Origin of the sequence: Pseudomonas sp. 2995-3, from assembly GCF_002742565.1 — a bacterium.
Classification (GTDB): Bacteria; Pseudomonadota; Gammaproteobacteria; order Pseudomonadales; family Pseudomonadaceae; genus Aquipseudomonas; species Aquipseudomonas edaphica.
Window position 1 is genome coordinate 1 of sequence record NZ_LJSB01000140.1, and the last position, 98,925, is coordinate 98,925.

At 60.3% G+C, this 98,925-nt stretch carries 78 protein-coding genes; 32 read left to right on the plus strand and 46 right to left on the minus strand.

All coding sequences use genetic code 11. The features are described from left to right. Window positions 1–395 precede the first annotated feature (395 nt). From AOA62_RS07025 to AOA62_RS07045, 5 genes are all read right to left on the minus strand, one after another. Complete coding sequence (locus AOA62_RS07025; RefSeq protein WP_099548225.1) at window positions 396–1,370, minus strand: NAD(P)-dependent oxidoreductase; 975 nt, start codon at window positions 1,368–1,370, stop codon at window positions 396–398. After that, on the minus strand, window positions 1,367–2,659 hold the full coding sequence (locus AOA62_RS07030) for an MFS transporter (RefSeq protein WP_056859255.1): 1,293 nt from the start codon (window positions 2,657–2,659) through the stop codon (window positions 1,367–1,369). Before AOA62_RS07030 ends, AOA62_RS07025 begins: the two co-directional genes overlap by 4 nt. Before the next feature lie 45 nt (window positions 2,660–2,704). Next, window positions 2,705–3,646, minus strand: coding sequence for a sugar kinase (locus AOA62_RS07035; protein ID WP_099548227.1), 942 nt, complete (start codon window positions 3,644–3,646; stop codon window positions 2,705–2,707). After that, window positions 3,639–4,421, minus strand: coding sequence for a sugar phosphate isomerase/epimerase (locus AOA62_RS07040; protein WP_099548228.1), 783 nt, complete (start codon window positions 4,419–4,421; stop codon window positions 3,639–3,641). The genes AOA62_RS07035 and AOA62_RS07040 overlap by 8 nt, the downstream gene beginning before the upstream one ends. Before the next feature lie 87 nt (window positions 4,422–4,508). Then, window positions 4,509–5,567: a LacI family DNA-binding transcriptional regulator gene (locus AOA62_RS07045; RefSeq protein WP_099548230.1), complete on the minus strand. Its 1,059-nt coding sequence runs from the start codon at window positions 5,565–5,567 to the stop codon at window positions 4,509–4,511. 246 nt (window positions 5,568–5,813) lie between these two features. Between AOA62_RS07045 and AOA62_RS07050 the strand changes: the two genes are divergently transcribed. After that, a complete protein-coding gene (locus AOA62_RS07050; protein WP_099548231.1) occupies window positions 5,814–7,787 on the plus strand; it encodes a hypothetical protein in 1,974 nt (657 codons plus the stop codon). Between the two features lie 135 nt (window positions 7,788–7,922). Beyond that, window positions 7,923–9,941 carry a hypothetical protein gene (locus AOA62_RS07055; protein WP_099548233.1) on the plus strand — a complete coding sequence of 673 codons (2,019 nt, stop codon included), beginning with the start codon at window positions 7,923–7,925 and terminating at the stop codon, window positions 9,939–9,941. A gap of 150 nt (window positions 9,942–10,091) precedes the next feature. Here AOA62_RS07055 and AOA62_RS31745 read toward each other — a convergent pair whose 3' ends face one another. Further along, the gene (locus AOA62_RS31745; protein WP_158235122.1) at window positions 10,092–10,232 is read right to left on the minus strand and encodes a hypothetical protein; all 141 of its coding nucleotides are present in this window, start codon (window positions 10,230–10,232) and stop codon (window positions 10,092–10,094) included. Window positions 10,233–10,473: 241 nt separating this feature from the next. Here AOA62_RS31745 and AOA62_RS07060 point away from each other — a divergent pair, with 241 nt between their 5' ends. Further along, complete coding sequence (locus tag AOA62_RS07060; protein WP_099548235.1) at window positions 10,474–12,432, plus strand: autotransporter outer membrane beta-barrel domain-containing protein; 1,959 nt, start codon at window positions 10,474–10,476, stop codon at window positions 12,430–12,432. 114 nt (window positions 12,433–12,546) lie between these two features. On the opposite strand, the gene AOA62_RS07065 is transcribed toward AOA62_RS07060, so the two are convergent. The 3 genes from AOA62_RS07065 to AOA62_RS07075 form a co-directional block, all read right to left on the minus strand. Then, window positions 12,547–13,188, minus strand: coding sequence for a DUF1345 domain-containing protein (locus AOA62_RS07065; protein ID WP_017135030.1), 642 nt, complete (start codon window positions 13,186–13,188; stop codon window positions 12,547–12,549). A gap of 171 nt (window positions 13,189–13,359) precedes the next feature. After that, window positions 13,360–16,452, minus strand: a complete 3,093-nt coding sequence (locus AOA62_RS07070) for an efflux RND transporter permease subunit (protein WP_099548237.1) — start codon at window positions 16,450–16,452, stop codon at window positions 13,360–13,362. Window positions 16,453–16,458: 6 nt separating this feature from the next. After that, entirely contained in the window at window positions 16,459–17,613 is a 1,155-nt protein-coding gene (locus AOA62_RS07075) for an efflux RND transporter periplasmic adaptor subunit (protein WP_026013522.1), read from the minus strand. Between the two features lie 334 nt (window positions 17,614–17,947). Between AOA62_RS07075 and AOA62_RS07080 the strand changes: the two genes are divergently transcribed. After that, a complete protein-coding gene (locus AOA62_RS07080) occupies window positions 17,948–18,649 on the plus strand; it encodes a response regulator transcription factor (RefSeq protein ID WP_017135033.1) in 702 nt (233 codons plus the stop codon). Between the two features lie 3 nt (window positions 18,650–18,652). After that, window positions 18,653–19,954 (plus strand): ATP-binding protein, encoded by a 1,302-nt coding sequence (locus AOA62_RS07085; RefSeq protein WP_099548239.1) that lies wholly within the window; start codon window positions 18,653–18,655, stop codon window positions 19,952–19,954. Here the strand turns inward: AOA62_RS07085 and AOA62_RS07090 are convergent, their stop codons facing one another. The 3 genes from AOA62_RS07090 to AOA62_RS07100 are packed head-to-tail and all read right to left on the minus strand — an operon-like array spanning window position 19,955 to window position 21,738. Then, the gene (locus tag AOA62_RS07090) at window positions 19,955–20,632 is read right to left on the minus strand and encodes an anti-sigma factor (RefSeq protein WP_099548241.1); all 678 of its coding nucleotides are present in this window, start codon (window positions 20,630–20,632) and stop codon (window positions 19,955–19,957) included. Next, a complete protein-coding gene (locus AOA62_RS07095; RefSeq protein ID WP_099548242.1) occupies window positions 20,629–21,156 on the minus strand; it encodes a sigma-70 family RNA polymerase sigma factor in 528 nt (175 codons plus the stop codon). Before AOA62_RS07095 ends, AOA62_RS07090 begins: the two co-directional genes overlap by 4 nt. Before the next feature lie 60 nt (window positions 21,157–21,216). Further along, window positions 21,217–21,738, minus strand: a complete 522-nt coding sequence (locus tag AOA62_RS07100; RefSeq protein ID WP_099548244.1) for a DUF3455 domain-containing protein — start codon at window positions 21,736–21,738, stop codon at window positions 21,217–21,219. A gap of 135 nt (window positions 21,739–21,873) precedes the next feature. Between AOA62_RS07100 and AOA62_RS07105 the strand changes: the two genes are divergently transcribed. Both AOA62_RS07105 and AOA62_RS07110 read left to right on the plus strand, forming a co-directional pair. After that, the gene (locus tag AOA62_RS07105; RefSeq protein WP_099548245.1) at window positions 21,874–22,653 is read left to right on the plus strand and encodes a class I SAM-dependent methyltransferase; all 780 of its coding nucleotides are present in this window, start codon (window positions 21,874–21,876) and stop codon (window positions 22,651–22,653) included. An 82-nt stretch (window positions 22,654–22,735) separates the two neighbouring features. After that, window positions 22,736–23,521, plus strand: a complete 786-nt coding sequence (locus AOA62_RS07110; RefSeq protein WP_017135039.1) for a sulfite exporter TauE/SafE family protein — start codon at window positions 22,736–22,738, stop codon at window positions 23,519–23,521. Window positions 23,522–23,648: 127 nt separating this feature from the next. Here AOA62_RS07110 and AOA62_RS07115 read toward each other — a convergent pair whose 3' ends face one another. After that, a complete protein-coding gene (locus tag AOA62_RS07115) occupies window positions 23,649–24,887 on the minus strand; it encodes an acyl-CoA dehydrogenase family protein (RefSeq protein ID WP_099548246.1) in 1,239 nt (412 codons plus the stop codon). Window positions 24,888–25,156: 269 nt separating this feature from the next. Here AOA62_RS07115 and sfnG point away from each other — a divergent pair, with 269 nt between their 5' ends. Continuing rightward, entirely contained in the window at window positions 25,157–26,242 is a 1,086-nt protein-coding gene (sfnG, locus tag AOA62_RS07120) for a dimethylsulfone monooxygenase SfnG (protein WP_099548248.1), read from the plus strand. Here sfnG and AOA62_RS07125 read toward each other — a convergent pair. Further along, a complete protein-coding gene (locus AOA62_RS07125; RefSeq protein WP_099548250.1) occupies window positions 26,226–27,326 on the minus strand; it encodes a GNAT family N-acetyltransferase/peptidase C39 family protein in 1,101 nt (366 codons plus the stop codon). The genes sfnG and AOA62_RS07125 overlap by 17 nt on opposite strands. A gap of 94 nt (window positions 27,327–27,420) precedes the next feature. Here AOA62_RS07125 and AOA62_RS07130 point away from each other — a divergent pair, with 94 nt between their 5' ends. Then, window positions 27,421–29,007, plus strand: a complete 1,587-nt coding sequence (locus tag AOA62_RS07130) for a RimK family protein (RefSeq protein ID WP_099548251.1) — start codon at window positions 27,421–27,423, stop codon at window positions 29,005–29,007. Between the two features lie 6 nt (window positions 29,008–29,013). Next, on the plus strand, window positions 29,014–29,952 hold the full coding sequence (locus AOA62_RS07135) for a magnesium transporter CorA family protein (RefSeq protein ID WP_099548253.1): 939 nt from the start codon (window positions 29,014–29,016) through the stop codon (window positions 29,950–29,952). 256 nt (window positions 29,953–30,208) lie between these two features. Here AOA62_RS07135 and map read toward each other — a convergent pair whose 3' ends face one another. Both map and AOA62_RS07145 read right to left on the minus strand, forming a co-directional pair. Next, window positions 30,209–30,958, minus strand: a complete 750-nt coding sequence (gene map / locus AOA62_RS07140) for a type I methionyl aminopeptidase (RefSeq protein ID WP_099548254.1) — start codon at window positions 30,956–30,958, stop codon at window positions 30,209–30,211. After that, window positions 30,958–31,158, minus strand: a complete 201-nt coding sequence (locus tag AOA62_RS07145; RefSeq protein ID WP_017135045.1) for a ParD-like family protein — start codon at window positions 31,156–31,158, stop codon at window positions 30,958–30,960. The genes map and AOA62_RS07145 overlap by 1 nt, the downstream gene beginning before the upstream one ends. A gap of 275 nt (window positions 31,159–31,433) precedes the next feature. Between AOA62_RS07145 and ilvA the strand changes: the two genes are divergently transcribed. Both ilvA and AOA62_RS07155 read left to right on the plus strand, forming a co-directional pair. Then, window positions 31,434–32,456 carry a threonine ammonia-lyase, biosynthetic gene (gene ilvA / locus AOA62_RS07150; protein WP_099548256.1) on the plus strand — a complete coding sequence of 341 codons (1,023 nt, stop codon included), beginning with the start codon at window positions 31,434–31,436 and terminating at the stop codon, window positions 32,454–32,456. Between the two features lie 223 nt (window positions 32,457–32,679). After that, window positions 32,680–32,946 (plus strand): DUF1652 domain-containing protein, encoded by a 267-nt coding sequence (locus AOA62_RS07155; RefSeq protein WP_017135047.1) that lies wholly within the window; start codon window positions 32,680–32,682, stop codon window positions 32,944–32,946. 73 nt (window positions 32,947–33,019) lie between these two features. On the opposite strand, the gene AOA62_RS07160 is transcribed toward AOA62_RS07155, so the two are convergent. From AOA62_RS07160 to AOA62_RS07215, 11 genes are all read right to left on the minus strand, one after another. Then, window positions 33,020–33,280 carry a DUF2790 domain-containing protein gene (locus AOA62_RS07160; RefSeq protein WP_099548257.1) on the minus strand — a complete coding sequence of 87 codons (261 nt, stop codon included), beginning with the start codon at window positions 33,278–33,280 and terminating at the stop codon, window positions 33,020–33,022. Between the two features lie 100 nt (window positions 33,281–33,380). After that, window positions 33,381–34,319, minus strand: a complete 939-nt coding sequence (locus tag AOA62_RS07165) for a carbohydrate kinase (protein ID WP_099548259.1) — start codon at window positions 34,317–34,319, stop codon at window positions 33,381–33,383. Between the two features lie 12 nt (window positions 34,320–34,331). Continuing rightward, window positions 34,332–35,813 carry a xylulokinase gene (gene xylB / locus AOA62_RS07170; protein WP_099548261.1) on the minus strand — a complete coding sequence of 494 codons (1,482 nt, stop codon included), beginning with the start codon at window positions 35,811–35,813 and terminating at the stop codon, window positions 34,332–34,334. 169 nt (window positions 35,814–35,982) lie between these two features. Further along, window positions 35,983–37,464, minus strand: coding sequence for a mannitol dehydrogenase family protein (locus AOA62_RS07175; protein ID WP_099548262.1), 1,482 nt, complete (start codon window positions 37,462–37,464; stop codon window positions 35,983–35,985). A gap of 16 nt (window positions 37,465–37,480) precedes the next feature. Continuing rightward, a complete protein-coding gene (locus AOA62_RS07180) occupies window positions 37,481–38,584 on the minus strand; it encodes an ABC transporter ATP-binding protein (protein WP_017135052.1) in 1,104 nt (367 codons plus the stop codon). A 22-nt stretch (window positions 38,585–38,606) separates the two neighbouring features. Further along, the gene (locus AOA62_RS07185; protein WP_017135053.1) at window positions 38,607–39,437 is read right to left on the minus strand and encodes a carbohydrate ABC transporter permease; all 831 of its coding nucleotides are present in this window, start codon (window positions 39,435–39,437) and stop codon (window positions 38,607–38,609) included. A 10-nt stretch (window positions 39,438–39,447) separates the two neighbouring features. Continuing rightward, window positions 39,448–40,338, minus strand: a complete 891-nt coding sequence (locus tag AOA62_RS07190; protein ID WP_017135054.1) for a carbohydrate ABC transporter permease — start codon at window positions 40,336–40,338, stop codon at window positions 39,448–39,450. 166 nt (window positions 40,339–40,504) lie between these two features. Beyond that, entirely contained in the window at window positions 40,505–41,827 is a 1,323-nt protein-coding gene (locus AOA62_RS07200; protein WP_065931666.1) for a sugar ABC transporter substrate-binding protein, read from the minus strand. Window positions 41,828–42,105: 278 nt separating this feature from the next. After that, the gene (locus AOA62_RS07205; protein WP_099548263.1) at window positions 42,106–46,443 is read right to left on the minus strand and encodes a DUF6543 domain-containing protein; all 4,338 of its coding nucleotides are present in this window, start codon (window positions 46,441–46,443) and stop codon (window positions 42,106–42,108) included. Window positions 46,444–46,619: 176 nt separating this feature from the next. Next, window positions 46,620–47,537 (minus strand): AraC family transcriptional regulator, encoded by a 918-nt coding sequence (locus AOA62_RS07210; protein WP_099548264.1) that lies wholly within the window; start codon window positions 47,535–47,537, stop codon window positions 46,620–46,622. 72 nt (window positions 47,538–47,609) lie between these two features. Beyond that, entirely contained in the window at window positions 47,610–48,899 is a 1,290-nt protein-coding gene (locus AOA62_RS07215) for a glycosyltransferase (RefSeq protein WP_099548266.1), read from the minus strand. Window positions 48,900–49,057: 158 nt separating this feature from the next. Here AOA62_RS07215 and tpx point away from each other — a divergent pair, with 158 nt between their 5' ends. The 7 genes from tpx (at window position 49,058) to AOA62_RS07250 (ending at window position 62,144) form a co-directional block, all read left to right on the plus strand. Continuing rightward, window positions 49,058–49,558: a thiol peroxidase gene (tpx, locus tag AOA62_RS07220; RefSeq protein ID WP_017135058.1), complete on the plus strand. Its 501-nt coding sequence runs from the start codon at window positions 49,058–49,060 to the stop codon at window positions 49,556–49,558. A gap of 230 nt (window positions 49,559–49,788) precedes the next feature. Further along, window positions 49,789–51,093: an MdtA/MuxA family multidrug efflux RND transporter periplasmic adaptor subunit gene (locus tag AOA62_RS07225; RefSeq protein ID WP_099548268.1), complete on the plus strand. Its 1,305-nt coding sequence runs from the start codon at window positions 49,789–49,791 to the stop codon at window positions 51,091–51,093. Beyond that, window positions 51,090–54,191 carry an MdtB/MuxB family multidrug efflux RND transporter permease subunit gene (locus tag AOA62_RS07230; RefSeq protein WP_017135060.1) on the plus strand — a complete coding sequence of 1,034 codons (3,102 nt, stop codon included), beginning with the start codon at window positions 51,090–51,092 and terminating at the stop codon, window positions 54,189–54,191. Before AOA62_RS07225 ends, AOA62_RS07230 begins: the two co-directional genes overlap by 4 nt. Beyond that, on the plus strand, window positions 54,188–57,295 hold the full coding sequence (locus AOA62_RS07235) for an efflux RND transporter permease subunit (RefSeq protein ID WP_099548270.1): 3,108 nt from the start codon (window positions 54,188–54,190) through the stop codon (window positions 57,293–57,295). Before AOA62_RS07230 ends, AOA62_RS07235 begins: the two co-directional genes overlap by 4 nt. Before the next feature lie 122 nt (window positions 57,296–57,417). Continuing rightward, on the plus strand, window positions 57,418–58,830 hold the full coding sequence (locus tag AOA62_RS07240) for an efflux transporter outer membrane subunit (RefSeq protein ID WP_099548272.1): 1,413 nt from the start codon (window positions 57,418–57,420) through the stop codon (window positions 58,828–58,830). A 416-nt stretch (window positions 58,831–59,246) separates the two neighbouring features. Then, window positions 59,247–61,343: a bifunctional diguanylate cyclase/phosphodiesterase gene (locus AOA62_RS07245; RefSeq protein ID WP_017135062.1), complete on the plus strand. Its 2,097-nt coding sequence runs from the start codon at window positions 59,247–59,249 to the stop codon at window positions 61,341–61,343. A 54-nt stretch (window positions 61,344–61,397) separates the two neighbouring features. Beyond that, window positions 61,398–62,144 carry an SDR family oxidoreductase gene (locus tag AOA62_RS07250; protein ID WP_017135063.1) on the plus strand — a complete coding sequence of 249 codons (747 nt, stop codon included), beginning with the start codon at window positions 61,398–61,400 and terminating at the stop codon, window positions 62,142–62,144. 116 nt (window positions 62,145–62,260) lie between these two features. Here AOA62_RS07250 and mapR read toward each other — a convergent pair whose 3' ends face one another. From mapR to AOA62_RS07265, 3 genes are all read right to left on the minus strand, one after another. Next, window positions 62,261–63,670 (minus strand): GntR family transcriptional regulator MpaR, encoded by a 1,410-nt coding sequence (gene mapR / locus AOA62_RS07255; RefSeq protein ID WP_017139132.1) that lies wholly within the window; start codon window positions 63,668–63,670, stop codon window positions 62,261–62,263. Window positions 63,671–63,826: 156 nt separating this feature from the next. Further along, window positions 63,827–65,236, minus strand: a complete 1,410-nt coding sequence (gene ccoG, locus AOA62_RS07260) for a cytochrome c oxidase accessory protein CcoG (protein WP_099548274.1) — start codon at window positions 65,234–65,236, stop codon at window positions 63,827–63,829. A 184-nt stretch (window positions 65,237–65,420) separates the two neighbouring features. Next, entirely contained in the window at window positions 65,421–65,660 is a 240-nt protein-coding gene (locus tag AOA62_RS07265; protein WP_099548276.1) for a DUF3203 family protein, read from the minus strand. 120 nt (window positions 65,661–65,780) lie between these two features. On the opposite strand from AOA62_RS07265, the gene AOA62_RS07270 reads away from it, so the two are divergent. Continuing rightward, window positions 65,781–66,278 (plus strand): MgtC/SapB family protein, encoded by a 498-nt coding sequence (locus AOA62_RS07270; protein ID WP_017139129.1) that lies wholly within the window; start codon window positions 65,781–65,783, stop codon window positions 66,276–66,278. An 8-nt stretch (window positions 66,279–66,286) separates the two neighbouring features. Here AOA62_RS07270 and AOA62_RS07275 read toward each other — a convergent pair whose 3' ends face one another. Beyond that, window positions 66,287–66,835, minus strand: a complete 549-nt coding sequence (locus AOA62_RS07275; RefSeq protein WP_017139128.1) for a hypothetical protein — start codon at window positions 66,833–66,835, stop codon at window positions 66,287–66,289. A gap of 178 nt (window positions 66,836–67,013) precedes the next feature. Beyond that, window positions 67,014–67,181 carry a hypothetical protein gene (locus AOA62_RS32005; protein ID WP_017139127.1) on the minus strand — a complete coding sequence of 56 codons (168 nt, stop codon included), beginning with the start codon at window positions 67,179–67,181 and terminating at the stop codon, window positions 67,014–67,016. A 203-nt stretch (window positions 67,182–67,384) separates the two neighbouring features. On the opposite strand from AOA62_RS32005, the gene AOA62_RS07280 reads away from it, so the two are divergent. The 4 genes from AOA62_RS07280 (at window position 67,385) to AOA62_RS07295 (ending at window position 76,340) form a co-directional block, all read left to right on the plus strand. Next, window positions 67,385–69,373, plus strand: a complete 1,989-nt coding sequence (locus AOA62_RS07280) for an alpha-1,4-glucan--maltose-1-phosphate maltosyltransferase (protein WP_099548277.1) — start codon at window positions 67,385–67,387, stop codon at window positions 69,371–69,373. A 167-nt stretch (window positions 69,374–69,540) separates the two neighbouring features. Then, complete coding sequence (treS, locus tag AOA62_RS07285; protein ID WP_099548279.1) at window positions 69,541–72,888, plus strand: maltose alpha-D-glucosyltransferase; 3,348 nt, start codon at window positions 69,541–69,543, stop codon at window positions 72,886–72,888. Continuing rightward, entirely contained in the window at window positions 72,885–75,122 is a 2,238-nt protein-coding gene (glgB, locus tag AOA62_RS07290; protein WP_017139124.1) for a 1,4-alpha-glucan branching protein GlgB, read from the plus strand. The genes treS and glgB overlap by 4 nt, the downstream gene beginning before the upstream one ends. Window positions 75,123–75,173: 51 nt before the next feature. After that, the gene (locus AOA62_RS07295) at window positions 75,174–76,340 is read left to right on the plus strand and encodes a GGDEF domain-containing protein (RefSeq protein ID WP_017139123.1); all 1,167 of its coding nucleotides are present in this window, start codon (window positions 75,174–75,176) and stop codon (window positions 76,338–76,340) included. 4 nt (window positions 76,341–76,344) lie between these two features. On the opposite strand, the gene AOA62_RS07300 is transcribed toward AOA62_RS07295, so the two are convergent. The 3 genes from AOA62_RS07300 to AOA62_RS07310 form a co-directional block, all read right to left on the minus strand. Further along, entirely contained in the window at window positions 76,345–78,531 is a 2,187-nt protein-coding gene (locus AOA62_RS07300; RefSeq protein ID WP_017139122.1) for a GAF domain-containing protein, read from the minus strand. A 161-nt stretch (window positions 78,532–78,692) separates the two neighbouring features. Beyond that, window positions 78,693–79,544: a CAP domain-containing protein gene (locus tag AOA62_RS07305; RefSeq protein ID WP_017139121.1), complete on the minus strand. Its 852-nt coding sequence runs from the start codon at window positions 79,542–79,544 to the stop codon at window positions 78,693–78,695. Between the two features lie 81 nt (window positions 79,545–79,625). Continuing rightward, window positions 79,626–80,840, minus strand: a complete 1,215-nt coding sequence (locus tag AOA62_RS07310; RefSeq protein WP_099548280.1) for an MFS transporter — start codon at window positions 80,838–80,840, stop codon at window positions 79,626–79,628. A 113-nt stretch (window positions 80,841–80,953) separates the two neighbouring features. Between AOA62_RS07310 and AOA62_RS07315 the strand changes: the two genes are divergently transcribed. Together AOA62_RS07315 and AOA62_RS07320 are read left to right on the plus strand one after the other, a co-directional pair. Further along, complete coding sequence (locus AOA62_RS07315; protein ID WP_099548282.1) at window positions 80,954–81,859, plus strand: LysR family transcriptional regulator; 906 nt, start codon at window positions 80,954–80,956, stop codon at window positions 81,857–81,859. Between the two features lie 20 nt (window positions 81,860–81,879). After that, the gene (locus AOA62_RS07320) at window positions 81,880–82,551 is read left to right on the plus strand and encodes a GNAT family N-acetyltransferase (RefSeq protein WP_099548283.1); all 672 of its coding nucleotides are present in this window, start codon (window positions 81,880–81,882) and stop codon (window positions 82,549–82,551) included. A 502-nt stretch (window positions 82,552–83,053) separates the two neighbouring features. Here the strand turns inward: AOA62_RS07320 and AOA62_RS07325 are convergent. Then, complete coding sequence (locus tag AOA62_RS07325) at window positions 83,054–83,659, minus strand: TetR/AcrR family transcriptional regulator (protein WP_099548284.1); 606 nt, start codon at window positions 83,657–83,659, stop codon at window positions 83,054–83,056. Between the two features lie 83 nt (window positions 83,660–83,742). On the opposite strand from AOA62_RS07325, the gene AOA62_RS07330 reads away from it, so the two are divergent. Next, the gene (locus AOA62_RS07330) at window positions 83,743–84,342 is read left to right on the plus strand and encodes an NAD(P)H-dependent oxidoreductase (protein ID WP_099548286.1); all 600 of its coding nucleotides are present in this window, start codon (window positions 83,743–83,745) and stop codon (window positions 84,340–84,342) included. Here the strand turns inward: AOA62_RS07330 and AOA62_RS07335 are convergent, their stop codons facing one another. Together AOA62_RS07335 and AOA62_RS07340 are read right to left on the minus strand one after the other, a co-directional pair. Next, entirely contained in the window at window positions 84,343–84,732 is a 390-nt protein-coding gene (locus AOA62_RS07335; protein WP_099548288.1) for a hypothetical protein, read from the minus strand. 31 nt (window positions 84,733–84,763) lie between these two features. Beyond that, window positions 84,764–86,020 carry a 3-phosphoshikimate 1-carboxyvinyltransferase gene (locus AOA62_RS07340; RefSeq protein ID WP_099548289.1) on the minus strand — a complete coding sequence of 419 codons (1,257 nt, stop codon included), beginning with the start codon at window positions 86,018–86,020 and terminating at the stop codon, window positions 84,764–84,766. A 341-nt stretch (window positions 86,021–86,361) separates the two neighbouring features. On the opposite strand from AOA62_RS07340, the gene AOA62_RS07345 reads away from it, so the two are divergent. Beyond that, complete coding sequence (locus tag AOA62_RS07345) at window positions 86,362–86,991, plus strand: lytic polysaccharide monooxygenase auxiliary activity family 9 protein (RefSeq protein ID WP_099548291.1); 630 nt, start codon at window positions 86,362–86,364, stop codon at window positions 86,989–86,991. A gap of 6 nt (window positions 86,992–86,997) precedes the next feature. On the opposite strand, the gene AOA62_RS07350 is transcribed toward AOA62_RS07345, so the two are convergent. Next, complete coding sequence (locus AOA62_RS07350; RefSeq protein WP_017139111.1) at window positions 86,998–87,552, minus strand: UPF0149 family protein; 555 nt, start codon at window positions 87,550–87,552, stop codon at window positions 86,998–87,000. A gap of 41 nt (window positions 87,553–87,593) precedes the next feature. Beyond that, entirely contained in the window at window positions 87,594–88,883 is a 1,290-nt protein-coding gene (locus AOA62_RS07355) for a chloride channel protein (protein WP_099548293.1), read from the minus strand. 192 nt (window positions 88,884–89,075) lie between these two features. On the opposite strand from AOA62_RS07355, the gene AOA62_RS07360 reads away from it, so the two are divergent. Then, window positions 89,076–89,888 (plus strand): crotonase/enoyl-CoA hydratase family protein, encoded by an 813-nt coding sequence (locus tag AOA62_RS07360; protein WP_099548295.1) that lies wholly within the window; start codon window positions 89,076–89,078, stop codon window positions 89,886–89,888. Window positions 89,889–89,893: 5 nt separating this feature from the next. Then, on the plus strand, window positions 89,894–90,727 hold the full coding sequence (gene nudC, locus AOA62_RS07365) for an NAD(+) diphosphatase (RefSeq protein WP_017139108.1): 834 nt from the start codon (window positions 89,894–89,896) through the stop codon (window positions 90,725–90,727). Here the strand turns inward: nudC and AOA62_RS07370 are convergent. The 3 genes from AOA62_RS07370 to AOA62_RS07380 all read right to left on the minus strand — a co-directional run bounded on the left by AOA62_RS07370 (window position 90,695) and on the right by AOA62_RS07380 (window position 93,521). Then, a complete protein-coding gene (locus AOA62_RS07370) occupies window positions 90,695–91,474 on the minus strand; it encodes a TSUP family transporter (RefSeq protein WP_017139107.1) in 780 nt (259 codons plus the stop codon). The two genes, nudC and AOA62_RS07370, sit on opposite strands and share 33 nt — an antisense overlap. Before the next feature lie 263 nt (window positions 91,475–91,737). After that, window positions 91,738–92,457: a phosphatidylcholine synthase gene (gene pcsA, locus AOA62_RS07375; RefSeq protein WP_017134682.1), complete on the minus strand. Its 720-nt coding sequence runs from the start codon at window positions 92,455–92,457 to the stop codon at window positions 91,738–91,740. A 149-nt stretch (window positions 92,458–92,606) separates the two neighbouring features. Next, window positions 92,607–93,521 (minus strand): class I SAM-dependent methyltransferase, encoded by a 915-nt coding sequence (locus tag AOA62_RS07380; protein WP_099548297.1) that lies wholly within the window; start codon window positions 93,519–93,521, stop codon window positions 92,607–92,609. A 191-nt stretch (window positions 93,522–93,712) separates the two neighbouring features. Between AOA62_RS07380 and mdeB the strand changes: the two genes are divergently transcribed. Continuing rightward, window positions 93,713–96,391, plus strand: a complete 2,679-nt coding sequence (gene mdeB / locus AOA62_RS07385; protein WP_099548298.1) for an alpha-ketoglutarate dehydrogenase — start codon at window positions 93,713–93,715, stop codon at window positions 96,389–96,391. A gap of 7 nt (window positions 96,392–96,398) precedes the next feature. On the opposite strand, the gene AOA62_RS07390 is transcribed toward mdeB, so the two are convergent. Beyond that, on the minus strand, window positions 96,399–97,262 hold the full coding sequence (locus AOA62_RS07390) for a LysR family transcriptional regulator (protein WP_099548300.1): 864 nt from the start codon (window positions 97,260–97,262) through the stop codon (window positions 96,399–96,401). 112 nt (window positions 97,263–97,374) lie between these two features. Between AOA62_RS07390 and AOA62_RS07395 the strand changes: the two genes are divergently transcribed. Next, window positions 97,375–97,983, plus strand: a complete 609-nt coding sequence (locus AOA62_RS07395) for a LysE family translocator (RefSeq protein WP_099548301.1) — start codon at window positions 97,375–97,377, stop codon at window positions 97,981–97,983. Window positions 97,984–97,991: 8 nt separating this feature from the next. On the opposite strand, the gene AOA62_RS07400 is transcribed toward AOA62_RS07395, so the two are convergent. Together AOA62_RS07400 and AOA62_RS07405 are read right to left on the minus strand one after the other, a co-directional pair. Then, window positions 97,992–98,480 carry a DUF1289 domain-containing protein gene (locus AOA62_RS07400; RefSeq protein ID WP_017134687.1) on the minus strand — a complete coding sequence of 163 codons (489 nt, stop codon included), beginning with the start codon at window positions 98,478–98,480 and terminating at the stop codon, window positions 97,992–97,994. Between the two features lie 130 nt (window positions 98,481–98,610). Beyond that, window positions 98,611–98,925: ribonucleotide-diphosphate reductase subunit beta (locus AOA62_RS07405; RefSeq protein WP_178075629.1), on the minus strand; the 315-nt coding region annotated here is incomplete at its 5' end.

The window sequence follows — 98,925 nt, forward strand, 5'->3', positions numbered from 1 at the left end:
TGCTGTTGCTCTGGCCCTTACATCCTTTTCGATGACGAAGTCAGCGGTCTTTTGATCTGCGCTTTTGATCTTGATCTTGATCTGAAATCGCCCCGTCAAACACGATGGCCGGAATCTGACAGTGATTTGGGGGGTAAACCGGCAGGGATGCCGGTTTAGCCGCGCTGGGCCAAGGATGGCCCATCGCGGCGGCCCCCCAAATCACTGGCGGATTGCGGGCATGCCGAGCCACAGCGAGGCACCGAGTGTTGGGGCGAAGACCTTTTGCTTACTTTTGGGTCTTTCCAAAAGTGAGCCGCCGTAAGGGCGGAACCCTAAGTGGCCGTTACCGCAGCAACGGATATGTACACAACAGCATCTAAGTCACCGACCCCGCCGACTGACCCACCGCAATCTCAAGCATACACACTCGGATTAACCAGATTGTCCGGCCGCTCCCCACCCAGCGCCATCAGCAAATTTTCCACCGCGCAAGCGGCCATCGCCTCCCGCGTCTCGTGGGTCGCCGAACCGATATGCGGTGTAGCCACCACATTGTTCAAGCGCAACAACGGCGAGTCATGACTCAACGGCTCGCGCTCAAACACATCCAACCCCGCCGCCCGAATCGTGCGTTGTTGCAGCGCCTCAACCAGCGCCGCCTCATCCACCACCTTGCCACGCGAGATATTGATAAAAATCGTCTCCGGCCCCATCAACGCAAACTCACGCGCGCCAATCAGCTTTTCGGTTTCAGCCGTGAGTGGCAAGGTCAGGCACACAAAGTCAGCCTGCTGCAACAACTCCGGCAAGCTACGAAACTGCGCCCCAAAGCGCTCCTCTACCCGCGGTTTTGGCGAATGACTGTGGTAAATCACCGGCATACCAAAACCGAAATGCCCACGCTGAGCCAGGGCTTCGCCGATGCGCCCCATGCCGATAATGCCCAGGGTCTTGCCATGCACATCGGTGCCAAAATGCGCCGGGCCGATGTTCTTGCTCCACTGCCCGGCACGCACCATATCGGCCAGCTCGACCACCCGGCGAGCGGTGGCCAGGATCAGCGCGAAGCCGGTATCCGCCGTGGTTTCGGTAAGCACATCCGGCGTGTTGCTGAGCAGGATGCCGCGTTGGGTCAGGTAGTCGATGTCGTAGTTGTCGACGCCCACCGACACACTGGCCACCGCTTCGAGCTTGGGCGCCAGGTCGAGCAGCCTGGCATCCAGGCGCAGGCTGGCACCCAACAAACCATGGGCACCAGGCAAGGCGTCACGCAGCCTGGCCAGGCCGGGTTCATCGAGGGCGTCAATCAGGGTCACGTCGACGTGTTCGTGCAGGCGGGCCATCAATGGCGCGGAGAGTTTTTTGTACAGGACCACAGACTTTTTCATGAGGTTTTTACCTTCAACTCCAGGGTTGGCACCGGCACGCGATCACTGGCGCCGGGCTTGAGGAAAATCGTCAGCACCACGGCAAACATCAGCGCACCGCTCATCAGCAAGTACGAGGCGCCGGGTGAGCCGGTGCTGCTATTGAGGTAACCGACCAGGTACGACCCGCCGAACGAGCCCAGCGCGCCCATGCTGTTGATCAGCGCCATGGCGCCGCCAGCGACGTTGGCCGGGAGGATTTCCGGGACGATGGCAAAGAACGGACCATAGGGCGCATACATGCAGGCCCCGGCGATGACCAGCAGGGTGTAGGACCACCAGAAGTGCTCAGCGCCGAGCGCGTAGGACGCGTAAAACGCGATAGAGGCGATCAGCAGCGGCGGCCACACAAAACGTTTACGCTTTTGCAGCTTGTCCGAGCCCCACGACACCGCCAGCATGCCGATCACCGCTGCCAGGTACGGCAGCGCCGACAGCCAACCGGCTTCGACCATGTCCATCTGCAAGCCGGCCTTGAGGATCGACGGCAGCCACAACACGAAGCCATACACACCGATGCTCCAGCAAAAAAACTGCAGCGCCAGGATGATCACCTTGGGCGAACGAAAGGCTTCGGCGTAGTTCTTCACCGCCTTGATCCCGACCTGTTCGGCGGCCAGGGCGCTTTGCAGGTCTTGTTTATGCTGCTCGCTCAGCCACTTGGCGTCGGCGGGTTTTTCATCCGCCAGCTTCCACCAGATAAACGCCCAGATCACCGCCGGCAGGCCTTCGATGATAAACATCCAGCGCCAGCTGAAGTGCTGCACCAGATAGCCCGAGACCACCGACATCCACATCATGGTGACCGGGTTGCCGAGGATCAGGAAGGTGTTGGCCCGTGAGCGTTCGGCACGGGTAAACCAGTGGCACAGGTACACCAGCATCGCCGGCATCACCGCGGCTTCGACCACGCCGAGCATGAAGCGAATGGCGATCAGCATATAAGCGTTGGACACCACGCCGGTCAGCGTGGCCAGGCTGCCCCACAGAATCAGGCTGACGAAAATCAGCTTTTTAACGCTGCGTTTTTGCGCGTAGATCGCACCTGGCACCTGGAAGAAAAAGTAGCCGAGAAAAAACAGCGCGCCCAGTAACGACGACATGCCGGGGGTGATCATCAGGTCTTCGGCCATGCCGGAGGCCGCGGCGAAGCCGTAGTTGGCCCGATCCAGATACGCCAGGCTGTAGGTGATGAACACGATAGGCATGATGTACCACCAGCGACGGGTGGCGAGTTTCACAGTTTCCATGGGGTTGCTCCTGAGCTTGTTGTAGTTGTGGCAACAGGGAGTGGGTCATGCAACAGATCGGGTGGGTAATTCAGAGCGGGTGGGCAAACCCTCCATATCACCCCGGCTTTGCACGGCGCGGCTGCCGATCCAGTTGCCGCGCTGTACTGCCTCGGGGAAGCTCAGGTTTTCGAGCAGGGCGCTGATCATGCCGACGGCAAAACCATCACCGGCACCCACGGTATCCACGACGGTTTCCACCGGCACGGCGGCAATAAAGCCTTGGTCCATGTGGGTGCGGTAGTAGGCGCCGTCCGCGCCCAGCTTGATTGCCACGGCTTCGGCGCCCTGGTCGAGGTAGAACGCGGCGATGTCGGCCGGGTCGTCAAAGCCGGTGAGCAGGCGGCCTTCGCCCAGGCCCGGCAACACCCAATCAGCCAGGGCGGCGAGGGCGTTGATCTCGCCGACCATCTGCGCTTGGCTGGCCCACAACGACGGGCGCAGGTTCGGGTCGAACGACACGCTGCGCCCGGCCTTGCGCATCTGCGTCATCAGTTCCACGGACAGCTCGCGGGTGGCCGCGGACAAGGCGGGCGGGATGCCGGTGGCGTGCAGGTGACGCGCTTGCAGCAAGGCGGGGCTGATCGCGGCAATCGACAAGTGGCTGGCCGCCGAGCCTTTACGGAAGTACTCCACCTGCGGGTCGGCGCCGGCTTCTTCGCGGGACTTGAATTGAAAGCCGGTCGGGTGCAGCGGGTCGACCGCCACATGCCGACAATCCAGGCCTTCGTTCTTCAGCGTGTCGACCACAAAGCGCCCCAGGGAATCGTCGCCGACACGGCTTAGCCACGTCACATTGAAACCCAGGCGCGACAGGCCGATGGCGACATTGCTGTCGGCCCCGGCAATGCGCTTGTGAAACTGCGCCACCTGGGCCAGGTCGCCGGTCTGTTCGGCGACAAACATCGCCATGGTTTCACCAAACGAAAGGATATCGATCTCAGACATGGGCATTCTCCGCGCGGGGCTGGCCAAGGAGGGCGAGGGCGGCGACCTGCTGTGCGGTGACTGCAACCAGGTCATCGCCTTGCAACGGGAATTCCACGGCCCGGGTAATACCTTGAGTCATATGTTTGAGCAGTTGTTCCCACAGATGCAGGTCGGTAGCGCCGGGCGGCAAGGCCACCAGCTTGCCGTCCGGGCGACGCGCCACGGCCTTGCAGTGCAGGTAATCCACATGGCGGCCCAACAGCCGCGCGGCAGTGAGCGCGGATTGGTCCTGCCACTGCCAGTTGCCGATGTCGAAGGTCATTTTCACCGGCAAGCCCAGGCGTTCCACCTCAGTGAAGAAGCGTTGCATCGGCTCGATGCGCCCACCGTGCAGGGTCTGGTCGTTCTCCACCAGGAGTTTGACTGGGTGGCGGTTGAGCAGGGCGTGCAGGCTTTGCAGGTCGTTGGTGTCGGTGAAATAACCGAGGGAAACCTTCAGCCAGCGCGAGCCAAAGGCTTGGGCGCGGTCCAGGGTTGCACTGAGTTCAGCGTTGGGCTGGGCGCGCCCGGCGATCCAAAGTTCTAGGGGCGATGAGTACACCGATTCCAGGCCGTTTTCGGCAGCGGCCTGGGCGAGGTCGGTGGGTTGTTCGGTGGTCAGCAGTTCTTCGCGCCACTCGATGCGCTGGGCGCCGGCGGCACTGAGCAGTTCGACAAAACGCAATTGGCCAAGCGTGCGTACCAGGTCGGCACCGTAGCTGGATAGGCTGATGGAAACGGGGTATTTATGCATTGTTATGTACCTCTGAAACCGGTTTCATTTTTATACGAAAAACCAATGTGGGAGCTGGCTTGCCTGCGATGGCGGTGTGTCAGGCGACTACGGCTTCGCCTGACAGACCGCCATCGCAGGCAAGCCAGCTCCCACAAGGGATTGGGTGGAGCCACGGACGATCAGTTCGGGCAAAAAATCCAGGGTACGCGGTGGTGCGTCATCGCCGCGCAAGCGTTTAAGCAGGCAGTCAAAGGCGCTGGCGCCAATCGCGTCGGTGGGTTGGGCGAGGGCGGTGATGCCGTTGCCCACCAGCGGGTACCAGTCGAGGTCATCCAGGGCAATCAGGCCGAAGTCATCAAAGAGGTTGCGGCCCAGCGCTTTGAGCGCATGGGTGCAGGCCAGCGCAGCCACGCCATTGGCGCAGAACAACGCCTTGGGGCCTGGCTTGGCGAGGAAGCTGTGCAGGTGGTTTGCCAGCGTGCCATCGAGTTCCAGCACGGCGCCGGTCAACCCTGGGCGTGCCGCAATCTCGGCATTGAAACTCGCCTGACGCTCCAGACGTGAACTGGTGCCATCGGCCTTTTCGCTCACCAGCAACAGGTCGCGATAACCCTGCTGTGCCAGGTGCTGCACGGCAACACGCACCGCCGCAGGGTTATCCAGGCCGACCATATCGCTGTGCAACGGCTCGACCTTGCGGTCCACCAGCACCAGGGGCATTTCGCGCTGCAACTCCAGCAGTTGGTCAAGGTGGTGGCCAAGGGTGTTCACGATCAACCCTTCGATGTTGTACGAACGCAGCGCCGCAAGGTGCTGGCGCTCTTGCTCGTCATCGCGGTCGGTGTTGCACACCACCAGGCTGTAGCCATGCTGGCGGCAGGCGGTTTCGACGCCGTGCATCACGGCAATGGAGTAGGGGTTGCGGATATCGGCCACCAGCATGCCGATCAGGCGCGTGCGGCCGCGTTTCAAACCGCGCGCCATCTGGTTGGGGCGGTAACCGAGTTCGCTGATCGCCTGTTCGATGCGCAAGGCAATGGCGTCGGAGAGCAGGGCGCGGTCCTCGCCGATAAAGCGCGACACGCTGGCTTTGGACACGCCGGCGCGTTCGGCGACGTCGAGCATGGTCACGCGGCTGCGCTGGGCGGCGGAAAAAGGAGTCACGGTGGCAGGCCTTTCTTATTGGAGGTGGTGACGTTCTGAAACCGGTTTCAGGAGACCTCATTCACGAAACAACGTCAAGTGTCATTCAGCGCGCGGCAAGCGCTCATTCGCGCGTGCAACCGACGAATGGCGGTAAGACCTGTTAGTTCTGACAGTATCGGGAAGTTACTAACGGGTATTCAATCAACGTCACAGCCTTCAATAAAAACCAGTGACCGGCGCAATGTTGCTGTTACGGAGAATGATATGAGCCCCCCCCCAACTAATAGCAATGTTCAAACCAATAGCGCCACAGGTTTGCCCGACGGCACAGTTGTGACCGCCGTGCCTCAAGCCCCCTTGCCAATCGTTGAGGGACGATTGGCAAGTGGTGTGATTCCAAAACGCTTATTGGATGATGATCTTCTCGTATGGATACCCGGCCCATGGATTGAACTGACCAAGCCGGGGGCCGTTGATTATATTGTTCATGTTTTGCATCAGGAGGGATTAGCGCTGCCTGTTTACGTTGAACCGATACCGGTCGTGGGAGAGTTGTTTCCCGGCGACTTTCCACTGCCGACGTATATTCCTAGCAGTTTGCTGATGAATGACGGTGTCTTCAATCTTTCTTATCGCATACACATTGACCAGCCCGACGCACCGGTGGCCAATTTCTCGCCCCCAGTCAGGATTATTATCGACCGCAGTGCGCCGGGTAAAGGCGAGGTGCTTAAGGCGCCGGTGTTTTCAAGTGCAGTTATTACTAATCCTGATCTGGATAATAATTTGACACTGGATGTCGTGGTGCCGGGCGATTATAAGGTTCGCGCCACGCTTGACGAAATATTTCTGTGGTTTATGAGCAGCAATTCAAATCCGACTGGCTTACCGATTCACGTTGAAAAAATAGTTGCTATTGCAGGCGCAATTATTTTGAAGGTGCTGGTGTCGGAATTTCGCAAGTTTTCAGGTGCGCAAGAATTGTTTGCGGTGTACCGGGTCAAGGATGAGGGGGGTAACATCAGTCAACTTTCCACGCCCGGAAGTGTCTTGCTGAGTCTAACGCCACTGCCCGGCAATTTGCCCGTGCCTACGGTGCCTGCGTTTGATTTTGATCAACTCATCAAACGTGACGATGCGCGTAATATCGTCTCGTTTGGCATCAGCAGCTACACCAATTTTATACCTGGGGATCTCTGTATCCCTGAATTGGCGGGTGTTAAACTTCCGCCGATACCTGTCACTTCATTTCCGTTTACCGGAACCTTGACCTGGCAGCAGCTGATTGCCAACGGCTCCGACCTGCAGCGAAAGGACAAGGTGCCGTTTCGCTATTACATTAGACGTGCTTCCGACACGGTGGGCCCTGGGACGCTGTCTCCGCTGAAATTGCTCAATATGGATTTCACGGTATTCGGCCGCGATCACAATCAGGCGCCAGCGTTACTTAACCCACTGTTGGACTTGGCCAATCTCTATGGCGCGGTGTCCAATACAGCCAATAAACTGGACAGTCGCGACAGTATCGACGCTGTCAGAGTGGAAGCGCGCCTGTCCGGTAACCCGCAAGTCGGTGACATGTTGTTGCTGTACTGGCCGGGGCAGGCAGCGCCGGTGGCAACCTATACCGTCAAGTTGGGTGACACCGCTGGCGCCCTTATCGTTTTTGACAATCGCATTAGCTGGTCGATCATACAGGGCGGTGGTAATACGACTGCCCCCGTGTATTACGTGAGCACCAACGGCGTTAACGAGCAACAATCGGGTAATCAAAGTGTTGTCGTAACCATCACGCCGCCTATAAGTTTTCCAAAACCCACGTTCCCTCAAAATATAAATCATCCTAATAAAATTATTAGTTGCACACCTGGCTTTGGCCCCGACGGCAAATCGATCCCGCTTCCCTGGGAGGTATTTCAGATTCAGGTGACGCCCGGAGTCGGTATAGCCCCAGGGGATGTGTGTACGCTGTCGTTCCAGGGGTACGCTAATTACCCGGATCGCAACCCGATAGCGTCGACAGCTCTTATCCTGAGTCATACGTGGGGCGTCAATCAAATGTCCCATACTTTTGAAATTACAGATTATCAAAACATAATCAAACCGCTGAGGGACTATGCCGGCGCCTCTGCGAAATATAGTGTTTTTCGAAACCACGGATTAAAAGGCGTATCGAAAGTCGGGTATGTGCAAGTTGACCTTAAATATCCGACTGGGAAGTATTGTGGGCCGGCCTAGCGTTGCATAAACCCATTCATGAAGATCGAAGTGTAGGTGGCAGTGAGGTAAGTGGCGTGAGGGCTTCAGTATCCAGAGGTCCCTGGTCGTTTGGTTTTATTCGGTAAAAATATAATTGCGGATGGAGAATAGGACATGATCGGTAAAAAAATTACGGTAAAGGCAGATCCCAGCCCTGGAGCAGTTGCTCCCGAAATCCAAGGAGTAGACCCTGTAACAGGGTATATTTCAGCGGCTGACGGGAACAAGCCTGTGGTGTTGATCATCACTTCCGGCCCAGGTTCAGACGCGGGTGACTGGGCTCTAGTCTATCGAAGAGACGTCATTAATGACTTGCCTGACTCATGGACGTTAGTGGCTCAAGTGCAATTTGTAATCAACGCCCCAGGTGACAAATTTTCGGCGAGTATTCCTGTCGTTACGAGCTCGGGAGTGCAGCAGTCGGGTGATTTTCAAGTACGTTTTGACTTGCACCAGAATGAGGGGGCGGATCCAACTATTCCAGGCTCCGTAGACAGGCCTGGTTCTCTCGGCCAGTCCTCACCCATTTCGACGTATAAAATAGACTTGGATCCACCCTATTTAAGGGTTCAGCCACCTGCGCCGCAATACACGGGGGCCTTTCCGCCGGGCCAGGTTATTAGTCTGGCACAACTGACGCAGTTCAATTTGCCATTCTCTATTCCTGACAACGTAACGACGGGCCTCGGGGCTTGGAAGCCAGGAGATGAGCTGACCTTCTTCTATAACCACGGCACCCCCGTGACAGCCACAGAAGTAGCCCGACAGACTCCACCCCGGCCCATGGCCCAAACCGGCAACATGCTGACAGTGCTCGCCAATGAGATTACGCAAGGGGGGCCGTGCTTCTTTACTTACCAAATCAGGGACTCGCAGGGCAATGCAAGTTTGGTCTCTGCGCCTTCGATTACCTTCACTATCGCGCTGGATCCGGCACCCGAAAATTTACAGCCGATTATCATTCACCAGGCGCCAGACCTCGTTGATGACTTGGTCACTATTGAAGACTTGAAATCAGGCCCAACGGGCGAAATACCGACCTATACGAACGTTGACACTACCAAGGACGAGTATCGGGTTCGATACAACAATGGAGCTTGGAGCCCATGGTCTCGCGTTCTCTCGGTTCCAATCACGTTGGATCAGGCCTTTCTGAGCCCCCTGGCTGTAGCGGACTATGCCAATGCAAAAGGTCCGAAATCGGTCGGTATCGCCTATGAAATACGCAAAAATGGTGACACTTTCCCTGGCCCGACCACGCCGTTCAGAGTGGACTTTAGTGTGACGGGGCCGAGCAATCCGGGAATACCAGGCAGTATCAATACCCGACTGATTCCTGCATCGTTCCTTGGGACCGACGCGGCGGCACCGAACATAATGGAGTTTGCACAGGCTGGCAAGCCGGTCACCGTTACGGTCGAGTTATGGCGAACCTCTGACCCTGCTGAACTGCCGGCGCCAGGCATGTTTCTTATCCTTGTCAACCCTGACGGTACGTTCATCGCGCCCGCTAAGGAAATAAGCAATGAGATACCTGGAGACTTTGTCACCTGGGACATCGACTGGAGTGTCTTTCAAAAACTGGGCAATGGCAAACATAACATCAGCTATGTCGTATCACCAACGGCAACGCCAACGTCTGCCACTAACCTCAATCGCGCGTTACCTAGAGAGGTTGAAGTGCGGGATGCGGTAACTACACCCCTGCCGGCGGCTAAATATGTCAATGCGACGGGGGGGGCGTTTGCTCAATGGGCCTGCCAAGCGTTAGTAGCACCGGCGCCGACAAACTGGGAAGGCAGGGTAGCTGTGGATCCGGACCCGAGAATGGTGGTTGGTCAGCTACTGACCTTGGTACTGCAGGTGTTCAGACCTCGCACGGGCACACCTCGGCTTTTTGACCAAACGCAAAGTTTCAACGTACTCGTTACCCCTACCATTAGAGATAACGGCCATATCTTCCGGATTCCCTACGCGGGTTTCCTTGAACATGCCCAAGTAGGGCGTGCGGAGGCGACTTACACCGTGCCGCTGAACAACGGCACGCTGGGGCGTGGTACCGCGGGCGTTAACGTACGTACGACGTTGAGTTTCACACGGTGCGATAACGTGGGACCAATCATCGTCCCTTAGAGGCGTCATTGATACGCTGCAGGGTTCCCCTCTCACTCTGAGAGGGGGTTTCCCTGACAGTGCCCTACCGATTGGATGACCCAAAGTGCTGCCTACTTACCAATAGGTTGCAGATTAATCCTACATAAGAGTGAGTGTTTAATACTTACTCTACGTGCCGCACAGGTAAGGCGTCACTTTCAGGAAGTGAGCCGAACCGCTTTTGTAGGCCTTACCAAAAGAGTGATTGACCATGTCGGCACTGAACACGTTCGAACTCAAACCCTTGAGTGCAATGATGAAAGTCCCCACCATTACATTCTGTTTGTTTGCCGCGATGCAGGGGCAAGCTCAGGCGGTTGTGATAGGTAGCGGTGAGCAAAGAACCATTGACGCAACTGAGCAAACAACGGATTGGCAATTGTCGGGCCAATCAGCGTTGACGATGAACCGTGCAACAGCCACCACGATCAACCTTTCAAATTCCACGTTGAACATGAACAGCGGCAGTATGGCGAATAGTGTACATGCTGTGCAGGGCTCCACAGTAAACATGGACGCTGCACGTGTTACTTCGAGCGATTCCCTATACGGCGCCGTGCGGCTGGACAGCAGTAAGGCGGTTATTAATAACAGTACCCTCACCAATACCAGCGGCGTAGGGTTGCAGGCGTTTGGTTTTGTAGGCACTTCGAGCGGCTCGTCCGCTGAGGTCAGCAACTCTACGATCAGTGGCGCTATCGGCGGTGCGGAAGCATTCACCGGCAGTCAGTTACACTTTAAACAAAACTCGCTGGTGCAGGGCACGGGAGTAGGGGCCTTTGGGCTCTCCCTCGCAGGTGCCACGGCGACTGCCACGCAAAGTACTATCATCGGCAATGGTCATGGCGTGTCGTTCACCCGTAATCGGGGGGACCTGACGGATGGCAAACTGGTTTTGGACCAGTCCGTGGTTGAGGGTCGCAGCGGTTCGGCCATCTCGGTCAGGGGCACGCCAAATCGAGTGCCAGTGGTGTCTATCGATGTACTCAACGGTTCTACGTTGAAAGGCGGTAATGGCAATCTACTGTCGGTGTCTGGCGGTGCCACGGCAACGATGAATGTGGATAACAGCCGAAACCTGGCCGGTAATGTAATCGCCGATGCCACCAGCACCGTGCATTTGAACCTGCAAAACAACGCCGAGCTGACGGGCCAGTTGCAGAACGTCTCCACCCTGAGCGTAGGCAATGCTTCCAACTGGAACATGACCGGTGACAGCCAGGTGGGCGCACTGAACATGGCCGGTGGTACGGTGACCATGGGCGCGGCGAATGAGTTTTACCAACTGAACCTTCAGACGCTTTCGGGTAACGGCACCTTTGTCATGGGCACCGATTTCGACCAAGGCAAAACCGACTTTATCAATGTCACCGGCGAAGCCACGGGCAACCACAGCCTGGCACTCGCAGCCAGCGGCAGCGAACTGGTCAAAACCCAGGTTGTGCACACCGGCGGCGGTGACGCGGCGTTCTCCCTGGAGGGCGGCCCGGTCGACATGGGTGCCTATGCCTATAACCTGAAACAGGAAGGCAATGACTGGTTTCTGGACACGCAAACCCGTGTGATCAGCCGCAGTGCCCGCGTGGTGACGGCATTGTTCAACACCCCGGTGACCATCATGACCGCCGAAGAGGGCTCATTGCGCCAACGTATGGGTGAGTTGCGTTACTCGAAAAGCACCGGTCTTTGGGTCCGTGGTATCGGCAGTCAATATGATGTGTCCCAGAGTTCGGGCACCGGCTACTCGCAGAACCTGCGAGGTTTTTCCATCGGTGCTGATACGCCGCTGGGCGACAGCCAATGGAAGGTGGGTGTATTTGGCGGCCACAGTAACTCTGACGTAAACCCGGCTCGCGGCGCTGCCGGTACCGTCAAGAGCTACTTCCTGGGTACCTATGCCACCTGGATGGACGAAGAAAGCGGTTTCTATTTTGATGCCGTGGCCAAAGCCAACCGGTTCCAGAACCAGGCCAAGGCAACACTCAGTGACAACACGTCGACCAAGGGTGGCTACCACAACGTAGGCGGTGGTGTATCGGCTGAACTCGGCCGTCATATCAAGTTCGGTGAGAGTTCCTTTATTGAACCTTACGGCCGACTGTCGACCATTGTGGTCCAGGGTGGCACGTACAGCCTGAAAAAGGGTTTGCAAGTGGACGGTGAGCGCACCCGCTCAAGGACCGCCGAGGCCGGTGCGACCGTTGGTCATGAGTTCCAACTCGATGATGGCACGCTGATCAAGCCTTACCTGCGTGCGGCAATGGTCCACGAGTTTGCCAACAACAATAAGGTCACGGTCAACAACCAGACCTTCAACAATGATTTGTCGGGCTCGCGCACCAAGTACGGTGCCGGTGTGGCGGTGTCGTTTACCCAGGACCTGCAGGCGCATGTCGACCTGGAGACCAGCACCAGTGACAAAATCAAGCAAAAAGCCGCTGTCAATGTTGGCCTGCGTTATGCGTTCTAAATAAACCGGCGCCCTATAAAGCCCTGATCGAAAGATCAGGGCTTTTTTTTTGAACGCAAAAGCGCTTTTCAATAGCCTTTTTCGGTTAGATCAGGATTGCCGCCATATCAGGGTTCAACTGAACAGCCCGGCAGCAATATTGATCGAGAAGCCCAGAATCGCCGTATTGAACAGAAACCCAATCAACGACTGGCCCAAAACGACTTTGCGCATTGCGCGTGTAGCAACCCCCACATCCGCGGTTTGCACCGCCACGCCGATGGTGAACGAGAAGTACAGGAAGTCCCAGTAATTGGGGTTACGCAGCCCCTCGGCAAACCGCAGCGCCGGCTCGTCGCCTTCCCAGGTGTAGAACAGGCGGGCGTAATGCACGCTGAAAATCACCCCGGTCAGCAACCATGAACCAATCACCGTCATGCCGGTAAAACCGTAGTGCAGCAGGCGCGCCGTGCTGTCCAGGTCTTTGCTGCCTACCAGGTTGACTGTGATGGTAGCCAGGCTGGCTATCGCGGCAATGCACACCATGAACAGCACCAGCCCGGCGTTTTCATCCTCGATCTCGGCGATGCGTTTTACGTCATCGGCACGTGAGCGGCTGGTAAGCCACAGCATCAGCGCCAGGTAGGTCCAGACCCCGGCGTTCCAGCCAATCAGGATTTTGCTGATCAGCGTATCGGCCGGCGCCAGGATGCCCACGGCAAGGCCAAGGACGGCGGCGGATGAGAGGCGAGGGTGGGTGCGGGCGAGGAAGGCCATAGGTGCTCACAACAGGGGAGGTTGTGAGCACCTTATGTTGCGCTGCTGCAAGCTACAAGGTGCAAGCGGCAAGCGGCAAGCGGCAAGCGGCAAGCTGCAAGCTGCAAGCTGCAAGTTAGAGGCAAGCCAGCTCTTACTTGCCGCTTGAAGCTTGCCACTTGCCGCTTAATGCTAGTCGCTGCGTCTGCGCACCAGCTTCATCACCACCACAAAGAACACCGGCACAAACACCACCGCCAGCGTCGCGGTGATCATCCCGCCGATCACGCCTGTACCAATCGCCTGCTGGCTGGCCGAGCTGGCGCCGGTGGCAATCGCCAAGGGCACCACGCCAAGGATAAACGCCAGCGAGGTCATGATGATCGGCCGTAACCTGAGCCGCGCGGCTTTCAGGGTGGCGTCGATCAGATCCTCACCTTGGTCAACCAGGTCCTTGGCAAACTCGATAATCAGAATCGCGTTCTTTGCCGACAAACCGATGATGGTGATCAAACCGACCTTGAAGAACACGTCATTGGGCATGCCACGCAAGCCCACCGCCAATACGGCGCCGAGCACACCCAGCGGCACCACCAGCAACACCGAGGTGGGTATCGACCAGCTTTCATACAGCGCCGCCAGGCACAGGAACACGATCAGCAGCGACAGGCCCAACAACAACGGCGCCTGGGAGCCGGACAAACGTTCCTGCAACGACAACCCGGTCCATTCCTGGCCCAGGCCCGCCGGCAGTTGGCTGACCAGACGCTGGATTTCTTCCATGGCCTCACCGGTGCTGTGCCCCGGCGCCGCTTCGCCGCTGATGGCGATGGCCGGGTAGCCGTTGTAGCGCGTCAGCTGCGCCGGGCCTTGGGTCCAGCTGGCTTCAACAAAGGATGACAGGGGCACCATCTTGCCGGCGTTATTGCGCACGTTGATTTTCATCAAGTCCGCCACCTGGCTGCGTTGGTCGCCTTCGGCCTGCACCACCACCCGTTGCATGCGGCCCTGGTTGGGGAAGTCGTTGACATAGGCCGAGCCGATGGCCGAGGACAGCACATTACCCACATCGGCAAACGACACGCCCAAGGCATTGGCTTGCTTGCGGTCCACTTGCAACTGCACTTGCGGTGCTTCGGCCAAGGCACTTTCGCGCACGTTGGCCAGGATTGGGCTTTTTTCGGCGGCCGCCAGCAACTCGGTACGTGCTTGCATCAACGCGGCATGGCCGACACCGCCACGGTCCTGCAAGCGGAACTCGAAGCCGCTGGAAGTGCCCAGGCCGTCCACCGGTGGCGGCAGGATCGCGTAGGCAATCGCATCCTTAAGCTCGCTGAACGCTTCGTTGGCACGCTCGGCAATTGCCGAGGCCGAATCTTCGCTGCTGCGCTGCGACCAATCCTTGAGCGTGGTAAACGCCAGCGCCGCGTTCTGCCCGGAACCGGAGAAACTGAAGCCCATGATCATGGTGGTATCGCCCACTCCAGGCTCGCCGGCGTTGTGCGCTTCGATCTGCTCGGCCACCTGCACCGTGCGGTTCTTGCTCGCGCCCGGCGGTAGCTGGATATCGGTGATGGTGTAACCCTGGTCTTCCACCGGCAGGAATGAGGAGGGCAGGCGACTGAACATCCACCCCAGGCCCACCAGCAGCACCAGATAGATCAACAGGTAGCGGCCGCTGCGCTTGAGGGCATAGGCCACCCAGCCTTCATAGCGGTCGGTGAGGCGCTCAAAACGCGTGTTGAACCAGCCGAAGAAACCGCCCTTGGCGTGGTGCTCGCCCTTGGCAATCGGTTTGAGCAAGGTGGCGCACAGCGCCGGCGTCAATGTCAGGGCCAGGAACGCCGAGAACAGGATCGAGGTGGCCATCGACAGTGAGAACTGTTGGTAGATCACACCCACCGAACCCGGCATGAACGCCATCGGCAGGAACCCCGCCACCAGCACCAACGTAATCCCGACGATGGCGCCGGTGATCTGGCCCATGGCTTTTTTCGTTGCGTCCTTGGGCGACAGGCCTTCGGTGGCCATGATGCGCTCGACGTTTTCGACCACCACAATCGCATCGTCCACCAGGATGCCGATCGCCAGCACCATGCCGAACATGGTCAGCACGTTGATCGAAAAACCCAGCAACAGCATGGTGGCGAAGGTGCCCATCAGTGCAATCGGCACCACCAGTGTGGGGATCAAGGTGTAGCGCACGTTCTGCAGGAACAGGAACATCACCGCAAACACCAGTGCCATCGCCTCCAGCAAGGTGTAGACCACCTTGGTTATCGAGACTTTGACGAACGGCGACGTGTCGTAAGGGATCTTGTACTCCACGTTGGCCGGGAAATAGCGCGACAGCTCGTCCATCTTTGCCCGCACCAGGGTTGCGGTGTTCAGCGCGTTGGCGCCGGGCGACAGTTGCACACTGACGGCAGTCGACGGCTTGCCATTCAGGCGCGTGGAAAACTGGTATTCCTGGCTGCCGACTTCCACCCGCGCCACATCGCCGATGCGCACGGTGGAACCGTCGGGGTTGGCCTTGAGCACGATGTCGGCAAATTCCGCCGGGGTCGACAGTTGGCCCTTGACCAGGATTGCGGCGGTGATTTCCTGGGTCTTGGTGCCCGGCAAATCGCCAATGCTGCCCGCCGAGACCTGAGCGTTTTGCGCGCTGATCGCGGCGTTCACGTCAGCCGGCGTCAGGTTGAAGCCGATCAGCTTCTGCGGGTCGATCCAGATGCGCATGGCCCGTTCGGCTCCATACAGCTGGGCCTTGCCCACGCCGTCCAGGCGCTTGAGTTCGTTCATCACGTTGCGCGCCAGGTAATCGCTGAGCGCTACGTCGTCGAGCTTGCCGTCGTTGGAGGTCAGGGTCACCAGCAGCAGGAAGCCGGCGGAGACTTTCTCCACTTGCAAACCTTGCTGGGTCACGGCTTGCGGCAAGCGCGGTTCTACCGCTTTAAGACGGTTTTGCACGTCCACCTGGGCCATTTCCGGGTTGGTGCCCGGCTGGAAGGTCGCGGTGATAGTGGCCGAACCGAGGCTGCTTTGGGATTCGAAGTACAGCAGGTGATCGGCGCCGTTAAGCTCCTGCTCGATCAGGCTGACCACGCTTTCATCCAGGGTCTGGGCCGAGGCGCCGGGGTACACCGCGTAGATCTCCACTTTCGGCGGCGCAACGTTGGGGTACTGGGCCACCGGCAACTGCGGGATGGCGAGCGCGCCGGCCAGCAGGATAAACAGGGCCACCACCCAGGCGAAAATCGGGCGGTCAATAAAGAACTGCGGCATGGCGGGTTATTCCTTGACTGGCTGGCCGGAGGCGGGGCTGTCGTCCACCTCGACTTTTTCACCGGGGCGCGCGTGTTGCAGGCCTTCGACGACGATGCGGTCACCGGGCTTGAGGCCGCTGCTGACGATCCAGCGGTCTTCAATCACCGCGCCCAGTTCCACCGGCTGCTGGCTGACGGTCTGCTCGGCGTCCAACAGCAGCACCATCGGGATGCCGGCGCTGTCACGGGTGATGGCACGTTGCGGCACGCTGATACCTTGCTTGTCCACGGCCTGTTCGAGGCGCACACGCACAAAGCTGCCCGGCAACAGGTCGAGGTCCGGGTTGGGGAACTCGCTGCGCAGGATGATCTGCCCGGTGCCCGGGTCGACGCTGATTTCCGCAAACAGCAGCTTGCCCGGCAACGGGTACAGGCTGCCGTCGTCCTGGATCAGCGTGGCCTTGGCCTGGTCCTGGCCGACCTGCTTCAAGCTGCCGGCGCGGAAGGCGCGGCGCAGGTCATTGAGTTCGCGGGTCGACTGGGTGAGGTCGGCGTGGATCGGGTCCAGTTGCTGGATAATCGCCAGCGGCGTGGCCTCGTTCTGGCCGACCAGCGCACCTTCGGTCACCAACGCACGGCCGATGCGCCCGGAAATCGGTGCGGTGACGGTGGCGTAGCCCAGGTTCAACCGGGCGCGCTCGACCGCGGCCTTGTTGGCGGCGACTTCGGCGTTGGTCTGGCGCACGGCGGCGCGGGCGTTGTCGTAGTCCTGGCCGCTGATGGCGTTGCCTTCGACCAACTGGCTGTAGCGCTGCTCCTGCAGGCGCGCCTGGAATGCGTTGGCTTCGGCCTTGCTCAGGTTGGCCTGGGCGCTGTCCAGGTCGGCCTTGAACGGCGCGGGGTCGATGCGAAACAGCACGTCACCCTGTTTTACGTCGTGGCCTTCCTTGAACACCCGCTGCATGACCACGCCGGCGACCCGTGCGCGCACTTCGGCAATGCGCGGCGCGGCGATACGCCCGCTCAATTCGCTGGTGATCGAGAGAGGTTTGGCCTGCAGGGTTTCGATGCGCACTTTGGCCAGTGGCGCCTCTGGCGCTTCATCGGCCGACTGGCCACAGCCACTCAGGGCCAGCGTCAGGGCCAGCAGGCAAAATGGCGCAAACAGATTCTTCGACATGCTCATATCCCAATATTGACTGGCGCATCCTAAAGACACCTGCGCCGTGGTGCTGTGAAGCTGTGTAGGCCGTGTGTGAAGAAGTGTAAGGTGCGGCCCATAGTCGCTTGAGGGCGTATATCCTTGCACAATCCTGCAAACAGCAAAGATCAAATGTGAAAACCGGGCCTGTGTGGGAGCCGGGCTTGCCCGCGATGCAGGCACCTCGGTCTTTCATAGAGAACGAGGCGATGCTATCGCAGGCAAGCCAGCTCCCACACAAGCCAGCTCCCACACAGGCCCGCTCCCACAAGGGTCTGCGTACCGCCGACAAACAGTATTATTTGGAAACACCATGCCCAACATCCTCCTGGTGGAAGACGACGCCGCACTCTCCGAGCTGATTGCCAGCTACCTGGAACGCAATGGCTACCACGTCAATGTGCTCAGCCGCGGCGACCATGTGCGTGAACGGGCGCGCCTGAACCCGCCGGACCTGGTGATCCTCGACCTGATGCTGCCCGGTCTCGACGGCTTGCAGGTGTGCCGCCTGCTGCGTGCCGACTCGGCGGGCCTGCCGATTCTGATGCTCACCGCCCGCGATGACAGCCACGATCAGGTGCTGGGCCTGGAGATGGGCGCCGACGATTATGTCACCAAGCCTTGCGAGCCACGTGTGCTGCTCGCCCGTGTACGCACCTTGCTGCGCCGCAGCAGTTTGTCCGAGCCACAGGTGGCCAACGACCAGATCGTCATGGGCAACCTGTGCATCGACCTGTCGGAACGCACCGTGACCTGGCGTGAACAGGCGGTGGAGCTGTCCAGCGGCGAGTACAACCTGCTGGTGGTGCTGGCCCGGCACGCCGGTGAAGTGCTCAGCCGCGACCAGATCCTGCAACGTTTGCGCGGTATCGAGTTCAACGGCACCGACCGTTCGGTGGACGTGGCCATCTCCAAGCTGCGCCGCAAGTTTGACGACCACGCCGGGGAGGCGCGCAAGATCAAGACCGTATGGGGCAAGGGCTACCTGTTCAGCCGTTCCGAGTGGGAATGCTGATCCATGTTTCGTGTACTGCTGCGCCTCTACCTGGTCACCATCATTACCTTCAGTGCCGCGATATTCCTGATTCCCAAGTTGGTGATCCAGCTGTTTGAACACCGCTACATGGACTACAACATCGAGCAGACCCGTGGCCTGCAAAAGCTTATCGTCAAGCAGTATCTGCGTGCGCCGGTGGAGCATTGGTCGCACGTGACCGAGCAACTGAACCGGGATTTCGCGCCGCTGCAAGTCAAGTTGCTGCTGCGCCAGGACGCCAGCTATACCCCCGAGGAGGAGCAACTGCTGGAGCACGGCAAGCCGGTGATCCGCCTGGGCGAGTGGGGCTGGATGGAAGACATCAGTTCGCCGATCAACCAGCAGTTTGCGGTGAAACTGAGCATCCCCCCGGACCCGCTGGACATGAACCTGCTGTACTGGTCGATGAACGTGCTGATTGGCGCGGCCTTGCTCGCCTGCCTGCTGTTCTGGCTGCGCCCGCACTGGCGTGACCTGGAGCGCCTGAAAAGCACCGCCGCGCAATTGGGCCGGGGCAACCTCAGTGAGCGCACACAGATTCCCGCCAGCTCCAACATCGGCAGCCTGGCGTCGGTGTTCGACACCATGGCCGACGACATCGAAGGCCTGCTCAACCAGCAGCGAGACTTGCTCAACGCGGTGTCCCATGAACTGCGCACGCCGCTGACGCGCCTGGACTTCGGCCTGGCCCTGGCGCTGTCCGAAGACTTGCCCCAGGCCAGCCGCGAGCGCCTGCAAAGCCTGGTGGCGCATATACGCGAGCTGGACGAGCTGGTGCTGGAATTGCTTTCCTACAGCCGCCTGCAAAACCCGGCGCAGTTGCCGGAGCGGGTGGACGTGGTGCTCGACGAGTTTATCGACAGCGTGCTGGGCAGCGTCGATGACGAACTGGAAAACCCCGAGATCGTCATCGACGTGGCGCTTGACTGCGCGGTGGAGCGTTTCAGCCTCGACCCGCGCCTCACGGCCCGGGCATTGCAGAACCTGTTGCGCAATGCCACGCGCTATTGCGACAAGCGCATTCAGGTTGGGGTCAAGGTGTGTGCCGATGGCTGTGAAATATGGGTGGACGATGACGGCATCGGCATTCCCGTGGAACAGCGCGAGCGTATCTTCGAACCCTTCTATCGCCTGGACCGCAGCCGCGACCGCGCCACTGGCGGCTTTGGCCTTGGCCTGGCGATCAGCCGGCGCGCCATGGAAGCCCAGGGCGGCACATTGACGGCCCTGGCGTCGCCCCTGGGCGGGGCACGGTTCAGGGTGTGGTTGCCCAGCGCAGGTTGATCAGAGCACTTTGACCGCGCGGCCGATGGCCTGGATCGGCCCGGTCGGCTTGCCGGTCGGTGAGCCGCGAGGGTCTTCCAGGGTCAGCTCGAACAGCTGGTTGGGCGTGAGCGGCGGCAGCTTGTCCAGCGGCACCGAGAGCGTTTGCCCAGGCTTGACCAGCCCCAATGACACCGGAGCCTGCCAGCCATCGCCCTTGGTCCAGAATTGCAGGGCTTTGTCGCTCGGAACCTCCATCATCCCCAACGGAATCAGTTGGATCTGCTGGTCATGGCTGGCCTGGATCACCCAGCCGGGTGCCTGGTTCTGTGGCGCAACCAACACCACCACAAACGTCGGGTCGGCTACGGGCGGGCGGGTCAACAGCAGGGCCGCCAACACCAGTGTGGTCACCAGGCCTGCGCCGGCCAACCCACGCCAGAGTGCCAGCAGGTTCCACCAAGGCACACCGGCGTCCTGGTTGTTTGCCGTGCTGCGCTCGATGCGCCGCCACAGTTGCGCGGACGGCGGCACGGGTTCGGCCAAGGCGGTCAGTGGCAGCAGGCGCTGCTCCCAGGCATCCACCGCCGCACGCAGCTCGATGTCATGCTTCAGGCGTTGCTCGACCTCGGCGCGTTGCTCGGCGGGCAGGGTGCCCAGCACGTATTCGCTGGCGAGTTCATCCAGTGGGTTGCTCATGCCATGCACTCGCGCAGCGCGACGAGGCTCCGTTTGATCCAGGCTTTGACAGTGCCCAGGGGCGTGTCCAGTTTCCGGGCGATTTCGCTGTGGGAATAACCGTCGACATAGGCGTGAAGGATGCACGAGCGACGGGTCGGGTCGAGTTGTTCCAGGCAGCGGTACACCTGACCTTCTCGGGCGCTGAATTCGAAGCTGTCATTGGGGGCGGCGAGCTGCTCGTGTTCGTCGCTCAATGCCACCTCCCGGGAGTGATTGCGCACGGCATTGAGCGCCAGGTGCCGGGTGATGCTGAACACCCAGCCCCGCGCTGAACCACGGCTTGGGTCGAAACTGCCGGCGCCGCGCCAGACCTTGATAAACGCGTCATGCACGACATCTTCGGCCAGGGCTTTGTCACGCACAATGCGCAACGCCACGCCGAGCAAGCGGCTGCTGTCCTCGGCATAGAGTTGGCGCAAGGCGCGTTGGTCGCCACGGGCACACGCCGCCAGGCAGGTTTCGTAATCAAACAAACACGGCATCCTTAAAGGGCTGAGTCCTGTGGCGAGCGCGCTCGCCACAGGCAGCGTAGCCGAGTTTACTCAGTTGGCTGCCCAGAAAATGTAGTCGGCCTGGTACTTCACCACGGCCTGCTGGCCTTTGTTCGCCACCGTGCATTCGCTGCTCGGCGCCACGCCGCCTTTAAGGGCGACACGCTGGATGTAACTGACGCCACTCATGGCACCTTTACCTTCGGCCGGGTTGGCCTTGACCAGTTGATAGGGCAGGTTGCCTGCACTCGAAGGCGCTACCGCCAGTTGGGTGCCGGTGATTTTCGAGCCATCCTGGGCTTGCCAGGTGGCGGGCGGGCCGAAGTAGTTGCCCACCGGCTTGCCGCTGCGATCATTCAACACGGCTTTGGGGCCGACAAAGAACCATTCGGTCTGGCCGACGGCGTTGGCTTTGTCGCGGCATTCGTAGGTGATTTCGCCGACCCCGGTGGTTTCCATCGCAATCTTGTGCCCGTCCGGCACCTTGATGCTGTCCGGCAAGCCGGTCTGGGCGAAAGCCGCAGGCGCGACGGTGAGTGCAGCCGCGAGGCAGAACAGTGTTTTAGCGTTCATGGGTAGTGCTCCATTTGAGTAAAACAGCGGGGTGACTGCAAGGACTACACGCGAGGCGCACGATTGGATGCACGGGTTAGAAAATAAACCTCAGAGGGCGCACACTGTGCGCCCGCCCCCGAGGAGAAACTCGCAATGACTGGTGTTCACACGTCTGCTCAACAAGGTTTCTCGACCCAGGCCGCCACCTACGCCCAAGGTCGACCGGACTACCCACGCCAACTCACCGGCTGGCTGACCGATACACTGGGTATCAACGCACAGTCGACCGTGATCGACCTGGGGGCCGGCACCGGCAAGTTCACCCGTTTGCTCAGCACCCTGGCGCCCAGCCTGATTGCCGTCGAGCCGGTCGAGGCCATGGGCGTGCAACTGAGCAAACTGTTGCCGGATGTACGCCTGCTCAGCGGCACCGCTGACGCTATCCCTTTGCCGGAGGCCAGCGCCGATGCGCTGGTGTGCGCGCAAGCCTTCCACTGGTTCGCAACCGAGGCCGCACTGGCAGAGATCCACCGCGTGCTCAGGCCTGACGGGCGCCTGGGGCTGGTGTGGAATGTGCGCGATGAGTCGGTGGACTGGGTTGCGGCCATCACCGAAATCATTACGCCCTATGAAGGCGACACGCCGCGTTTTCACACAGGGCATTGGCGCGAAGCCTTCACCGGTGGGTATTTTTCCGCGCCGCAAATGAGCTGTTTTGCCTATCAGCATGTGGGCAGCCCCCAAGAAGTGATCATGGATCGCTTTCTGTCTGTGAGCTTTATCGCGGCGCTACCGGCCGCGCAAAAGGCCACGGTGACCGAGCAATTACGCGGGCTGATCAACACTCACCCGGCGCTGCGCGGGCGTGACACTGTGGCGTTTCCGTATCAGACCCAGGCCTATGTCTGCCATCGTCTGACAGAAAAAGCATAAAGTCAGATCATATTGATATAAGTCGTTATAAGAAAAATCGCTATCCTGCGGCCAGAATTTTATAAGGCCGCGGGTAGTTGTAATGGATGTGGGCAATTTTGGTTTTGTAGTCGCTGGCCTGATCGTTGGTTTTATCGTCGGCATGACCGGTGTCGGCGGCGGGTCCCTGATGACGCCGATCCTGTTGTGGTTCGGCATCAACCCGGCCACCGCCGTGGGCACTGACTTGTTATACGCCGCCATCACCAAGTCCGGTGGGGTGCTGGTACACAGCAAAAACCGCAATATCGACTGGACCATCACTGGCTGGCTGACCTTGGGCAGCGTGCCGGCGGTGCTTTTGACGCTGTGGTTCCTGGCCAGCCTGCACACTGATCCCAGCGCGATGAATGCGGTGATCAAGCAGGCGCTGGGCTTTGTGCTGCTGCTGACGGCGCTGGCGATCCTGTTCAAGAAAAGCCTGTTGGCGTTCGCCCAGCGGCATGCGGGCGATGATTACCACATGAGCCCGCGCAACCTCAACGCACTCACAGTCGTCACCGGCGCGATCCTGGGCACCATGGTTGCGTTGACCTCTATCGGCGCGGGTGCCCTCGGGACTGTGGCGTTGTTTATCTTGTATCCGTTCCTGGCCACGCGGCGTCTGGTCGGCACCGAGATCGCCCACGCCGTGCCGCTGACCCTGGTGGCGGGCCTGGGGCATGCCAGCATGGGCAATATGGACTGGCACTTGCTGGGCTTTTTGCTGATGGGGTCGTTGCCGGGGATTTACCTGGGCAGCCACATGACCGGCAAAGTCCCGGACGGCGTGTTGCGACCGTGTCTGGCGATTATGTTGATGACCATCGGGTATAAGCTCGCGTTCTGAGTGGTACACAGGATCGTTCCCACGCTCTGCGTGGGAATGCCACCCCGGACGCTCTGCGTCCCGCTCTTGAAGCCGTGACGCGGAGCGTCACAGGATGCATGCCCACGCAGAGCGTGGGAACGATCAATTACGCTTTGCCAGGCCCATTCCCGATCTGCCACACAAACGGCGGCTCGGTTCCATTGATCACCCAATCCCCCACGATCCGCGCCTTGTAGATCACCGGGTTATGCGACGACACGGTCCGCGCATTGCGCCAATGGCGATCCAGCGCTTTACCCTGGCGCACATCCGACGCCCCCAGTGCATTGAACAGCTCACTGGTAGCCCGCTGAATCAACTCCGACACCACCACCTGCGCTGTCGCCGATTCAATCTCGGCAGCCACGTTTGCCTCACGCTCAGCCACCTCATCCCCGGCAAATCTTGCCAAGTAAGCCCGTTGCGCCGGCACCGCAGCTTTCAACGCACTGGCCTCGGCGGCATACACCAGCGCGGCCACTTCGCCCACCACTTGCTGAACCTGCGGGTCCTGGCTGACATGTTCGGCATTGCCATGGCTGTAGATGCGTTTGCGGCTGCGCACCTGCTGCGCCACGTCGTTGAGCGCCGCACGGCCAATACCGGCCAGGCTCGCCAGCAGCACCAACTGGTAAAACGCGGTCTGGTATTTGAAGCGGGTGGCGAAGTCGATCACGTTGTCGGCCTCAACCACCGCATCGGTAAACCGTGTAGTGCCGCTGCCCGTGGTGCGTTGGCCGAACCCGTCCCAGTCATCACGTTGCACCACGCCGGGCTGGTGCGTGCGGGTGGCGGCGATCACGTCGGCGCCGGTGTCGCTGCGCTGGGCGTACACGTCGATCCAGTCGGAGAAAATGCTCCCGGTGCTGTAGAACTTTTCGCCGTTGAGCTTCCAGTGATCGCCATCCGGGCTGACCTGAGTGACCACATCGCCGATGGCCACAGTGCCGATTTCGGTCCAGGCGCAACCGACGATATCGCCGTCGACAAACCGCTTGAACCACAGGTCGCGACCCGCGCTGGGTGGCGCGTTCAGGCGGTCTTCGGCAAAGGCGAAGTGCCCGCGCAGCGCCTGGGGCACATTGGAGTCGGCCGCCGCCAGTTCGATCAGCAGCTCAAACAATTGCGGCAGGGACGCGCCGCCACCGCCGTATTCCACCGGCACCCGCACCGCGCCGAACCCTGCGTGTTTGAGCCACTCAATCGGCTCATAGGGCAGGGCGCGCGCTTGTTCACGTGCCACGGCACCTTCGGCGATGCGCTGGAAGATCGGCCGAAAGCGCGCGGCAAGTGTGGGGTAATCGACGCCGATGGACAGCGGGTTGATGACATGTTGCTCGGTCATGGGATACGGCTCCTGGGCAGTGATCAATGGTGAGCTGATTGCACAGTCCGTGCCGGGCGGCGCAGCCCGTATTTACTGGGGATGGATCCAAACTGCTGTTGCCCCAGCAACAGTAAATCGACAAAACAAGGCCATCCGCGACATTCGCCGGCTTGGCAAAAACCACAGCGATATACGCCGCAACGCCCGTGGGGTGGCGCTTTGATGATGTCTGGCACGCTTGCTGCTCAAGCCTGGTTACATCCTTCTTTCGTGCGAGGTACTGCCAGATGAGTCAGCAAGCCGTGAAATTTGCCTATTGGGTGCCCAACGTCAGCGGTGGGCTGGTGGTCAGCAAGATCGAACAGCGCACGCACTGGGGCATCGACTACAACCGCAAGCTCGCGCAGTTGGCCGAGGCGGCCGGCTTCGAATATGGCCTGACGCAAATTCGCTTCACCGCCGGCTACGGTGCCGACAATCAGCATGAGTCTGTAGCGTTCAGCCATGCGTTGCTGGCGGCGACCACTAGGCTCAAGGTGATCGCCGCGATCCTGCCTGGCCCTTGGCAGCCGGCGCTGGCGGCCAAGCAGCTGGCGACCATCGACCAGCTCACCAATGGGCGCATCGCGGTGAATATCGTCAGCGGTTGGTTCAAGGGCGAATTCCAGGCCATTGGCGAACCCTGGCTGGAACATGACGAACGTTATCGCCGTTCCGAGGAGTTTATCCGTGCCCTCAAAGGCATCTGGAGCCAGGACGATTTCACTTTCAAGGGTGACTTCTACCGCTTCAACAATTACAGCCTCAAACCCAAGCCACTCGGCCAGCCGGAGGTGTTCCAGGGCGGCAGCTCACGGGCGGCGCGGGACATGGCGGCACGCGTGTCGGACTGGTACTTCACCAACGGCAACACGCCCGAAGGTATCAAGGCCCAGGTTGACGATCTCCGCATCAAGGCCGCGGCCAATCACCACTCGGTGAAAGTCGGTGTAAACGCGTTTGTGATCGCCCGCGACACCGAAGAAGAAGCCCGCGCCGTGCTCGCCGAAATCATCGACAAGGCCGACCCCGAAGCGGTGAATGCGTTTGGCGATGCGGCCAAACAGGCGGGCAAGGCCTCACCGGAAGGCGAGGGCAACTGGGCCAAGTCCAGCTTTGAGGACCTGGTGCAATACAACGACGGCTTCAAGACCAACCTGATTGGCACGCCGCAGCAGATCGCCGAGCGCATAGTCGCGCTCAAGGCTGTGGGCGTGGACCTGATACTGGCTGGCTTCCTGCATTTTCAGGAAGAGGTCGAATACTTCGGCCAGCGCGTCCTGCCGCTGGTGCGCGAGCTGGAAGCCAAGGCCGGCGTCAAGCAGGTGGCTTAAACAACACGACGGCCGCGCGCAATTTGTTATTGCCAAAACGGCACATGCGCTCGAACTCCCCATGGCTGACCGGCAGATGCTGGCAGTCCAGGGATTGGCGATGCTGGCTGTGGTCCACGTCGGGGTCGTGCAGGTAGACGAACTCTTCATCGCAGTCGGTGACCATCACCCAATGTGGCGACTTGGAACGGGTGAGGCGGTAGCTGCTGATCAGTACCAGCGGCTGCCCGCCGGCCTGCAATACCTGCGGTAAATCCAGGGCGCCGCCGAATACCTGTTCGACGTCGCTGCCGACCAATTCCTCTTCAAACGCCTCATGCACTAAGCGCATCACGTCCTTTTTGTGCTGGTCGCGCACGCCATCCAGAAACAACGGCCCGCGCACATTCACCTGCATACGCACCCGAAAACCCCGGCGCCAGGCCGCCAACGCCAAGCCTTGCGGGCTGCAGCCGCCATGGCCTGCGGTCATGAACACGGTGGTGGCTTCGCGCCAGATCTGCAGCTCTTCGCGCCGCCCGGCCACGCGACCTGGCAGCAACGCGCCCATGGCCATCAGCAGGCATGCGGCGCCACAGGTGAAGTCGGTGGTCTGTTGGTAATACGGCACGCTCTGGGGGCGTGCGACCTGGTGCTGGAGGATGCGTTTTTCCAGTCGAATAGCGGCGGTGTGATCTTCGTAATAGTCATTTATCAGCGCAAAGCGGCGATAGCCGTTGCGCTCGTACAGCGCCAGGGCGCCGGGGTTGTCGGTGCGTACTTCCAGGCGCAGATAGGCGCAATCATGTTCCAGGGCGCAGGCCTCGATGCGCGTCAGCAATTGCTTGCCCAAGCCCATGCCGCGCGCATGCTCGGCGATGGCGATGGAGTACAGGCGCGCCAATGAAGTGCCGCGATGGAACAGCACCAGTGCATAACCTTGCAACTGCGCATCATTTTCCGCCACCAGCAACTGGCCATGGGCACGGCTGATCATCCACTGGAAACTGCGCAACGAGAGCCGGTCGGTGGTGAAACAGTGCTGTTCCAGTGCGACCAGTTCAGGCACATCAGCAGGGGTTGCAACGCGAAAGGAAAGAGCCATATAACCGCCGTAAAAGTTGCGTAACGAAACGGGACTTCTCTAAAAGATCGTGCTTAATAGAAAAGGTCGAGTTCTCTAAAGCGGATCAAATATTATGTCAGCGGTACAAGGTCATTGGCGTGAAGTATCCGAGCAAAACGTCGCGGCGACAATAACTTCCAGCGGTTATTTATCGGTCGCGAGCAAAGGTTCCAGCCAAGTGGTGATCATTGTCGAACGCAAGGAAGATTGGGCCTCTTACTTCCCCAGCGAAGACATCGTGACCGCCCAGGAATACCTTGAACAAACCCGTGAAAGCGAGACGGGCAAGCGTGTGCAGGTGATCAATCTGTGCCGCAGTTACAAGTACCTGGGCCACGGCTACTACTGCTCGTTGTTGGCCGAAGCGCGCGGGCACAAGGTGATTCCGTCGGTACGCACCATCAGTGAACTGACTAAAAAGTCGCTGTATGGCTTGTCACTGGATGACCTGGATAAAACCCTCGATAAAGCCTTGAGTCATCACCTTTACAGCAATACCGAAGGCTTTACCCTGACACTTTATTTTGGTCGAACCAATATAGAGCCGCTGCAAGAATTGGCCCGCCAGTTATTTGAAACCTTCCCGTGCCCGATCTTGTTAGTTGAGTTTCGCAAACACAATGGCTGGCACATCGACGGGGTCAAGTCCGGGGTCTTGCACAAGTTGCGCGATGACCAGGAAGACCAGTTCGCCCACGCCCTCGACAACTTCAGCCGCAAGATCTGGCGCCAGCCGCGCTCACGCCGCTTGGCGCGGTATGACCTGGCGATTCTTCATGACCCGCAGGAGCAACTGCCGCCGTCCAATGCTCGCGCCCTGGAAAACTTCGTGCGGGTCGGCAAAGGGCTGGGCATCGATGTGGAACTGATCGAGCGTAAGGATTACTCACGGCTGGCCGAGTACGACGCCTTGCTGATCCGCGAGACCACCAGTGTCGACAACCACACCTATCGCTTTGCCAAAAAAGCCGAAAGCGAAGGCTTGGTGGTCATGGACGACCCGGCATCGATCCTGCGCTGTACCAACAAGGTCTACCTCACTGACCTGCTCAACAGCCATCAACTGGGCATGCCCGCCACCGAGATTCTCTACAAGGAGCGACCGCAAGATTTCGAAAGGGTCGGCGAGCGCCTGGGTTTCCCGCTGGTGTTGAAGATCCCCGACGGCTGCTTCTCGCGCGGCGTAATCAAGGTGGAAAGCCAGGAAGCCCTGCTCAAGGCCACCGCCGAGTTGTTCGAACATTCGGTGCTGTTGCTGGCCCAGGAGTTTTTCTACACCGAGTACGACTGGCGCATTGGTGTGCTCAACCGCAAGCCGATCTTTGCCTGCCAATACTTCATGTCCAAGGGCCACTGGCAGATTTATAACCACAAGGCTATCGGCCAGGACATCAACGGCGAATGCCGCACCCTGGCGGTTCATGAAGCGCCCAAGGCAGTGGTGGAACTGGCGGTCAAAACCGCCAACCTGATCGGCGACGGCCTCTACGGTGTCGACCTCAAGCAGTCCGGCGACAAAGTGGTGGTGATCGAGGTCAACGACAACCCCAATATGGACGCCGGTATCGAAGATGCCTATTTGCAAGACGACCTGTATGCGCTGGTGCTCGAGGAGTTTGTACGGAGATTGGAGTTGAAACGCCAGGGCCAGGGCTGGTGACGCGCGATGATTCAGCGCTTTGAACTGACCGACGGAAAACTGTGCAAGGCGGACAAGGACGACGCTGCAATCATGCTGTTCAACAACCCGGACACGGCCGAGCGCGAGTGGTTGCGCGACCATCACAAACTCGACGAGCACGCCCTGGCTTCGGCGCTTGACCCAGATGAAGTCTCACGCATCGAGTTTCACCCCGATAACCTGTTCCTGATCTGGAAACGCCCGGAGAACTACTCGGGCGGCGGCAGCCTGATGTTCGAAGTGGCCTCCTGCGGGCTATTGTTTTCACCCGGCCGCCTGCTGGTGATCGCCACGGATGACACCCCACTCTCCGGGCTCGGCGCGCGTCGGCCGTTGCATACGCCGCTGGATGTGCTGCTTGATCTGCTGCTTAACAACATTCACCACTACCTGGGCCACCTCAAGGTGATCAAGCTGGTGGCGCGGGAGTTGCAGCAACAGTTCAATGCGTCGATGAGCAACCAGCACCTGATGCAGATGTTTAACCTCAGTGAAAGCCTGATCTATTACATCAACGCGCTGCACAGCAATGGCGCGGTGTTGTCGCGGTTGCGCAACCACGCGGAAAAGGAGCATTTCAGCGCCGAGGTGCTGGGGTTGATCGATGACCTGATCATTGAGAACCACCAGTGCTACAAGCAGGCGGAGATCTACTCCAACGTGTTTTCCGGGCTGATCGATGCACGCGGCAACCTGATGAACAACAGCATGAACAACCTGCTGCGCAAGCTGACGTTGATCAACGTGGTGTTTCTACCGCTCAACCTGATCGCCAGCGTGGGCGGCATGTCGGAGTTCAGCATGATGACGGCGGGCACGCCGTGGTGGGTGTCGTACCCGCTGTTGATGGTGGCGATGGGCGTTGGGGCGGGGTTGATGGTGTTCGGGCTCAAGCGCATCGCAGGCGGCGCCAGCCGCGCGTGAACACATTGCAGTTTGTGGGAACTGACAGGTAAGGTGGCCAAACTCCTTCGTGGCGAGCGGGCTTGCCCCGCGTTGGGCTGCGAAGCGGCCCCAAACCAGGCGCTGAGTTCTTTCAGGAAACATCCCTGTGCCATTACTGGGGCTGCTGCGCAACCCAACGCGGGGCAAGCCCGCTCGCCACAACAGCGCTCCTGTGCAAGCGGTGTGTCAGTGACACACAGTCGATGCTATCGCAGGCAAGCCTGCTCCCACAGGTTTACGGTTGCAGTGTCAGCACTTCAAAGCCGTCCGCCGTCACCGCAACAGTATGTTCCCACTGCGCCGACAGGCTGTTGTCCTTGGTCACCACCGTCCAGCCATCCTTGAGGTCGCGCACCTTGGCGCTGCCCTGGTTGAGCATCGGCTCGATGGTAAACACCATGCCTTCGCGCAGTTCCAGCCCGGTGCCGGGGCGGCCGAAGTGCAGCACTTGGGGTTCCTCGTGCATCTGCCGGCCGATGCCGTGGCCGCAATACTCACGCACCACGCTGTAGCCGTTGGCTTGCGCATGGCTCTGGATCGCATGGCCGATATCGCCCAGGCGTGCGCCGGGGCGAACCTGGCGAATGCCGGCCCACATGGCTTCGAAGGTCTGTTCCACCAGGCGCCGGGCCTTGGGCGCCACGCTGCCAATCATGTACATCTTGCTGGAGTCAGCGATAAAACCGCCTTTTTCCAGGGTGATGTCGATGTTGATGATGTCGCCGTCTTTCAACACATCCTTGGCACTGGGCATGCCATGACACACCACTTCGTTGATCGAGGTGTTGATGCAAAAGGGGTAGTCGTATTGCCCAAGACTCGCCGGCCGGGCTTTGAGTTCGTTACGGATGAAGGTTTCGACGGCGCTGTCCAGCTCCAGGGTCGAACGTCCGGCGGCGACAAAGCCGTCGAGCATGCTGAATACCTGGGCCAGCAGGCGTCCGGATTCGCGCATCACGGCCAGTTGTGCGGGTGTCTTGATCATCAGCCGCGCCCTCGGATCAGGTCGGGTTTGTCCAGCAACAGCTTGTTGATCAGCTCGTTGTAGGGCAGGTGCGGGTTGAGTTCGGCCAGCAGGCCGATCTTGATCCAGAACTCGGCCTGGGCATTGATGGAGCGGTCCATGGCGGCGCTGGCCAGGCGAAGCTGTTCGTGCAGTTGGTCGGTAATCTTGACGATGCCCATGGGTTTCACTGTGTTAGATGGATATACAAAGCGTATACGTTTCGTATATCTCTCGTAAACCCCAACCCGCTAAATGGCCACAGGCCATTGACTTGCCCAGCCACCGCCGGTTAATTTCGGTGCATGACCTTTCCAGCCTTGCGCCGCCAGCCGAGCATTATTATTACCGCCATTCCTCATTTGGCGGGATAGCACACGGCTGCACCCAAACCCGCCCTAGAGGCGGGTTTTGTTTTTCCGACTCCTGGGCAGCACACCAACACCAGGAGACGCCCATGAGTACCCACCGCGCCGCGCAAACCGCCAATACCGGGCTGCTTGAGCACTACGTGAAAAAGATCCTCGCCGCCCCGGTTTACGACGTGGCAGTGCGCACGCCCTTGCAATCGGCGCCTGCGTTGTCGGCGCTATTGGGCAACCAAGTGCTGCTCAAGCGGGAAGATTTGCAGCCGACGTTTTCCTTCAAGATCCGTGGCGCCTACAACAAGCTGGTGCAACTCGGCGATGAGCAGAAAGCCCGTGGGGTGGTGACCGCCTCGGCGGGTAATCATGCGCAGGGCGTGGCATTGGCGGCGCGGGAACTGGGCATCAAGGCCCGCATCGTCATGCCGTGCAGCACGCCGGAATTGAAGGTGCTGGGCGTGCGCTCCCGTGGCGCCGAGGCGGTGTTGCATGGCGAAAGCTTTCCGTTTGCCTTGGCCCATGCGTTGCAATTGGCCGAGACGTCGGGTTGCACCTTTGTTTCGCCGTTCGATGACCCCGATGTGATCGCCGGCCAAGGCACAGTGGCCATGGAAATACTGCGCCAGCAGCAAGGCCCGCTGCACGCGATCTTCGTGCCGGTGGGCGGCGGCGGCCTGATCGCCGGGATTGCCGCCTATGTCAAATACCTGCGGCCCGAGGTGCGCATTGTCGGCGTCGAACCCGAGGGTTCCAGTTGCCTGCTGGCGGCCTTGCGCGCCGGTGAGCGGGTGGTGCTGCCCAGTGTCGACGGGTTTGCCGATGGCACCGCGGTGGCGCAGATCGGCGCCTATGGCTTTGAGATCTGCCGCGATTGGGTCGATGAAGTGATCACCGTCAGCAATGACGAACTGTGCAGCGCCATCAAGTTGATCTACGACGATACGCGCTCCATCACTGAGCCTTCAGGCGCACTGGCGGTGGCGGGCGTTCGCAAGTACGTCACCCAAAACGGCGTGCGCGGGCAGACCTTGGTGGCAGTGAACTCAGGGGCCAATATCAACTTTGATAGTTTGCGACATGTTGCGGAGAGAGTAGCGGCGCAAAGTGTAACTTAGTGCATAAACGTTTAATCGACGCAGTTCGACGAGGATGCTGGCTACACGAACCGGCTTATATAACGCGCCGTTGTGCTTATGAGGAAAAGTTACAACAGCAACGGACTTTGCCGAGTAGGCTTATTGACTATAAACGTCTGCCAAGGTCGGTAAGACGTGGTGGGCCTGCGCCTGCCGGACACACAAAAATCTGTTGGCAGTCTCAAAAAAGGAGAGGTTGGCCATGCTTTCGGAACTAGAGCTACGCAGCATTATTGAAGGAAGTTTCCTGCCCAAGCGGTGTGAATGTACCAAAGCCGAAGACGCCTCGTTGACGATCAAGGTGTATGACGACCGCGACCGTGACCGGGTGGATTTGGAAGTCAAAGGTATCAACGCGGAAAAACTCGACAGCAGTCGAGCCATTTGCAACCTGATCAGCGGGTTGCGCGAAGACCTCAAGCACACTCAAGCGCCTGCTCAGCAAAGAGTGGCGGGGCGCGGCTACTAGTCAGCCAAGTGTTTGAGAGTGATTCACCGACGACCTGTGGGCCTGGTAAACGCCAGGCCCAATGCGGTGTGTTTCAATTCTGAAAATCGCAGGCTTCGGACATTTTTCGGTAGCCCACATCTTCGATCTTCCCGGCTTTGTCCACGAACTTGATATCGGCGTTGATCACCTTGCACACGTCGGTGTCTTCCTCGTGCATGGCGATCACTTTGTCGACGTTCAAGGGCATGCCGTATTGATACTGCACAGGCTTGGCGGCGGTGTCGGCCTGGGCCATCCCCGACACCGCGGCAAGGGCCAAGGTGGCGGTGAATAACAAGGTACGCAGTTTCATGGTGGTGCTCCGCAAGTGAGTTCAATTTCACTCTCGGCTTGCGGGATTAACCATCGATTAATTTTGCCTTGGCTGACAAAACCTTCATGAAACCCAGGCTTCAGCCCAACTGCTGGCGATATGGCAGGTCCGGCCCGGTCTTGCTGCAGGTCAACGCGGCGGCGCGGATCGCGAAGCCCAGCATGCTGTCGATCTGCGCGCGTGTCAGCTGTTGCAGGCCGTCAATCGAATCCAACTGCTGCTCGGTCAACCAGGCAATCAACGCGGCCTGGAAGGTGTCGCCGGCGCCCACCGTATCGGCCATCACCACCTTGACCGCAGGTTGCGACCAACTGCCGTGCTGGCGGCTGAACACGCTGGCGCCATCGCCGCCACGGGTGAGGAACACCAATTGGCAACGGTGCTGCAACCAGCCTTGCAGCACGCTCTCGGGCGACTGGTCGGGGTAGAGCAGGTGCAGGTCTTCATCGCTGACTTTAATCAGGTCGGCATGCTTGACCAACTCGGCCACGCGCTCACGCCACAGCTGAATATCCGGTTGCGGGTTGAGCCGCACATTGGGGTCCAGGCTGATCAGGCGCTTGCCGCTTTCGCGCTTGACCAGGCTCAGCAGGGTGTCGCCGATCGGCTGCACCACCAGCGAAAACGAGCCGATATGCACGCCACGAACCTCATCGCCCAAGGTCGGCAGATGCTCAAGCGTCAATTGCCGATCGGCGCAGCCTTCGCCGCGAAAGCTGTATTGCGGTGAGCCGTTGGCGCCCACGGCAACCATCGCCAGGGTGGTTGGCGCGGCAAACTCAAGCAGAAACCGCTGGCTGACGCCTTCGTCCTTGAGCACTTGCACCAAGCGCTGGCCGAGGAAGTCGTTGGACACGCCACCCAACAGCGCGGACTCAATGCCCAGGCGGCGCAAACCCACGGCCACGTTGAACGGCGAACCACCGGCAATGGCTTTGTAATTGACCCTGGAAGCCTGCCCGCTGGCATCCTCCTCGCTGAAAAAATCGAACAGCGCTTCGCCACACACCAGATACATAGTCGTTCGCTCTTAAAGGGTTGCCACGAGTTGCTGATAGCGCTCGTAAGCCTGTTGATAGGCACTGACATTGGCCGCCACCGGCAGCGTGCGGCTGCTTGGGTCGACACTCACACATTTGTCGCACAGGCTGGCCAGGGTGTCGCCGGACTGGCTCCACGCCGCCTGGATCGCCGCGCCCAGGGCAGCGGCTTCGCTTTGTTCGGTACACACCACTTCGGTGTTCATGATATCGGCGACCATCTGCCGCCACACCGGGCTTTTCGAGCCGCCGCCGATCAGGCGGATGCTATGGCTTTGCAGGCCGGTCTGGCGCAGCAGGTCGAGGCCGTAGCGCAGGCCGAAGGTGGTGCCCTCGACCACCGCGCGACACAGGTTGGCGCGGGTCAGGTTGGTCATGGTCAGCCCGTGGAGGCTGCCGGTGGCGTGGGGCAGGGCGGGCACGCGTTCGCCATTGAGGAACGGCAGCATGCTCACGCCATCGGCGCCAATCGGCGCTTGCGCAACCAGGCTGTTGAAGGTCGCAAGGTCAAGCTCGAACAGCTCGCGAATCACCCCGGTGGCGTTGGTCAGGTTCATGGTGCAGATCAACGGCAGCCAGCCACCGCTGGACGAACAGAAGGTCGCGACCGAGGCTTGCGGGCTGACATTCGGCTGGTCGGCAAATGCGTAGACGGTGCCGGACGAACCCAGGCTCATGGTGATCACGCCGGGAGCGATATTGCCGGTGCCGATGGCGCCCATCATGTTGTCGCCGCCGCCGCTGGACACCTTGGCATTGGGGTTGATCCCCAGGCGTTCGGCGATGGCCGGCAGGATGCTGCCGACAGCTTGATCGGCCGCAATCAACGCAGGCAGGGCTTTTTCCAGGCGCCCGCTCGGGTCGATGTGTTTCAGTAGCTCTACGTCCCACTCACGGCTGCGCACGTTGAAGTAGCCGGTGCCCGACGCATCGCCGTATTCCGCCACGGCGCGGCCGGTGAGCCAGTAGTTGAGGTAGTCGTGGGGCAGCAGGATATGCGCGATGCGTGCGAACACGTCCGGGTGTTGTTCGCGGGTCCACAGCAGTTTCGACACGGTATAGCCCGGCGCAATCGCCACGCCGAGGCGTTCCAGCGAGCCGCTTTCGCCGCCCAGGTACGCCAGCAGGCGGTCGTTCTCCGGGGCGGTTTCGGTGTCGCACCAGAGTTTGGCCGGGCGTAGCACCTCACCGTGCTCGTCCAGTAGCACCAGCCCGTGCTGCTGGCCGGAGACGCCGATGCCGAGAATGTCCTGGCCGTCCACGCCAGCCTGTTGCAGGGCGCGGTGAGTGGCTTCGGTAAAGGCATCCAGCCATTCCTGGGTGTGCTGTTCGCGACGGCCATTGGCGCCGCTGATCAGCGTATGCGCGGCGGCGCCCAGGCCCAGGACCTTGCCGCTGGACGCGTCGAGGACGATGGCTTTGGTGCCCTGGGTGCCGCAATCGATGCCGAGGTACAGGTTTTGCTGGGTCATGAAGGAGTGCTCAGCAGTATTATTCTTGGATTGATAGCCCGATTAAATGTGGACGCTGGCTTGTGTGGGAGCTGGCTTGCCTGCGATGCCAGCACCTCGGTCTATCAGTCAAACCCAGGTGATGCTATCGCAGGCAAGCCAGCTCCCACACAAGCCAGCTCCCACATTTTTAATCGGGTGTTTTCAGCAGTTGCTGCAGGGTTGCGGTGACGCCGTTGTCGCGCAAGCTGACAAAGCACCGCTCAAACGCTGCCACAAACTCAGCCGAGTTGGGAATAGCCTTGCCAAAAATCTCTTCCACACCCAGCAGGCGCTGGCTGATCAGCGCATCGTCACTCACCAGCCCTTGGCAGAACTCGGCGCGTGGGTCGGGGATCTTGTAAGTCACGCCGTTTTCATCAACGCCTTTGAGGTACAACGCCCAGGCGGCGACAACCAACGCCGCGCGCTCAGTCTCACGCCCATCGGCAATCAAGCGATTGATGGTCGGTACGGTGAACTTGGGAAACTTCGACGAGCCATCGGAACATACACGCTCCAACTGGTCGGCAATCGCCTGGTTGGAAAAACGATCCACCAGCGTCTGCTTGTACTGGGTCAAATCGATGCCCGGCACCGGCGCCAGGTTTGGCGTGACGTCCAGGTCCATGTAGGCACGCATATAGGCCACAAACACCGGGTCATTCATGGTGTCGTGCACAAACCGATAACCCTTGAGAAAACCCAGATAGGTAAGGGCCAGGTGGCTGCCATTGAGCAGGCCGATCTTCATCTCTTCGTAAGGCGTGACGTCATCGGTGAACTGCACACCGACGGTTTCCCACGCCGGGCGGCCGTTAACGAATTTGTCTTCCAGCACCCATTGCACAAACGGCTCGCACACCACCGGCCAAGCGTCGTCGATGCCGTGCTCATCGTGCAGTTGCAGGCGGTGGGCGGTGCTGGTCATCGGCGTGATGCGGTCGACCATGGCATTCGGGAAGCTCACGTTGGCCTTGATCCAGTCATGCAGCTCGGCGTTGTGCAGGGCGGCAAATGCCAGCAGGGCCTTGCGCGTGACGGCGCCGTTGTGCGGCAGGTTATCGCAGGACATCACGGTAAACGCCGGGGTCCCGGCGGTGCGGCGTTGGGTCAGTGCGGCGCAGATAAACCCGAACACGGTTTTCGGTGCATTAGGGTGCGCCAGGTCGTGCTGGATCTGCGGCAGGTGCGCCATGAACTCGCCGTTACTGTCATCGATGCAGTAGCCGCCTTCGGTGATGGTCAGCGAGACAATCCGAATCTCAGGGCTGGCCAGCTTGTCGATCAGCGCCTGGGCGCCGTCTTCGGCCAGCAGCATGTCGCTGATGGCGCCGATCACGCGCACTTCGGTGTCGTCGGTGTCGCCCAGTTCATACAGGGTGAACAGGTAATCCTGGCCGGCCAGGTCGTCGCGGGCCTTGCGGTCCTCGCTGCGCAGGCCGACGCCGCAGATGCTCCAGTCCAGGCCAGCGCCGGTATTCATCAGCGCATCGGTGTAATACGCCTGATGCGCACGGTGGAAACCGCCGACGCCGATATGCGCGATGCCCTGGGAGGTGCTCGCAATGGCGTAGGCCGGAATTTTTACTTGCGGCGCCAATTGGGTGAGGTTCTGTTTATTCAGTTTCATCACAAGTCTCGCGAAATCAGGCGGCAGCGCGCAGTGGACGAGCCACGGCCACGCCATCGGTGTCGAACAGATGGCAGTGCGCCGGGTCCAGGTGCAGGTGCAGGGTTTCGCCGTATTGGCTGGCCATGTCGCCACGAATCCGCATGGTCAGCGGCTCGCCGTTGGCGGTGATGACGTGGCAGAAGGTGTCGCTGCCCAGGCGCTCGCCGACGTCGGCGGTGACGGTCAGGGTGGTTTGCCCAGGCGAGGCAATTTCCAGGTGCTCGGGGCGAATCCCCAGGGTCACCGCGCTGCCCACGCTCAAGCTGGCACCGCTCAATGGCAGGCTGATCAGGGTGCCGGCGTCCAACTGCACGTCGCAGCCCTGGCTTTCAATACGGGTGACTTTGCCCTTGAGGAAGCCCATTTTCGGCGTGCCCAGAAAGCCCGCCACAAACAGGTTGGCCGGCTGGTGGTACAGCTCCAGCGGCGAGCCGACCTGCTCGATACGGCCGCTGTTGAGTACCACCACCTTGTCGGCCAGGGTCATGGCCTCGACCTGGTCGTGGGTCACGTAAATCATGGTGGCTTGCAGCTCTTTATGCAGGCGCGCCAGTTCCAGGCGCATCTGCACGCGCAGGGCGGCGTCGAGGTTGGACAGCGGTTCGTCGAACAGGAAAATCTTTGGGTTACGCACGATCGCACGGCCGATTGCCACGCGCTGACGCTGGCCGCCGGAAAGCTGCTTGGGCTTGCGCTCCAGCAACGGGCCGAGTTCGAGGATGCGCGCCGCTTCGCTGACTTTGCTCTCCACCAGCTTCTTGTCGACGCCGGCCAGGTCCAGGGCAAACGACATGTTCTTGCGCACGCTCATGTGCGGGTACAGCGCGTAGGTCTGGAACACCATGGCCAAGTCGCGCTTGGCGGGGGTGACTTCGGTGATATCGCGGCCATCGAGTTCGATGGTGCCTTCGGTGACTTCCTCAAGGCCCGCGATCAAACGCAGCAGGGTGGATTTACCGCAGCCCGACGGGCCGACGAACACCACAAATTCCTTGTCGTTCACTTCCAGGTCAATGCCCTTGATGATCGAGAAACCTTCGAAGCCTTTTTGCAAATTCTTGATTTTCAGGTTGGCCATGATGGGCCTCCGCTTGGAATTATTATTTAACTGCGCCGAAGGACAAGCCACGCACCAGCTGTTTCTGGCTGATCCAGCCAAAGATCAGGATCGGCGCACACGCGAGGGTCGAAACGGCGGACAATTTGGCCCAGAACAAACCTTCGGGGCTGGAGTAAGAGGCGATCAGCGCGGTCAACGGCGCGGCATTCGAGGAGGTCAGGTTCAGCGACCAGAACGCCTCGTTCCAGCACAGGATCAGCGACAGCAGCACGGTAGAGGCCAGGCCGCCCTTGGCGATCGGCAGCAGCACGCGGACCATTTCCTGCCACAGGGTGGCGCCGTCCAGCCGCGCGGCTTCGAGGATGTCCTTGGGGATGTCCTTGAAGTAGGTGTACACCATCCACACCACAATCGGCAGGTTGATCAGGGTGTAGATGATGATCAGCGCAATTCGCGTATCCAGCAGGCCAAGGCTCTTGGCCAGCAGGTAGATCGGCATCAAAACGCCCACTGGCGGCAACATCTTGGTGGACAGCATCCACAGCAAGGTGCCCTTGGTGCGCTGGGTTTCGTAGAACGCCATGGAGTAGGCGGCCGGTACCGAGATCAGCAGGCACAAGGCAGTGGCACTGAACGAAATCACCACCGAGTTCCAGGCGTAGGCGAAGTAGTTGCTGCGCTCGTTGATGTGCAGGTAGTTCTCCAGCGTCGGCGTGAAGATGAACTGCGGCGGCGTGGCGAACGCGTCGATTTCGGTCTTGAAGCTGGTCAGCACCATCCAGAAGATCGGGAAGAAAATCAGGATTGCGATGGCCCAGGCCAACGTGCCAAGCAGCAGGCTTTGCAGGCGGCGGGATTGTTGAAGCGTCATGGCGCGGCCCTCAAGGCTTGTCAGTCAGGTTTTTGCCGATCATCCGCACCAGGATGATCGCCGCGATATTGGCGATGACCACGGCGATCAAGCCGCCGGCCGAGGCCATGCCCACGTCGAACTGCACCAGCGCCTGGTTGTAGATCAGGTAGGCGAGGTTGGTCGAGGCGTAGCCGGGGCCACCGTTGGTGGTGGTGAAGATTTCGGCGAAGACCGAGAGCAAAAAGATCGTTTCGATCATCACCACCACGGCAATCGGGCGGGCCAGGTGGGGCAGGGTCAGGTGCCAGAAGATCGCGATGGCGCCGGCACCGTCCAGGCGCGCGGCTTCTTTTTGTTCCTGGTCGAGGGACTGCATGGCGGTCATCAGCAGCAGGATGGCGAAGGGCAGCCACTGCCACGACACAATGATGATGATCGACAGCAATGGGTAGTGCGCCAGCCAGTCCACGGGTTCGGCGCCGAACAGCTTCCACACGGCGGCGAGAATCCCCGACACCGGGTGGAAAATCAGGTTCTTCCAGATCAGCGCACCGACGGTGGGCATGATGAAGAACGGCGAAATCAGCATCACCCGCACGATGCCGCGGCCCAGGAACTCACTGGCCTCCAGCAACGCGCTGATCAACACGCCGAACACCACGCTGATCAGCAACACGCTGCCCACCAGTAACAGGGTGTTGGTGGCGCCAGGCAGGAAGCCCGAGTCGGTGATGAAGTAGGTGAAGTTTTCCAACCCCACGAATTGGTTTTCGCCAGGGTAGAGCAGGTTGTAGCGGATCAGCGAAAAGTACAGGGTCATGCCCAGTGGCACGATCATCCACAGCAGCAGCATGGCCACCGAGGGGCTGACGAGGAACCAGCCGGGGTTGGCCAGGCGGTTTTTGGGTGTTGTATTCATTAGGATCAAGACCAGTCGGGGGCATGCAAAACTAGAATCGGAGCGCGCTCAATGTGGGAGCTGGCTTGCCTGCGATGGCATCACATCGGTCTGGCTGACCGACCGAGTCGCCCGCATCGCAGCCAAGCCAGCTCCCACACAAAGCATTTATCGCGGTGATGCTGAGTTATTTGGGATAACCCGCCCGCTTCATCTCACGCTCGGTGGTGGTCTGCGCGGCGGTCAAGGCTTGGTCCACCGTTTGCTGACCGGTCAGCGCGCCTGAGAAGAACTTGCCGACCTGGGTACCAATCGCCTGGAATTCAGGAATGGTCACCAACTGGATACCGATATACGGCACCGGCTTGAGCGTCGGTTTGGTCGGGTCAGCGACTTTCAGCGATTCGAGGGTCACCTTGGCAAACGGTGCGGCTTTGAGGTATTCGTCGCTGTAGGTCGATTTGCGCGTGCCAGGCGGTACGTTGGCGATGCCGTCGGTCTTGGCTACCAGTTCGCCGTATTCCTTGGACGTTGCCCAGGTGGTGAACACCTTGGCGGCATCCTTGGCTTTGGAACTGGTCGGGATGGCCAGGCTCCAGGAGTACAGCCACGAGGTGCCCTTGTCGGTCTTCTCGTGCGGCGCGAAGGTGAAGCCGACACTGTCAGCGACTTTGCTCTGAGACTTGTCGGTGACGAACGAACCGGCCACGCTGGCGTCCACCCAGATCGCGCACTTGCCACTGTTGAACAGCGCGAGGTTTTCGTTGAAACCGTTGCTGGAAGCACCCGGCGGGCCGGATTTCTTCATGTTGTCGACGTAGAAGTTCAACGCGTCCTTCCATTCCGGACCGTTGAATTCCGGTTGCCATTTTTCATCGAACCAGCGCGCGCCGTAGCCGTTGGCCAGGGTGGTGATCAGCGCCATGTTCTCACCCCAGCCGGCTTTGCCACGCAGGCACAGGCCGTATTGCTCTTTGCTCTTGTCGGTGAGTTTGGCGGCGAATTCACCGATCTGAGTCCAGGTCGGGTGCTCGGGCATGCTCAGCCCGGCGCCCTTGAACAGGTCGGTGCGGTAGTAGGTGATCGAGCTTTCGGCGTAGAACGGCAGGGCATACAACGAGCCTTTGACCGACAAGCCGTCACGCACCGAAGGGAACACGTCGTCGAGGTCATAGGACGCCGGCAGGTCTTTCATCGGCTCCAGCCAACCCTTGGCGCCCCACAGTGCAGCTTCGTACATGCCGATGGTCAACACGTCAAACTGGCCGCCCTGGGTGGCGATGTCGGTGGTCAGGCGTTGGCGCAGTACGTTTTCTTCAAGCACCACCCAGTTCAGCTTGATGTCCGGGTGCTCGGTCTCGAAGGTTTTCGAGAGCTTCTGCATGCGGATCATGTCGCTGTTGTTGACGGTGGCAATGGTCAGGGTTTGCGCGCCAAAGCTGACGGCGCTGAGGGTCATGCAGGTGGTCATGCAGGTGGAGACAAGCAGTGCTTTTGCTGTGAACTTCATCGCGCACTCCATTTCCGTGCCCAGAGGGCTACAGAATGACAGTTATTGTTGTTGTGTCTTCCCACAAGGTGTCAGGAAGAGTGTGCGTTGATTACAGCCTTGAAATGGGCGTGTGACAAATCCTTGGGCACACTTGAGCTGATACTTTTTTGCACTCGGCAATCGATTGCATGAAACCTTTCAGCAACGCCCGGCCTGGTCAGCCGCTGAACCACCAGGGGCTTGAACCGGGTGATTCAACGGCTTGGCATAAGTGGGGACTGGCGCGTTGAGGTCTACTAGGCCGGTGTGGCAGGTGTAAATGTCTTCCACTCATGATCGTGCGGGCGACGTGGGTTCGGGAATTTCTCCAGAATCCAGTACCTGTCTTTCATGACTTCAAATTGAGTGACGGTGCCCACAGGCGCTTTGACGGGCACGTTCAAGCGTTTTGAGAGTTCTTCCGAAAAGCCGGTGCTGCCTGATTTGCAACTGATCATCCTGATATGGGTAGCCCCGGTCTTTTTCAGCATGGGGGCAATCAATTTTGCAAATGCTTCAGGCGAGTGGGACGCTGCGCCTTTCAGATCGCTTTTGAATGTAGCGCCGCCTTTATCACCATGCCCGATGATGTTTAGTCTGATTTCCGTGCTGCCCACTGTCCGGTCCAGAAAGTACTCATACTGACCGTCTTCCGAGGTCGTAAAAGCAATGCTGTTTTTCAGTTTGTCAGCCTCGGGCAACGCCTTGAAGGCTTTATATTCACCCATGTTATGCAGTTCTTTTGAGGTGTCTTGAACCTCTGCAGTGCCCGCAATTGTTCGGGTCTTTGACGGTCCGAAGCGCTTGGGACGGTAGTCGACTGACACCTCTTCATAGATTGGATTTTGAAGCGTTCCCCAGTTTACTTTTACTTTTTTACCACTCTTCTTTTCCACATGGTTAAAAATATCAATGTCTCTTAATTGGTTGTTCAGCGCTATCTCTGCCAGTTCTTTCCTGGCGGCTTCAGAAAATTCTGGACGCTGGGTTCTGAGTTTTTCAAGGGCTGTTTTGTATATATCTTCCGGGTCCACGCCTACACCAGATATATACCCTACGTCGACTGTGCCTTCATATCCCTTTACCGGGACGCCAGTGAGCGAGTGCAGTTGTGCCGCCAGAGAGTTGTCACCCCCTTTGGCGGAGTAGCACACCAGCAAGCGAACTTCCGGGTAATCTCGAATATTAATGCCCCGCCCAAAGAGTTCATTATCGAGTTTTTCAGCCGTATAGACTTGTTCACCTTCAGCGACAATCACCGCTGATTGCTCTCCCTCAGGCTTAGCGGCATGACCAATGATATTCAGCCGCTTCACTTCCTGGCCTTTACGATTGTAAGTGTCTACGTTGGTCTGGATTTCCCCGTCCACAGGTATGATCCTTTCCAGCGGCCCCCCCATCCGAAAGCGCTGTAGGGGCGGGGTGAGCGGTACTGCTTCATCTACCATCACGCTGGCGCCGGTTGCCGGGCTTGTCGACGTAACGGAAGAGGGCTCCGACAATGAGCGTGCCTTGAAGTGGATAAACAACGTTGCCAGGTTGACCAGCAGATCGGTCAGGGCTGCTTGTTTCTTTTGTGCGTCATCGTCGAGCAGGATGCCCAAGTCGCTGATAATGCCTTGAGCCTGCATCATCAAGCCGAGTATGGCGCCGGGGCCGCGCAGCACAGGCAGCACTGAATTGAGCAGCAGGAAACCACCCTCCTTGAGGGATGCCCACCGGCTTTGAGCGTCTGTTGTTGATTGGTGCTCAGCCAGGGTGATCAAGTTCCGGGCATTGGCCTCGTACAGATGCTCCAGCAATTTTCCCTCCTGTAACGTTTGCTGCAGTCGGGTATCGATGGCCAGAGGGTGGGCCTTGTTAAGGGGAACGGACCCCAGGTTCAAACCGAATATCACCAGGTTGGGATGCTTGAAACCGTCGCCGCTGTAGAGTTTTCGAGTGTTTTCATCCGGGAGCCAGGCGAGGATGTCATTTTGCAGCTTGCCTTTGTTCTGTATGGCTTCCAGCAGTGCCTGGCGGGTTGGAAATTGCAGCAGCGGAGCATCGCTGATCAGCGGCCTATACAGAATATGCGGGCCGGTCGTAGTGTCTTTGGGTTCGATCAGATAGGCACCTTCCACCCCATCGGGCTTTCCATTGGCTTGATTATCAAACGCCAGCGGTCGGATGACGATTTCCTTGCCATCAACGACCCTGGGGCCAAGGCCAGGCTTGAACACTTCCTGGATGTACCTGAAACCTGTTGCGTTGAAACCGGACGCTCCCTTGATGCTCAGTTCCAGGGCTTTGAACTGTAGTTCGAGCGGCACTTGCTGAGCGAAAAGTGACTGGCGCTGCGCTTTTTCGCTGGGGTCGTCGAGCAATTGTTTTTTGAGCAAATCCGTATAGGTTTTGCCAATATCGAGCTCGTCAACTAGCTGCTTGAGCACACCTTCTTTTTCCAGTGTGGGCACTCTGACTTTTATTTCTGCACCGTTCTCATCTTTGAGCCCTGTCTTGAAAAAGACTTCTATCTGGCCATTAGGCAGCCCCGATAAGTTATTGAGGAGCATGTCCGTCAGGCTCATGGTTTGCCGGTCAATGAAGCCGGAGTTCAGCGTTCCATAAGGCACTTTGAAGACCACCTCAAGGTTGGCGGCCGCGTGCGCCGTCAGCTTTTGGTTTTCGGGCAGGCTGTCAAATCGATGCTGCGCAAAACTGCGAATGTCCTCAATGCCGCTGTTGTAGCTGCGGCCTTGGTTAGTTTGGTGAGTGCTTGCCAATCCCAGGCTGAGTTCATGCATGACAAAACGTTCGGCTTCGCCGGCTTTGCTCATCCAGTCGGGCAGAGGGATGGTCTCCTTCGTCGAGTCGTCTGTGCCTGAGGGCGTTGAAGGCGCAGACAAACTGTCGCCCAGGTGCTGATCGATGATGATGTCGGCCTGGGCGCTGAACATATTGCCGGTCAGCCTGTCATTCAGAGCACCCAAGCTGTTGAGTTCATCCCAGCTCTTAAACGGGGTGATTTTCCCGCTGGGCTCCACTAATAGAAGAATGTCGCGATTTATGTTCGCCAAGTAGCGATGAATCACCATCTTTGGCGCTGTACCGACCAGGCTATAGACGGTGGCCCCTGATGAGTTGGGGTCAGTTGGGGCGGGGCGTGTGGCTTCTTCGGGATGTCTTGCGACCATGTCTATGGTCTTGCGCTGCTCATCATCCAGGCCGGGTTGTTTCAGACTGGCCAGTTGCAAGTTGCTTCGCAGAATTCGACTAACCAATGCCCTGTGGCTGCCGGTAAAGGCAGCACCCGCATCAGTGCCTCCAGCGAAGGCCGGCTTATCCCAATATTCACCCATGGCCGTTTCGTAGTAGTGGTTCAGTCGAGCCGGCAATGCATTTATGATACTGCTCAACGCTGACAAATCCAGATCGAGCGGGGTGTCGGCAGAGTTGCCCGTCCGTGCCAGCAGATCAGGACGTGTGTCAAAAGCTCTATCGGTGCCTGTGAAGCGCGGGGCCTCCCCACCCGTCAAGTAGTCGAAGACACGTGCCATTAATTGTGTTCGCTTGAATGCACCAGGGGTGTCCGGATCGGGCGTTTCGATAGAGATCTGGTTGACGTCGACGTCCAGTGCGGGGGCCGCCTCCTTTATCCTATCGCTTAGCGCGCGCGCGACCACCGAGTAAACATTGGGCTCACCGGCAAACTGTCGGCGCGCAATGGCGGCCACCGGGTCAGTGGTGGCGGTTGGCGTTTGCGCCGGCGTTGTGGCCGGTTGCGCAGGGTTTGGCGGCGCGAGCTGAGGAATGCCAGCTTGACCCTGCTGGGGAGGAAATTTCCCCGGCTCCCGAACCATCTGAAGTGCGAGGTCCTGCTCTGCTTCGTCCTGCATTTGCCTGGCGTGCCGGTATTCGTGTCGACGGGGGCGTGGTGCGTTGGCGTCAGGAGAAAACACGGAGGGGAACCTCATGTTCTCCTGCAATTGACGGATATCCGCGAGCGTCGCGGCTTTTGTATTGGGAACCTGTACGCCGTAAAAATTACCGACAGCACGCGTAGTGGCGCTGTGTTCGTCTACGTATACAAACGACTTGTTGTCAGGGCTCAGTTTGCGGGCAGCGATCAAAACGTCGACAGTGGCTTGCTCAAAGCCTGTTTCGTAATTGGAAAAGGTCCTGCGCTTGCCGTTAACGGTGCAATCCAGCCAGCCGCTGGGCGTCACTTTCAGGTTTGAAAGATCAATGTGGTTATTTTTTGCAAACGTGGCAAACGGCTCGCTCTTGAGTGTGTGAGTAAGCTGTGCCCAGAGTTGTCCGAACGTGGAGTTGGCGGGAATAGCAGAGACTACCCCGGAGGCGATGGGCTGCTGGCGGCCTGTGCTATTTGAATTGACCTGTTCCATCAAGGCGGTGGCGAATTTTCCGGCCAGGTCGGCGTCCGCCTGGCGTACCAAGGTCTGGGCGGCTTTTTGTACTTCCAGGGAGATTACGTCAGCCGATGTGCTGCGCCGTGTCCGCGCTTTATTCGGTTGCCCCTCAACGGGCGCAGGGGATGGGCTTGGGGGGTGGGCAGCAAAGGTCAGGGGTGAGTGCGTCAGGTAACTTCTCATGGGGCATTCCGATTTGGCGACGTTGGGTGAGCAAGCAGTCAGGCTGCGGGCTGGTAGCTTGTTGGTCGCGAGAAGGAATGTGTTCCGCCCCTTGTATTGCGGGATTTAAACGAGACGGGCGGGAGGCGTATCTCAGCAAATGGCCCATTAAGGCCTGCTGCCCTCGAATTGAAGTGCTAAGCGCCTATCGGCGTCAGGTTCTGATCCGTGAGCCGTTGCACCGCCAGACGTCGGTAATGGGACGGCGTCATGCCCTTGAGCTGCTGAAAACGCCGGTTGAAGTTGGAAATATTGTTAAAACCCGACTCAAAGCACACATCCGTCACGGCTTTGTCGCCATCGGCCAGCAGCTCGCAAGATTTGCTGATGCGTAGCCGGTTAACAAACTCTATAAACGTGCGCCCAGTGGCTTGTTTAAACACCCGTGAGAAATACGTCGGCTTCATCCCCAGGTACTGCGCCACTTCCTCCAGCGACAATTCGCGGGCGTAGTGGGCAAAGATATAGTCCACCGCGCGGTTGGTGCGATCGATGCTGTGCTCGTCGGCCACTTGCGGTGTCGTCCCGCCGGACAGCAGTTGGTAATCCTCACAGGCGCTCAACACCTCCAGCAGAATAAAGAAGTGCCCCAGGCGCGCTATACCTTGGGCGTCTTCGATGCGCTGCATCAGGGTCATGGCTTGGGCGATGGTTTTTTTGCAACGGAACTCGATGCCGTACTGCGCCCGTTCCAGCATCGGCGCCAGCGTCTTGAGTTCGGCAAACACGGGACTGCCCTGTTCAAACAGTTCGTCGGTGAAATTCACCAGCATGTCGCGCTTGGGCACCACCTCGTCTTCCTCCACCTGGCTGATCCAGTTGTGGGGCAGGTTGGGGCCGGTAAGGAATAGGCTTTCGGGGTAGAAGTTACCGATGTAGTCGCCGATAAACACTTTGCCCGAGCTGGCGACGATCAGGTGCAGCTCGTATTCCTTGTGGAAGTGCCAGCGCACCAACGGGCAGGGGAAACCATGCTGGCGATAGATGATGGACAGACCGTTGTGATCGTCCATCAACTCGTAGGAAGGGTCGGTAATGCGCATTGCTCGGGTCATGCTGCCGTCGCTTTATTGTGGTTGCTGCGTAGGATAATGCCCCCTTGCGCGCAACCTCGCTAGCGTCATCCTTTATACGCTGCGGTTTTTTGCCTCGATCCACTGCGACATGTACTGGGTACTTTTATGCGCATGGTGACGCAGCATGCTGCCGGTGAAGTTGTCCCGGCGATGGGCGGCGAGGCGGCTGCGGCAGTGTTCCAGGCAAGCCACCAGGGCGGGGCCATGCAGGCTCTGGTCGTAGCGCCGAGCCAGCAATCGGCGGCCGTCTTGCTGGGCCTGGGTCCAACGCTCGCGGTCTTGATACAGCGCCACGGCGGCAGCGGCCAGGGCCTCGGCACTTTGCTCGATGGTACCGGGCCATGGCTGATCGTCGCCCATGGCCTCGGCGCCAATCGGCGTGGTGATGTTTGGCGTGCCGCAGAGCATGGCATCCATCAGTTTGCCCTTGATGCCGGCGCCGAAACGCAGTGGCGCCAGGCAGATACGGGCCGCGGCCATGACCTGCAGCGCATCTTCAGCCCAATTCATCACGTGAAAACCCTGCGCCGGGTTGTGCAGGGCGGTGGCCTTGGGGGGCGTGTAGGCACCGTAGATATGCAGCTGTGCGCCCGGCAGTTGCTGGCGGATCAACGGCCACAAACTGCTCTTCATCCACAGCACCGCATCCCAATTGGGCGCGTGGCGGAAATTGCCGATGCTCAGGAAGTGCGCGCGGTCTTCAAACGGCGCAAAGGCTTCAACCGGCGGTTCCAGCATCAATGGGCACCAGTGGAGCAGGGCGGCCGGCACCTTGAATTGTTCGGTGAGCAGGCGGATTTCCACATCGGAAATCATCAGGCTGATATCACAGCGGTAAATGGCGGCGATCTCGCGCTTGGCGAGGTCGGTGTCGGCCATCCACTGGAACGCTTCCTGCAGGGCCGGCTTGAACAGTGCGCTGAAGTCGTCACTGTCGGGGTGAGCCTTGAGGTGGGCCTTGAAACGCTGATGGCGCGCATCGCGCAGGCTTTGCAAATCGGAGGTTTCAAGCACGCGCAGGGCATCGGGGCAGCATTGCTCCACACGCCAGCCGAACTGTTCTTCCATCATAAAACGGTCGAACAACACGATATCCGGGGCTAACGCGCGGATAAAATCGTCGAAGCTGCTGTTGTTGAGCTCGATGGCGCACTCGGCGATACCCAGGGCAGGCAAGTCGGCCTTGTGTTCACCAATAGTCGCCGGGCTGCTGAAGGTAATGTCCCAACCCTGGTCCAGAAAGCTCTGCAGAATCTGCATCATATGCCCGCCGGCGGCTGAGGAGCGGGGCTCCGGCCAGACATAACCTATGACCAGGACTTTGGTGGCGGGCTGATTCATCTAAAGCAGATCCTTGAAGGGCGGGCAAAAAACGCGCAATTAAACCACACCTGCGGGGCATGACAATTTGTGTCCGGTGGTAGGTAGTCACTGCACTTTGTGGTTAACTTCGGCCTCTCGAATTCGTTTAACCAAAACCCAGCATAAGGATTCCGTTCATGGCTCAAGTCACCCTTCGTGGTAACCCTGTCCAGGTTGAAGGCGAATTGCCGAAAACCGGTTCCACCGCTCCAGAATTCAATCTTGTCGCCGTCGACCTGTCAGAGGCGACCCTGGAAACGTTCGCCGGCAAGCGCAAAGTGCTGAACATCTTCCCAAGCGTCGACACCCCGACCTGTGCCACTTCGGTACGCAAATTCAACGCCCAGGCCAACGACGTGAGCAACACCGTTGTACTGTGCATCTCCTCTGACCTGCCGTTTGCCCAGAAGCGCTTCTGCGGCACCGAAGGCCTGGACAACGTGCTGAGCCTGTCGGACTTTCGCAACGCCGACTTCGCCGTAGACTACGGCGTATCCCTGGCCGATGGCCCGCTGCAAGGCCTGACCGCCCGTGCCGTGGTGGTACTGGACGAAAACAACAACGTACTGCACAGCGAACTGGTGCCTGAAATCGGCCAAGAGCCAAACTACGAAGCAGCCCTGGCTGTTTTGAAGTAACTGTTTCGGCGCATTACTGTCATTTTGCAGTAGCACGCTTGATGCAAGATTGCGGCCTGGCCTAGTCCAGGCCGTTTTTATTTGCGGCTCAAACGCTTAGCGAAATAGCCAACGGACTAAGCTCAGAAGTTAAAAGTTGTAATCCAAGGTAAATAGCCGGTAAAGGCGCTTTTCTTAATGCGCCCCAGTGCTTATCTTTCAGCCTCCCAAAGAAGAAGCTCTCGCGCCCAATGGTTGATCACTCCATGCAATCCTCCCCCCGCAATTCCCGCCGCTGGCTGTTCGGCCTGCTCGTGCTGTTGGTTATCGCCGGCCTGTGCTGGAAATTCTGGCCCGCAGGCCATACAGATGCCAGCGCGCAGAAACCGGCCGGGCATACCGGCAAGACGGGGATGGCGCGCCCAGGTTTCGGGGGGGCCACCGGCCCGATCCCGGTGCGCGTAGCGCCAGCGGTACTGGGCGAGTTCCCGGTGTACTACAAGGCCTTGGGCACGGTGACCGCGCTCAACACCATTAATGTACGCAGCCGGGTGGGTGGTGAGCTGGTCAAGATCGCGTTTGAAGAGGGTCAGATGGTCAAGGCAGGCGACCTGCTCGCGGAGATCGACCCGCGTAGCTACCAGAACGCCTTGCTCCAGGCCCAAGGCACGCTCTTGCAGAACCAGGCCCAACTGAAAAACGCCCAGGTTGACGTGCAGCGTTACCGTGACCTGTATGCCCAGGACAGTATCGCCAAACAGACCCTGGACACCGCCGAAGCCCTGGTCATGCAGTACCAAGGCACGGTCAAGACCAACCAGGGCGCGGTAGACGACGCCAAGCTCAACCTCGAATTCACCAAGATCCGCGCGCCGATCAGCGGCCGCGTCGGCCTGCGTCAGGTTGACGTCGGTAACCTGGTGGCGGCCAACGACACCACCTTCCTGGCGGTGATCACCCAGACCCAGCCGATCAGCGTGGTCTTCACGCTGCCGGAAAACACCCTCGATACCGTACTCACCCGTTACCACGCCGGCAACAAGCTGCCCGTGGAAGCCTGGGACCGTGGCGACGTGAAGCAGCAGGCGGTCGGCGTGTTGCAGAGCCTGGACAACCAGATCGACGTGACCACCGGCACACTCAAATTCAAAGGCCGTTTCGATAACAAGGACCAGGCCCTGTTCCCCAACCAGTTCGTTAACGTGCACCTGTTGGCCGACACCTTGCACAACGTGGTGCTGGCGCCGTCCGCGGCGATCCAGTTCGGTAACAGCGGCACCTTCGTCTACAAGCTCGACGGTGACAAAAAGGTCAAGATGCAGCCGTTGGTGGTCGGTGATACCGATGGCGATAACACCGTCATCAAGGAAGGCCTGGTGGCCGGTGACCGCGTGGTCCTGGAAGGCACTGATCGCCTCAAGGACGGCAGCGACATTGAAGTGGTCAACGACAGCAGCGAAGTGCCGACCACGCCGACCGAACACCTGCAAGGCAAGCCTGCGGCGAAAGGGGAGACCGGCGCTAACGCCGGCAAGGCGCAAAAGGTCGGTTCATGAACCTGTCGCGACTGTTTATCCTTCGCCCGGTTGCCACCACGCTGAGCATGCTGGCCATTGTTCTGGCCGGCATTATTTCTTACCGTTTGTTGCCGGTCTCGGCCTTGCCCCAGGTGGACTACCCGACCATCCGGGTGATGACCCTGTACCCCGGCGCCAGCCCGGACGTGATGACCAGCGCGGTGACTGCGCCGCTGGAGCGTCAGTTCGGGCAAATGCCCGGCCTCACACAGATGGCGTCGACCAGTTCGGGCGGCGCCTCGGTGCTGACCCTGCGCTTTAACCTCGACATCAACATGGATGTCGCCGAGCAACAGGTGCAGGCCGCGATCAACGCCGCGACCAACCTGTTGCCCAAGGATTTGCCGGCGCCGCCGGTGTACAACAAGGTCAACCCGGCAGATACCCCGGTGCTGACCCTGGCAATTACCTCCAAGACCATGTTGCTGCCCAAGCTCAACGACTTGGTTGACACGCGTATGGCGCAAAAAATTGCCCAGATCAGCGGCGTCGGCATGGTCAGCATCGCCGGTGGCCAGCGCCAGGCCGTGCGTATCAAGGTCAACCCCGAGGCCCTGGCGGCCAACGGCTTGAACCTGTCGGACGTGCGCACCCTGATCGCCGCCTCCAACGTCAACCAGCCCAAGGGTAACTTTGACGGCCCCACACGGGTATCGATGCTCGATGCCAACGACCAGTTGGTCTCGCCCGAGCAATACGCCGAACTCATATTGGCCTACAACAATGGTGCGCCGCTGCGCCTCAAAGACGTGGCACAGATCGTCGACGGCGCCGAAAACGAGCGCCTCGCTGCCTGGGCCAATGAAAACCAGGCCGTGCTGCTCAACATCCAGCGCCAGCCCGGCGCCAACGTGATCGAGGTAGTGGACCGTATCAAGGCGCTGCTGCCGAGCATCACCGATAACCTGCCGGCGGGCCTGGATGTGACGGTGCTTACCGACCGTACCCAGACCATTCGGGCCTCGGTGAAAGACGTACAGCACGAATTGCTGATCGCCATTGCCCTGGTGGTGATGGTGACGTTCCTGTTCCTGCGCCGGGTCAGTGCCACGATCATTCCGTCGATCGCCGTGCCGCTGTCGCTGGTGGGCACCTTTGGCGTGATGTACCTGGCAGGCTTCTCCATCAACAACCTGACGCTGATGGCCCTGACCATCGCCACCGGGTTTGTGGTGGACGATGCCATCGTGATGCTGGAGAACATCTCGCGCTACATCGAGGAAGGCGAGACGCCCATGGCGGCGGCGCTCAAGGGCGCCAAGCAAATCGGGTTCACCCTGATTTCCCTGACCCTGTCGCTGATCGCGGTACTCATTCCGCTGCTGTTCATGGCCGATGTGGTCGGGCGGCTGTTCCGCGAATTTGCCATCACCCTGGCGGTGGCGATCCTGATTTCCCTGGTGGTGTCCCTGACCCTGACGCCGATGATGTGCGCGCGCTTGCTCAAGCGCGAACCCAAGGAAGAAGAACAAGGTCGTTTCTACAAGGCCAGCGGCGCCTGGATCGATTGGTTGATCGAAGCCTACGGGCGCAAATTGCAGTGGGTGCTCAAGCACCAGCCGTTGACCCTGCTGGTGGCCATCGCCACCTTGGGCCTAACCGTGGTGCTGTACCTGGTGGTGCCCAAGGGCTTTTTCCCGGTACAGGATACCGGGGTGATCCAGGGCATATCGGAAGCACCGCAGTCGATTTCGTTTGCCGCCATGAGCCAGCGCCAGCAGGAATTGGCCAAGGTGATCCTGGCCGACCCATCGGTTGAAAGCCTGTCGTCCTATATCGGTGTGGATGGTGATAACGCCACTCTCAATAGCGGCCGTTTGCTGATCAACCTCAAGGCCCACGGCCTGCGCGACGTGAGCGCGGCCCAGGTCATCACGCGCCTGCAACCGCAGATCGACAAGCTGGTGGGCATTCGCCTGTTCATGCAGCCGGTGCAGGACCTGACCATTGAAGACCGCGTGAGCCGCACCCAGTACCAGTTCAGCATGTCCTCGCCGGACGCCGACCTGCTGGCGCTGTGGAGCGACAAGCTGGTGCACGCCTTGCGCCAGTTGCCGGAACTCACCGATGTGGCCAGCGACCTGCAGGACAAGGGCCTGCAAGTGTTCCTGGTGATCGACCGTGACGCCGCCTCGCGGCTGGGCGTGAGTGTGTCAACCATCACCGACGCACTCTATGACGCTTTCGGCCAGCGGCAGATTTCCACCATCTACACCCAGGCCAGCCAGTACCGTGTGGTATTGCAGGCCCAGTCTGGTGAAACCCTGGGGCCTGCAGCGCTCAACCAGATCCATGTGAAAACCACCGACGGCGGCCAGGTGCGGTTGTCGAGCCTGGCGCATGTGGAACAGCGTCAGGCGCAACTGGCAATCGCGCATATCGGCCAGTTTCCGGCGGTGATGATGTCGTTCAACCTGGCCCCTGGCGTCGCGCTGGGCAAAGGCGTGGAGCTGATCAACCAGACCCAGAAGGACATCGGCATGCCGGTGGGCGTGCAGACCCAGTTCCAGGGCGCGGCCCAGGCGTTCGAAGCCTCGCTGTCGAGCACTTTGCTGCTGATCCTGGCGGCGGTGGTGACCATGTACATCGTGCTCGGCGTGTTGTATGAGAGTTACATTCACCCGATCACGATTCTCTCCACGTTGCCATCCGCCGCAGTCGGCGCTTTGCTCGCGTTGCTGCTCAGTGGCAATGACCTGGGCATGATCGCGATCATCGGCATTATCCTGCTGATCGGTATCGTCAAAAAGAACGCGATCATGATGATCGACTTTGCCCTCGACGCCGAACGCAACCAGGGCCTGGACCCGCAAACGGCAATTTATCAGGCGGCGTTGCTGCGTTTTCGGCCGATTTTGATGACCACCCTGGCCGCCTTGTTTGGTGCGGTGCCATTGATGCTGGCCACGGGTTCCGGCGCGGAGTTGCGCCAACCGCTGGGCCTGGTGATGGTCGGCGGCCTGCTGGTGAGCCAGGTGCTGACGCTGTTCACTACGCCGGTGATCTACCTGTATTTCGACCGCCTGGGCCGTCGCTGGCGCAAAGAGCCACAAAGCCTGGAGCCGGCTGAGTCATGAACCTGTCCGGACCTTTCATTCGCCGGCCAGTAGCCACCATGCTGCTGAGCCTGGCGATTATGTTGCTCGGTGGCGTGAGCTTCAACTTGCTGCCGGTGTCGCCGTTGCCGCAGATCGACTTCCCGGTGATCGTGGTGTCGGCCAGTTTGCCCGGCGCCAGCCCCGAGGTCATGGCGTCTACCGTGGCGACGCCGCTGGAACGCTCATTCGGCGCGATTGCCGGCATCACCACCATGAGCAGTTCGTCGAGCCAGGGCTCTACGCGGGTGATTCTGGCATTCGACTCCGACCGTGATATCAACGGTGCGGCGCGGGAAGTGCAGGCGGCCATCAATGCATCGCGCAACCTGCTGCCCAGTGGCATGCGCAGCATGCCGACCTACAAGAAGATCAACCCGTCCCAGGCACCGATCATGGTGTTGTCACTGACCTCCGACGTGTTGCAAAAGGGCGAACTGTACGACCTGGCCTCCACCATTCTTTCGCAAAGCCTGTCCCAGGTGCCGGGGGTAGGCGAAGTGCAGATCGGTGGCAGCTCCTTGCCGGCAGTGCGCATCGAGTTGGAACCCAAGGCCTTGGACCAATATGGCGTGGCCCTGGACGATGTGCGCAATACCATCGCCAATGCCAACCAGCGGCGGCCCAAGGGCTCCCTGGAAGACAGCGAGCGTAACTGGCAGATCCAGGCCAATGACCAGCTGGAAAAGGCCAAGGACTACGAGCCGCTGCTGATCCGCTACCAGAACGGCGCGGCCTTGCGCCTGGGGGATGTCGCCAAGATCAGCGATGGCGTGGAAGACCGCTACAACAGCGGCTTCTTCAACAATGATTCGGCGGTGCTGCTGGTCATCAACCGCCAGTCCGGCGCCAACATTATCGAGACCGTCCGGCAGATCAAGGCCCAGTTGCCGGCGTTGCAGGCGGTGCTGCCGTCCAGCGTCAAGCTCAACCTGGCCATGGACCGTTCGCCGGTGATCACCGCGACCCTGCATGAAGCCGAGATGACCCTGCTGATTGCCGTGGCCCTGGTGGTGCTGGTGGTGTACCTGTTCCTGGGTAACTTCCGCGCTTCGTTGATCCCGACCCTGGCGGTGCCGGTGTCGCTGGTCGGCACCTTTGCGGTGATGTACCTGTTTGGTTTTTCGTTGAACAATTTTTCGCTGATGGCGTTGATCCTGGCCACCGGCCTGGTGGTGGACGACGCCATCGTGGTGCTGGAAAACATTTCCCGGCATATCGACGACGGTGTGCCGCCGATGAAGGCGGCGTACCTGGGCGCCCAGGAAGTGGGCTTTACCTTGCTGTCGATGAACGTGTCGCTGGTGGCGGTGTTCCTGTCCATCCTGTTTATGGGCGGCATCGTCACCAACCTGTTCCGTGAGTTTTCCATCACCTTGTCGGCGGCGATCATAGTGTCGCTGATCGTCTCGCTGACCTTGACCCCGATGCTCTGCGCGCGCTGGCTCAAACCGCACGTCAAAGGGCACATGACCGGTTTGCAGCGCTGGAGCCAGAAGGTCAACGACCGCATGGTTGCAGCCTACGCCACCAGCCTGGACTGGGTGCTGCGCCATCGCCGCCTGACCCTGCTGAGCCTGTTGATCACCGTGGGCGTGAACATCGCGCTGTACGTGGTGGTGCCGAAAACCTTCATGCCGCAGCAGGACACCGGGCAGTTGATCGGTTTTGTGCGCGGCGATGATGGGCTGTCGTTCAATGTGATGCAGCCAAAAATGGAAACCTTCCGCAAGGCGGTCCTCAAAGACCCGGCGGTGCTCAGCGTGGCCGGCTTTATCGGTGGCAACAATGGCACTAACAATGCGGTGATGCTGGTGCGCCTCAAGCCGATTGCCGAACGCAAGCTCTCGGCCCAGGCAGTGATCGAGCGTCTGCGCAAGGAAGTGCCGCTGGTGCCGGGCGGACGGCTGTTCCTGATGGCCGACCAGGACCTGCAATTTGGTGGCAGCCGTGACCAGACCAGCGCCCAATACTCCTACATCCTGCAAAGCGGCGACCTGGCTGCGTTGCGCTTGTGGTACCCGAAAGTGGTCGCTGCCATGCGCGAGCTACCGGAGCTGACCGCCATCGACGCCCGCGAAGGTCGCGGTGCGGCGCAGGTGACGCTGGTGGTCGACCGCGACCAGGCCAAGCGCCTGGGCATCGACATGAGCATGGTCACCTCGGTGTTGAACAACGCCTACAGTCAGCGGCAGATTTCTACTATCTATGACAGCCTCAACCAGTATCAGGTGGTGATGGAGGTCAACCCGAAATACGCCCAGGACCCGATCACCCTGAACCAGATGCAGGTGATCACCTCCACGGGCGCGCGGGTGCCGTTGTCGACCATTGCCCATTACGAAAACAGCCTGGCCGACGACCGTGTCAGCCATGAAGGCCAGTTTGCCTCGGAAAATATTGCCTTCGACATGTCGCCCGGCGTAACGGTGGAGCAGGGCACGGCCGCTATCGAGCGGGCGATTGCCAAGGTCGGTTTGCCCGAAGACGTGATCGCCAAGATGGCCGGCACCGCCGATGCGTTTGCGGCGACCCAGAAGGGCCAGCCGTTCATGATTCTTGGCGCGCTGGTGGCGGTGTACCTGGTGTTGGGCATTCTGTATGAAAGCTATATTCACCCGCTGACCATCCTGTCGACCTTGCCGTCGGCCGGTGTCGGCGCGCTGCTGTCGATCTACCTGCTGGGCGGTGAATTCAGCCTGATATCCTTGCTCGGTCTGTTCCTGCTGATCGGCGTGGTGAAGAAGAATGCGATCCTGATGATTGACCTGGCGCTGCAGCTGGAGCGCCACGATGGCATGAGCCCGTTGGAGTCGATCCGCAGCGCCTGCCTGTTGCGCCTGCGGCCGATTTTGATGACCACGCTCGCCGCCATCCTCGGCGCCTTGCCGTTGCTGCTCGGTTCCGGCGATGGCGCCGAAATGCGCCAGCCGCTGGGCCTGACCATTATCGGTGGGCTGGTGTTCAGCCAGATCCTGACCCTTTACACCACTCCGGTGGTTTACCTTTATCTTGACCGCGCGCGCCATCGCTTCAACGCCTGGCGTGGCGTGCGTACCGATGCTGCCTTGGATACTGCGCTATGACCGATTCAACGAATGCCCAGACACTGTGGCGAGGGAGCTTGCTCCCGCTGGGCTGCGCAGCGGCCCCAGACAGTCGACCTCGCCACGCCACACGTATCGGCAAGGGTGTGAAGGGGGTAACGATGCTGTTGTGCGGCGCCTTGCTCAGCGCCTGCGCCATCGGCCCGGATTACAAGCGCCCGGAGGTGGTCGAACCCGCGCAGTTCAAGCAAGCCCAGGGCTGGCGTCAGGCCAACCCAAGCGATTCCCTGGCCCGTGGCGCCTGGTGGGAGTTGTACGGTGACCGTCAACTTAACGAGCTGGTCACGCGCCTTAACAATTCCAACCAAACCGTGGCCCAGGCCGAAGCGCGCTTTCGCCAGGCCCAGGCCCAGGTGCGCAGCGCACGCGGGGCGTTTTTCCCAATGGTGGACTTCAGTGCCGGTAAAACCCGTGCCAGTCAGGGCACCGGCAGCAGTAACGCCAGCCTCAGCAGTTCCAGCAGTGGTATTCGTGACACGCTCAATACCCAGTTGGGCGTGAGTTGGGAGGCCGATGTGTGGGGCAAGTTGCGCCGTGGTCTTGAAGCGAATGAGGCGACGGCTGAGGCCAGTTCCGCGGATCTGGCGGCGATGCGTTTGAGCCAGCAGTCGGAGTTGGTGCAGGACTATCTGCAACTGCGCGTGATGGACGAGCAGACACGTTTGCTGCAGGCCACGCTGGAGACTTATCAGCGCTCCCTGAAGATGACTGAAAACCAGTACCGGGCGGGGGTTTCCGACAAAGCCGCGATTGCTCAGGCACAGACCCAACTGAAGACGACCCAGGCCAGTTTGATCGACTTGATCTGGCAGCGTGCGCAGTTGGAAAACGCCATCGCAGTGTTGATCGGCGAAGCGCCGGCCAACTTCAATCTGGCGGTGAGCAAAGACATACCTGCCTTGCCGCAGATTCCGCTGAGTGTGCCATCGCAATTGCTGGAGCGGCGCCCGGACATTGCGTCGGCGGAGCGCTCAGTGATTGCGGCCAACGCGAATATCGGTGTGGCCAAGGCGGCTTATTACCCGGACCTGACCTTGAGCCTGGCGGGCGGGTACTCCAGCAGCACCTATGCTGATTGGATCAGTTTGCCGAACCGGTTCTGGTCGGTGGGGCCCAAGCTTGCGATGACCTTGTTTGACGGTGGGCAGCGTTCGGCTGAGGTCGACCGTAGTGTGGCGTCTTATGACGAGACGGTGGCCAAGTACCGCCAGACCGTACTGGATGGTTTCCGCGAAGTGGAAAACTATATGGTGCAGTTGAAGGTGCTGGAAGATGAGGCGGTGGTCAGCAATGAAGCCCTGGAGGCCGCGCGTGAGTCCCTGCGCTTGACGCAGAATCAGTACAAGGCCGGGTTGATCGCCTACCTGGATGTGGTGACGGTGCAGGCCACTGCGTTGAGCAATGAGCGCACGGTCTTGACCCTGTTGCAGACGCGGTTGGTGGCAAGTGTGCAGTTGATTGCGGCGTTGGGTGGCGGCTGGGACGGGCAGACGTCTTTGGCTGAGAAGCAGTGACTGGGTAGCTTTTAAAAACAACTCAAGCACCTTCCCAATCAAGGCTGGGCACTGTCACTGTGGCGAGGGAGCGTGCTCCCGCTGGGCTGCGCAGCAGCCCCATAAAACTTGCGGGCGCTGCGCACCCTAGCGGGAGCAAGCACCCTCGCCACAACAGCCCGCACTTGTTACTCCTCGGCACATTGCTGATCAAAATCCGCCCGCGCCTGTTCAATCGCCCACGGCCTGATTTTCAAGCAGATGATCCTGCTCAGCGGGCTGAAGCAGGTGGCATTTCAAGGTCAGTAGATTGGCGTCAAAATGCCACTAATGGCCCCGTGATAATTAATCAAACCGACAATAATTATTCTCGCTACAATCGCCGGCTTTGCCACTTGGCACGGGCGTTTTCAGGCCCGTCAGTCTTGAGAAGTCCCATGCTGATCGGTAGTTATTCCCCCTCTCTGGTCGTCATCTCCCTGTGCGTCGCGATCCTGGCGTCCTATACCGCGCTGGACTTGGCCGGCCGTATTGCGACCGCCAGGGGCCGCGCAGCGTACATGTGGATGACCGGCGGGGCATTGGCCATGGGCGTGGGCGTTTGGTCCATGCACTTTATCGGCATGCTGGCGTTGCGCCTGCCCTTTGCCCTCGGGTTTGACCTGGGTATCACCGCGCTGTCGTTATTGATCGCCGTGTTATCCAGTGGCTTTGCACTGTGGCTGGTCAGCCAGCCACGTCTGCCGGCTTGGCAGTTGGCATTTGGCGCGTTGGTGATGGGGGCTGGTATTGCCTGCATGCACTACACCGGCATGGCCGCGATGCGCATGACCCCGGGCATCGATTACGACCCCGGCCTGTTTGGCGCCTCATTGTTGATCGCCGTGCTGGCGTCCGGCGCGGCCTTGTGGATCGCTTTCAACTTGCGGCGCAACACGCCTTACGTACGCCTGGCGCGGGGTGGCGCCGCGGTGGTGATGGGCATTGCGATCGTCGGTATGCACTACACCGGCATGGCTGCCGCGCGTTTTGATGACAACAGTTTCTGCGGCGCCGCGCTGACGGGCCTGAGTGGCAAGGGCCTGGATAACCTGGTGCTGGTCACTTCGCTGGCGGTCTTGATCATCGCGTTATTGACCTCATTGCTCGACGCCCGGCTTGAAGCCCGCACTGCCGTGCTCGCAGACTCACTGACCCTGGCCAACCAGGAACTCACCCATCTGGCCCTGCATGACATGCTCACCGGGCTGCCTAATCGCACCTTGCTCGCCGACCGCATTCAACAAGCCATACAGGCGGTCAGGGAGCAGGGTGGTTGTTTTGCGTTGATGTTTATCGACCTGGACGGTTTCAAGCCGGTCAATGATGCATTTGGCCACCACATGGGTGACCAATTGCTGCGCGAGGTGGGTTTGCGTCTGCGCGAGGACCTGCGCAGCCAGGACACCTTGGCGCGCATCGGTGGCGATGAGTTTGTGCTGCTGGTGCAGTTGACCCAGCCGGACGACGCCATGGGCTTGGCCGAGCGCCAGGTTGGCTTGATCAACCGTACGTTCAAGGTAGCCGAGCATGAACTGAAGATTTCCGCGAGCATCGGCATTGCCATGTTCCCCGGTAACGGCGTTAACCCTCAGGAACTGCTGATGAACGCTGATGCCGCCATGTACCACGCCAAGGGCATGGGCAAGAACGGTTACAGCTTCTTTGATGTGTCGATGAACACCAATGCGCGTAAACAGCTGCAGTTGTTGCAGGACCTGCGCAACGCCGTTGAGCACCAACAGTTCCGCCTGTACTACCAGCCCAAGTTCGACGCGCTCAGCGGTATTGCGGTCGGCGCCGAAGCGTTGTTGCGTTGGGAGCACCCGCAACAGGGGCTGTTGTTGCCGGCGATGTTCATCGAGCTGGCGGAAAAAACCGGGTTGATTATTCCCATCGGCGAGTGGGTGCTCAACGAGGCTTGCCGCCAGATGGCTGTCTGGTACGCGCAGGGTTATGAAGACTGGCGCATTGCAGTCAACCTGTCGGCGTTGCAGTTCTGCCATGCAGGGTTGGTTAAAAGTGTCGCGCAGGCGCTGGAGCGTCACCGCTTGCCGGCCAACAGCCTGACCCTGGAAATCACCGAAACCACTGCCATGAGCGATGCCGATGCGAGCATGACGGTGCTGCAGCAACTGTCGGACATGGGCGTGGACCTGTCCATCGACGACTTCGGCACCGGTTATTCGAGCCTGATGTACCTCAAACGGTTGCCCGCCAACGAGCTGAAGATCGACCGCGGGTTTGTGCGCGACCTTGAACACGACAGCGACGACGCCGCCATCGTCTCGGCCATTGTCGCCCTCGGCCAGGCGCTAGGGCTGCGCATTGTCGCCGAAGGCGTGGAGACCGATGTGCAGCAAAGTTTCCTCACCCGGCTGGGGTGCAACGCGCTGCAAGGCTACCTGCTGGGTCACCCATTGCCGGCCGAGGGGTTCATGGCCGATATCCAGCGCGCCGAAGACGCCTTGGCGCCTGACAAAAGCCGTGGATGACGGGTATTCTTGGATCCAACCTTGAACTGTTGGTTTATTCAGGAGACCGCACGCATGGACAAAGTCGTCATTATCACTGGAGGCAGCCGTGGTATCGGCGCTGAGACGGCCTTGCTGGCTGCACGCCAGGGCTACCGCATTTGCATCAACTACCAGTCTGATGAGGCAGCGGCCCAGCGTGTGCTGGACCAGGTGCGCGCCTTGGGTGCACAGGCCATTGCGGTGCGGGCCGATGTCAGCATCGAGGATGAAGTGATCGCATTGTTCAATCGCGTTGATGCCGAGCTTGGGCGCGTGACGGCACTGGTCAACAACGCCGGCACCGTGGGGCACAAGTCGCGGGTCGATGAAATGTCCGAGTTCCGCATCCTCAAAATCATGAAGACCAATGTGCTGGGGCCGATCCTGTGTGCCAAGCAAGCGGTGCTGCGCATGTCGCCCAGGCATGGCGGGCAGGGCGGCAGCATCGTCAACGTGTCGTCGGTAGCCGCGCGCCTGGGTTCGCCGGGCGAATATGTCGACTATGCCGCGTCCAAGGGCGCGCTGGACACCTTCACCATCGGCCTGTCCAAAGAGGTGGCGGGTGAAGGGATCCGTGTCAACGCGGTGCGCCCTGGCTACATCTTTACCGACTTCCATGCCCTGAGCGGCGACCCGGACCGAGTCAGCAAGCTGGAGTCCGGCATCCCCATGGCCCGTGGCGGGCGCCCGGATGAAGTGGCGGAGGCGATTATCTGGTTGTTGTCGGACAAGGCTTCGTATACCACTGGCACTTTTCTGGATTTGGGCGGTGGCCGTTGAGTCTTTAGCGCCAGTCAAGGCGCCATCGCGGGCAAGCCCGGCTCCCACAGTGGAACGCATTTCACTGTGGGAGCCGGGCTTGCCCGCGATGGCGTCAGATAAGGCAACAACCGAGCCTAGAAGGACCGCACAATGCGCCCGAGTGTTTCCATGGCCTTTTCCGATGCCTCGGTCCACGGGCTGCCGTAGTTCAAGCGAATGCAATTTCTGAAGCGCTGGGTCGCCGAAAAAATCGGCCCCGGCGCAATGCTGATGCCCTGGGCCAGGGCCATTTGGAACAGCTTCAACGAATCGGTTTGCTCCGGCAGTTCCAGCCACAGGAAATAGCCGCCAGCCGGCTGGCTGACCCGCGTCTGTGCCGGGAAATAGCGCGCGATGGCGGCCAGCATGGCGCTCTGCTGTTCTTCCAGGGCGTAGCGCAATTTACGCAGGTGCCGGTCATAGCCGCCGTGTTGCAGGTAGTCCGCAATCGCCGCCTGGGCCGGCATCGAGGGGCACAGCGAAGTCATCAGCTTCAGGCGTTCAACCTTCTGCGCATAGCGCCCGGCCGCGACCCAGCCGACGCGATAGCCAGGTGCCAGGCTCTTGGCGAAGGAACCGCAGTGCATCACCAGCCCTTCAGTGTCGAAGGCCTTGGCCGGTTTTGGCGCGTGCTGCCCGTAATACAACTCGGCGTATACATCGTCCTCGATCATCGGCACTTGATGGCTGCGCAGCAGTTCCACCAGCGCCTGTTTTTTCGCCTCTGGCAGCGTGGCGCCCATGGGGTTCTGGAAGCTGGTCATGGTCCAGCAGGCTTTGATCGGGTAGCGCTCAAGGGTTTGCGCCAGGGCATTGAGGTCGATGCCATCGCGTGGGTGTACGGGGATTTCCACCGCCTTGAGCTTCAGGCGTTCGAGCACTTGCAGGCAGGCATAGAACGCCGGGGCTTCGATAGCGACCAGGTCGCCCGGCTCGGTCACCGCTTGCAGGCACAGGTTCAGCGCTTCCAGGGCGCCGTTGGTGATCAGCAGCTCTTCCATCGGCAGCATCAGGCCGCCCACCATGTAGCGCAGGGCGATCTGGCGGCGCAGTTGCGGGTTACCCGGTGACATGTCGGTGACGACAAGGCGTGGGTCCATCTCACGGCCGGCACTGGCCAACGAGCGCGCCAGGCGTGGCAGCGGGAACAACATGGGGCTGGGGAAGGCCGAGCCGAACGGTACGGTGTTGGGGTCTTTGATGGAGTCGAGCACTGAGAACACCAACTCACTCACATCGACTTCGGTGGACTCGTGCACCTGTTCACTCACCACCGGCTCGGAAAACGGGCTGGGCGCGTGAGTGTTGACGAAGTAGCCGGAGCGCGGCCGCGCACGAATCAGGCCACGGCGTTCGAGCAGGTAGTAAGCCTGGAATACCGTGGACGGGCTGACCCCATAGGTCTGGCTGGCATAGCGCACTGAGGGCACTCGCTGGCCAGGGCCGAGGACGCCGGAGCGGATCAGTTCTGCGATGTCGTCGGCAAATTTTTCGTAGCGTTTCATGGCGGCCTGATTAACGTTCCAATAGTGTTCGCAGGGCAAAATGTGGGAGCTGGCTTGCCTGCGATGACGGTGGCACATTCAACATCATCCGTGCCAGACCGGGCGCCATCGCAGGCAAGCCAGCTCCCACACTTGATCTTCTGTGTGTGTTGGATATCAACGATTCAACGGCGCCACAAAGCGACTGTCCGCTGCACTGTAAATCCACGGTTCATCCACATCCACAACCTTGAAGCGCAAGGTCTGCGAGCTGCTCGCCGGTTTATCGGCCAGCAACGCTACCGACACCGGCACGTCGCTGATTTCCCCCGGCGCCAGGCTGAGCCGGGTCTTGCCTTGCAACTGGAAGCCCTCGGCGTCCACCAGTTCCAGGCGGTAATCCTGGCGCTGCTGGGTCTTGTTGATGACCTTCAAGCTGTAGATGTTTTCGATCAGCCCCTGGCTGTTTTCACGGAACATGCCACGGTCCTTGGTCACGTCCAGCGACACCATTGGTCGTTCAATCAAGGCCACCACCAAGGCGGCGATCATCACCAGCAGCACGGCACTGTAGCCGATCAGGCGTGGCCTGAGCAGGTGCGTTTTGCCACCTTGCAGTTGATGTTCGCTGGTATAGCTGACGAGACCACGGGCATAGCCCATCTTGTCCATGATCGAATCGCAGGCGTCGATGCATGCGGCGCAGCCAATGCATTCCATTTGCAGGCCATCGCGGATATCGATGCCGGTGGGGCACACCTGCACGCACAGTTGGCAGTCGATGCAATCCCCCAGGCCAACCTGCGCCGGTTTCACCTCGCGTTTGCGCGGGCCTCGGCTTTCGCCACGCGCCGCGTCGTAGGAAATGGTCAGGGTGTCTTTGTCGAACATCACGCTCTGAAAACGTGCATACGGGCACATGTGCATGCACACCGCTTCGCGCAGCCAGCCGGCGTTGATGTAGGTGGCCGCGGTAAAAAACAGCACCCAGAACAGGCTCACACCGCCCATCTGCCAGGTCAGCAACTCACTGGCCAGCGGGCGGATTGGCGTGAAGTAGCCGACAAACGTCAGCCCGGTCAGCACGCTGATACCCAGCCATAGCGTATGTTTTGCCGAACGCCGCGCCAGTTTGTTGAGACTCCAGGGTGCCGCTTGCAGTTTGATGCGTTGGTTGCGTTCACCTTCGGTGACCTTTTCACACCACATGAACAGCCAGGTGAACGAGCTTTGCGGGCAGGTGTAGCCGCACCAAACGCGGCCGGCAAATACGGTAATGGCAAACAGGCCGAAAGCGCAGATGATCAACAGCGCCGACAGCAGGATGAAATCCTGGGGCCAGAAGGTGGCACCGAAGATGTGGAATTTGCTTTCGGCCAAGTCCCACAGCACGGCTTGGCGCCCGGACCAGTTCAGCCACACGGTGCCAAAAAACGCCAGGAACAGCACAGCGGCACCGCCCACACGCAAAGTGCGGAACACGCCGGTGAAGCTGCGGGTATGGATCAGGTTGTCACTGGATTTGGCCTTCACCTTCTTTGGGTGTATGGGCTCAAAGGTGTCCACGGTTGGGATTCTTTCGCTCATGGTCGTTCGCTCATCAGCCTCCATCAGGCCAATGAACTATGAACTTCACGCTGTTTGCATAACAGACTCAGGTAGGTCGATAAAAAGCGGATCAGATGGGCTTTCTATACGTCACTGTGACAATGTGCTGCACCCCGTAGCGCCTGGGGTGCAGCTGGCTTGTGCGCGGGTTGATACAGATCAATCAAATCACCGAATCACTGTCGGTCGCCTTCAAGTGTTTGCGACCGTCCCTGGCACCGGCGACGGTCAGTGCGTCCGCTTCGGCTTCAGTGATGTAGACCCGATCGCCTTTTAACTCTACAAAAGACATGGATTTGGCGCTGTCGGTACTCACCGTCACACCCGTGGCGGGCAGGGCGTATTCCTGGCCGTCGTCAGCGACCTTGAAAAAGCACGTTTGATTGTCGATATGTACAGGCATGGTGCTCTCCTTTTTATGGGCAGTCATGGGTTAGGGCGTCGCGCAGTGCCAGGTGTTCCAGGCAACTGACTGGCGGTCGGCGCTGTCCATCCTCTAACCACACTAAAACGGATAACGACCATGGACGCCTGGTGGCAAGAAGTGCTTCAAACCCTGCATGCAGAATTTGCTGACATCGCTGATGCAAAGCAGCTCACTCAGATAACCGTTCGCCTGCTTATCGCCGCGATCCTGGGCGGTATCCTGGGGTTTGAGCGTGAGCAAAAGGGCAAGGCGGCGGGGGTGCGCACCCACATGCTCGTGGCCTTGGGCGCTGCACTGTTTGTGCTGGTGCCGCAGATGTCAGGCAGCCAGTCGGACGCCATGAGCAGGGTCTTGCAGGGGGTTATCGCCGGGATCGGCTTCCTGGGTGCCGGCACTATCCTCAAGGGCAAGGAGGATGAAGAGGGCCAGCACGTCAAAGGCCTGACCACCGCTGCCGGGTTGTGGATGACCGCCGCCATTGGCGTGGCGGCAGGGGTTGGGCGTGAATCAACGGCGGTATTGAGTACACTGCTGGCGCTCGTTGTACTTGGCTTAATGCCCAAAGTCGTCAGGCTCTTCGAGAAGGAACGTTGAGTCCATGATCAGTGAGCCTTCATCCTTGATTTAATGTGTGTTGGGTTGAGCGCCTCGGTGATGGTGTTCATATCCATCACCGTTTGGGCTGTGTCCTTCACGCACCCATTCAGGTGCTCGAATGCTCCGGCCGTGCCTTTGAAAAACTCATAGACATGGCGAAAGCCATAATCGTCCTTACCCGATATCAACTTTAACAGTAAGGCGATTTTCTGTTTGTCATAGGCTGCCTGATAGTCGCTGAAATAAAGTTGGGTGGATAATTTTACGCAGGCCTCGTCACTATTTTTTTGCAGGAACTTGCCGATGTCCGTCAGGAGGTGAGCAACTTCCTCGGCGTCTGGTTCTTTCAACATGGAGTCGACACTTTCCTGGCTGAAATGCATGCGCATTTCATTGAGGACTTTACGCGACTTCAGGTCGTTGGGCGCACGCAAGACCTGGGCGATGTCCTCCTCTGTGAGGCTTGCTTTAAGCTCGGTGAGATAACGCCGGCTGACGGAAACGTCTGAATGTACGTGTTGGTGGCGGCTTTGCTTCACGTGAATGTCCGACATGGTATTAACCTGCTCGCGTTTAAGAGGGGGGTAAATGAAATGTGCTCAAGTAAGCGCGTGTGGGACTGTAGCAATAGGCGCACAGGCGAAATGTAGGCTATTTCACCTGTGCGCGCAGGTTAATGCGTTTTTAAGGCAGGCATCCTGACGCGAGTACGCGTGTGAGTGATGGCGTTGATCAACAAGGTTGAACAATCACCGGCGGCATGGTTGTGGGCGGCTCCTCCACGGGTGGCGGCAGGTTTTCCGGTGGTTCCTTCTCCGGGATCGGTTCCGGTTCACTCGGCGGCAGCGTTGGGTTGTCGATATTCGGGTCCGGAGTTTCAGCCGGGATCGGGATATTCATCGGTGTGGCCTCCTTTGTGCTTTGCTCTATCGGTGGACAACCGCCGGGCAGGTTTGATTCCCGCCCAATGGCGGCACATCCACCTGAACTTTTGCGCGCAGCCCAGGCTCGGACCTATTACGGCCCTGCTCAGGGAGAGCGTCGCCGTCTCAGAATTCGGATCAAGCAAAGAGCGTCCACAGGGCGTAAGGGGAAGATGCTCGATGACTGCTGAAACACTGACTCCAGAAGACTCCATATTGCCGCTGTCCCAGGCCTTGTTGTTGCCAAGGATCGCGATTGAAAGCACTACGCCCGTCATAGATGGCGGCGAATTTGCTGTGAAGGCCGTGGTGGGCCAGCGCGTCACCGTCACCAGCAAGGTGTTTGCCGACGGCCATGACAAGCTCGCCGTGCTGATCCGCTGGCGCCCGCTGCAGGACGAAAGCTGGCACAGCGTAGTGATGACGGATGTGGGCAACAATGGCTGGGAGGGCGCGTTTACCGTGGCCCAGCAAGGCCCGCACGAATACTGCATCGAAGCCTGGATTGATACCTTTGCGAGCTTCTGCTACGAACTGCGCAAAAAACATGAGGCCGGTGTGCCGGTCAGCCTTGAGCTGCAGGAAGGCCGCAGCCTGGTGTTGCAGGCCGCCGAGCGCAGCGACAATGAGTTACGCGACCGCTTGATGCTGCTGCACCACGAGCTGTCGGGCTTGCTGGAAACCGAGCAGGTCGCGCAGTTCTTGCACGAAGACAGTGCACATTTGATGACCCAGGCCGACCACCGCGCTTACTTGAGCATCAGCACCGTATACCCGCTCGACGTTGAGCGTGAGGCCGCACAATTTGCCAGTTGGTACGAGCTGTTTCCGCGCTCGATCACCGACGATCCGGCGCGCCACGGCACCTTTAATGACGTGCATGCGCGGCTGTCGATGATCCATGACATGGGCTTTGACGTGCTGTATTTTCCGCCGATCCACCCGATCGGCCGCAGCCATCGCAAGGGCAAGAATAACTCGCTGACCGCAGGCGCCGATGACCCCGGCAGCCCTTATGCGATCGGTAGCGAGGAGGGCGGCCATGAAGCCATCCACCCGCAGTTGGGCAGCCGCGAGGACTTCCGCCGGCTGGTCAAGGCCGCCGCCGAGCATGGCCTGGAAATCGCCCTCGACTTTGCCATTCAGTGCTCCCAGGACCACCCGTGGCTCAAGCAGCATCCAGGCTGGTTCAACTGGCGCCCGGACGGCACGATCAAATACGCCGAAAACCCGCCGAAGAAATACCAGGATATCGTTAACGTCGACTTCTATGCCGCCGACTCTATTCCGAGCCTGTGGACCGAGTTGCGCGACATTGTTATAGGTTGGGTGCAAGAGGGCGTGAAAACCTTTCGCGTGGATAACCCGCACACCAAGCCGCTACCGTTTTGGCAATGGTTGATCAGCGATGTGCGCTCCAGGCACCCGGAGGTGATCTTCCTGGCCGAAGCCTTCACCACGCCAGCGATGATGGCGCGTTTGGGCAAGGTTGGTTATTCCCAGAGCTACACCTACTTCACCTGGCGTAACACCAAGGCCGAGTTGAGCGAGTACTTCACACAGTTGAACGAATCGCCGTGGCGCGAGTGCTTCAGGCCGAATTTCTTTGTCAATACCCCGGACATCAACCCCGGCTTCCTGCACGAATCCGGGCGCCCGGGCTTTCTCATCCGCGCCGCCCTGGCCACCATGGGCTCAGGCTTGTGGGGCATGTATTCGGGGTTTGAACTGTGCGAAGCGGCGCCGGTACCGGGTAAGGAGGAATACCTGGACTCGGAAAAATACGAAATCCGCCCCAGGGACTTCACCGCGCCCGGCAACATCATTGCCGAGGTCGCCCAGCTCAATCGTATTCGTCGGCAGAACCCGGCACTGCACACCCATCTGGGCTTGAAGCTCTATAACGCCTGGAACGACAACATCCTGTACTTCGGCAAGCGCAGCGATGACGGCAGCAATTTTATCCTGGTGGCGGTCAACCTTGACCCGTTTAACGCCCAAGAGGCCCATTTCGAATTGCCCCTGTGGGAGCTGGGCCTGCCGGACGATGCCCAGACCCAAGGCGAAGACCTGATGAATGGCCATCGCTGGACCTGGTATGGCAAGAACCAGTGGATGCGCATCGAGCCGCAGATGCCATTCGGGATCTGGCGTATCACCGTCTCCTGAGCCTGACAGGGATTAACTGTCAGGGATCAACGGTGGGAGCTGGCTTGCCTGCGATAGCGGTATGTCAGCACCGAAAAGGCTAGCTGGCCCACCGCTATCGCAGGCAAGCCAGCTCCCACCTTGATTGCATGTCTTCTGCACAATTTTCAGTGTTCCAGGAGTTTCCAATGGCGAAGAAACCCACCCCAGCCACTTTTATCAAAGACCCGCTCTGGTACAAGGACGCGGTGATCTACCAAGTTCACGTCAAATCCTATTTCGACTCCAATAATGACGGTATCGGCGACTTTCCCGGCCTGATCGCCAAGCTCGACTACATCGCCGATCTGGGCGTCAACACCATCTGGCTGCTGCCGTTCTACCCGTCGCCGCGCCGCGACGACGGCTATGACATCGCCGAGTACCGTGGCGTGCACAGCGACTACGGGACGATGGCCGACGCCAAGCGCTTTATCAGTGAGGCGCACAAACGGGGCCTGCGGGTCATAACTGAACTGGTGATCAACCACACCTCCGACCAGCATCCGTGGTTCCAGCGGGCGCGCAAGGCCAAGCCGGGCTCGGCGGCACGGGACTTCTACGTGTGGTCCGATGACGACCAGAAGTACGACGGCACCCGCATCATTTTCCTCGACACCGAAAAGTCCAACTGGACCTGGGACCCGGTCGCCGGCCAGTACTTCTGGCACCGGTTCTATTCGCACCAGCCGGACCTGAACTTCGATAACCCGCAAGTCATGAAAGCCGTGCTCTCGGTGATGCGCTACTGGTTGGACATGGGCATCGACGGCCTGCGTCTGGACGCGATTCCCTACCTGATCGAACGCGACGGCACCAACAACGAGAACCTGCCGGAAACCCACGGCGTGCTCAAGCAGATCCGCGCCGAGATCGACGCGCATTACCCCGACCGCATGCTGTTGGCCGAAGCCAACCAGTGGCCGGAAGATACTCAGCTGTACTTTGGTGACAAAAAAGGCGACGACGGCGATGAATGCCACATGGCCTTCCACTTCCCGCTGATGCCGCGCATGTACATGGCGCTGGCCCAGGAAGATCGTTTCCCGATTACCGATATTCTGCGCCAGACCCCGGAGATCCCCGCCAACTGCCAGTGGGCGATCTTCCTGCGCAACCACGATGAACTGACCCTTGAAATGGTCACCGACAAAGAGCGCGACTACCTGTGGAACTACTACGCCGCCGACCGCCGTGCGCGCATTAACCTGGGCATTCGTCGGCGCCTGGCGCCGCTGATGGAGCGTGACCGTCGCCGCGTTGAACTGCTCAACAGCTTGTTGCTGTCGATGCCCGGCACGCCGACGTTGTACTACGGCGATGAAATCGGCATGGGCGACAACATCTACCTGGGCGACCGCGACGGCGTGCGCACGCCGATGCAATGGTCCATCGACCGTAACGGCGGCTTCTCGCGCGCCGACCCGGCCAGCCTGGTGTTGCCGCCGATCATGGACCCGCAATATGGCTACCTGTCGGTCAACGTCGAAACCCAGGCCCAGGACCCGCATTCGCTGCTCAACTGGACCCGGCGCATGTTGGCGGTGCGTAAACAGTCCAAGGCCTTCGGGCGTGGAAGCCTGAAAATGCTCTCGCCGAGCAACCGCCGCATCCTGGCGTATACCCGTGAGTTCACCGGCGACGATGGCCGCACGGAAACCATTCTGTGCGTGGCCAACGTGTCGCGCAGCGCCCAGGCGGCCGAGCTGGACTTATCCGCCTTCGCCGGCATGGTGCCGGTGGAGATGCTCGGCGGAAACGCGTTCCCGCCCATCGGCCAGCTGAATTTCCTGCTGACCCTGGCGCCGTACGGTTTCTATTGGTTTGTGCTGGCGGCCGAAAACCAGATGCCCAGCTGGCATGTTGAGCCGGCGCAGAGCATGCCGGATTTCACCACGCTGGTGCTCAAACAACGCATGGAAGAGTTACTCGACGAGCCGTGCCGCACCACCCTGGAGCATACCTCGCTGCCGGCATGGTTGCCCAAGCGGCGCTGGTATGCCGGTAAAGACACGGCCATCGACCAGGTGCAAATTGCCTACGGCGTGCGGTTTGGCGACCCGCAGCATCCGGTGCTGCTCAGTGAGGTCGAGGTGACCAGCGGCGGCCAGGTCAGTCGTTATCAATTGCCGTTCGGCTTTTTAGCCGAAGACCAGTTCACCAGTGCCTTGCCCCAGCAACTGGCGCTGGCCCGCGTACGCCGGGGGCGTCAGGTCGGTTTGGTGACCGACGCTTTCAGCCTGGAACACTTTGTCCGGGCGGTGATCCAGGGATTGCAGGCGGGCACGGTGTTGAACACCCACGAAGGTGATTTGCGTTTTGAAGCCACGCCGCACTTGGCCGCGCTGCAACTGACCGATGAGGCGCAGGTGCGCTACCTGTCGGCCGAGCAGTCCAACAGTTCGGTGGTGGTGGGCGAGAGCCTGGTGCTCAAGCTGATCCGCAAAGTCAGCGCCGGGGTGCACCCGGAGCTGGAAATGAGCGCTTACCTGACGGCCGCCGATTACCCGAATATTTCGCCGTTGCTGGGCTCGATGATTCGTCGCGATGGCCAGGGGCAGGACAACCTGCTGATGATTGCCCAAGGCTACCTGAGCAACCAGGGCGACGCCTGGAGCTGGACCCAGAACAACCTGGAGCGCGCGATTCGCGACGAGCTGGCCCAAGCGATTTCCGAGCAGGAGCAGCATTACAACGCCTTGGGTGAACTGCAGGATTTTGCCGGTTTACTCGGCCAGCGCCTGGGCGAAATGCACGGGGTGCTGGCAGCACAAACCACCAACCAAGACTTCAAGCCCGAGACCACCACGGCCAAGGACACCCAGGCCTGGGCCAAGGACGTCGGCGCGCAGATCGACCGCGCGCTGCAGTTGTTAAAACTTCATCAAAGCCAGTTGAACCCCGCCGATCAGGCGCTGGTCAGTGAAATGCTGGGGCATAAAAAAGCGCTGGCCAGCAGTGTCCAGGCCCTGGCGAAAGCCACGGCCGGCGGTTTGCGCATTCGTGTCCACGGTGACTTGCACCTGGGGCAGGTCCTGGTGGTCAAGGGCGATGCGTACTTGATCGACTTTGAAGGCGAGCCGGCGCGCCCGCTGCATGAACGGCGCGGCAAGCACAGCCCGTATAAAGATGTAAGTGGCGTGCTGCGCTCGTTTGATTACGCTGCCGCCATGGCCCTGAATGTGCAAGGTGTGGATCACTCGCCGCAAGCGGATACCGCCCGCAAGCGTGTGACTGACCGTTACCTGAGTGAAGCGCGCAAGGCATTTATCCAGGCTTATCATCAGGCTACGTCTACACTGGCGCATGACTGGCAGGATGCCAATGGGCAGGACGCAGCGCTGACGTTGTTCAGCCTGGAGAAGGCCGCGTACGAAGTGGCTTACGAAGCAGAAAATCGCCCGACCTGGTTGCCGGTGCCCCTGCAAGGGCTGCACGGTTTACTCAGCGGGCTGCTATCTCAAGCGAATAATGCACGCGGTGGGGAGACGTCATGAGTTTTACACAGAGAGAACCGCTGCAAGCGAAGTTGACCGCCATGCCGGCGCCCAAAGATGTAGAAGCGCTGGTGCGCGCGGAACACCCGGACCCTTTTTCCATCCTGGGGCCGCACGATGACGAGCAGGGCGGGCAATTTATCCGCGCGTTCCTGCCCGAAGCCTTGAGCGTCCAGGTGTTGGCCCGCGAAAGCGGTGAAGCCATCGGCAGCCTGGACGCGACCCAGGTGCCGGGTTTGTTTGTCGGGCATTTTTCCACGCGCCAGGGCTACCTGCTGAAGATCCAGTGGGCCGGCGGCGAGCAGATCACCGAAGATCCCTACAGCTTCAGCCAGTTGCTGCTGGGTGAGATGGATTTGTACCTGTTCGCCGAAGGCAATCACCGTGACCTCAGCAGTTGCCTGGGCGCGCAGGTCACCAGCGTCGACGGCGTGCAAGGCGTGCGTTTTGCGGTGTGGGCGCCGAATGCGCGGCGCGTATCGGTGGTGGGTGACTTCAATATCTGGGATGGCCGCCGCCATCCGATGCGACTGCGGCATCCGTCGGGCGTGTGGGAGATCTTTATCCCACGTCTGCAAACGGGCGCGGCCTACAAGTACGAGATTCTCGGCGCCCATGGGATTCTGCCGCTCAAGGCCGACCCCATGGCGCTTGCTACTCAACTGCCGCCCGACACTGCCTCAAAAGTCGCCGCGCCGTTGCAGGTGGACTGGCAAGACCATGAGTGGATGCAGACGCGTGCCGACAAGCAAAAGGCCTCGGCGCCATTATCCATCTATGAGCTGCATGTCGGTTCCTGGCAGTGTGAACTCGACGAGGCCGGTGAAGTGTCGCGCCAATATGGCTGGCGCGAACTGGCCGAGCGCTTGATTCCTTATGTGCAGCAATTGGGCTTTACCCATATCGAGCTGATGCCGATCATGGAGCACCCGTTCGGTGGCTCCTGGGGTTACCAGGCGCTGTCGCAGTTTGCGCCGAGCGCACGCTTTGGCTCGCCGGAGGACTTCGGGTTTTTCGTCAACGCCCTGCACCAGGCCGACATTGGTGTGATTCTGGACTGGGTGCCGGCGCATTTCCCCACCGATACCCACGGCCTGGCCCAGTTCGACGGCACGGCCTTGTACGAATACGCCAACCCGCTGGAAGGCTTCCATCAGGACTGGGACACGCTGATCTACAACCTGGGCCGCACCGAAGTGCACGGCTTTATGCTCGCTTCGGCGTTGCATTGGCTCAAGCACTTCCACATCGACGGTTTGCGCGTAGATGCCGTGGCCTCAATGCTGTATCGCGATTATTCGCGCAAAGCCGGTGAGTGGGTGCCCAACCGCCATGGCGGCCGCGAAAACCTGGAGGCCATCGACTTCCTGCGCCATCTCAATGATGTGGTCGCGCTGGAAGCGCCGGGTGCGCTGGTGATTGCCGAAGAGTCCACAGCCTGGCCGGGCGTCAGCCAGAGCACGCAGCAGGGCGGCCTGGGTTTTAACTACAAATGGAACATGGGCTGGATGCACGATTCGCTGCACTACATCCAGCAAGACCCGGTGTACCGCGCCCATCATCACAATGAGCTGAGTTTCGGCCTGGTGTATGCGTGGTCCGAACGCTTTATCCTGCCGATCTCCCACGATGAAGTGGTGCACGGCAAGCACTCACTGATCGACAAGATGCCCGGCGATCGCTGGCAGAAATTCGCCAACCTGCGCGCCTATCTGAGCTTTATGTGGATGCACCCCGGCAAGAAGCTGCTGTTTATGGGCTGCGAATTCGGCCAATGGCGCGAGTGGAACCACGATCAGCAGTTGGATTGGTACTTGCTGCAATACCCCGAACACCGAGGCGTGCAGAAACTGGTCGGTGACCTTAACCGCCTGTACCGCGAGGAACCGGCGCTGCATGAGCAGGACGATGCGCCCCAAGGGTTCCAGTGGTTGATTGGCGACGATGCGATCAACAGTGTCTATGCCTGGCTACGCTGGAGCAAGGACGGCAAACCGGTGCTGGTGGTGGCCAACTTCACCCCGGTGCCGCGTGAGGGCTATGCGGTCGGCGTGCCGTTTGCCGGGCGCTGGAGCGAGGTGATCAACAGTGATGCCGACACCTATGCCGGCTCCAATTATGGCAACGGCGGCGAAGTGCTCACCCAAGAGGAGCCGCGCCATGGGCAGCCGGTGTCGCTGTCGCTGAATCTGCCGCCTTTGGGCGTGTTGATTCTTCGCCCGCAAGCGCTGTAACGGCTCTAGTGTGGTGGATTCTGTTGTCCGCACTACTGGCAGGGTGCCACAATGGCGCCTTTGTCGTGGCAGTCGAAGCAGGCGCATTTCATGAACGGCCTTGGGCGTGGGCAAGACCCGGATGAACTCATCGAACAGCAGGTGCGAACCGACCGTTTGCACCAGCTGTTTCGCCAATCGTTCTCGGCTATTTTCGGCAGCTACCTGGGCGCTGTCATGCTCTGCTGGCTGTGCTGGGGCCGGTTTGACCACAAGGTCATGCTGGTCTGGCTGGGGTTGCTGGCGGTGACATCGCTGGTGCGCGTCAAACTGTTCACCGACTGGTTTCGCTGCCCCGACAGCGAGCGCACGCCCCGGCGCTGGGAGCGCCGCTATTGGGTCACGCTGATGCTGTCAGCCGGCACCTGGGGCCTTGGCGCCCTGGCCGTGATGCCGACGGATGATCGTGTCTCCCAGGTGCTGGTCATGCTGTTTACCGTGGGCATGTCAGTGAGCGCGGTTTCGTGTTATTCGGCCTATCGCTATATGACCCTGGGCTCCATGGCGCTGGTACTGTTGCCGTGTACCCTGTGGTTGCTGTTCCAGCCGGCGCCGATGCAAGTAGGTGTGGCAATTGCGGTGCTGGTGTTCTCGACCTTTGTGGTCAGTGCCACGCGCAAGCTCTCGGATGCGCTGGAAAAAGCCTTCCGACTGACCCGACAGATGGAACGTGCTCACCATATCTCCACGCGTGCTGCCCAGACCGACGAGCTCACCGGGCTGATGAACCGTCGCGCGTTTTTCGAACAGGCCCACCTGCTGTACGCGCATTGCCACCACCACCAGCAGCCGCTGAGCGCGTTGATGATGGACATGGACCATTTCAAGGACATCAACGACACCTACGGCCATCAGGCCGGCGACCAGGTGTTGCGCCAGATTGGCGGGGTGATCAGCACGTCGTTTCGCCAGGCCGATGTTTATGGTCGGCTCGGTGGTGAAGAATTCGCGGTGTTGCTGCCCAACACCTCACTGGAAACCGCGCGAGGCATCGCCGAGCAACTGGTCCAGGCGATTTCGGGCCTGACCTGTGAACCGGTGAAGGGCTTGACCGCCAGCCTCGGTGTGGCCACTACCCGCAGCCTTGATCAGGACTTGCACAGCCTGATGAACAACGCCGACAAAGCGCTGTACCGCGCCAAGGCTATGGGGCGTAATCAGGTGGCCGTCGCGCAGTAGCGCCTCACTCCTTGAGCATCGACCTGGCCAATGCCCGCGCCACTTGGTCGGCGGAGTAGGGCTTGGGGAGGAATTCGAAGCCTTCATAACCGCTGTCGGCCAGTTCTTCGCTGTAGCCTGACGTGAGCACCACCGGCAAGTCGGGGCGGCGCTGGCGCAGCAGTTTGCTCATGGCCACGCCGGTCATGCCTGGCATCACCACATCCGAGAAAATCGCGTCAAACGCCATGCCGTCCGGGCCGGCCAGTGCCAGTGCCTGCTCGGCATGGGTGGCCCAGGTGGTGCGGTAACCCAGGTCCTGCAGGATCTGGTTGGCAAAGCGGCCGACCTCGAGGTTGTCTTCGACTATCAGGATGTGGCGCGCCGCAGTGGCGGGCAGCGGGCTCTGATCTTCCTGGACCGGGCAGGCCTGCACCACCACAGGCTCGGCCTCGGGTAGATACAGGGTAAACACGCTGCCCTGGCCGAGGTTGCTGGTGACGTCGACGTTGCCACCGGACTGTTTGGCAAACCCGAACACCTGGGACAAGCCAAGCCCGGTACCTTTGCCCACCGCCTTGGTGGTAAAGAAGGGTTCGAAAATGCGCTCGACGGTGTCAACGGCAATGCCGCTGCCGGTATCGGCCAAGGCAATGCTCACAAAGGGCTGGTTTGATTCGGCATCGCCACGGATACGCGGCAGTCTGGCAATGTGGGCGACGCGCAGGGTCAGGGTGCCTTGACCTTCCATGGCATCGCGGGCATTGAGCGCGATATTGATCAGGGCGGTTTCAAATTGGCTGGAGTCGACGCGCACATGGCACGGTCGCTGCGGCAACTCCAACTGCACGCGGATACGCGCACCGGTGAGGCTTTCGAGCATCTCGCCGATGTTCTTGACCCGCAGGCTCACATCGAAAACTTCCGGGTTCAGCGGTTGGCGGCGGGCGAAGGCGAGCAGTTGGCTGGTGAGTTTGCTGGCCCGCTCGACAGTGTCGGACACCGCGCTCATGTAGCGTTGGCGGCGCTCTTCGGACAACCCCGGCTGGCGTAGAAAATCCACCGAGGAGCGGATGATGGTCAGCAGGTTGTTGAAGTCATGGGCCACGCCGCCCGTCAACTGGCCGATGGCTTCGAGTTTCTGCGACTGGCGCAGAGCGGCTTCGGCCTGGGCCAGCGCCAGGGTGCGTTCTTCGACACGCTGCTCCAGGGTGGTGTTGAGTTCGGCAAAGGCTGCCAGCCCTTCACGCACATGGGCATCGGCGCGCACGCGCTCGATATGCGCCCAGGAGCGCTCGGTGACTTCGCGCAGCAAAGCCAGGTCGTAGCTCGACCACAGCCGTGGGACTTTATCGTGTACCGCCATCAAGGCCGTCAGCCGACCATTTTTGATGAGTGGCATGCAGATCGTGGCGCTGACGCCCAATGCCTGAAAGGACGCTGACTCTTCTGGTGGCAGCTCGCGCAGGTTGTCATGGATCACCAGTGGCTCACCGGCCCGCAGGCAGTTGACGGCCGTTTCACCGAAAGCCGCCAGGCTGTAGCAGCCGATAATGCTGGGCGAACCGGGGGCTGTCCAATTGTCACGGATGGTGAAGCCGTCTTCATCGGCGTCCATATCGGCGTAGGCGCAGTTACTCACCTGCAGATGTTCGGCGACCAATTGAGTGGTGCTGCTCAGAATGGTTTCGGCATCTGCCGCATTGGCCACCGTGTGGCTGATGGCTTCCAATACCGCCAGGCGACGGGCGAGGAATACTGTGGTGGTGGTTTCCGACACGGTGTCGAGAATGCCGACTACCTTGCCCTCGGGGTCGCGAATCGGGCTATAACAAAAGGTGAAGTACGCCTGTTCCCGCGTCGGGCCGCGTTCAATCACCAGGGGGAAATTTTCGATGTAGGTGGCATGGCCTTGGAAGGCGGCATCGGCGATGGGGCTGATATCCGCCCACACCTCATGCCACACCTCGTTGAACGGGCGCCCCAACGGGTCGGGCTTGGTGCCCAGGATCGGAATGAATGCATCGTTGTAGAGTGTGATCAACTGCGGCCCCCAGACAATCGCCTGGGGAAAGCTCGATGCGAAGCACAGCGCTACGGTGGTCTTGAGCACGTCGGGCCACTGCTCCAGCGGGCCTAGTGGCGTGTTCGCCCAGTCATGCTGGCGAACCCGCTCAGCCATTTCGCTGCTGCTTTGCAGCCAATTCATCATTGCGAAAACACCTTGTTTACCACGGTCTGTCGAGGGCCTGAAGCGGTCAGGCTAACAAGCAACAGACCGGAATGAATGCTGCCAGTTCAGCACGATTATTCAGGTGATAGCAATTTGATGTTCTATACAAATGAATAGGCCTGCAGTCGGGCCTAAGACGCCTATTGCGCGCCGAGAACCCCCGTCCAATAAATGCCGGCATCACTCTTGGGGTCCATGGCGTAGGCCGCGCCCAATTCACGAAATTGCGGGTTCATCAGGTTGGCGCAATGCCCGGGGCTGGCGAGCCAGCCGTCCACCACCTTGCGCGGGTTGTCGAGGCCGGCGGCGATGTTTTCGCCGATGTTTTTTGCGATGTACCCGGCCAGTTCCGCACGATCGCCAGGCGTGCGGCCGTCATGATCCAGGTGGTCGAAGAAATTGCCATTAGCCATGTTGCGCGAATGGCTGTTGGCGGCGCTGGCCAAGTCGTCATTCCACGACAGCGGCGTGGTCGCGCTAAACGCCTGGGTGCCGCATTGGCGTGGTTGTTGACGGGCGGTGTTGACCAGATCGAGAAGTTTTTTGCCCTCGGTCTGCCAGTCGCCAAGGCCGCTGGTGAGCAGCGGGCGTGCCAGCACGATGCGCCAGTCCTGGCCGCTGTTGCTCACGCCAATATCGACAAATTGCGGGTCCAGCACCACGCGGCAGAAGCTTTCGCGCACGGCCTTCATCGCCGCCTCGGCGTCTTTGGGGCCGGAGAGGCTGATGGCCTGCACATTCACCATCGGGTACGCGGCCCGCGCGAGCGCCTGCTGCAAGTCGCCGACATTGGTGGCCGGCAGCACCAGTCGGGTGTCGCTGGCCAGCGGTGGCAGTTCCTGGGAACCCTGGTTGCCGCAGCGTTGTACGTGGCTGCGGTATTCGTTGATCTGTTGCACTAACTGACTTTCTTCATTCGCCATCGCGCTGGCGCAGAACACCACATTGGCGGCCAGCGTCGTCAGACCCATCATCAATGACAGCACGCGCATGGACGTTACCCTTGAGCTTGAAAGTGCCCATGATGCGCGAAGTAACCCGGTTTGGGGCAACGCCTTTTTTGTTTTTTTGCCTCAACGGGTGTTCTGCGGGCAGATCGTGGCGCGGTTGCGCCCCCAGGCAAACGTGCTGGCGGTGACGATCAGGGCCAACGCCATGGCGAAGGTCACGTGCAAGCCATTGGCAACACTGGGCGGCGCTGCGTGGGCCACATCGGGGCTGGCCCAGGCAAATACCGCGCCCAGGGCCCAGGCACCGAAAATCAGTCCCAGGTTGCGCGACAGGTTCAGCAGGCCAGAGACGGTTCCTCGGCGTGTCGGCGCGACATCGCTCATCACCGCGGTGTTATTGGCGGCTTGAAACAGGCTGTAGCCTGTTGTGAGCAGGATCAGGGCGCCGAGGTAAGCGAGCAGTCCCGCGGTCAACGAAAGCGACAGGGCACCCAGGGCCATCACCCCCAAGCCCGCGAGGGTCATGCGATGGCTACCCAGGCGATCGGTGAGGCGGCCCGCCGGCACACCGGTCAGCGCTGCAACACAGGGGCCGACGGCCATGGCCAGGCCCATCCAGGCGGGGTCGAGCCCCAGGCCACGGGAGAGGTAAAACGGCCCGACCACGAACGTGGCCATGATCACTGCCGCCACCAGCGCGCTCATCGCCAACCCGGCACGCAGCGTCGGGTCTTGCAAAGGCTGCCAGAAAGCACCTGCCGATTCGCGGGCGCTGGCCTGGCGGTCTGCCGGTAAGTAATAAAAGGCGAGGGCGGCGGCCAACAGGCCCAACGGTACGCCGACCGCGAACAACGCGCGCCAGCCCCACAGGCTCAGCAACACGCCGCCGACACTGGGGCCCATGGCGGTGCCGACTGCTGACATCGTTCCGAGCAAACCCATCACCTGCCCGGTACGCGCCTTGGTGACCGTGTCGCCCACCATCCCGAGGGTCATCGCCATCATGCTCGCCGCCCCCAGGCCTTGCAGGGCGCGCGCGGCAATCAGCCATTTAAGCGAAGGTGCTGCCGCGCACAGTGCACACGCCACGGCGAACAGCAGCAAGCCGGCGAGCAATACGCGTCGGCGCCCCCAACGATCGCCCAGGCGACCGGCGCCGACAATCACCGCCGTGATCGCCAGCAGGTAGGCGAGCACCACCCACTGCACGGCATGAAAGGATGCATCAAATGCCTGGGCCAGGCTGGGCAGGCCGACATTGGCGATGCTGGTGCCCAAAGCGGCCAGCAACATGGATAGCGACAGACTGACGAGCGCGGCGCGTGAAGAGTTGTGCATGGACGATTCCTTGAGTGAAGGCAACTGACACAACTCTACGGCGTGGCCTAATATGGCGGAAGACGCATGGGTTGCAGCTAATACCTGCATCAAACGCCTGATAAGGAACACGTATGCCCGACCTGAATTTGCTCATTACCCTGGATACGTTGCTTAGCGAGGGCAGTGTCGCCGCTGCCGCCACGCGCCTGCGCCTGAGCCCTTCGGCCATGAGCCGCGCGCTGGCACGCCTGCGTGAAACCACCGGTGACCCCTTGCTGGTGCGCGCCGGGCGCGGGCTGGTGCCGACCCCGCGGGCGTTCGAACTGCGTGAACAGGTCAGCCGTTTGGTGCAGGAGGCCCAGGCGGTGCTGCGCCCTGCGCAAACCTTGGACATGGGCCAGGTGGTACGCACGTTCACGCTGCGCTCGAGCGAGGAGTTTGTCGAAAACCTCGGCCCGGCGTTGCTCGCGCGTATCGCCCAGGAAGCGCCGGGCGTGCGCCTGCGTTTCGTCGACAAGAGCGACAAGGACTCGGCGCTGCTGCGCGAGGGCAGTATTGACCTGTCGATTGGCGTGGTCGACGCCAGCGCCAGTCCCGAACTGCTGACCCAGGCGCTGTTCCGTGACCGACTGATCGGTGTGGTCCGCAGCGGCCATGCGCTGAGCCAGGGTGAAGTCAGCGCCGAGCGCTTTGCCCAGGGCCAGCATGTCTACGTGTCACGCCGTGGGCTGGACCGTGGCCAAGTCGACGACGCCCTGCAAGCGCTGGGCCTGACGCGGGAGATCAGCACCATCGTCGCCGGCTTTGCCACCGCCATCGCCCTGGCCCGCGACACCGACCTGATCGCCAGCGTGCCCGAACGCTACACCGCCCATCAGCGCGACGGGCTGTACAGCTTCGCGCTGCCGATAGTCGTGCCGCCGTTCACCGTGGCCATGCTCTGGCACCCACGCCTGGATGCCGATGTGGCCCACCGCTGGTTGCGCGGCTGTTTGCGCCAGGTGTGCGGGCAGCAGGTACAATCACCGCTGCCTTGACGCTAAACCCAGGAATTTGCATGTTCAGCCTTACCCGCTACACCACCGCGTGCCCCGAGCCGATCAACAGCCAGATCCTGCAGATGGTGGTGGACAACCTCACCGACATCAGCAGTGTGGCGTTGCCGCCGAGCAACCTGCTCTACAACATCTATCAATATGCCGTCGGTTATGAGGTACACCTGTACCTTGAAGCGCTGACTGGCGCCAAGGGCATCGCGGTTGAACTGGTGGTGGCGATGCGGGACGAACAGGTGATCGGCTTTTGCCTGTACCTGCCCGTCAAGGACGATCCGCACGCCTGTGGCATCGCCTTTATGGCGGTGCAAGCCGGGCATCGGCGCCAGGGCGTGGCCCGCGCCATGCTTGGCGAGGTGCTGGCGCATTACCCCCACGCAGAGCTGGCCTGCTCAGTGGAAAAAGTGCCGGCGTTCCAAGCGCTGGGCTTTCAGGTGCGTGGCGCACGCGGCACCCAAGTGTTGATGAACACCCGCGATTACGGCACCGATGGCTTGATGGGCGTGCTGGATGTGGCTGCGATCTATAGCTCGCTGGAGGTGCGACAGATTCATACCTACTTGCTGCAAAAACACGGCAAGCGCGCGATGGTTGATGCCGAGAAGCAGCGGGATCGGCACTTGGATTACCTTGCGCGTAAGGTGCAGCTATTTTTAAGCGAGCATCAGGCCTGAATGTAAAAGACCTTCCTTGGGTAGAGGGGGTGTGTGTATATCCGTTGCTGCGGTAACGGCGGCTTAGGGTTCCGCCCTGACGGCGGGTCACTTTTGGCAAACGCCCGGAATGCCGGCCCAGCCAAAAGTAACCAAAAGGTCTGTGCCCCACCACTCGGTGCCTCGCTTAGGCTCGGCATGCCCGCACTCCGGCTTGAATCCGTGGGCCGCCGCGATGGGCCATCCTTGGCCCAGCGCGGCTAACCCGGCGTCCTGCCGGGTTAGCCACGGATTCAAGCCTGCGTTCGGCCATCGTGGTTAACGGGGCGCCTCAGATCAAAATCAAGATCAAAAGCAGAGCACGGCGGCCTAGTAGCCGACCTGAGTGGTTAGATCAAAAGCGAAAAGCGGATCTGCATGCACCGAAGATCTGCCTTTCTGTGGGAGCTGGCTTGCCTGCGATGCAGGCACCTCGGTATCGCAGCGGTACGATAATTCGACAAGCCTGCTCCCACATGATGAATCAGTTCACCGTGCCGCGGTTGACCATTGCCAGAATCGTCGCCACCAGCTCCTGCTGCGCCTCTTCACGGCTGATCTCGCCGCTGGCGGCCGCTTGGGACAAGGCTTCGGCGGCACCCAGCATGGCGCGTAAGCCTGCCTGGGAAACAGTGCCGTTGGGCGCGAACGGCGCCAGTGCGTCGCGGCACTTTTGCAGAAAGATCGCCTCGTATTTGCGCTTCAGCGTTTCCAGTTCCGGCGAGCTGCTCAAGGCGGCAATCACCCCCGGAATTTCCCGCCCTTGCAACAACACGCAATCGACGTAGCACGACGCGATGACCCAGGCTTGCTCCTGCAGGGTCGCGGCGCTGGTGTCCAGCGCATCGGCAAACACCTGGTTCTGGCGGCTATCGAAGTCTTCATACAGTGCGGCCAGCAGGCCGGCGCGGGTGACGAAATGGTCGTAGACCACCGGCTTGGTGACGCCCGCCAGCTCGGCCAGGCGGCCCAGGGTCAGGGCTTCGGTGCCTTCTTCGCGTACCAGTTGCCAGGCCATATCGAGCAATTGGCGCAGGCGATCCTCGCGGGACAGGCGGCGGCGTGGGGCAGGGGATTCAGCGCTTGACATGCTTATATACCAAAAGTAACTTAAGGTGCGTAACCTACTAAAAGTAGCTAGCGCCCAGCCTAGCCCGAAATGGAGTCAATGTCATGCACGCACTGATCGTTGTAGCCCATCACGACCCGCAATCCCTCACCCATAGCCTCGCCGCGCAAGTGGCGGCCGGGCTCACGGCGGGCGGCCACACTTATGAGGTTGCCGACCTCGCCGCCGAAGGCTTCGACCCGCGCTATACCGCCGCTGACCACCTCGTACACCGCACTCGCGCTGAGCCGCCCGCCGATGTGCTCGCCGAGCAGGCGCGCATCGACCGCGCCGATGCATTGGTGCTGGCGTTTCCGATTTATTGGTGGTCCCTGCCGGGGCTGCTCAAAGGTTGGGTTGACCGCGTGTTCGTCAACGGCTGGGCGATTGATTACGGCCCCGATACGCCGGTGGTGAAAAAACTGCGGCACTTGCAGGTGCACCTGCTGGCGTTGGGTGCGGCAGATGAAAGCGCGTTTGATCGGCACGGTTATGCCAAGGCCATGCGCACGCAAATCGATTACGGGATTTTTGATTACTGTGGGGCGCAGGTGGTGACGTCAACGCTGCTGCTGGATTCGGAAAGCGGCGCTGCGCAGGCGCACTTGCACACCGCGAAAGCCATAGGGCAGGGCTTGTTTGCACACGAAACGGTGGCTGGTTAGTCAGCCTTCGCGAAACAGATCGTGAGCATCCAACAGGCGGTAGGCGATTTCCGGGCGCTTCTCCATGCCACGGCGAATCGCTGCCGGAATCGCCTGGCGGGTTTTGCGGCACAGGCCGGGCTGCTCATCGATGTTGATCTGAATGCCGCGCATGCTCTTGACCTCGGTGTGCCCCGGCGCTACCTGCACGCGGATGCCCAATAGCTCGAACATCTTCTGTTGCATGTGTTCCAGGTCTTGCAGGCTCTGGAGGTTTTCCAGGCGCTCGACCAGCTTTTTTTCTTCCTGACGCGTCAGGCTGAGAATGCGCAGGTCGGCGCCGGGCGCTTGCAACAGCTGTTCGCGGTCGCAAGCGCAGACGCCGGGTGGGCAGGGTTGGCGAATTGACATGTGCATTCCCTCCCTACGCCGACGTGCTGGCTCAGTAGCTGAGCGTTACCCCAAGGCTGCCCAAGGCCTTCCAGTATTCAGGGTAGGTCTTGGCCACGCAGTCCGGGTCTTGAATGCGGATTCCCGCCACCTTCAGCCCGGCCAGGGCAAAACACATCGCGATGCGATGGTCGGCGTGGGTGTCGATCAGCGCATTGCAAGAGGTGCCGGCCAGCGCCGGGTCGCTGGCCACCAGCAGGTCGTCGCCCTCGATGGTCGCCAAGCCTGGACGAATCTCGTTGAGGCCGTCGTGCAGCGCCTGTACACGGTCACATTCCTTGACGCGCAGGTTCGCCAGTTCAGTGAAGCGCACCGGGGTGTTGTTGAACGCAGCCAGCACGGCCAGGGTCGGGATTGCGTCCTGCATCTGCGAGCCGACTACCGTGGCTTGCATGTTCGGGAACTGCGCGATCACGGCCTGGGCCTTGGCGTCCGGCTGGGTGAAGTGCTGCGCGGCCACGCCGATGTCGATGCGCCCGCCGGTCAACACTTCGGCGGCCCACAGGTAAGTGGCGGCGGAGGCGTCGGGTTCGATCAGGTAGTCATGGGCGCTGTAGCCGGTGGGGGCTACGCGCCAGGTGGTGTCGTCGACCACCTCGACCTGCGCACCGAACGCACGCATGCAGTCCAGGGTCAGGTCGACGTAGCCACGGGCGCCGATGTCCTTGCCGGTCAACGCCACTTCAATCGGCGCCTGGCCGCAGGCGGCGAGCATCAACAGGGCTGACACGTACTGGCTGGACAAGCCGCCATCAATCTCAAAACGCTTGGCCTGCACCTTGCCCACGCCGTGTACGGTCACCGGCGGGCAGCCGGTCGGGCTGTCGACGCGGATGCCGTTCTGGCCGAGGGTGGCCAGCAGCGGGCCGATCGGACGTTTTTGCATGTAGTCGTCGCCGTCGAGCACCACGGTGCCTTCGACGGTCGCCACGGCGGCAGTCAGAAAACGCATCGCGGTGCCGGCATTGCCGAGGAACAGCGGCTGCGACGGCAATTGCAACTTGCCGGAGCCGGTCACAACGAAGGTGGTGTCGTCCGGTTCATCGATCCTCACGCCCATCTGGCGCAAGGCCACCGACATGTGGCGGGTGTCATCGCTTTTCAGTGCGCCGCTCAAGCGGCTGGTGCCCTTGGCCAGGGCGGCCAGCAGCAGGGCGCGGTTGGTAATGGATTTGGAGCCGGGGGGCGCGACCTTGCCGTTCAGGGCGAAATTGGGCGGTGTAACGGTCACGGTTTTCTGCGAACTCAAGGTACAAGGCTCCTGATCAAGGCAAGGCGGTAGGGAGTGGCCGACGGGCGGACCCGAATAATCAGCTAAACACGCCACCCTTGTCGAGCAGGGATCGTGGTAGGGCGCGTATTTTGAGGCGGTCGCCGACTTGTCCGGGGAATGGACTGCTCCTGTAGTCGAACTACTCCTGCGGGCGTAGGACAAGCAGCAAATCTGATGCAGGACAACGGCGCTCACTTAGCGAAACGAGGGCGACGTGAGATCTTTCCGAGAGAAGTGGCGACTGGACAATAAAGCCCGCCAAGGTAAGTTCAAGGCGTGCCCCATGACGGGGCACATTCAATCAAGGAGTGAATGAAATGAACAAACCCCAGACCCAACTTCGTCACGGTCGCGTGGTGACCCCGGCCAGCCGTGGTTCAGTGGCGGTGGAGCGTGGGCTGCTCGGCAACTGGCAAGTCAACGAGATGGAAGGCGGTAAAAACTTCCCATCGCTCGCCGCCGGGCCATTCCCGGCACCTTATGAAACCGATGATCAAAGCGTCACACCGCCTGGCGACGGGCATATCTTGAGCGGCGGCAAAACCGACGACCGCGATTGCATCAACTTCACCGACGAGGAGATGAGCAAAAAGCTCAATAGCCCCTTCACTTGGCCGTTGCTGAATGTCGAGGCTGGCCAGGTGTTCAAGGTGCAGTGGGAGTACACCGCCGCCCACGTCACCCGTGGTTATCGCTGGCTGATCACCAAGGATGGCTGGGACCCCAAGCAACGCATCAGCCGTGCGCAACTTGAGGCCAAGCCGTTTTTCGAAGACTTCTACACCCAGGTGCCGTACTACCAGCACGCCGATGAAATGAAGGCCAAGGTCGAACACCAGGTCACGCTGCCCAAGGGCAAGACAGGCCGGCATGTGGTGGTGTTGATGTGGATCGTGGCCAACACCGGCAACGCGTTCTACCAGGCGTTTGACCTGGACTTCAAATAAGCGCTGTTACCGCTGGGCCAACCAGTAGTCATGCAGCGCCCGCGCGGCGGGTTCGATGGCTCGAACCCGCTGCTGGTGGGCGTTTACATCCAGGTCGGCCGGTAGTTCGAAGTTGTCCTGCTCGGCGCACCAGGAAATCTTCTCCAGCAGCGCCGCCTGTTCGGCCGGCAGTTCTGGCCAGTTGCCAATCGCGGCGCCACGGATATAACCAAAGCACCATTCCTCGGCAAGCGTGACGGTTTGACCTTGGTGCTCGGTGTCATCGAAGCGCGCCTCGAAGCCTTGCGCATCGGTGGCCAATTGCGCCGCCAGCGTATTCATATGGTGCACGCACAGCTCGAGGAAGCGCTGGGCTTCTTCGACGTTTTCCCAGGCCGGGTTCTGCCCACCCCAGATCGCCGGGAACCACTCACCCACGTCCACCTGTGCCGGGCTGGAGACCAGCGCGGTGAAGTAGCCGTCGAGTTCAGCCAGGTTCAGCACCGAATGATCGTCGCCGTATTTCAACAACGTTTCGTCGATGAAGTCGAAATCGGCAGGGGTGAGGGGTTGGGCGAGCATGGGCATATCCTTTAAACGTCGAGCGCCGCGAAGTGGGCGGCTTAAAGCGCAGAGGATGGCGCTTGGGCGGGCTTTTTTCCACTTATTTCCCAGCGCTGACACAGCTTGCTCACGCACATCGAACCCTCCACCGCCAGAATGATCGGCACCAGAAAGTCATGCTCGATGCGCGTAAATTCGGCCACCAGCACAATCGCGGTCAGCGGCATGCTCATGCTGGAGGCCAAAAACGCCGCCGCGCCGATAATCGCAAACGCGCCGAGCGGCACCCCGGGCCACACCAGGCTCCAGGCACCGCCGAGCAGAATCGCCAGCAGCGCGCCATTGGCCAGGCCCGGCGTCAGCAGGCCACCCTCGGCGCCCGCGCGCAGGCTGCTCGCAGTGATCAATACCTTGACCAGCAGCAGGATGGCGGCCAGGCCTATCGTCAGCTCATTGTCGAAGCCCAGTTGCGCCGGGCCTTTGCCATTGCCGAGGATCTGCGGCAGCAGCATCGCCAGCCCGCCGATAATCGTGAAGTTGATCAGCGACATGACTGGCAGGCGCCAGCCGCGCGCGGCGTTGGCCCTGGCGGCGCCGGTAAAACGGCTGAACCCATAAGCGGCCACGCCAAACACCGGTCCGCACACTACCGCCCAGGCGATCAGCGCCGGGCTGAGCACAAAGTGCGGCACTGCATATTGCGATTCCGCACCCAGCCCGATCCACGCCACCGAAGCGCCAATCGCCGAGGTCGCCAGCGCAATCACCGCCGCCGGCCAGCTGAAGGCGCCCACCAGCACTTCCAGCACAAAGACAGCGCCGCCCAAGGGCACGTTATACACCGCCGCCAACCCGGCACCGGCACCGCAGGCCACGATCAAACGGTGCATGTGCGGTTCCAGGCGAGCGCGTTGTGACAGCCAGGTCGCGGCCAGCGCGCCGACTTCACGCGGCGCCACTTCACGGCCCAATGGCGAGCCAAGCGCCACGGTGATGATCTGCAGCACGGCGTGGGCGAGGGTGGTCTTGGGCGGCATGATCGGCATCTTTTCAGACACGGCCTGTTTGATGCTCACCAGCGGGCGGCCATAGCGATAAATCATCCACCAGCCCAGCCCGGCGACCAGGCCGCACACCACCAGCACCAGCAGGCGGCGCTCCGGCGCGGCAGCGGTGACGCCCCACAAAAAGGTTTCGTGGCTGACCAGGCTGTCGAGGCTGTAACCGTAGGCCAGGTGCTGGATGCCATGCAGCAGTAACGCCAGCAGCATCCCGCCCAGCCCGGCGCCAATGCCGGTCAGCACGACCACCAGGGCCAGAATCAATGATGAACGAAAGGTGGACGGCATAGCGGGCTCCAGGCAGTGGCCCTGAGTGTATAGCCGATAAAGCGCGGCTCCTGGGTGAAATGTATCGGCAGGCCATAAACCCCGCGCCCACAACATTTCATTACTTTTGCCAGTCCCGTTTTTGGCCGATGCGCCGTCATGCTCCCTTGTTATAGTTCGAGCCTTATTACTCGCCAGTCAGGGATCACTGCCATGTCCGAATACCAAGCTTTCATCGTCGAACTCACCGGCAACGTTGCCCATGTGCAGATCAACCGCCCGGAAAAAATCAACGCGATGAACGCGGCGTTCTGGACCGAAATCATCGACATCTTCCAATGGGTGGAAGACACCGACGCCGTGCGCGCCGTGGTGCTCAGCGGTGCCGGCAAGCATTTCTCGTCCGGCATCGACCTGATGATGATGGCCTCGGTGGCCAATAGCTTTGGCAAGGACGTGGGCCGCAACGCACGCCTGCTGCGGCGCAAGATCCTCGAGCTGCAAGCCTCGTTCAATGCCGTCGACAACTGCCGCAAGCCGGTGCTGGCGGCGATCCAGGGCTACTGCATCGGCGGCGCCATTGACCTGATCAGCGCTTGTGACATGCGCTACGCCGCCGAAAGTGCGCAGTTTTCGATCAAGGAAATCGACATCGGCATGGCCGCCGACGTCGGCACCCTGCAACGTCTGCCACGCATCATTGGCGACGGCATGTTGCGTGAACTGGCCTACACCGGTCGCCCGTTCGGCGCAGAAGAAGCGCGCAGCATTGGCCTGGTCAATCGTGTGTATCCCGACCAGGACAGCCTGTTGGCCGGTGTAATGGAAATCGCCCATGAAATCGCGAGCAAATCACCGATTGCCGTGGCCGGCACCAAAGCCATGATCAGCTATATGCGTGACCACACAGTCAATGATGGTCTGGAATACGTTGCCACCTGGAACTCGGCTATGTTGCAATCCAACGACCTGCGCGTGGCCATCGCGGCCCATATGAGTAAGCAGAAACCCGAATTCGTGGATTGACTGACATGACCCCAGGCTGGATTACCACAACGCTGCTGGACAACGACGCCCCTGGCGGCTGGGCCGTCGCCCGCAGCCGCGAGGGCTTTTTGCATGACACCAACGGGCCGCTGTTCCCGCGTGAATGGCTCAAGCGCCAGGACCTGTCGGTGTTCGCCGAACACGGCATCGGCCACCTTGACGGTGAGCCTGTTTACTTGCTGGAGCTGAACGCGGCGGCCGAGGTGCCAGGTTGCAGTTGGCAGGGTTTGCGCGGCTTTATGTTGCAGGGCGACCACACCCTGTACAAAGTGCTGGGCTACGCCGCGCAGATCGGCACCTGGGCGCGGGAGCATCGGTTCTGTGGCAGTTGCGGCCAGGCCATGGTGCAGGTGCCGCGCGAACGTGCGATGTATTGCCAGGCCTGCGACCTGCGCAGCTACCCACGCATTTCGCCGAGCATGATTGTGCTGGTGACCCGTGGCGACGAGATCCTGCTGGCACGGTCGCCGCGTTTTGTCACGGGTGTGTACAGCACGCTGGCGGGGTTCGCCGAGCCGGGGGAGTCGGCCGAAGACTGCCTGATCCGTGAAGTGCGCGAAGAAGTGCAGGTGGAGGTCAAGAACATCCAGTACATGGGCAGCCAGTGCTGGCCGTTCCCGCACTCGATGATGCTGGGCTTCCATGCCGAATACGCCGGGGGTGACATCGTGCCCCAGGCTGATGAGATCGAAGACGCGCAGTGGTTCAACATTCACGACTTGCCGCCGTTGCCGGCGTCACGTTCGATCGCGCGTTACCTGATCGACCTCTACCTGGCGCGCCGTTTAGGCCACGCTGAACCAGTGTTGCCAGGCTAGGCGCACCGTCAGGCCGAGGACCACGGTGATAAACACCGGGCGAATGAATTTGGCGCCGCCGCTGATTGCGCTGCGTGCGCCAAAGAACGCGCCACACATTACCGAGAAGCCCATCGCCAGGCCGACGATCCAGTCCACCGAGCCATTGAAGATAAACACCGACAGCGCCGCTGCGTTGCTGACGAAGTTCATGCTGCGCGCCACGCCGCTGGCTTTGACCAGGTCGATAGGGTGCAGCAGCATCGTGCTGACTGTCCAGAACGCGCCGGTGCCGGGGCCGGCCACGCCGTCGTAGAAGCCCAGGCCGAAGCCTTGGGTCGATTGCCATTTCTTCTTGATCGGTGCATCGGCATCCAGCGGCGCCTTGGGCGTGCCGCCAAACAGCAAATACACACCACAGGCGAACACGATCACCGGGAGCATTTTGTTCAGGGTTTCGGCGGGCAGGTAGTGGGCGACCACGGCACCCGCCAATGCGCCGACCAGCGTGCCGACGATGGCGTGTACCCATTGGCGCGGGTGGAACAGCTTGCGCCGGTAGAAGGTGAAGCTGGCGGTGGCGGAGCCGAAGGTCGAGCTGAGCTTGTTGGTGCCCAGCACCAGGTGCGGTGGCATGCCGGCGGTGAGCAATGCCGGTGTGGTGAGCAGCCCGCCGCCGCCGGCGATGGCGTCGATAAAGCCGGCAATAAAGGCCACGCAGGCAAGAATGGCGAGGGTGGTCAGGTCAACGCTGAGTTCGAAGGGCATGGGCAGGGCTTATTATTGGCAGGGCGCAGAAAAGGGCTGCGCTAAAGGCCGGTATCTTACTTGTATCTTGTTGTTCTACGCGATCCAAATGTAGGAGCTGGCTTGCCTGCGATAGCGGCAGGGCAGGCCCAACTGCTGTAACTGACCCGACGCCATCGCAGGCAAGCCAGCTCCCACCTTTGAACCGTGCCCGCCTGACTGTGATCGTTCCCACGCTCTGCGTGGGAATGCCGCCTCTGACGCTCTGCGTCTGCTCTGGATCTTCAGCTGTGACGTTTGTCCAGCCACTCCAACGCCGTGCGCCACACACAAATCCCCAGAAAATACGCCGACATCACCGACCACAAGCCGAACGTCCACGGGTTGGTATTGGGGTAGTCCACCACCATCAAGAAGCTGCACAGCAACCAGATGGTGGTCACGGCGATGTTGATCGGCATAAAGCGCTTGACCCGGAAGGGGTGCAGAAACTTCATCGGTGTCACGGTCAGCAGCGCCAGGCCGATCACTGTGGCCAAGGTCACCCAGGCGTCCGGCTGGATGATGTAAACGCACAAGGCCACCACATTCCAGGCCGCGGGAAAGCCGACAAAATAGTTGTCCTTGCTCTTCATGTTCACATTGCAGAAGCAGAACAGCGACGACACCAGGATCACCGACACGGTAAACAGGTGGGTAAAGTCCGGCAGGTCGATATAGCGGTAGATAAACAACGCCGGAATAAACACATAGGTCAGGTAGTCAATCACCAGGTCCAGCACCGAGCCATCAAAGCTGGGCAGTACCGTGCTGACATTCACCCGTCGCGCCAGCGAGCCATCGACGCCATCGACCACCAGCGCCAGGCCCAGCCACAGCAGGCAGGCCTTGGGTGAGTTTTCCAGCAATGCCAGGGTGGCCAGGAACGCCAGCACCACGCCGGTGGCGGTAAAGCCGTGGGCGCCCCAGGCTTTGAGTCTGGCTACATGCAGGGTCGATATCACGGGCGGCTCTCCAAAAGATGAAACAGGGCAGCCGACGACGTAACGCCGTCGAGTCTGGCCAGGGAATGCAGGTATCGACCGGGAAGGAGGGAATAAGGTTCACCGCCCCGGTGTATCACTTAGCGTAGCAAGGGTCAGACGTTTCGGCATCAACCCTGACGGAACACCAATGCCTTCAAACCGCTTTGCGGGTCGACATCGGGAAATTCCGGCGGGTTTTCCAATCGCTGCACAAAGCGCAGGCCCGGTGCTTCGCGGGTTACGCCGTCAATCAGGAAGTCTTCACCGAAGGCCGGGTCGTTCATGCAGGCCAACACCGTGCCGTTGGCTGTGAGCAAATCCGGCAGGCGGCGCAGCACGCGTTGGTAGTCTTTGGTCAGCAGAAAGCTGCCTTTCTGGAACGACGGCGGGTCGATGATCACCAGATCGTAAGGGCCGCTGTTCGTCACCTTGGCCCACGATTTGAACAGGTCGTGGCCCAGGAAGCTGACGTTACTCAGGTCATGACCATTGAGGCGATGGTTGTCGCGCCCGCGACTCAAGGCGCCACGGGCCATGTCCAGGTTTACGACATGGTCGGCGCCGCCTTCGATGGCGGCCACCGAGAAACCACAGGTGTAGGCGAACAGGTTGAGCACGCGCTGGCCCTTGGCCTGTTCGCGCACCCAGTTGCGGCCGTAGCGCATGTCGAGGAACAGGCCGCTGTTCTGTTTTTTACCCAGGTCGATCAGGTAACGCAGGCCGCCTTCGGTAATGGTCAGCTCGTCAACGGCCGCGCCCGAGAGCCATTCGGTGGTGCTTTGCGGCAGGTAGCGGTGTTGCAGGGCAACGGTGTAAGCGCTGAACTGCGTTTGCAGCAGTTGTTTAAGGGCTTCGAGCTGCGCAGGCTCGGGTTCCTTGAACAACGAGACCAGCAGCACGCCCTGCAACCAGTCCACCGTCAGTTGCTCCAGGCCCGGCCAGCAGCGGCCACGGCCGTGGAACAGGCGCCGGGTTTCACTCGGCGGGTTGGCCAGGGCGGTGAGCAAATGGGCGTGCAGGGTAGCGAGTGCGTCTGGGTTCATCGTTGAGCGTCAGTCGTTGAGCGGGCGGCATTTTAAACACAGTTGCGGTGCTTCGTCGTGTTTGAGCACAACGTGCTGCTAAAAAGATGATTGGCAGTGATTCATGCTCAAAATGCTTGAACCTGCGCTTGATAACAGGCAAAAAATCCTCAGGCACCGACATAAACTGGAAAAAAAGCCCGGAGGTGCCCATGAACGGTTTCGCGAGTGCAGTCAATCACACAGCCCAAGACCCGCAAGAACTGGATGAGTGGCGCGACGCCCTGGCCTCGCTGGTGGCCAATGCCGGGCCAGAACGGGCGCGCCAGATCCTCGACCTGCTGGCCCGTGAAGGCAGCGCACCGCACATCGACTGGAAACCGCGCCACGGCACGCCCTACGTCAACAGCATCAGCGTTGAGCAGCAACCGGCGTTTCCCGGTGACTTGGCCACCGAAGAACGCATCGCCTCGCTGGTGCGCTGGAACGCTCTGGCCATGGTGGTGCGCGCCAACCAGGCGTATGGCGAACTCGGTGGCCATATCGCCAGTTATGCCAGTGCGGCGGACTTGTTCGAAGTCGGCTTTAATCACTTCTTCCGGGCGCGCAGCGACACCTTCGGTGGCGATCTGGTGTTCTACCAGCCGCACTCGGCACCGGGCATTTATGCCCGCGCTTATCTGGAAGGCCGCCTGACGGAAAACGACCTGGCGCACTACCGCCAGGAAATCGGCGGGCCAAAAGCCGGCGCACGCGGCCTTTCCAGCTACCCGCACCCGTGGCTGATGCCGGACTTCTGGCAGTTTCCCACCGGCTCCATGGGCATCGGCCCGATCAGCTCGATTTTCCAGGCGCGCTTCATGCGCTATCTGCAACATCGCGGCTTGCTGGACACCACCGACCGGCACGTCTGGGGTGTGTTCGGCGATGGCGAAATGGACGAGCCGGAAAGCATGTCGGCCCTGACCCTGGCTGCCCGCGAAGGCCTGGACAACCTGACCTGGGTGGTTAACTGCAACCTGCAGCGCCTCGACGGTCCGGTGCGCGGCAACGGGCGCATCATCGACGAACTCGAAGCCTTGTTTGCCGGTGCCGGCTGGAACGTGATCAAGCTGGTGTGGGGCTCGGACTGGGACGCCTTGCTGGCCAAGGACACTGACGGTTCACTGGTGGAAACCTTGTCGAACACCGTCGACGGGCAATTCCAGACCTTTGCCGCCAAAGACGGCGCCTATAACCGCGAGCACTTCTTCGGCCAAAGCGAGTCGCTGGCGGCCCTGGTGGCGGGCATGAGCGACGAGCAAATCGACCGCCTCAAGCGCGGTGGCCACGATATGGTCAAGATCCACGCCGCCTACCATGCCGCGCGCCGGGTAAAAGGCCAGCCCACGGTGATCCTGGCCCAGACCAAAAAGGGCTTCGGCATGGGCGAAGCCGGGCAGGGCAAGATGACCACGCACCAGCAGAAGAAGCTCGATCGCGACGCGCTGCTCGCTTTTCGCAATCGCTTCCAGTTGCCGCTCACGGATGCGCAGACCGAATCCTTAAGTTTTTTCAAACCCGCCGAGGACAGCGTTGAACTGCGTTACCTGCATCAACGTCGGCATAAACTCGGCGGTTATGTGCCAAGCCGCAGCCCGCTGGCCGCACCCGTCAGCGTGCCCCCGGTGGCGGGTTACGCCGGGTTCGCCATCGCAGCCGCCGGAAAGGAAATGTCCACCACCATGGCGTCTGTGCGCATGCTCACCAACTTGCTCAAGGACAAGGCGTTGGGCCCGCGCATCGTGCCGATCGTCGCGGATGAGGCACGCACCTTCGGCATGGCCAACCTGTTCAAGCAGATCGGCATCTATTCCAGTGTTGGGCAACGTTACGAACCCGAAGACATCGGCTCGATCCTCAGCTACCGCGAGGCCACCGACGGGCAAATTCTCGAAGAAGGCATCAGCGAGGCCAGCGCCATCAGCTCCTGGGTGGCGGCCGCCACCAGTTATTCGGTGCATGGGCTGCGCATGTTGCCGTTCTATATCTATTACTCGATGTTCGGCTTCCAGCGCGTCGGCGACCTGATCTGGGCTGCCGCCGACCAGCGCGCCCGTGGTTTCCTGCTCGGCGCCACCGCCGGGCGCACCACCCTGGGCGGCGAAGGCTTGCAGCATCAGGACGGCAGCAGCCACTTGGCAGCCGCGACGGTGCCCAACTGCCGCGCCTACGACCCGGCGTTTGCCGGCGAGTTCGCGGTGATCCTCGACCACGGTATGCGTCAGATGCTGGAGCACGATGTGGACGAGTTCTACTACGTGACCCTGATGAACGAAAACTACCCGCAACCGACGCTGCCGGCAGACGTGGAGGCGGCGATTATCAAGGGCATGTATCGGTTGCAAGGTGCTGCGGATGCCAAGGTGCGCCTGCTCGGCTCGGGCACACTGGTGCGTGAGGCCCAGGCAGCCGCGCAGTTACTGGAGGAGGATTGGCAGGTGGCGAGCGAGGTGTTCAGCGTGACCAGTTTCAGCGAGCTGGCACGGGATGCGCGACAGGTGGAGCGCTGGAATCGGTTGCATCCTCAGGATATGAAGCGCTCCAGTCATGTGAATGCATGTTTGCCTAAAGGTGTACCGGTGATTGCGGTGTCCGACTATGTACGGGCGGTGCCGCAGATGATCGCTTCGTATCTGGACAGCAGCTACACGGTGTTGGGCACCGACGGCTTTGGGCGTAGCGATACTCGGGCAGCGTTGCGTGATTTCTTTGAGGTGGATCGCTATCACATTGTGCTGGCGGCGCTGACGGCGTTGGTGGAGCAGGGCCGTCTGGAACCCGAGGTTTGTCAGCAGGCGATCGAGCGGTATGGCGTACAGGCGGAGCGCGAGCCTTCCTGGACCTCTTGAACCCCTGTTAAGCCTGCTGCCTCAGTGAGCTGATGATGAATGCATGCAGGCTATCAACCGCTTCAGACCCGCGCGAGGCCCGGCTTCGCAGGATTGAAACCTCCATGGGTTCAATCCTGCCCAAGCCGTGCTCGCTGCCCAGAACCTGAAGCGATGCCTGCACGGTACATTGGGTGATTGCGGCAATCGCCAGCCCACCTTCAACGGCGGCTAGTTGGCCGGCAAGGCTGGAGCTGTTGTAAACCACCTTGAATTCACGTCCCTTTTGGCTCAGTGAGTTCACCGCATAACGTCTGGCCAGGCTTGCACTTTCGTAGACGGCGATAGGTAGCGGATCGCGCCTCCACAGTTCGAACTGGGGCGAACCGACCCATACCATGGGTTCCTTAAACAGAAAAGTGCCGCTTTGAGGGGCGTCACGCGACACGAGTGCAAGATCAAGGTCGCCGCTGCGCACACGCGGGATGAGTGCGGCCGACTGTTCGCAAGTCAGTTCTATTTCCACACCCGAATAGCGCGGCAAAAAACGCTTGAGCACCGGCGTGAGATACATCGCCGCGTAGTCTTCCGCAACGCCAAGGCGGATGCGTCCGGTCAATTCTTCACCGTGAAAGGCCGCTTGGGTCTCGGCGTGCAGTGCGAGCAGGCGCCGGGCGTAGCCCAGCAGTAGCTGACCGTCCGCCGTCAGTTGAAGGTGACGCGGGCCACGGCTCAACAACTGCCGCCCCAGCGCTGCCTCCAGTTTTTTCATTTGCATGCTGACGGCGGACTGCGAGCGGTTGACCTCATGGGCCGCGCCAGAGAGCGAGCCGGCATCCACCACGGCCACAAAGCATTTGAGCCAATCGATCTGCAAATTGCTGGCAGGCATCCAGGTGACCTCTATTCGTTAATCGAATGGCTGTGACGTAAATTATGCGCTTTTCAAGAGGTTTGTTCACTCGCAAAATCCTCGCCTCAACCCCTGCCTGCTGGATTTGACCATGCCATTCGACACCTGGTTGCTCTACCTGGTTACCTGCTGCGGCATCGCTATAGTGCCAGGGCCCAATGCGTTATTAGTGCTGACCCATGGCGCCATTCACGGGCGTCGCAAAACACTCTTCACGATTTCGGGCGGCGTGCTCGGATTTGCCGTGGTGCTGTCGTTTTGCGCTTTAGGCTTGGGGGCACTGATCCAGGCGTCTGCCACCTGGTTCACGGCATTGAAGGTGGTTGGCGGGCTGTACCTGATCTGGCTGGGGTTTGGGTTGTGGCGCTCGGCGCCTGTGAGTCTTGAGGCAGCCGTTACGACCAGCCTGCGAAGCTGGTCGCTGTTTCGCCAAGGGCTGGTATCGGCGATTTCAAACCCCAAGGCGCTGCTGCTGTTCACCGCCTTCATTCCACCTTTTCTGGACCCACACCGAAGCCTCATCGCGCAGACGGCCGCCATTGCGCTGACCTACGCCGTGGTGGAGTTTGTTGTTGAATATCTGGTGGCCAGCGCAGCACATCGGGTCAGGCCCTGGTTAGCCCGAACCGGACGCCGATTCAATAAAGTCTGCGGTGGTTTTTTTGTGCTGTTCGGGTTAGCGCTGCCTGTCCATAGCTGACGGCAAGTCTAGAAGGTGGCGATCAGTGATGGCCCAAAGGCTTCTTTCAAAAAGCCCGGCGCGATATAGCGCTCGTAATGCGCCTCGGACAGCAGGAAAAACTCGCGGTCAATCGCATCACGCAAATCCGCCAGGTGACGCTCGCGAAACTCCGGCAGCAGCGCCAGCCCATACGCGTCCAGTTTGGAAATCACCCGCGCGCCCCGGGCAATCAGCTGGTACGCCCAGCAGTACGGCGACTGGTGTGGCATAAAGCGAATCTTGCGGGTTTCAAGTTGTTGGCGCAAAAGCTGCGGGTCAAACACCTCAAGCTTGCTGGCCATCACCTGCACCAGCAACTGTTCCAGGCGCAGCCACACCGCCTGCTTTTCGTCGGCGTTGTAGCCATTCCACTGGATGACTTCATGGTGATAACGCTTGCAGCCCCGGCAGACCAGGTCGCCGTAAACGGTGGAACACAGGCCGACGCAGGGCGTTTTGATGGTTTGGTTGGGCATAAAGTTTGTACGCAAGTCTAAAAAAAACCGCTAACCCATGTGGGAGCGGGCTTGCCCGCGATAGCTGAGTGTCAGCCAATATATGCTTAACTGACCCGCCGCCATCGCGGGCAAGCCCGCTCCTACATTTTTAATCCCAGCTCAGCGCGCCGCCAGTCTGGTACTCGATCACACGGGTTTCGAAGAAGTTTTTCTCTTTCTTCAAGTCCATGATCTCGCTCATCCACGGGAACGGGTTAGTCGTCCCTGGGTACTCTTCTTTCAGGCCGATCTGCGACAGACGACGATTCGCGATGAACTTAAGGTAATCCTCCATCATCGCCGCATTCATGCCCAACACCCCACGCGGCATGGTATCCCGCGCATATTCAATCTCCAGCTGCGTCCCCTGCAAAATCATCTGGGTCGCTTCTTCCTTCATCTCGGCATCCCACAAATGCGGGTT

Coding starts and splice junctions, on each gene's coding strand:
- AOA62_RS07025 (WP_099548225.1), bottom strand. CDS start 1,370: ATGAAAAAGTCTGTGGTCCTGTACAAAAAACTCTCCGCGCCATTGATG.
- AOA62_RS07030 (WP_056859255.1), bottom strand. CDS start 2,659: ATGGAAACTGTGAAACTCGCCACCCGTCGCTGGTGGTACATCATGCCT.
- AOA62_RS07035 (WP_099548227.1), bottom strand. CDS start 3,646: ATGTCTGAGATCGATATCCTTTCGTTTGGTGAAACCATGGCGATGTTT.
- AOA62_RS07040 (WP_099548228.1), bottom strand. CDS start 4,421: ATGCATAAATACCCCGTTTCCATCAGCCTATCCAGCTACGGTGCCGAC.
- AOA62_RS07050 (WP_099548231.1), top strand. CDS start 5,814: ATGAGCCCCCCCCCAACTAATAGCAATGTTCAAACCAATAGCGCCACA.
- AOA62_RS07055 (WP_099548233.1), top strand. CDS start 7,923: ATGATCGGTAAAAAAATTACGGTAAAGGCAGATCCCAGCCCTGGAGCA.
- AOA62_RS07060 (WP_099548235.1), top strand. CDS start 10,474: ATGGACGCTGCACGTGTTACTTCGAGCGATTCCCTATACGGCGCCGTG.
- AOA62_RS07065 (WP_017135030.1), bottom strand. CDS start 13,188: ATGGCCTTCCTCGCCCGCACCCACCCTCGCCTCTCATCCGCCGCCGTC.
- AOA62_RS07070 (WP_099548237.1), bottom strand. CDS start 16,452: ATGCCGCAGTTCTTTATTGACCGCCCGATTTTCGCCTGGGTGGTGGCC.
- AOA62_RS07075 (WP_026013522.1), bottom strand. CDS start 17,613: ATGTCGAAGAATCTGTTTGCGCCATTTTGCCTGCTGGCCCTGACGCTG.
- AOA62_RS07080 (WP_017135033.1), top strand. CDS start 17,948: ATGCCCAACATCCTCCTGGTGGAAGACGACGCCGCACTCTCCGAGCTG.
- AOA62_RS07085 (WP_099548239.1), top strand. CDS start 18,653: ATGTTTCGTGTACTGCTGCGCCTCTACCTGGTCACCATCATTACCTTC.
- AOA62_RS07090 (WP_099548241.1), bottom strand. CDS start 20,632: ATGAGCAACCCACTGGATGAACTCGCCAGCGAATACGTGCTGGGCACC.
- AOA62_RS07095 (WP_099548242.1), bottom strand. CDS start 21,156: ATGCCGTGTTTGTTTGATTACGAAACCTGCCTGGCGGCGTGTGCCCGT.
- AOA62_RS07100 (WP_099548244.1), bottom strand. CDS start 21,738: ATGAACGCTAAAACACTGTTCTGCCTCGCGGCTGCACTCACCGTCGCG.
- AOA62_RS07105 (WP_099548245.1), top strand. CDS start 21,874: ATGACTGGTGTTCACACGTCTGCTCAACAAGGTTTCTCGACCCAGGCC.
- AOA62_RS07110 (WP_017135039.1), top strand. CDS start 22,736: ATGGATGTGGGCAATTTTGGTTTTGTAGTCGCTGGCCTGATCGTTGGT.
- AOA62_RS07115 (WP_099548246.1), bottom strand. CDS start 24,887: ATGACCGAGCAACATGTCATCAACCCGCTGTCCATCGGCGTCGATTAC.
- sfnG (WP_099548248.1), top strand. CDS start 25,157: ATGAGTCAGCAAGCCGTGAAATTTGCCTATTGGGTGCCCAACGTCAGC.
- AOA62_RS07125 (WP_099548250.1), bottom strand. CDS start 27,326: ATGGCTCTTTCCTTTCGCGTTGCAACCCCTGCTGATGTGCCTGAACTG.
- AOA62_RS07130 (WP_099548251.1), top strand. CDS start 27,421: ATGTCAGCGGTACAAGGTCATTGGCGTGAAGTATCCGAGCAAAACGTC.
- AOA62_RS07135 (WP_099548253.1), top strand. CDS start 29,014: ATGATTCAGCGCTTTGAACTGACCGACGGAAAACTGTGCAAGGCGGAC.
- map (WP_099548254.1), bottom strand. CDS start 30,958: ATGATCAAGACACCCGCACAACTGGCCGTGATGCGCGAATCCGGACGC.
- AOA62_RS07145 (WP_017135045.1), bottom strand. CDS start 31,158: ATGGGCATCGTCAAGATTACCGACCAACTGCACGAACAGCTTCGCCTG.
- ilvA (WP_099548256.1), top strand. CDS start 31,434: ATGAGTACCCACCGCGCCGCGCAAACCGCCAATACCGGGCTGCTTGAG.
- AOA62_RS07155 (WP_017135047.1), top strand. CDS start 32,680: ATGCTTTCGGAACTAGAGCTACGCAGCATTATTGAAGGAAGTTTCCTG.
- AOA62_RS07160 (WP_099548257.1), bottom strand. CDS start 33,280: ATGAAACTGCGTACCTTGTTATTCACCGCCACCTTGGCCCTTGCCGCG.
- AOA62_RS07165 (WP_099548259.1), bottom strand. CDS start 34,319: ATGTATCTGGTGTGTGGCGAAGCGCTGTTCGATTTTTTCAGCGAGGAG.
- xylB (WP_099548261.1), bottom strand. CDS start 35,813: ATGACCCAGCAAAACCTGTACCTCGGCATCGATTGCGGCACCCAGGGC.
- AOA62_RS07175 (WP_099548262.1), bottom strand. CDS start 37,464: ATGAAACTGAATAAACAGAACCTCACCCAATTGGCGCCGCAAGTAAAA.
- AOA62_RS07180 (WP_017135052.1), bottom strand. CDS start 38,584: ATGGCCAACCTGAAAATCAAGAATTTGCAAAAAGGCTTCGAAGGTTTC.
- AOA62_RS07185 (WP_017135053.1), bottom strand. CDS start 39,437: ATGACGCTTCAACAATCCCGCCGCCTGCAAAGCCTGCTGCTTGGCACG.
- AOA62_RS07190 (WP_017135054.1), bottom strand. CDS start 40,338: ATGAATACAACACCCAAAAACCGCCTGGCCAACCCCGGCTGGTTCCTC.
- AOA62_RS07200 (WP_065931666.1), bottom strand. CDS start 41,827: ATGAAGTTCACAGCAAAAGCACTGCTTGTCTCCACCTGCATGACCACC.
- AOA62_RS07205 (WP_099548263.1), bottom strand. CDS start 46,443: ATGAGAAGTTACCTGACGCACTCACCCCTGACCTTTGCTGCCCACCCC.
- AOA62_RS07210 (WP_099548264.1), bottom strand. CDS start 47,537: ATGACCCGAGCAATGCGCATTACCGACCCTTCCTACGAGTTGATGGAC.
- AOA62_RS07215 (WP_099548266.1), bottom strand. CDS start 48,899: ATGAATCAGCCCGCCACCAAAGTCCTGGTCATAGGTTATGTCTGGCCG.
- tpx (WP_017135058.1), top strand. CDS start 49,058: ATGGCTCAAGTCACCCTTCGTGGTAACCCTGTCCAGGTTGAAGGCGAA.
- AOA62_RS07225 (WP_099548268.1), top strand. CDS start 49,789: ATGGTTGATCACTCCATGCAATCCTCCCCCCGCAATTCCCGCCGCTGG.
- AOA62_RS07230 (WP_017135060.1), top strand. CDS start 51,090: ATGAACCTGTCGCGACTGTTTATCCTTCGCCCGGTTGCCACCACGCTG.
- AOA62_RS07235 (WP_099548270.1), top strand. CDS start 54,188: ATGAACCTGTCCGGACCTTTCATTCGCCGGCCAGTAGCCACCATGCTG.
- AOA62_RS07240 (WP_099548272.1), top strand. CDS start 57,418: ATGCTGTTGTGCGGCGCCTTGCTCAGCGCCTGCGCCATCGGCCCGGAT.
- AOA62_RS07245 (WP_017135062.1), top strand. CDS start 59,247: ATGCTGATCGGTAGTTATTCCCCCTCTCTGGTCGTCATCTCCCTGTGC.
- AOA62_RS07250 (WP_017135063.1), top strand. CDS start 61,398: ATGGACAAAGTCGTCATTATCACTGGAGGCAGCCGTGGTATCGGCGCT.
- mapR (WP_017139132.1), bottom strand. CDS start 63,670: ATGAAACGCTACGAAAAATTTGCCGACGACATCGCAGAACTGATCCGC.
- ccoG (WP_099548274.1), bottom strand. CDS start 65,236: ATGAGCGAAAGAATCCCAACCGTGGACACCTTTGAGCCCATACACCCA.
- AOA62_RS07265 (WP_099548276.1), bottom strand. CDS start 65,660: ATGCCTGTACATATCGACAATCAAACGTGCTTTTTCAAGGTCGCTGAC.
- AOA62_RS07270 (WP_017139129.1), top strand. CDS start 65,781: ATGGACGCCTGGTGGCAAGAAGTGCTTCAAACCCTGCATGCAGAATTT.
- AOA62_RS07275 (WP_017139128.1), bottom strand. CDS start 66,835: ATGTCGGACATTCACGTGAAGCAAAGCCGCCACCAACACGTACATTCA.
- AOA62_RS32005 (WP_017139127.1), bottom strand. CDS start 67,181: ATGAATATCCCGATCCCGGCTGAAACTCCGGACCCGAATATCGACAAC.
- AOA62_RS07280 (WP_099548277.1), top strand. CDS start 67,385: ATGACTGCTGAAACACTGACTCCAGAAGACTCCATATTGCCGCTGTCC.
- treS (WP_099548279.1), top strand. CDS start 69,541: ATGGCGAAGAAACCCACCCCAGCCACTTTTATCAAAGACCCGCTCTGG.
- glgB (WP_017139124.1), top strand. CDS start 72,885: ATGAGTTTTACACAGAGAGAACCGCTGCAAGCGAAGTTGACCGCCATG.
- AOA62_RS07295 (WP_017139123.1), top strand. CDS start 75,174: ATGGCGCCTTTGTCGTGGCAGTCGAAGCAGGCGCATTTCATGAACGGC.
- AOA62_RS07300 (WP_017139122.1), bottom strand. CDS start 78,531: ATGATGAATTGGCTGCAAAGCAGCAGCGAAATGGCTGAGCGGGTTCGC.
- AOA62_RS07305 (WP_017139121.1), bottom strand. CDS start 79,544: ATGCGCGTGCTGTCATTGATGATGGGTCTGACGACGCTGGCCGCCAAT.
- AOA62_RS07310 (WP_099548280.1), bottom strand. CDS start 80,840: ATGCACAACTCTTCACGCGCCGCGCTCGTCAGTCTGTCGCTATCCATG.
- AOA62_RS07315 (WP_099548282.1), top strand. CDS start 80,954: ATGCCCGACCTGAATTTGCTCATTACCCTGGATACGTTGCTTAGCGAG.
- AOA62_RS07320 (WP_099548283.1), top strand. CDS start 81,880: ATGTTCAGCCTTACCCGCTACACCACCGCGTGCCCCGAGCCGATCAAC.
- AOA62_RS07325 (WP_099548284.1), bottom strand. CDS start 83,659: ATGTCAAGCGCTGAATCCCCTGCCCCACGCCGCCGCCTGTCCCGCGAG.
- AOA62_RS07330 (WP_099548286.1), top strand. CDS start 83,743: ATGCACGCACTGATCGTTGTAGCCCATCACGACCCGCAATCCCTCACC.
- AOA62_RS07335 (WP_099548288.1), bottom strand. CDS start 84,732: ATGTCAATTCGCCAACCCTGCCCACCCGGCGTCTGCGCTTGCGACCGC.
- AOA62_RS07345 (WP_099548291.1), top strand. CDS start 86,362: ATGAACAAACCCCAGACCCAACTTCGTCACGGTCGCGTGGTGACCCCG.
- AOA62_RS07350 (WP_017139111.1), bottom strand. CDS start 87,552: ATGCTCGCCCAACCCCTCACCCCTGCCGATTTCGACTTCATCGACGAA.
- AOA62_RS07355 (WP_099548293.1), bottom strand. CDS start 88,883: ATGCCGTCCACCTTTCGTTCATCATTGATTCTGGCCCTGGTGGTCGTG.
- AOA62_RS07360 (WP_099548295.1), top strand. CDS start 89,076: ATGTCCGAATACCAAGCTTTCATCGTCGAACTCACCGGCAACGTTGCC.
- nudC (WP_017139108.1), top strand. CDS start 89,894: ATGACCCCAGGCTGGATTACCACAACGCTGCTGGACAACGACGCCCCT.
- AOA62_RS07370 (WP_017139107.1), bottom strand. CDS start 91,474: ATGCCCTTCGAACTCAGCGTTGACCTGACCACCCTCGCCATTCTTGCC.
- AOA62_RS07380 (WP_099548297.1), bottom strand. CDS start 93,521: ATGAACCCAGACGCACTCGCTACCCTGCACGCCCATTTGCTCACCGCC.
- mdeB (WP_099548298.1), top strand. CDS start 93,713: ATGAACGGTTTCGCGAGTGCAGTCAATCACACAGCCCAAGACCCGCAA.
- AOA62_RS07390 (WP_099548300.1), bottom strand. CDS start 97,262: ATGCCTGCCAGCAATTTGCAGATCGATTGGCTCAAATGCTTTGTGGCC.
- AOA62_RS07395 (WP_099548301.1), top strand. CDS start 97,375: ATGCCATTCGACACCTGGTTGCTCTACCTGGTTACCTGCTGCGGCATC.
- AOA62_RS07400 (WP_017134687.1), bottom strand. CDS start 98,480: ATGCCCAACCAAACCATCAAAACGCCCTGCGTCGGCCTGTGTTCCACC.